95 protein-coding genes and 3 riboswitches (1 of these 98 running past the window's edge) are annotated in these 115,343 nt (G+C 30.8%); of the genes, 22 read left to right on the forward strand and 73 right to left on the reverse strand.

Going from position 1 to position 115,343, the window contains the following annotated elements; translation table 11 throughout:
* From ACX6CF_RS13160 to ACX6CF_RS13190, 7 genes are all read right to left on the reverse strand, one after another.
* On the reverse strand, positions 1 to 341 hold a 341-nt coding region (locus tag ACX6CF_RS13160; protein ID WP_458785798.1), incomplete at its 3' end, for an AIR synthase related protein.
* A 170-nt stretch (positions 342 to 511) separates the two neighbouring features.
* On the reverse strand, positions 512 to 1,102 hold the full coding sequence (locus tag ACX6CF_RS13165) for a histidine phosphatase family protein (protein ID WP_458785799.1): 591 nt from the start codon (positions 1,100 to 1,102) through the stop codon (positions 512 to 514).
* Positions 1,103 to 1,133: 31 nt separating this feature from the next.
* A complete protein-coding gene (gene cobS, locus ACX6CF_RS13170) occupies positions 1,134 to 1,862 on the reverse strand; it encodes an adenosylcobinamide-GDP ribazoletransferase (protein WP_458785800.1) in 729 nt (242 codons plus the stop codon).
* Positions 1,862 to 2,428, reverse strand: a complete 567-nt coding sequence (cobU, locus tag ACX6CF_RS13175) for a bifunctional adenosylcobinamide kinase/adenosylcobinamide-phosphate guanylyltransferase (protein ID WP_458785801.1) — start codon at positions 2,426 to 2,428, stop codon at positions 1,862 to 1,864. Before cobU ends, cobS begins: the two co-directional genes overlap by 1 nt.
* A 497-nt stretch (positions 2,429 to 2,925) precedes the next feature.
* Positions 2,926 to 3,960 (reverse strand): pyridoxal phosphate-dependent aminotransferase, encoded by a 1,035-nt coding sequence (locus tag ACX6CF_RS13180; RefSeq protein WP_458785802.1) that lies wholly within the window; start codon positions 3,958 to 3,960, stop codon positions 2,926 to 2,928.
* 20 nt (positions 3,961 to 3,980) lie between these two features.
* Positions 3,981 to 4,952: an adenosylcobinamide-phosphate synthase CbiB gene (cbiB, locus tag ACX6CF_RS13185; RefSeq protein ID WP_458785803.1), complete on the reverse strand. Its 972-nt coding sequence runs from the start codon at positions 4,950 to 4,952 to the stop codon at positions 3,981 to 3,983.
* A 161-nt stretch (positions 4,953 to 5,113) separates the two neighbouring features.
* Positions 5,114 to 6,601: a cobyric acid synthase gene (locus ACX6CF_RS13190; RefSeq protein WP_458785804.1), complete on the reverse strand. Its 1,488-nt coding sequence runs from the start codon at positions 6,599 to 6,601 to the stop codon at positions 5,114 to 5,116.
* A 188-nt stretch (positions 6,602 to 6,789) separates the two neighbouring features.
* Positions 6,790 to 6,966: riboswitch (cobalamin riboswitch) on the reverse strand.
* A gap of 169 nt (positions 6,967 to 7,135) precedes the next feature.
* On the opposite strand from ACX6CF_RS13190, the gene ACX6CF_RS13195 reads away from it, so the two are divergent.
* Positions 7,136 to 8,557, forward strand: coding sequence for an alpha/beta hydrolase (locus ACX6CF_RS13195; RefSeq protein ID WP_458785805.1), 1,422 nt, complete (start codon positions 7,136 to 7,138; stop codon positions 8,555 to 8,557).
* A 192-nt stretch (positions 8,558 to 8,749) separates the two neighbouring features.
* On the opposite strand, the gene ACX6CF_RS13200 is transcribed toward ACX6CF_RS13195, so the two are convergent.
* The 13 genes from ACX6CF_RS13200 to ACX6CF_RS13260 form a co-directional block, all read right to left on the reverse strand.
* A complete protein-coding gene (locus ACX6CF_RS13200) occupies positions 8,750 to 10,678 on the reverse strand; it encodes a magnesium chelatase subunit D family protein (RefSeq protein ID WP_458785806.1) in 1,929 nt (642 codons plus the stop codon).
* Positions 10,679 to 10,688: 10 nt separating this feature from the next.
* Positions 10,689 to 11,711 (reverse strand): ATP-binding protein, encoded by a 1,023-nt coding sequence (locus tag ACX6CF_RS13205; protein ID WP_458785807.1) that lies wholly within the window; start codon positions 11,709 to 11,711, stop codon positions 10,689 to 10,691.
* 577 nt (positions 11,712 to 12,288) lie between these two features.
* Positions 12,289 to 16,032: a magnesium chelatase subunit H gene (gene bchH / locus ACX6CF_RS13210; protein ID WP_458785808.1), complete on the reverse strand. Its 3,744-nt coding sequence runs from the start codon at positions 16,030 to 16,032 to the stop codon at positions 12,289 to 12,291.
* A 194-nt stretch (positions 16,033 to 16,226) separates the two neighbouring features.
* A complete protein-coding gene (locus tag ACX6CF_RS13215; RefSeq protein WP_458785809.1) occupies positions 16,227 to 17,018 on the reverse strand; it encodes an ABC transporter ATP-binding protein in 792 nt (263 codons plus the stop codon).
* 26 nt (positions 17,019 to 17,044) lie between these two features.
* Positions 17,045 to 18,034 carry a FecCD family ABC transporter permease gene (locus ACX6CF_RS13220; protein WP_458785810.1) on the reverse strand — a complete coding sequence of 330 codons (990 nt, stop codon included), beginning with the start codon at positions 18,032 to 18,034 and terminating at the stop codon, positions 17,045 to 17,047.
* The gene (locus tag ACX6CF_RS13225; protein WP_458785811.1) at positions 18,027 to 19,190 is read right to left on the reverse strand and encodes an ABC transporter substrate-binding protein; all 1,164 of its coding nucleotides are present in this window, start codon (positions 19,188 to 19,190) and stop codon (positions 18,027 to 18,029) included. Before ACX6CF_RS13225 ends, ACX6CF_RS13220 begins: the two co-directional genes overlap by 8 nt.
* A gap of 346 nt (positions 19,191 to 19,536) precedes the next feature.
* Positions 19,537 to 19,744, reverse strand: a riboswitch (cobalamin riboswitch).
* Positions 19,745 to 19,787: 43 nt separating this feature from the next.
* A complete protein-coding gene (locus ACX6CF_RS13230) occupies positions 19,788 to 20,522 on the reverse strand; it encodes an amino acid ABC transporter ATP-binding protein (RefSeq protein WP_458785812.1) in 735 nt (244 codons plus the stop codon).
* Positions 20,494 to 21,279, reverse strand: coding sequence for an amino acid ABC transporter permease (locus ACX6CF_RS13235; RefSeq protein WP_458785813.1), 786 nt, complete (start codon positions 21,277 to 21,279; stop codon positions 20,494 to 20,496). The genes ACX6CF_RS13230 and ACX6CF_RS13235 overlap by 29 nt, the downstream gene beginning before the upstream one ends.
* Before the next feature lie 11 nt (positions 21,280 to 21,290).
* The gene (locus ACX6CF_RS13240) at positions 21,291 to 22,091 is read right to left on the reverse strand and encodes a transporter substrate-binding domain-containing protein (protein WP_458785814.1); all 801 of its coding nucleotides are present in this window, start codon (positions 22,089 to 22,091) and stop codon (positions 21,291 to 21,293) included.
* A gap of 20 nt (positions 22,092 to 22,111) precedes the next feature.
* Positions 22,112 to 22,537 carry a MarR family winged helix-turn-helix transcriptional regulator gene (locus tag ACX6CF_RS13245; protein WP_458785815.1) on the reverse strand — a complete coding sequence of 142 codons (426 nt, stop codon included), beginning with the start codon at positions 22,535 to 22,537 and terminating at the stop codon, positions 22,112 to 22,114.
* A gap of 246 nt (positions 22,538 to 22,783) precedes the next feature.
* The gene (locus tag ACX6CF_RS13250; protein WP_458785816.1) at positions 22,784 to 23,026 is read right to left on the reverse strand and encodes a hypothetical protein; all 243 of its coding nucleotides are present in this window, start codon (positions 23,024 to 23,026) and stop codon (positions 22,784 to 22,786) included.
* Between the two features lie 254 nt (positions 23,027 to 23,280).
* Positions 23,281 to 25,089, reverse strand: coding sequence for a rhodanese-like domain-containing protein (locus ACX6CF_RS13255; RefSeq protein ID WP_458785817.1), 1,809 nt, complete (start codon positions 25,087 to 25,089; stop codon positions 23,281 to 23,283).
* 33 nt (positions 25,090 to 25,122) lie between these two features.
* Positions 25,123 to 26,034, reverse strand: a complete 912-nt coding sequence (locus ACX6CF_RS13260) for a sulfurtransferase (protein WP_458785818.1) — start codon at positions 26,032 to 26,034, stop codon at positions 25,123 to 25,125.
* 463 nt (positions 26,035 to 26,497) lie between these two features.
* On the opposite strand from ACX6CF_RS13260, the gene ACX6CF_RS13265 reads away from it, so the two are divergent.
* Positions 26,498 to 28,078, forward strand: a complete 1,581-nt coding sequence (locus tag ACX6CF_RS13265) for an ArnT family glycosyltransferase (protein WP_458785819.1) — start codon at positions 26,498 to 26,500, stop codon at positions 28,076 to 28,078.
* Here the strand turns inward: ACX6CF_RS13265 and ACX6CF_RS13270 are convergent.
* The 5 genes from ACX6CF_RS13270 to rffA form a co-directional block, all read right to left on the reverse strand.
* Entirely contained in the window at positions 28,073 to 28,834 is a 762-nt protein-coding gene (locus ACX6CF_RS13270) for an ABC transporter permease (RefSeq protein WP_458785820.1), read from the reverse strand. The genes ACX6CF_RS13265 and ACX6CF_RS13270 overlap by 6 nt on opposite strands.
* Positions 28,831 to 29,769 carry an ABC transporter substrate-binding protein gene (locus ACX6CF_RS13275; RefSeq protein ID WP_458785821.1) on the reverse strand — a complete coding sequence of 313 codons (939 nt, stop codon included), beginning with the start codon at positions 29,767 to 29,769 and terminating at the stop codon, positions 28,831 to 28,833. Before ACX6CF_RS13275 ends, ACX6CF_RS13270 begins: the two co-directional genes overlap by 4 nt.
* Positions 29,770 to 29,851: 82 nt before the next feature.
* Positions 29,852 to 31,105 carry an ATP-grasp domain-containing protein gene (locus tag ACX6CF_RS13280; RefSeq protein ID WP_458785822.1) on the reverse strand — a complete coding sequence of 418 codons (1,254 nt, stop codon included), beginning with the start codon at positions 31,103 to 31,105 and terminating at the stop codon, positions 29,852 to 29,854.
* 35 nt (positions 31,106 to 31,140) lie between these two features.
* Positions 31,141 to 31,875, reverse strand: coding sequence for a glycosyltransferase (locus ACX6CF_RS13285; protein WP_458785823.1), 735 nt, complete (start codon positions 31,873 to 31,875; stop codon positions 31,141 to 31,143).
* A gap of 19 nt (positions 31,876 to 31,894) precedes the next feature.
* Positions 31,895 to 33,037 (reverse strand): dTDP-4-amino-4,6-dideoxygalactose transaminase, encoded by a 1,143-nt coding sequence (gene rffA, locus ACX6CF_RS13290; protein WP_458785824.1) that lies wholly within the window; start codon positions 33,035 to 33,037, stop codon positions 31,895 to 31,897.
* Positions 33,038 to 33,196: 159 nt separating this feature from the next.
* Between rffA and ACX6CF_RS13295 the strand changes: the two genes are divergently transcribed.
* A complete protein-coding gene (locus ACX6CF_RS13295) occupies positions 33,197 to 33,415 on the forward strand; it encodes a sulfurtransferase TusA family protein (RefSeq protein ID WP_458785825.1) in 219 nt (72 codons plus the stop codon).
* Here ACX6CF_RS13295 and ACX6CF_RS13300 read toward each other — a convergent pair.
* Complete coding sequence (locus ACX6CF_RS13300) at positions 33,412 to 34,311, reverse strand: LysR family transcriptional regulator (RefSeq protein ID WP_458785826.1); 900 nt, start codon at positions 34,309 to 34,311, stop codon at positions 33,412 to 33,414. The two genes, ACX6CF_RS13295 and ACX6CF_RS13300, sit on opposite strands and share 4 nt — an antisense overlap.
* A 472-nt stretch (positions 34,312 to 34,783) precedes the next feature.
* Here ACX6CF_RS13300 and ACX6CF_RS13305 point away from each other — a divergent pair, with 472 nt between their 5' ends.
* The 4 genes from ACX6CF_RS13305 to ACX6CF_RS13320 all read left to right on the forward strand — a co-directional run bounded on the left by ACX6CF_RS13305 (position 34,784) and on the right by ACX6CF_RS13320 (position 37,858).
* The gene (locus ACX6CF_RS13305; protein ID WP_458785827.1) at positions 34,784 to 35,482 is read left to right on the forward strand and encodes a YeeE/YedE thiosulfate transporter family protein; all 699 of its coding nucleotides are present in this window, start codon (positions 34,784 to 34,786) and stop codon (positions 35,480 to 35,482) included.
* 90 nt (positions 35,483 to 35,572) lie between these two features.
* Positions 35,573 to 35,800, forward strand: a complete 228-nt coding sequence (locus ACX6CF_RS13310) for a sulfurtransferase TusA family protein (RefSeq protein ID WP_458785828.1) — start codon at positions 35,573 to 35,575, stop codon at positions 35,798 to 35,800.
* 40 nt (positions 35,801 to 35,840) lie between these two features.
* Complete coding sequence (locus ACX6CF_RS13315; protein ID WP_458785829.1) at positions 35,841 to 36,398, forward strand: YeeE/YedE thiosulfate transporter family protein; 558 nt, start codon at positions 35,841 to 35,843, stop codon at positions 36,396 to 36,398.
* 218 nt (positions 36,399 to 36,616) lie between these two features.
* The gene (locus tag ACX6CF_RS13320; protein ID WP_458785830.1) at positions 36,617 to 37,858 is read left to right on the forward strand and encodes an FAD-dependent oxidoreductase; all 1,242 of its coding nucleotides are present in this window, start codon (positions 36,617 to 36,619) and stop codon (positions 37,856 to 37,858) included.
* A 381-nt stretch (positions 37,859 to 38,239) separates the two neighbouring features.
* Here the strand turns inward: ACX6CF_RS13320 and ACX6CF_RS13325 are convergent, their stop codons facing one another.
* Positions 38,240 to 39,499, reverse strand: coding sequence for a Glu/Leu/Phe/Val family dehydrogenase (locus tag ACX6CF_RS13325; RefSeq protein WP_458785831.1), 1,260 nt, complete (start codon positions 39,497 to 39,499; stop codon positions 38,240 to 38,242).
* A 671-nt stretch (positions 39,500 to 40,170) separates the two neighbouring features.
* Here ACX6CF_RS13325 and ACX6CF_RS13330 point away from each other — a divergent pair.
* Positions 40,171 to 40,611 carry an Lrp/AsnC family transcriptional regulator gene (locus ACX6CF_RS13330; RefSeq protein WP_458785832.1) on the forward strand — a complete coding sequence of 147 codons (441 nt, stop codon included), beginning with the start codon at positions 40,171 to 40,173 and terminating at the stop codon, positions 40,609 to 40,611.
* Positions 40,612 to 40,690: 79 nt separating this feature from the next.
* Here ACX6CF_RS13330 and ribH read toward each other — a convergent pair whose 3' ends face one another.
* The 4 genes from ribH to ribD all read right to left on the reverse strand — a co-directional run bounded on the left by ribH (position 40,691) and on the right by ribD (position 44,331).
* Positions 40,691 to 41,155, reverse strand: a complete 465-nt coding sequence (gene ribH, locus ACX6CF_RS13335) for a 6,7-dimethyl-8-ribityllumazine synthase (protein ID WP_458785833.1) — start codon at positions 41,153 to 41,155, stop codon at positions 40,691 to 40,693.
* 84 nt (positions 41,156 to 41,239) lie between these two features.
* Entirely contained in the window at positions 41,240 to 42,436 is a 1,197-nt protein-coding gene (locus ACX6CF_RS13340) for a bifunctional 3,4-dihydroxy-2-butanone-4-phosphate synthase/GTP cyclohydrolase II (protein WP_458785834.1), read from the reverse strand.
* 99 nt (positions 42,437 to 42,535) lie between these two features.
* Positions 42,536 to 43,183 (reverse strand): riboflavin synthase, encoded by a 648-nt coding sequence (locus ACX6CF_RS13345; protein WP_458785835.1) that lies wholly within the window; start codon positions 43,181 to 43,183, stop codon positions 42,536 to 42,538.
* On the reverse strand, positions 43,168 to 44,331 hold the full coding sequence (gene ribD / locus ACX6CF_RS13350; RefSeq protein WP_458785836.1) for a bifunctional diaminohydroxyphosphoribosylaminopyrimidine deaminase/5-amino-6-(5-phosphoribosylamino)uracil reductase RibD: 1,164 nt from the start codon (positions 44,329 to 44,331) through the stop codon (positions 43,168 to 43,170). The genes ACX6CF_RS13345 and ribD overlap by 16 nt, the downstream gene beginning before the upstream one ends.
* Positions 44,332 to 44,685: 354 nt before the next feature.
* A riboswitch (FMN riboswitch) is annotated at positions 44,686 to 44,797 on the reverse strand.
* Between the two features lie 237 nt (positions 44,798 to 45,034).
* On the opposite strand from ribD, the gene ACX6CF_RS13355 reads away from it, so the two are divergent.
* The gene (locus tag ACX6CF_RS13355; protein WP_458785837.1) at positions 45,035 to 46,540 is read left to right on the forward strand and encodes a S41 family peptidase; all 1,506 of its coding nucleotides are present in this window, start codon (positions 45,035 to 45,037) and stop codon (positions 46,538 to 46,540) included.
* Between the two features lie 194 nt (positions 46,541 to 46,734).
* The gene (locus ACX6CF_RS13360; protein WP_458785838.1) at positions 46,735 to 46,956 is read left to right on the forward strand and encodes a hypothetical protein; all 222 of its coding nucleotides are present in this window, start codon (positions 46,735 to 46,737) and stop codon (positions 46,954 to 46,956) included.
* 26 nt (positions 46,957 to 46,982) lie between these two features.
* Here ACX6CF_RS13360 and ACX6CF_RS13365 read toward each other — a convergent pair whose 3' ends face one another.
* The 8 genes from ACX6CF_RS13365 to uxuA all read right to left on the reverse strand — a co-directional run bounded on the left by ACX6CF_RS13365 (position 46,983) and on the right by uxuA (position 54,022).
* Positions 46,983 to 47,129, reverse strand: coding sequence for an XkdX family protein (locus tag ACX6CF_RS13365; protein ID WP_458785839.1), 147 nt, complete (start codon positions 47,127 to 47,129; stop codon positions 46,983 to 46,985).
* The gene (locus ACX6CF_RS13370) at positions 47,129 to 47,473 is read right to left on the reverse strand and encodes a hypothetical protein (RefSeq protein WP_458785840.1); all 345 of its coding nucleotides are present in this window, start codon (positions 47,471 to 47,473) and stop codon (positions 47,129 to 47,131) included. The genes ACX6CF_RS13365 and ACX6CF_RS13370 overlap by 1 nt, the downstream gene beginning before the upstream one ends.
* Positions 47,473 to 48,372 (reverse strand): hypothetical protein, encoded by a 900-nt coding sequence (locus ACX6CF_RS13375; protein WP_458785841.1) that lies wholly within the window; start codon positions 48,370 to 48,372, stop codon positions 47,473 to 47,475. The genes ACX6CF_RS13370 and ACX6CF_RS13375 overlap by 1 nt, the downstream gene beginning before the upstream one ends.
* Positions 48,373 to 48,630: 258 nt before the next feature.
* Positions 48,631 to 49,182 (reverse strand): LemA family protein, encoded by a 552-nt coding sequence (locus tag ACX6CF_RS13380; protein WP_458785842.1) that lies wholly within the window; start codon positions 49,180 to 49,182, stop codon positions 48,631 to 48,633.
* 83 nt (positions 49,183 to 49,265) lie between these two features.
* Complete coding sequence (locus ACX6CF_RS13385) at positions 49,266 to 50,228, reverse strand: DUF3137 domain-containing protein (protein WP_458785843.1); 963 nt, start codon at positions 50,226 to 50,228, stop codon at positions 49,266 to 49,268.
* A gap of 47 nt (positions 50,229 to 50,275) precedes the next feature.
* Positions 50,276 to 51,073, reverse strand: coding sequence for an alpha/beta hydrolase (locus ACX6CF_RS13390; RefSeq protein WP_458785844.1), 798 nt, complete (start codon positions 51,071 to 51,073; stop codon positions 50,276 to 50,278).
* 266 nt (positions 51,074 to 51,339) lie between these two features.
* A complete protein-coding gene (locus ACX6CF_RS13395) occupies positions 51,340 to 52,947 on the reverse strand; it encodes a mannitol dehydrogenase family protein (protein ID WP_458785845.1) in 1,608 nt (535 codons plus the stop codon).
* Positions 52,931 to 54,022 carry a mannonate dehydratase gene (uxuA, locus tag ACX6CF_RS13400; protein WP_458785846.1) on the reverse strand — a complete coding sequence of 364 codons (1,092 nt, stop codon included), beginning with the start codon at positions 54,020 to 54,022 and terminating at the stop codon, positions 52,931 to 52,933. The genes ACX6CF_RS13395 and uxuA overlap by 17 nt, the downstream gene beginning before the upstream one ends.
* A 339-nt stretch (positions 54,023 to 54,361) precedes the next feature.
* On the opposite strand from uxuA, the gene ACX6CF_RS13405 reads away from it, so the two are divergent.
* A complete protein-coding gene (locus ACX6CF_RS13405; RefSeq protein WP_458785847.1) occupies positions 54,362 to 55,018 on the forward strand; it encodes a GntR family transcriptional regulator in 657 nt (218 codons plus the stop codon).
* Positions 55,019 to 55,113: 95 nt separating this feature from the next.
* Here the strand turns inward: ACX6CF_RS13405 and ACX6CF_RS13410 are convergent, their stop codons facing one another.
* The 10 genes from ACX6CF_RS13410 to ACX6CF_RS13455 form a co-directional block, all read right to left on the reverse strand.
* Positions 55,114 to 55,995, reverse strand: a complete 882-nt coding sequence (locus ACX6CF_RS13410; protein ID WP_458785848.1) for an RsiV family protein — start codon at positions 55,993 to 55,995, stop codon at positions 55,114 to 55,116.
* Positions 55,996 to 56,012: 17 nt separating this feature from the next.
* Positions 56,013 to 56,498 (reverse strand): sigma-70 family RNA polymerase sigma factor, encoded by a 486-nt coding sequence (locus ACX6CF_RS13415; protein ID WP_458785849.1) that lies wholly within the window; start codon positions 56,496 to 56,498, stop codon positions 56,013 to 56,015.
* Positions 56,499 to 56,722: 224 nt separating this feature from the next.
* Positions 56,723 to 64,318: an endo-alpha-N-acetylgalactosaminidase family protein gene (locus ACX6CF_RS13420; RefSeq protein WP_458785850.1), complete on the reverse strand. Its 7,596-nt coding sequence runs from the start codon at positions 64,316 to 64,318 to the stop codon at positions 56,723 to 56,725.
* A gap of 364 nt (positions 64,319 to 64,682) precedes the next feature.
* Positions 64,683 to 66,845, reverse strand: a complete 2,163-nt coding sequence (gene gnpA / locus ACX6CF_RS13425; protein WP_458785917.1) for a 1,3-beta-galactosyl-N-acetylhexosamine phosphorylase — start codon at positions 66,843 to 66,845, stop codon at positions 64,683 to 64,685.
* A 39-nt stretch (positions 66,846 to 66,884) separates the two neighbouring features.
* Positions 66,885 to 68,441, reverse strand: coding sequence for a type 2 periplasmic-binding domain-containing protein (locus tag ACX6CF_RS13430; protein ID WP_458785851.1), 1,557 nt, complete (start codon positions 68,439 to 68,441; stop codon positions 66,885 to 66,887).
* Positions 68,442 to 68,471: 30 nt separating this feature from the next.
* Positions 68,472 to 69,851, reverse strand: a complete 1,380-nt coding sequence (locus ACX6CF_RS13435) for a response regulator transcription factor (RefSeq protein WP_458785852.1) — start codon at positions 69,849 to 69,851, stop codon at positions 68,472 to 68,474.
* Positions 69,852 to 69,864: 13 nt separating this feature from the next.
* Positions 69,865 to 71,610, reverse strand: a complete 1,746-nt coding sequence (locus ACX6CF_RS13440) for a sensor histidine kinase (protein WP_458785853.1) — start codon at positions 71,608 to 71,610, stop codon at positions 69,865 to 69,867.
* A gap of 121 nt (positions 71,611 to 71,731) precedes the next feature.
* Positions 71,732 to 72,586 carry a carbohydrate ABC transporter permease gene (locus tag ACX6CF_RS13445; protein ID WP_458785854.1) on the reverse strand — a complete coding sequence of 285 codons (855 nt, stop codon included), beginning with the start codon at positions 72,584 to 72,586 and terminating at the stop codon, positions 71,732 to 71,734.
* Positions 72,587 to 72,600: 14 nt separating this feature from the next.
* A complete protein-coding gene (locus ACX6CF_RS13450; RefSeq protein ID WP_458785855.1) occupies positions 72,601 to 73,518 on the reverse strand; it encodes a carbohydrate ABC transporter permease in 918 nt (305 codons plus the stop codon).
* A 103-nt stretch (positions 73,519 to 73,621) separates the two neighbouring features.
* Positions 73,622 to 74,998 (reverse strand): carbohydrate ABC transporter substrate-binding protein, encoded by a 1,377-nt coding sequence (locus tag ACX6CF_RS13455; RefSeq protein ID WP_458785856.1) that lies wholly within the window; start codon positions 74,996 to 74,998, stop codon positions 73,622 to 73,624.
* Between the two features lie 559 nt (positions 74,999 to 75,557).
* On the opposite strand from ACX6CF_RS13455, the gene ACX6CF_RS13460 reads away from it, so the two are divergent.
* From ACX6CF_RS13460 to ACX6CF_RS13470, 3 genes are read left to right on the forward strand one after another with little or no spacing between them, the layout of a single operon-like run.
* Positions 75,558 to 76,382: a MerR family transcriptional regulator gene (locus ACX6CF_RS13460; RefSeq protein WP_458785857.1), complete on the forward strand. Its 825-nt coding sequence runs from the start codon at positions 75,558 to 75,560 to the stop codon at positions 76,380 to 76,382.
* A gap of 21 nt (positions 76,383 to 76,403) precedes the next feature.
* Positions 76,404 to 77,882 (forward strand): cellulase family glycosylhydrolase, encoded by a 1,479-nt coding sequence (locus tag ACX6CF_RS13465; RefSeq protein WP_458785858.1) that lies wholly within the window; start codon positions 76,404 to 76,406, stop codon positions 77,880 to 77,882.
* A gap of 12 nt (positions 77,883 to 77,894) precedes the next feature.
* On the forward strand, positions 77,895 to 79,325 hold the full coding sequence (locus ACX6CF_RS13470) for an MFS transporter (RefSeq protein WP_458785859.1): 1,431 nt from the start codon (positions 77,895 to 77,897) through the stop codon (positions 79,323 to 79,325).
* Between the two features lie 82 nt (positions 79,326 to 79,407).
* Here the strand turns inward: ACX6CF_RS13470 and ACX6CF_RS13475 are convergent, their stop codons facing one another.
* The 6 genes from ACX6CF_RS13475 to ACX6CF_RS13500 form a co-directional block, all read right to left on the reverse strand.
* Positions 79,408 to 80,127 (reverse strand): hypothetical protein, encoded by a 720-nt coding sequence (locus ACX6CF_RS13475; protein WP_458785860.1) that lies wholly within the window; start codon positions 80,125 to 80,127, stop codon positions 79,408 to 79,410.
* A gap of 4 nt (positions 80,128 to 80,131) precedes the next feature.
* Positions 80,132 to 81,418 carry a hypothetical protein gene (locus tag ACX6CF_RS13480; protein ID WP_458785861.1) on the reverse strand — a complete coding sequence of 429 codons (1,287 nt, stop codon included), beginning with the start codon at positions 81,416 to 81,418 and terminating at the stop codon, positions 80,132 to 80,134.
* Positions 81,419 to 81,456: 38 nt separating this feature from the next.
* Positions 81,457 to 82,146, reverse strand: coding sequence for a GDSL-type esterase/lipase family protein (locus ACX6CF_RS13485; RefSeq protein WP_458785862.1), 690 nt, complete (start codon positions 82,144 to 82,146; stop codon positions 81,457 to 81,459).
* Positions 82,147 to 82,297: 151 nt separating this feature from the next.
* Positions 82,298 to 83,173 carry a hypothetical protein gene (locus tag ACX6CF_RS13490; RefSeq protein WP_458785863.1) on the reverse strand — a complete coding sequence of 292 codons (876 nt, stop codon included), beginning with the start codon at positions 83,171 to 83,173 and terminating at the stop codon, positions 82,298 to 82,300.
* Positions 83,174 to 83,342: 169 nt separating this feature from the next.
* Positions 83,343 to 83,909 (reverse strand): DJ-1/PfpI family protein, encoded by a 567-nt coding sequence (locus ACX6CF_RS13495; RefSeq protein WP_458785864.1) that lies wholly within the window; start codon positions 83,907 to 83,909, stop codon positions 83,343 to 83,345.
* 52 nt (positions 83,910 to 83,961) lie between these two features.
* Positions 83,962 to 84,915, reverse strand: a complete 954-nt coding sequence (locus ACX6CF_RS13500; RefSeq protein WP_458785865.1) for a helix-turn-helix transcriptional regulator — start codon at positions 84,913 to 84,915, stop codon at positions 83,962 to 83,964.
* Positions 84,916 to 85,234: 319 nt separating this feature from the next.
* On the opposite strand from ACX6CF_RS13500, the gene ACX6CF_RS13505 reads away from it, so the two are divergent.
* Positions 85,235 to 86,281, forward strand: coding sequence for a tetratricopeptide repeat protein (locus tag ACX6CF_RS13505; protein ID WP_458785866.1), 1,047 nt, complete (start codon positions 85,235 to 85,237; stop codon positions 86,279 to 86,281).
* A 31-nt stretch (positions 86,282 to 86,312) separates the two neighbouring features.
* Positions 86,313 to 86,843 (forward strand): metalloprotease family protein, encoded by a 531-nt coding sequence (locus ACX6CF_RS13510; RefSeq protein WP_458785867.1) that lies wholly within the window; start codon positions 86,313 to 86,315, stop codon positions 86,841 to 86,843.
* A gap of 80 nt (positions 86,844 to 86,923) precedes the next feature.
* Here the strand turns inward: ACX6CF_RS13510 and ACX6CF_RS13515 are convergent, their stop codons facing one another.
* From ACX6CF_RS13515 to ACX6CF_RS13550, 8 genes are all read right to left on the reverse strand, one after another.
* Entirely contained in the window at positions 86,924 to 87,769 is an 846-nt protein-coding gene (locus ACX6CF_RS13515) for a YitT family protein (protein ID WP_458785868.1), read from the reverse strand.
* A gap of 108 nt (positions 87,770 to 87,877) precedes the next feature.
* Positions 87,878 to 88,855, reverse strand: a complete 978-nt coding sequence (locus ACX6CF_RS13520) for an SIS domain-containing protein (RefSeq protein WP_458785869.1) — start codon at positions 88,853 to 88,855, stop codon at positions 87,878 to 87,880.
* A 131-nt stretch (positions 88,856 to 88,986) separates the two neighbouring features.
* Positions 88,987 to 89,844, reverse strand: coding sequence for a carbohydrate ABC transporter permease (locus tag ACX6CF_RS13525; protein WP_458785870.1), 858 nt, complete (start codon positions 89,842 to 89,844; stop codon positions 88,987 to 88,989).
* A gap of 10 nt (positions 89,845 to 89,854) precedes the next feature.
* On the reverse strand, positions 89,855 to 90,730 hold the full coding sequence (locus ACX6CF_RS13530) for a carbohydrate ABC transporter permease (RefSeq protein ID WP_458785871.1): 876 nt from the start codon (positions 90,728 to 90,730) through the stop codon (positions 89,855 to 89,857).
* Positions 90,731 to 90,809: 79 nt separating this feature from the next.
* Entirely contained in the window at positions 90,810 to 92,129 is a 1,320-nt protein-coding gene (locus ACX6CF_RS13535; protein WP_458785872.1) for an ABC transporter substrate-binding protein, read from the reverse strand.
* 151 nt (positions 92,130 to 92,280) lie between these two features.
* Entirely contained in the window at positions 92,281 to 93,174 is an 894-nt protein-coding gene (locus ACX6CF_RS13540) for a PfkB family carbohydrate kinase (RefSeq protein WP_458785873.1), read from the reverse strand.
* 401 nt (positions 93,175 to 93,575) lie between these two features.
* Positions 93,576 to 94,295: a GntR family transcriptional regulator gene (locus ACX6CF_RS13545; RefSeq protein ID WP_458785874.1), complete on the reverse strand. Its 720-nt coding sequence runs from the start codon at positions 94,293 to 94,295 to the stop codon at positions 93,576 to 93,578.
* A gap of 96 nt (positions 94,296 to 94,391) precedes the next feature.
* A complete protein-coding gene (locus tag ACX6CF_RS13550) occupies positions 94,392 to 95,201 on the reverse strand; it encodes a histidinol-phosphatase HisJ family protein (RefSeq protein WP_458785875.1) in 810 nt (269 codons plus the stop codon).
* 216 nt (positions 95,202 to 95,417) lie between these two features.
* On the opposite strand from ACX6CF_RS13550, the gene ACX6CF_RS13555 reads away from it, so the two are divergent.
* Positions 95,418 to 96,410 (forward strand): SIS domain-containing protein, encoded by a 993-nt coding sequence (locus tag ACX6CF_RS13555; RefSeq protein WP_458785876.1) that lies wholly within the window; start codon positions 95,418 to 95,420, stop codon positions 96,408 to 96,410.
* A gap of 82 nt (positions 96,411 to 96,492) precedes the next feature.
* Here the strand turns inward: ACX6CF_RS13555 and galE are convergent, their stop codons facing one another.
* From galE to ACX6CF_RS13575, 4 genes are read right to left on the reverse strand one after another with little or no spacing between them, the layout of a single operon-like run.
* A complete protein-coding gene (galE, locus tag ACX6CF_RS13560; RefSeq protein ID WP_458785877.1) occupies positions 96,493 to 97,509 on the reverse strand; it encodes a UDP-glucose 4-epimerase GalE in 1,017 nt (338 codons plus the stop codon).
* A gap of 46 nt (positions 97,510 to 97,555) precedes the next feature.
* Complete coding sequence (locus ACX6CF_RS13565; RefSeq protein WP_458785878.1) at positions 97,556 to 98,962, reverse strand: phosphoglucomutase/phosphomannomutase family protein; 1,407 nt, start codon at positions 98,960 to 98,962, stop codon at positions 97,556 to 97,558.
* A gap of 59 nt (positions 98,963 to 99,021) precedes the next feature.
* Positions 99,022 to 99,759 (reverse strand): sugar phosphate nucleotidyltransferase, encoded by a 738-nt coding sequence (locus tag ACX6CF_RS13570; RefSeq protein ID WP_458785879.1) that lies wholly within the window; start codon positions 99,757 to 99,759, stop codon positions 99,022 to 99,024.
* Positions 99,760 to 99,815: 56 nt separating this feature from the next.
* Positions 99,816 to 100,898: a GHMP family kinase ATP-binding protein gene (locus ACX6CF_RS13575; protein ID WP_458785880.1), complete on the reverse strand. Its 1,083-nt coding sequence runs from the start codon at positions 100,896 to 100,898 to the stop codon at positions 99,816 to 99,818.
* A 183-nt stretch (positions 100,899 to 101,081) separates the two neighbouring features.
* Between ACX6CF_RS13575 and ACX6CF_RS13580 the strand changes: the two genes are divergently transcribed.
* Together ACX6CF_RS13580 and ACX6CF_RS13585 are read left to right on the forward strand one after the other, a co-directional pair.
* On the forward strand, positions 101,082 to 102,254 hold the full coding sequence (locus ACX6CF_RS13580) for a helix-turn-helix domain-containing protein (protein ID WP_458785881.1): 1,173 nt from the start codon (positions 101,082 to 101,084) through the stop codon (positions 102,252 to 102,254).
* Positions 102,255 to 102,332: 78 nt separating this feature from the next.
* Positions 102,333 to 103,304, forward strand: a complete 972-nt coding sequence (locus tag ACX6CF_RS13585) for a YbgA family protein (protein ID WP_458785882.1) — start codon at positions 102,333 to 102,335, stop codon at positions 103,302 to 103,304.
* A gap of 18 nt (positions 103,305 to 103,322) precedes the next feature.
* On the opposite strand, the gene ACX6CF_RS13590 is transcribed toward ACX6CF_RS13585, so the two are convergent.
* Together ACX6CF_RS13590 and ACX6CF_RS13595 are read right to left on the reverse strand one after the other, a co-directional pair.
* Positions 103,323 to 105,311: a heavy metal translocating P-type ATPase gene (locus ACX6CF_RS13590; protein WP_458785883.1), complete on the reverse strand. Its 1,989-nt coding sequence runs from the start codon at positions 105,309 to 105,311 to the stop codon at positions 103,323 to 103,325.
* Positions 105,312 to 105,401: 90 nt separating this feature from the next.
* Entirely contained in the window at positions 105,402 to 105,755 is a 354-nt protein-coding gene (locus ACX6CF_RS13595) for an ArsR/SmtB family transcription factor (RefSeq protein ID WP_458785884.1), read from the reverse strand.
* A 344-nt stretch (positions 105,756 to 106,099) separates the two neighbouring features.
* Here ACX6CF_RS13595 and ACX6CF_RS13600 point away from each other — a divergent pair, with 344 nt between their 5' ends.
* Positions 106,100 to 107,695 carry a peptide chain release factor 3 gene (locus ACX6CF_RS13600; RefSeq protein WP_458785885.1) on the forward strand — a complete coding sequence of 532 codons (1,596 nt, stop codon included), beginning with the start codon at positions 106,100 to 106,102 and terminating at the stop codon, positions 107,693 to 107,695.
* An 87-nt stretch (positions 107,696 to 107,782) separates the two neighbouring features.
* Here ACX6CF_RS13600 and ACX6CF_RS13605 read toward each other — a convergent pair whose 3' ends face one another.
* The 3 genes from ACX6CF_RS13605 to ACX6CF_RS13615 form a co-directional block, all read right to left on the reverse strand.
* On the reverse strand, positions 107,783 to 109,552 hold the full coding sequence (locus tag ACX6CF_RS13605) for a sensor histidine kinase (RefSeq protein WP_458785886.1): 1,770 nt from the start codon (positions 109,550 to 109,552) through the stop codon (positions 107,783 to 107,785).
* Entirely contained in the window at positions 109,553 to 110,239 is a 687-nt protein-coding gene (locus ACX6CF_RS13610; RefSeq protein WP_458785887.1) for a response regulator transcription factor, read from the reverse strand.
* A gap of 94 nt (positions 110,240 to 110,333) precedes the next feature.
* On the reverse strand, positions 110,334 to 111,821 hold the full coding sequence (locus ACX6CF_RS13615; RefSeq protein WP_458785888.1) for a tetratricopeptide repeat protein: 1,488 nt from the start codon (positions 111,819 to 111,821) through the stop codon (positions 110,334 to 110,336).
* A gap of 331 nt (positions 111,822 to 112,152) precedes the next feature.
* On the opposite strand from ACX6CF_RS13615, the gene ACX6CF_RS13620 reads away from it, so the two are divergent.
* A complete protein-coding gene (locus tag ACX6CF_RS13620) occupies positions 112,153 to 113,034 on the forward strand; it encodes an AraC family transcriptional regulator (protein WP_458785889.1) in 882 nt (293 codons plus the stop codon).
* A gap of 122 nt (positions 113,035 to 113,156) precedes the next feature.
* Positions 113,157 to 113,906 carry a sugar phosphate isomerase/epimerase family protein gene (locus tag ACX6CF_RS13625; RefSeq protein ID WP_458785890.1) on the forward strand — a complete coding sequence of 250 codons (750 nt, stop codon included), beginning with the start codon at positions 113,157 to 113,159 and terminating at the stop codon, positions 113,904 to 113,906.
* A gap of 153 nt (positions 113,907 to 114,059) precedes the next feature.
* On the opposite strand, the gene ACX6CF_RS13630 is transcribed toward ACX6CF_RS13625, so the two are convergent.
* Positions 114,060 to 115,343, reverse strand: partial view of a hypothetical protein gene (locus tag ACX6CF_RS13630; RefSeq protein WP_458785891.1) — the 3' portion only. It continues 42 nt past the right edge of the window; only the last 1,284 of its 1,326 coding nucleotides appear in the window; its start codon lies beyond the right edge, outside the window; it ends in the stop codon at positions 114,060 to 114,062.

Raw genomic sequence — 115,343 nt, forward strand, 5'->3', positions numbered from 1 at the left:
CCTGTAACTGTAACAGGAATATTTTCTTCTGTACTTCCTGTAACTACAGACTCTCTGTCCAAACCGATCTTATCCAAGGCATCATTAATACCCTCCATAATTCTTTTACCCGTATCTTCCATCTCAACTGCAAAAGTATTAATGACTGTCACAGGTTCCGCTCCAAGAGCTATAGTCTCAGATAAAGAAACAACAGCCGTATAATAACCTGTAACATAAGGGTCAACTTTTATAACATCATGCTCCTTGTTACCAATTCCCCCACAAGAATCACAAGCAACTGTTAATATATTCTTATGGTCAAAACTAAGTAATGTTATATCTCTAAATTTTTCAATCATTATTTTTACTCCTTTCCATTATATTGATTTTATTATCTATCTTTTGTCTCTAACCAGATATCTGTAGTAGCCCAAAGATCACTCACACAGAAGAAAAAGTGTTTTGTAACGGGTAATCAAACAAGTAAAATCCCAACAAAACTCTTTTTCTGACTTACTTGCGAAATATCTTAACTATTATTATCTTTCATTTGAACCAAAACACCATAATCATTTTTATACTCGATTTCAATAATCATTCCAGGTAATATCTTAAAATGCCATCTATCCTCACTATCTAAATCTAACAAGTACATTATAGCTGTTCTTATAACTCCTCCATGAGTTACAATTATACTAGTACCTTCTGTATTTTTGATTCTATCAAGAAAATTAATTACACGTTTATCAAAATCTAAAACATTTTCACCTTCTGGAATAATATAATTCTTATAATCATTCATAAAACTATTATATTCATCTGGATATTTTTCTAAAGCTATCTTAGATGTCAATCCTTCAAAAACCCCATAATTCATTTCCCCGATTTCGTTAGCGAATTCTGCCTTTTTCCCTATACGCTCTTCAATTTTTTCTGCAATAATCTTAGTTCTTTCAAGAGGACTAGAATAAAAATAATCAACTTGTTGTGGATTGACATAATCTAATATCTTATTTATTTGATTCAAACCATTCTCAGTGAATTCAGAATGAGTAACTCCATAAATGAGTTGTTCTACATTAGCCTGTGTCTCACCATGTCTTATAAAAATAAATTTCATCATTAATCCCCCATATATATAAGATCAAATACTATACAAAAGTTTCTAGCAAATATGCACTCAGTAAAAATACTACCTGGGAAAACTCAATGGTCATACCAATGACATCACCTGTTATACCACCAAGTTTTTTACTGATACTTGAATTAGATAACATTACAATTAAACTTGTTATTACTATAGCTCCCAATAATAGGTATTTCTTAAATAGAACAATTAATACAACTAACAATATGAATCCTGCTACAACATGAAACCACTTAGTATTATCAATAAAATCTTTTCCCATACCCGCTTCCTTTGCATATTCATTTATTGAACATACAAATAAAGCAAAACATCTTCCTGCAACAGGAAAAATAAATATAGTAACCGGGTCACTATAACCGAGTAAAACTAACATACTCATGAAATATAATATTAATGCAATAACACCAAAGGATCCTATTCTACTATCTTTCATAATCTCGAATATTCTATCCCTATCCCTGCAACTGAATATACCATCACTCACATCAGCTAAACCATCTAAATGTAAACCCCCTGTAATTATCAAATAAACTATAATTATCAACAGTGATGCTATAACCGGAACCATTTTATCCCCAAAATAACTTATTGGATACAAAACTCCTCCTATAATAAGACCAATCACCGGCATATATTTAATCCCTTTAATAAAATCTTTACTATTAAAAGAAAAACTATAACTAATAGGAATTCTTGTTAAAAAAGTTAACATAAGTATGAAACTCTTCATCACTTATCAGCTCCCTTAATCTTCATAGGTATTGACGATACCATAAAATAAACCTCATCTGCTTTACTAGCCAAATATTGATTAACTCTTCCAGCTATATCTCTAAATATACTTCCTAACCTATAAGCTGGAACTATTCCCATCCCAACCTCATTAGTAACTAATATAATCTCCTTATCATTACCCTCCATGAAATCAAGAAGCTTCTTAACTTCTCCAAACACATAATCTTCAACCATCTGAATGTCCTCATTACTACAAGTATCATAATCAATCTCTTTATCAAACATGAGATTAGTCACCATCGTAGTGATACAATCCAATAAAAACAAATCAGTTGACATAACTACATCTTTATCAATACTATCAAATCCCTTATACCTCTCAATAGTCAACCACGCTTTCGGTCTTGACTCCCTATGTTTCTTAACCCTATCTTCCATATCCTTATCAGTAACAACCGCCGTAGCAATATAAGCAATATTCTTACCTCTCACCTTAGCCAATTGTTCCCCATAAGTACTCTTACCACTACGGGCACCACCCGTTACCATAATAATTCCCACAACATTCACTCCTCACTATAATCAATTCAATATCTTGAACTCTTCCTACAAAAACAAAATAAACTCTATCCTAGATATAATATATATTTTACCTCACATCTAATCTCATTTTCCATATACCACTACCCAGTAGGTAAATATGTATACAAATAAAGCGACTTACAAATATTTGACAAGAAAATCTTAGGCACGAGGAAAAAATAAACTAGTCAATTTGCGAAGTAATTTTGATTAGTTTCTAGGCAGCTGATTAGTTTCATACTATATGTATGCAAGTAATCGGATAACGACAAAAATAATTAAAAGGACGAGTAAGGTGACTAGTTTATTTTTTTCTCGTGCCTTAATGAGTGGAAAGAAATATTACGTTAAGAACCTTAACTGTTTGACGAAGGAGTTGTTAAGGTTTAGTAATATTTCTTGGAACGAATTTAGTTTTTCTTCAAATATTTGTTAAAGCTGTTTTGTATACATATTTAACCTACGTAAGTCTACCACTAAAATAAATATTTTAATCTTCTTACAAGCTTTTCATTATCCTCATGCCTCTTAACAGCAATCCTAACAAACCCATCATTCAACGATTCAAAATCATCACAAACCCTAACATACATATTATCTTCCAATAATTTTAAATTCAACATATTTCCTGAGAAATAATTTAATCTACAAAGGAAAAAGTTAGAGTAACTTTTATATACCTTAATATTTTTAACATCACTCAAAGCTTCATACATATATTTTCTTTCTTCCTCAATCCACTTACCTACTTTTTTCTGAAAATCTTTATCTGCAATAACCTTTGGCACAATATTAATAGCAAAAGTATTCATAGTCCAAGGTTCCTTATATTCTTCCATCTTTTCTATAACCCTATCATTAGTCACTGCATAACCTATTCTTAATCCAGGAACAGCATAATACTTAGTCATCGACCTAAGAGAAAATATATCTTCATAACCTAGTCGACCACCAACAGGCTCATTACCAGTAAATTCAACAAAAGACTCGTCTATAAATAAAAAACTATTTTGCTTCTTAATAATATCCATCATTTCACTTATTACATCAAATCCAAGATATTTTCCTGTAGGATTGTTAGGATTACATAAAACTACAACATCAGGTTGAAATAATTTCATTTTTGTAGAAAAAGTATCCAAATCAAATTTGAAATCATCTTTGCTATCTAATATATAATCATCTATTTCACTACCAACCAATGAAAAAGCCCTTCTGTATTCATTAAAAGTTGGTTGGATGATTAATACTTTTTTTGGTTTTACAGCTCTGGCAAATAGATAAATAAGTTCACTTGCTCCATTTCCCATTATTATTTTATTAGAATCTACATTTATATGTTTTGCTATAGCTTCTTTTGCTTTATTCCCCCCAATATCAGGGTACTTACAGATATTATCTATACTAGATATTATGGTTTCTCTAATATCCTCAGGTAAACCTAATGGATTAATATTAACACTATAATCAACAACTCCTGATTTCCCATAATATCCGCCATGCTTATTCATAAAGTTCATTCCTTCCTAAGTCAAACAATCATTAATGTTAGTATCAATGATATTAAGCAAATAATTCCAACTGTAATAATCTCCGATACATACATAATCTTAGTAGATTTTTTTATATGGTCTCCACTTAATTCTTCTAGAGTATCGCCTATAGTTGGTTTTACAACAACCTCATTAAAATATGTATTAGTCCCACCTATTTGAATATTTAATAGACCTGCCACCACCGATTCAGGATAACCACAATTAGGACTTTTATGATTTCTGTTATCCCTTTTTAATATTTTCCACCCTTTACTGAAGTTATAGCCAAGTATACCTCCAGCTAACAGCATAAATAGACTACCAATCCTAGCTGGAATATAGTTAAATATATCATCTGTTTTAGCAGAAGCAAATCCTATATCTTTGTAATGAGAATGGAGATATCCTACCATTGAATCAAGGGTATTTACTGCTTTATACATAAAAACGAATTGCACAGGCATATTGAAAATAAATCCAATACCAATAAACATAAGAGGGGCAAGTATTCCATCTATAGTATTTTCTGCTGTTGTTTCAATAGCTCCTCTAATAATTTCTTCTTCGGTTAGATGATTGGTATCTCTTCCAACCAAGTATGATAATTGTTTTCTGGACAAGTCTAAATCATCTTCATCTATGGCTTTCCAAACTTTTAATACTTCATCCTTCAAACATTTAGCTGCTAATGATGTATAGAGGAGATAAGTTGTAACAACATCTCTAACATAAGGATGTATTTTCCCACAAGCAAATAATAAAAGAGTTATTACAATTACAGTTATTCCTACTGTTGCAAAAAGCAAGATGAAGCCACCTGCTTTTAGAGGTATTTTACTTTTTCTTATGCTTTTTTCTAATTTACTTATTAATTTTCCTATGTATATGATAGGATGTGGCACATTCAATGGATCACCAAATATCCAGTCAAGTATTACTGCTATACATATTATTATAATAACTTTCAATGATAACACCTCTTAGATGTGGATTTTTTATGGAATTGTTGAAAGGGGTCAGGGCAAAGTATTAGAATCACTTGCCTTACCCTGAGAAGCGGTCGGTCTGCGTGATTCTAATACTTTACTCTTCTACCCGTGTGGTAGTAGCAATTGATTGTCTCTATAAATCAACTATTGTAAATTATGTCTTTAATTTTTTCTAGGTCAATATGTTGACGTACTAGTTTTGCTAGTTTGTCGTATTCCATGTCTTTTAATTTTGCGTAGTCTATGTTGTTATTGCAATTTAATCCTTTTTTGTTTCTTATTTGGTCTAGTATTTTTTTACGCAATTCATCGTTATCGAATATTCCATGTAGATACGTTCCAAACACGTTTTTCTTAGAATTGATTGCTCCGTCTAGTCGTCCATCTGTTAGTTTAACAAGTGGTAGAGTTTCTCCCATTAGATGGGTTTTACCCATGTGGATTTCGTATCCGTTTACTTTTAGGTTACAGGAGTTTTTTGCGAAGGGGATTTCTAGCATTATGTTTCCTGTTATTTGGGTTGTTTGTTTTATTTCTTCCATTTCTGTTTTTATTTCTAATAGACCTAGACCGTTAATACTGTTCATGACAGTTTCTACGCCTTTTTCATCGGTTATGGTTTCTCCGAGCATTTGATAGCCTCCGCATATACCAATTATGGGTATATCATTTCTATGAGCTCTGTAGATACCTGCTTTTAGTGAGGAATTATGTATGTATTCCATGTCTTTAAGGGTATTTTTGCTGCCTGGTATGATTAATAGGTCGACACCTTCAAAGTCTTCGTTTTCTTTTATATATCTAACGGATACACCATCTTCTAATTCAAATACTGTGAAATCAGTAAAATTAGACATATATGGTAATCGAAGGACACCAATTATAATATCTCCCTCTGTTTTTCTATCAAATCTTTCTGTAACGCTATCTTCATCGTCTATTTTTAATGGTTTGAAGGGAATAACTCCTAGACATGGTATTTGTAGTTTTTTATAGAACATGTCTATACCTGGTTGAAGAATCTTTTCGTCCCCTCTGAATTTGTTGATAACATATCCTTTGATTCTTTTTCTTTCTTCTGGTTCAAGAAGCATAACTGTTCCATAGATTGAGGCAAAAACTCCTCCTTTATCAATATCACCAATAAGTACTACAGGTGCATCTACCATCTCAGCCATACCCATGTTAACAATATCGTTCTCTCTAAGATTAATTTCTGCTGGACTTCCTGCTCCTTCTAATACAATAACATCATATTTAGATTGTAACTTGTTGTAAGCCTCTACTATATGATCTTTTAATCCGGCTTTTGTACCAAAATAATCTTTTGCACACATATTCTTGAATATTTTACCATTCAATATTACCTGACTTCCAACATCACTAGTCGGTTTTAGAAGAATTGGATTCATTTCAACAGTAGATTTTATACGAGCAGCTTCAGCTTGTACAACTTGAGCTCTTCCCATCTCTTTTCCGTCTTCTGTCACAAAAGAATTAAGCGCCATATTCTGTGATTTAAATGGAGCTACACTAATTCCATCATCATTTAATATTCTGCATAAAGCAGCTGTAAGTATACTTTTACCAACGGTAGAAGCTGTTCCTTGAAACATTATATTATTCATTTTCTCACTCCATTTTTTATGCACGATGCATTTTTAATAGTTACTTTTAAACTATATTGAGTTATAGGTAATAAAAAACTTGCCATTCTTAATGAGGAATAATGTTTGCAGAAATGTGTATTAGAATTAATTTATATTATAGATATACATTAAAACAAACCCATATCTCCACACGCAATCTGGATTTAATATACTTAGTAATCTAAAAAAGTATCCTGACTTATACATGTAACCTAACGCAATGCCTTCCCAAAAACTAATTCAGTGGCTTTTATTGCATTAGTAGTAAATACAGTAGCGGTGGCTGTACTGGATTTTCACCAGTTTCCTTATAAATATAGATTATTTTACTCACTTTTATTAAATTATAAATAATAATAGTAAGCATATATTAAATTATATATATGAAATCATTATATTCTATAACAAATATAAAATCAATATCTTGACACAATTTAGTTTTTAGATTATACTTTAAATAAACATTTAGATATTTGTCTAATAATCTAATAACTATAAAAGGAGCGATATCATATGAAGAAATTTATTCTTTCATTAACAATAATTGCACTACTATTAGCTGGATGTAAAGCAACAGAAACAAAAGAAAATAAAGAGCCAGAAAATGTTACTAAAAATGAACAATCTGATATAAAAGATGATACGTCTGATACAGATCAATCAGATACTGATACATTGGTAGATGGTACTGAAGAGGAAATAGCTACCAGCATAAATAATGCTTTTATCGCTAAAGATTTTGAATTCATTAGTAATAACTTCAATTTTTCTTTACAACTAAAACAGATGATTAATGAAGAGATGTTAAAATCAACAGATAGTCAGATTAATGGTTTAGTAGGTAAATTCATTGAAACAATATCCACCAACACAACTAATACAGATACTCATACAATAGTTACCATAACAAATAAATACAGTAAAAGTAATATCAACTGTACTGTATCATTCAACAAAGATAAAGTTATAGAAGGTTTTTCTCTAACACCAGCTAAAGATGCAGCAGTTGAAGTAAGTATTCCTGAAAATGCAAAAGAAATACCTGTGGAATTCGGTCACGAAGAATATCGACTACCAGGAATATTAACTATTCCAAAAGACAAAGATGAATATCCTATTATCATTCTTGCACATGGTTCTGGTCCACAAGATAAAGATGAAACTGTAGGACCTAATAAGCCATTTAGAGATATTGCATACGGACTTGCAAGTAAAGGTATTGGAGTTCTTAGATATGATAAAAGAGTATTTGCTCACCGTAGTAAATGGATAGCAGAGCAAGAGGAATTGACTGTTTATGATGAAACCATAGACGATGTAGTATATGCTTACAATTATATCCTTGATAATAAAGACATTAATTCTACAGGTGTTTATGTACTTGGTCATAGTCTCAGCGGTTATTTGATGCCACGTATAGCTAATGAAATTCCTAATGCTAATGGCTATATTATTTTTGCTGGTCCTGCTAGACCGATGGAAGATCTATTGATATATCAAATACCTTATTTATCTAATCTAGATGGTAAGATTACTGATGAAGAACAAAAACAAATTGATTATTATAGGAGCGTCTATGATAAAGTAAAAACAATTGATGAATCCAGTAATTATACAACAGCAGATTTGGGTGGTCTCGGTAAAGATTATTACCTGGATCTAAAAGATTATAAACCAACTATTGCTGCAAAAGATATTACAAAACCAATGCTAATTTTACAAGGTAAAAGAGATTATCAAGTTACTGTAGAAGATTTCAATATGTGGAAAGAAAGCTTAGAATCAAAAGCTAATGTAACTTTCAAGTTATACGACGGACTTAATCATATATTCACTAAAGGCGAAGGCACTCCTAATCCTGATGAATATTTTATACCTTCTCAGGTAGATGAAAAAGTTATTGATGATATTTCAGAATGGATTTCTTCTAATTAATAAAGCAAGTTAGAAAGTCAGATAATACATTTCTAACGTCAATATAAAAGAAGATAGACTAGATTTAGCGGTGAGCGAAGCCATAAACGGCATAGCGCATACCCTTTAAACAGGACATTTAATGGTATGAATAGCTAAACCTAATCTATCTTCCAAAACTTGTAGCCATCTCAAAAAATGTATTATCTGATATTATCTTTTAACAATACTCTTCAATTCTTTTGCTTTCAAATCTTCTAATTTATAATACTCTCCATTTATTTCATCTGAAAGTTTTTTGCCTAATCCTAATTGGATAAAACCACTTTCCGTATCAACAACCATAGTTTGAAAGCCTTCATTTTTTATCATTTTAGCCATATGTAATGCATCATCTATAGGTTTACCTTTGTTTAATGATACATTGGCTTTACCATCTGTAACTAGTACTATCAAAGGTTCTGTATCTGGTTCCTTTATCTTATAAGATTTTAGTAACTCATACGTCAAATATAACCCAGAAGCTAAAGGGGTTTTCCCCCCTGTAGGTATATTCTTAAGCCTCTTCTCTGCCATATCTACACTTTTGGTTATAGGAAGTAAAACTTCAGCTTTATCTTTTCTAAAGGCAATCATACCTACTTTATCCCTCTTTTGATAAGCATCATTAAGCATTGAAATAATTGCTGATTTTACAGCCCTCATTCGTTGTTTTGTTCCCATAGAACCACTTGCATCAACTACAAATAATATTGTACTTCCGGTTCTTCTTTCTCTGATTTTCTCTCTGAAATCTGACTTTTCTATAGCAATAGCTACTTGGTCTCTACATCTTAATTTTTGATAGGGTAATGCAGCTCTGAATGTAGCATCAAATGCAATAGAACGAACTTTTCCTTTTGGAATAGAATACTTAATATATCTACCTCTTAGGGAATCATTTTTTACTTTAGTTCTTTTTCCTGTTCCTAGTATTTTTTTAGGATTATTATGAGAATTTACTTCCAAGGGAATAATTTTGTCATCATATAATGGTAATTCAATCTTTTCTTGGAAATGAGCTTTGTTGTTCACCTCATTATTGTTTTGATTGTTATTATCATTTTCACCACTATACTCATCAGCAGTTAACTCATTATCCCCTATATTATTGAGATCATTATTCCTTGTATCACTTTGGTTAATATAATCATCTTTAATACTATTGGATTTATCGTTTTTTTGTATCTCATTATCAGATGTACTATCACTATTATTATTTGTCTCTTTTTTATTATCATTGAAATTAGGTATTTCCCTTATTCTATGAGGCAAACTATAACTTGCTGCTTCTTCAATATCATCCTTAACAACTACTTTTCTCATATCAAGTGCAGCTATAGCTTTAGCCGTTTCTACTATGGATATCTCAGCTCTATGACCTGAACAATTTCCCGCTTTTGCTATCTCTGCCGCAAAATACAATTGTTCTTCATCTACTACAACTTTTTCAAGAATCTCTTTAGCATTAATAATCTTTTCTCTTATATTATTATTTTCCTTTTCCCACTTACCAGAAAATCTAATTGGGTCTAATTCATAATCTAATCTTCTTTTGATTATCTGCTTACGCTCCTGAATATCTCTTGAACCTCTACTCTCCACATACAACCCGAATCTATCTATAAATTGTGACCGTAGATAACCCTCCTCAGGATTCATTGTTCCTATTAATATGAACCTAGATTCATGGCTATAGGATAATCCTTCTCTTTCTATTTTATTAATACCAGAAGATGATACTTCCAGCAAGCAGTTAACAATATGTTCACTCAACAGATTAACTTCATCAACATATAAAATATTTTCATTCGCCTTATGCAAAACACCATAATCTATAGCTTTTTCACCTTTAGAGATTGCTGTCTCAATGTCTATAGTACCTATAAGTCTATCCTCTGTTATATTTAATGGCAAGTCTATAACACTTTCTCTGATAACATCAGCTAATCCCCTTACCAAAGTAGATTTTGCTGTACCTTTTTCTCCGCTAATTAAAACACCGCCAATACTAGGATTAACTGCATTGAGTAAAAGAGCTTTCTTAACATTTTCCTGTCCAGCTATTGCTGCAAAAGGAAATACCACTTCTGATCTATTCATAGTAGTCACCTTATCCAATAATTTGTTTTACCCTTTCAAAGTCTAATACTCCTTCTTCAAAAGGTCTTCTTCTCATTCTATGTGGTAATACTAACTCCGCGGCCTCCAACAAATCTTCTTTAGTAACCTTAGTTCTTCCATTAAATGCAGCATTAGTAACTGCTGTTTTCACCATAGTTATATCTGCCCTATGTCCATCTACTTCTAACTCAATAGACAACCTTGCCACTATATCCAATATTTCATCATCGTATTCAACCGAACCTATTATACTCTTAGCATTCATAATCCTTTCATTCAATCTGGTATTTTCATCAATATACTTATCAACAAACTTTTCAGGATTTGCCTCATACTCTAATCTTCTCTTAATAACCTCAACTCTTTTTCCTGTTTCCTTCTCTCCCATAACTTCTACAACAAGCCCGAACCTATCAAGAAGCTGTGGTCTAAGGTCTCCTTCTTCTGGATTCATAGTACCAACCAATACAAACCTAGCAGGGTGAGTATAAGAAATCCCTTCTCTCTCAATAGTATTAACTCCCATGGCCGCTGAATCAAGCAAAATATCCACAACATGGTCATCCAACAAATTGACTTCATCAATATAAAGTATGTTTCTATTAGCTTCCGCTAAAATTCCAGATTCAAATTTCTTCTCACCCATCTTAATAGCATGTTCAATATCCAGTGTCCCCACAACTCTATCCTCCGTTGCACTTACAGGCAAATCAACAACCCTCATCTTCCCTGTTTTAGTATCTGCATCTCCAGACTTGATCAAATCAACACATGAATCACAACATACGCTTATATCATCTGGATTACAATGGAACTTACAATCCTTCATCTCTTTTCTCTCCGGCAATAAATCAGCTAAAGCTCTCACAGCAGTAGATTTAGCTGTTCCCTTCTCCCCTCTAATCAAAACACCTCCAAGAGATGGATTAATTACATTAAGCAAAAGAGCTTTCTTCATATTATCTTGTCCCACTATCGCAGTGAAGGGGTATTGCTTTTTTATATTTTTCATAACTCTAACTCCTTTTACTATTCTAATTTAATATAAATTATTAAAAAATATTATATAATTATTATAATTTTTTTACTATTATTTAGATTAACTTATACTGATTTCTTTTACGAATTACCACTATTGTAATCATATAATCTTACAAGTAAGTCAGAAAAATGTTTTGTTCTTACGTGGCTTTTGCAAAATAGTATAGGTATATGTTTCGCCAGCTACTTGCTCGTCCTGAGCAAAAAGCTGGGTTCGGCGTCCTTAAAAACTCGAAATACACATATTACTAGCCTAACTACAGGATACTTCAGTATTTTAATTAAAACATACTAAGTATTCGTATTTAAATATAAATATACTTAAAGTACCCTAAAGCCATATCAAAAATTAACCAAGAAACAAATACAATGTACATACACTCAACAAATAACTATCTATCTCCTTCAGATTCCCCACTATCCATGAATTGGCACCAACCGAAGCTTGTAAAGTGTTATAATCACGCAGACCGATCGCTTCTCAGAGTAAGGCAAGTGATTATAACACTTTACAACCTGACTGTTGCCCCTTAGTAGTAGTATTCTATTTAAACATCCTCTTCAATATCCCCCTCCAACTCCAAATAAACCTCCATCAACTTCTCCTTCTGTTCATCTGTAGCCTTCCAATAACCTCTCTTCTCATACTCCATCATCTGTTCAACAATAGAAAAATAAGCCCACTTATTATTCTCTTTCAGTCTCTCCCTCATCTCATCATCATCAATATATTTACTATGCAAATCATCATAAATCCACTCTTCCACCTTATTAGTAGTAGCCGCCAACCCCATAATATTCTCAAATCTATCTGATATTTTCTGAACTCCATGATATTTATGCTCCAACATACCATCTATCCATTTTGGATTCAGCACTCTTGTTCTAATCCCTCTATTTATGGATTTCTCCACACCTTCTGTTTCGATTCTCTCACCTGTTGTATCGGTAATATATATTTCAGCTTTTGACCCTTTTGCCATTTCTACTGATTTAGCAAGTCCACCAAAAAACTCATAGTAATGGTCAAGGTCTGTTACCTCATACTCATGATTACTTCTTATTTGCGAAACTACATCCACAGAACTCAAATTATTATTAAGCAATTCTCCTGCTTCTTTTCCTCTATGATTCTTACTATATACATGATTTAAACTCTTAACAAAAGTTTCACCAATCTGAGATTCATTTTCCCAATTCTTAGTTTCAAAAAGCTTAGTGATACCTGTTCCATATTCACCTTCTGCTGGTCCAAATATTCTAGATCTGCATAGCTCCAGGGCTTCATCATTATCATAACCATCATTTAATAATTTTTTATACACTTTCTTGCTATTAGCTATAAAATAGTTAAACTCATCACTTTCATCTATTTCATATAACAACTCAAATAATTCATTCAGATCATGGATTATATTAGAGAACATATCTCTAAAGAAACCACACATATTTATGACTACATCAATTCTGGGTCTATTCAATTCTTTCTCAGGTATTATCTCGTATTTAGGTTCCCATACATTCCTTGATTGTCCAAGCCTGATCCCTAGATAAGCCAATATTTGTCCCACTGTTTCCCCTTGTGTTCTGGAAGTTTCAAGTCCCCATAAAACTACTGCTATACTTTTAGGGTATTCACCATGTTCACTTAGATACTGACTAATTGTATTCTCAGCGATTTTCTTGCCTCTCTCATAAGCCGTTTCACTTGGAACAAACCTTGGGTCAAATTGATATAGATTATATCCCGCTGGCATGACTTCAGGATTTCTGATAGTATCTCCTGCTAATTTAGCTTTTAAGTATTCCCCTTTTAAAAGCTTTAGCAGTCCATTAATCTCATTATTGTTATTACATTTTTCCATTAACCCATCTGCATACTTCATCGTGTTATGTACTTCAATTTTCAAGCTATCTGTTATATCAAGATTTTTATTGATTCTACCATTATCTCTCCAATATGTATCAATTAGTGATTTCATTTCACAATCTATTTCTTTTAACACTTCAACATTATTGCTTTCTAATATTTCATCATAATCATAGCCATTATTAACTGCTAAGATTCTTCTAAGAGATTGAACATTGCCTCTATCATATCTTAGGACAAACTCAACATATCTATGAACTTCCTCATTATCAAAACATTTGCCAAAAACATGCAAGCCTTTTGGAATAAGTGAACGATTCATCCTATATAACTCACTTTCAATTTCATCCAGATTACTAGGAAGATTGTTTTCCATAGCTTTCTTCATTATATTATCATAAACATCATCACTTCTTACAGGAGATATTCTTAGTGCTTCATGATATTCATCAATCATAGCTGATAATTTTGCATATTCACCATATAACTCACCTTCAACAAACGTAGGTGGTTGGTAACCTATTAACGCCGCATGTGAACGTCTCTTGGCAATCATTGCTTCTGATGGATTACCGCAATAATAAATATATAGATGTGGCAAATCACTCACTAACATATCTGGTAGACATTTACTGGACATACCACATTCTTTTCCTTTCAAGAATTCCAATGTACCATGTGTTCCAACATGAATAATTACATCAGCCCCAAACTCCTCTTTTAACCATTGATAATAAGCTATATATTGATGTGGAGGCAATAATGTTTTGTCATGATAGACTTTTTCTGGATTTTCATGTATACCTCTTGTAGGTTGTAGACCTATAAAAATATTCTCATTGATCAATCCAGGTATAAGAAAATTCTTCCCATCGCTCATCACATCTCCTGGTGCTTTACCCCATTGCTCCAATATCTCATCTTTATACCATTTTCCCTTCAAATCTTCATTATATTTATTAGTGCCATACTTAATAAAATCCTCTTCAGATTCTTCATCAGACCATCTGCCTGAATTCACTATTTTACCAGCACAAAAATTATCCATTAACTCGTCAGCACTAAATGGCTTTACATTATAACCATTGACATTTAATTCTTTTAATATATTCTCCACTGAATTGAATGTATCAAGAAAAGCTCCTCCGAAAAGATTATCTTCACCTGGTGGATAATTGTAACATATAATAGCTACTTTTTTATCTGAATTCTCCTTGCTTTGCAGTTTCAACCAATTTTTCACTCTAGAAACAAGTTTCAAGACCCTATCTTCTATCAAGCTAAGTTCCCTTACTTCAATATCAAATTCACTATTATATTCTGGTACAGCCATTGCTCCAATAGGATAAGTCTCTATAGCTCCATCTAACTCTGGAAGCATAACCGACAATAAAAATTCAGATGAATTAATACCTTCCACACTTTCTAACCATTCACTTTCTCTTCTTTTAGTCATAAAAAATGGATGAAAAACTGGTACATCAACATCTTCCAAAACACTAACCGCATAATCTGCATTTCCACCCATAGGTCCTGCACCTAATCTGAAGGACATGAAATTAATGATAAGATTAACTTTTTTACCTACTGCATGTAATAACCACTCTTTTAACAGATCCTGATTATCTGTCTTTGTCTTGGAAAATGCAATCGGTAATATATTTGCAAAAGGTCTCATTCTTTCTGCTATCTCAGCAATACAATCTGATGTATCATTAGGATAAGTATGTCCATAAAATAATAAAGCTACCGTAGGCTTATTAGTATCATACTCATAAATACTAGAATACTCTTTATATTCATCAAAATACATTTTAGTGTCTGGATCACACAAACCTATATCTGGTAACATCTCTGATTCTTTTGGTTTCGGAATCCCTTTTACTTTCCCATAATCTCTTAACAACAAATACATCATGTTAGTCAATTGCAAAATAGTAGCATTCTGAAAATATTTACCTATCTGAACGAAGTTACGCATATCCCTTGGCTTTCCAACAGGTATTATTTTACCCATCTTCTCCGCCATATCAGCCATTTTCTGCATCTTAGCCCTATCCATTGGCTTCTTAGGCTTTTTACCACTTTTCTTGCTCATACCCATATCACTAGCAGTCAATTCACCAAGTCTTAGATAATTCCTACCTGCTCCACCTATAGGTATAACATTCCCCTTACAATTACCTAATCCATGCATTACAGCCGCTACAACTTTTTTGGGACTTCCCATCAAATCTACAAAAGTAACATCAGAATCATTAATATCACTTTCCATCTCTCTAAGCTTACTATCCTCTAATGCCCTAGATGCATAAAACATTCTTAACTCTAAAACATCATCAAATCTTTTATTAATATCCTCTTGTACCTTAATCAATCCCGCTATCACTGATGTAGAAACCGATATCACAGTTATTTTCACGCCAATTACCTCTCTCCATAAATTTAAAATCACTACACTCTACATACTTGACTACTTCTTCACTAATGAAACCTAATTCTTACACAAACTAATATGAATACAGAAGGGTAACGTGTTATAATCACGCAGACCGACCGCTTCTCAGGGTAAGGCAAGTGATTATAACACGTTACCCTGACTGCTACACATATAATTTAATCCCTCTTCACTAATCTTGGGAAAAATATCGGTTTTCCACTCTCTTTATCTTCTGATATATCTCCATTGATATTAAATACATCCTTAAGATTCTCTTCACTTACTATCTCCCACGGGTCTCCTTTAATATAAACATCTCCATCTTTTATTACAATCAATTCATCTGAATATTTAGCCGCAAGATTAATATCATGTAAAACCATAAGTATAGTGATACCATTTTGCTTGTTAAGACTCTCAACCAGTTCCAAAACCTCTAACTGATGACTTATATCTAGAAACGTCGTGGGTTCATCCAACAACAATATATCCGGTTTTTGAGCTATTGCCATTGCAATCCAAGCTCTTTGCTTCTCTCCACCAGATAGATTACACATTTTTTTATTAGCAAATTCCTTCATTTTAGTAGTTTCCAAAGCCCAATCTACTATACTATTATCTTGTTCATTATCGCCTTTCCACCATTCTTTGTATGCATATCTCCCATAGACTACTAGATTTCTAACTGTTACATCTGTATTGCTTCCATGTATCTGAGATAAAACAGCCATTTTTCTAGCTATTTCTTTACTTTTCATACCAGTTATATTTTCTCCATTGAGAAACACTTTCCCTTTATTAGGCTTAATATTCCTAGATAATGTTCTTAACAATGTGGTTTTACCTGAACCATTAGGTCCAATTATAGAATATATTTTACCCTTACATATATTTAGATTCAGGTCTTTTATAACTTGGTTTTCTTTATATCTTACTGATAAATTCTCAGCTCTTAGTATCTCTTCCATATAACCAACTCTCATCTATTTGTATTTTAATCTTTTCTTAACAAATATAGAAAAAACGGTACTCCTAGGATTGCCATAACAATTCCTACTGGTATTTCAACAGGACTTAATATAGTACGAGCAAAAGTATCGCTTAACATTACAACAGCTGCTCCAAGTAGTGATGAACCAGGAATTAGATACTTATAGTCATTACCAACCATAAGTCTAACACTGTGCGGGATAATCAGACCCACAAATCCTAATAAACCAACCACCGCTACTGAACTAGCCGCCAACATAGCTGCAACTGCAGTTAATCCAAAACGAACTATTTCAACATTAAGACCTACTCCTCTTGCTATATCATCGCCTAGAACAAGTATGTTCAATTTTTCCGACATGAAGGATAAGATAATCAAACCAATAATCGTATATGGTAGTATTGTCCACAGTTCTGGCCAACTTCTTGCAGACAATCCACCGTTCATGAACATTAATGCACCATGTACTCTATCGCTAAAAAATACCATCAACGCTGAGATACCTGCACCAAGCAAGGTAGAAACTGCAACTCCTGCAAGAATAACTCTTATTGGTTGTATACCACCTTTCCAAGATAATATATATATCATTATTGCGGCACCCATAGCACCAACAAATGCAAATGGTGGAACCAACATTTGATGTTTAGGAAATAATATCAATATAATTATTCCAGCAAGTCCAGCTCCTGATGATATACCTATGATACCTGGGTCAGCCAAGGGGTTTCGCATGACCCCTTGTAAAATACACCCTGACAAAGCTAGATTGACTCCTACTAATCCAGCTACAATAGTCCTTGGCAACCTGATGTTCCATATTACCAATCTCTCTGCTGAACCATCGTTATTAATAATTACTTCTAATATTCTTTTCATAGATACATTCATGCTACCCTTAGCATTACTTAATAAAAAAGCTATAATCAATAATATTCCAAATGCTATAATGAATGCTATTTTGTTACTATCCTTAGAAGCGGTTTTATTCATCTAAACCACCAAATACTTCAGGATATACTCCTTTTGCCATATATTCAATGGCATCAACAAAGTCACAACCTGCATTATATAAAAAGTACTTTTGTGGTAAATAAACAATATTTCCTTCTTTAACAGCTCTAAGTTCTTTCCATACTGGATCTTTTCCCATTTTCTCAGTTATAACATTTTTAGCATCTTCATCAGAACTTAGCATACTTGATACTAGAATTACGTCTGGGTCTTTTTCAATAATATATTCCATGCTAAATGGTGTCGTTTCTCCACCCATTCCTTCTGGTGCACAACCTGCGGCTATGTTTTCAAGTTTTAATATATCAGCCACATTTCCTGCTATACTCTTAGGTAATTTAACTGAAACATCTTTTGATGTAGCATATAGAATTACTACTTTTTTTGATTCCTCAGGTAATTTATCCACTAATGTTTTCTTGTCATTTTCCATATCTGCAATAACTTCTTCAGCTTTGCTTGATTCATCAATAATTCTTCCTATAGCCCTTATGTTATCTAAAACATCCTCATATGTTCTCATATGTAGAGCTAAAGCTTTTATGTTACTTTGTTCTAAAACTGGAATTACTCCATTCTGTAAACCAAATTGGGCTATAACCAATTCGGGTTGTAATGCAACTATTTTTTCAATATCAGGTTTATATACTTTTCCCACTACTGGTAATCCCTCTATTTCCTCTAAATCTATAGGTGCTCCACCACTGGTTTCAGATGTACATATTGATTCACCACCTAAATCATATAATACTCCTAGGAAAGTACCTGATATTGCAGCTATTTTTTCTGGTTTCTTTTCTAGCGTTACTTCATTACCATACATATCAGTTATAGTAACCGGATAACCTTCTCCTTCTGATACAGTAACTACAGCACTTCCCATTGATGGCATCTTACCTTCACCCATACCTTTGGGCGTCTTTTTGTCCATACCTTCTGACATCTTCTTATCCATTTCTTTTGACTTTTTATCCATATCAGCTGAATCTTTTTCTTCTGAATTATCTTTTTGCATACCTTCTGTTTCTACATCAACTACTTTTTTATCTGTCTTTTTAGCATTATTACATCCTGTAAAACTTAATAAAACCATACATCCCAATAAAATAAATATAACAGCAAGTTTCTTTTTCATTCTTTAGTCCTCCATACAACATATTATTTTTTTTTAATATTTAAAAGGTGAAAAATTCGCAAAATAAAAGGTAGAATTATTATTTTGCAATAAAAAAAGCCCTTTAACTAACCGCAAGTTAAAAAGCATGAAGAACCCAATCTATATCTTGAATTTTGCTCTGTTGAACTACAAAAAATCTAGCTTTTACAAAATGCTCCTGTACTAAAGGATCCTTATGTATGTAAAGCTGATTATTATGTTCATAAAATTGATATATGTAGTATACGGCAAATATTCTATCACAAGATTATATCAAGTATTCCACACCCTCTGTCACTCGCAGAGTTTTCACTTCGTATAAGTGAAAGTGTTTTAGAGATAGGCAGGTTTTCTGACTTAGTTTCTTAATAATTTTACCCCTTCCCATATTTCAAGATGCTTATTTATCAGCTTCTTATTAATACAGTGGTTTATGTAAAATTACTCCACGTTACAGCGGCGTGACCGTTCAGGTTCTTCACCTGATTCCCTATTATGCAATAAAAATTGCCACCTATTCCAATTATTCAATTTTTTTCTAGTTTAAATCATATAACAGAATATGTCAATGTCATATTAGACTTTCCATTCCAGTATCTTATCTAAAAAGCTTATCATTTGCTTGGTTTTAGGTTCTCTAAATAACTTTGTACTATTACCACTTTCTATTATTGTATTTTCAGCTAAGAAAATAATTTTCTCACATGAATTTTTTGCAAAACCCATTTCATGAGTTACTATTATAGTATCTAATCCATCGTTTTGAAATTCATTTAGCATATCTAAAACTTCTCCTGTGTATTCTGGATCTAGAGCAGAAGTTGGCTCGTCTAACAACAATAATTTTGGTTTTATAGCCACTGCTCTAGCTATAGATATTCTTTGCTGCTGACCTCCAGATAGCTGTGATGGATATTTATCTTTTTCCAGTGATAATCCAAATCTTTCAAAAAGCTTGGTAGCTATTTCAATTGCATCGGTCTTATTTATACCAAAAGTATGTATTAGAGGTAGTATAACATTTTCCATAGCTGTTAAGTGTTCAAAAAGTCCTCTAGATTGGAATACAAACCCAATTTTTTTCCGTAACAATTGTAGTGATTTCTCCTCAAAAATAATCTTTTTACCATCAATGTACATTTCTCCAGAGCTTGGAAGAAGCAGCCCGCCAATTATACGAAGTAAAGTTGACTTTCCTCCACCTGATGGACCAATGATTGCAATAGAATTAATATCGTCTTTATAATTGATGTCTTTTAACACTGTACTGTCTCCATAATTTTTACAAAGATTTCTTAGTTCTATATTCATGTTTATACCTCCTCTCAAACATTCTGGATAACATTGATACTGCAAATGTAAGGATAAAATACAATGCTCCAACAAATATATAATTTTCAAACATTCTGAAGTTGACTGCTGATATTTCTTGTATTGTTTGTGTAAGTTCAATTAATGCTATTACCGACAATAAGGATGAATCTTTTATAATAGAAGCGAATTGCCCTGTTAATGCTGGTAATATTCGTGACATCAATATAGGGAACGTTATAAATCTGAATGTTTTTCTTGGTGTAAGTCCAATAGCTTTTGCTATTTCATACTGCTGGCTATCTATACTTTCTAATCCGCCTCTAATGATTTCTGAAATATATGCTCCTTCAAATATTGATAAGATGATTATTCCTGCTATGTATCTATTATCAACGCCCCATGCAGTACCAATAATATAATAGAAGAAATATATCTGTACAAGAAGTGGAGTTCCTCGTATTATCTGTATATATACTTTACATAGATAGCTTATTGTCAATATTCTAGAATTCTGTCCTATAGCAGTTATTGAACCTATTAATATGCTAAGTACTAGACTTCCTACAGAGATAATTATAGTCATAAAAAATCCCTGCCATATTCTCTGCTTATATTCTATTAAAGTTGTAAAATCTAATTTCAAATCAATGGCTCTTATGGATACATACATAAATAATGTTATAATCAATAAAACTAATGTAGCGCTAATGACTTTATTTAGTAGTGTTATTTTTTTATCATTTGCTTGTCTCATATATTTCCACCCTAATCAAAGAACCAAGGAAAATTAAGTTCGTCAAATGTTTTCTTTTCCTCACTCAAATATTTTTCTGTAATTTCATCAAATCCTTTTTTTTCTTTAAATTCTTTTATAAAGTCATTTATCTTATTAAGTAACTCTGTATTGTCTTTTTTTACGCCTATTCCCCAACTCTCACTATCTTGAAATGGTATCAATATAGCTTCTGTTGTTTCTTCATTCAATTTACTTTGGCGATAAACAGTAAGTTGGTCATATATAAATGCATCTGCTTTTCCTTGAGTTACCTCAATTACACTTGCATTTTCTGATGATAATCCATTTATCTGAGCTTTGGTGAGATTCTCACTTGCATATAGATAGCCTGTCGTTCCTTTTTTCACATCAATAATTTTACCTTCTTGATTTAGGTCTTCAATACTTTTGATATTCGAGTTTTTATTAACTAATAATCCTAAATAAGAATGAGCATAAGGATCTGAAAAATCAATAACTTCTCCACGTTTTTCAGTTATGGTCATTGAAGATATTACGGCATCTACTTTACCAGTCTGTAGAGAAGGTATAAGTCCATCCCAATTAATGTTTTCAATTGTAACGGGACGATCTAAAAATTCACCTAATGCTTTTGCTAGATCAACACTTACACCTGTTGGATTTCCTTCTTCATCTTTTGTTTCAAATGGTGGATATGCCAGTTCCATTCCTATAGTCAATGAATTGTCATCTTTTGTTTTTGATTTACAGCTAGATAATATCAATCCACTAATCAATACTAGGGATAATATTATAAGTATTTTTTTCATAGAATAAACCTCCTTTTGGTTTAACTGAAATTATTAATCATCTTTTTTAGTACCTGTCTAAAAATTTCTTTTTCACTATTACTGATATTATTGTACTGCTTATTATGTATCTCCTCAGATATAATAACAAATGCTTCTTCTAATTCTTTACCTTTCGATGTTAAGGATACCCTATTGACTCTCTTGTCTTTCTCATCTTTTATCATCTGTGTATATCCGAAATCATTTAATTTTTTAACTAAAGTTGTTATTGTTGATGGATCTTTTCCAATCTCTTCAGCTAATTCACTCATAGTCAAACTCTTATTTCTCAAAAGTGATAGAATTATATTTCCATGAGAAGGTACTATTCCATTAATCCCTTTCTTCTTCAATTCTGAGATAATAAATTGATTAATCTTAGCTCTAACCTTCCCAATTAAATATAACGTATTATCAGCTTTCACAAATATCACTTCCTATCAAGTTGAAATACTTGGATGTCCAAGTTTCTTAAATTATACTTGGATATCCAAGTAATGTCAAGTAAGAATCATAATAAAATACATTAATTAATATGAAAAGATACAAAACAACAATTATTCTGTACCTTTTCTTTTACTCTATATATTGAACTTAAATATCTCTAAACACAGTTCAATAAATTCAATATTATTTTTCTTGATTTTATATGTTGAAGAACTAAATTAATCTTAAGAAAATGTCATCTTATTTACTTCAATACCCTTTATAGATTTCAATGAGTTTTCTAATTCATCGCATTTATTATCTGCTTGATTTGTTAATTCTAATAGTATAATGCCTTCTTTTGAACTATTACCTTGATGGAGCCCTAATCTAGAGTTAATGATACTCCCTTGCTCTGTAAGAATATCTTGCATTCTATCAACTTCTTCTAATCGATTACTTACTTTAATTCCAATAATTGTTTTCATACATATTCCTTCCTTTGATTCTACTTTTTTATAATTTTAGGCTGGTTATAAAAACTAACTAATTGCTAGATTTATAGCTATTATTTAATTCAACTTATATATTACCTTATTATCAAGTTATCCATAATTAGTAAATTATATACATTTTCTTGATTACAGAAGCAAATAAAAACAATCACATGATTAACAAAAAAATATAGGGCAATAAAAAAAACTGCCAGCTTTTAATCACTGACAGTTTTTTGATATATTTACTATTTTACAACTTCAAACTCATTATTTATCCATCCAAGTGGAGCATTGATTTCCATACCCATTCCACCATTAAGGGATACAGCATCATAACCTAATAATCTAAGTGCTGCTACTGTTTGACCTGCTGTTTGACCAGTATAACAGTATACTACTACTGTTTTATCCTTTGGAAGAGTACTGAATTGTTTTTCCATTCCTACTCCCCAAGGTATGTTGTTAGCTCCGACTATATGGCCTTCTCCAAAGTCTTTTGAACTTCTGATTGATAATAAGTAGAAATCTTCTTTGTCATCAATCATAGCTTTTAAGTTTTCTTCAGATACTTTGTAATTTTTGAATTTAGATTCTTTTACATCAGCTAAACCATTATAGTAATCTGTTAATGCTGTTTTAACTTCTTCTGGTACATCGTAAGTCTCTGAACCAAATTCATTAACAGTTTCTTCTATTACATCTTCATATCCTTCAACTTTTGAAATACCAAAGTTAAATCCTAAGTTAACACTTCTAGCATTGATTCCTGCTAAGTTCAATGTCATTACAGCTTGACCTGCTGTCTGTCCAGAATAACAGTAGATATATACATCTTTATCCTGAGATATTTTAGTAATATTTTCTGCTATAGCTGGTCCCCAAGGTGCATTATATGCTCCTTTTACATGACCTTTTTTATAATCTTCTGCTGAACGGATATCAACAATTACCATATCTTCGTCAGCTTTTACTTTTTCAATAAATTCTTTTTGGTTGATTTTGTAGATGTGTTCTGGCATATTAGCGAAGTAATCATTAACTCCTGCTTCAACTGCACCATTAGCTACTACATCATAACCTTTATTTGTCCATCCAATTGGTGCATTGGCAGTCATACCTAACCCACCATTTAATGAAACAGCGTCTATACCTAATAAACGAAGTCCTGCTACTGTTTGACCTGCTGTCTGTCCTGTATAGCAGTATACAACTACTGGCTTATCCTTTGGAAGAGTAGCAAATTGTTTTTCCATTCCTGCTCCCCAAGGTATATTATTAGCTCCAGCAATATGTCCTTCATTAAAATCTTTATCACCTCTGATTGATAGTAAATAGAAATCTTCTTCATCATCAATCATAGCTTTTAGATTATCTTCAGATACTTTATAGTTTTTGAATTTTGTATCTTTTACATCTGCTAAACCATTATAATAATCTGTTAATGCAGCTTGAACCGCTTCTGGTACATCATATGTTTCTGAACCAAATGCATTCACTGTTTCTTCAATTACGTCTTCATAGCCTTCAACCTTAGATATACCATAATTAAATCCTAAGTTTACGCTCCTTGCATTAATACCAGCTAAGTTCAATGTCATTACAGCTTGACCTGCTGTCTGTCCAGAATAACAGTAAATGAATACTTCTTTATCCTGTGCAATTTTTGTAATATTTTCAGCAATTGCTGGTCCCCAAGGTGCATTATATGCTCCTTTTACATGACCTTTTTTATAATCTTCATCTGAACGAATGTCCACAACAACCATATCGTCATTAGCTTTTACTTTATCAATAAATTCTTTTTGATTGATTTTATAAATATGCTCTGGCATATTTGCATAGTAATCGTTAATGCCTTCTTCTAGATTAAATGCTTCTTTTGCATCACTATCTTTTTTGGTATCATTAGTTTTTTTAGTTGTGTCTGAACTTTCTGTACCGTTGCTTAAATCCATTGATCCTGCAGTATCATCTTTTTTAGAACCACAACCTGCAACACTTAATACCATGACTACCATTAAAAGTAAAGCTACTAACTTATTAAGTTTTTTCATTATGTTCCCTCCATTTAAATAAAATCATGATAATTATGAAGCATCCCCGGAGTCAGGTACTGTTTTTTCTTCTTTCTCCGTTGGCATATCACCAGCAGACCATTCTAACCATGCACCATCATACACTTTTACATTTTTGAAACCTGCTTCATCAAGTAATAGTGCTGCTTGTGCTGCACGGAAAGATGATTTACAATAAAGAATAATTGTATCATCTTTATCAAGACCTAAATCTTTATAGAATAAAAATGTGTCTCTAGCTGACTTGAATGTTCCATCAGTATACAAATTTTTTATATGGGGATATAAAACAGCGTTAGGAATAGCCCCTTCTTCATATTCTGCTTTGCTTCTTACATCTATAATCTTTTCTTTACTATCTTCATTTTCTGCAACAGTTTTAACATAGTCCATAGTAGCTATCATATCACTGTTAGCCTCTTTAGCAATATACTCAGTTGGTGATAATTCTGGTACTTCTAAAGACATAGGAAGTTTAGCAAGTTCTAAACCTTTTTGACCATTATTAATAACTTTTACATTATCATGACCATAGACTTTTAATACCCACCATACACGACCTGAATATACGCCGCCGCTATTATCGTAGATATATAGAGTACTATCGTTAGAAATTCCTTTTTCACTCAGTACTTTTTCAACTTGCTCTTTTGGTGCTAACATACCTTTAATAGGTTCAGATACAGTAAGACTGTCTGTATTAAGGCAAATAGCTCCTTCAAGATGTCCTTTTTCATAGTCTTCTTGAGATCTTGCATCAATAACAATTACGTCACTATTATTCATTGCCTCTTTAACTTCAGTTGGTTCTACAACATTATTACTTCCTTTATAACTTGTATTGTTACAAGAAGTAAAAAGCAAAACAAACACAATCAATAGAGGAAGTAAAATACCTCTCTTATGGTTAGTTTTAAACTTCATGACTAACTCCTCCTATATACTTCTAACTAGAAACAGCTAAAAATATCTTCTGATTATATTAGTAAACATGGTATATATTGAACATTACAATTCAATATTAACCTTGTAGCTATAAGTAGAGTAGAAATAATTATTATCATATTATTAATTATTTTCAATCCACTTATGTATTCATTCTTATGTTTGGTTAATTCATATGTTTGATTAATTGTTAGATATTTAACGTTAACATTGTTAAATAATATACAAACTGGGAAATTATTAAGCTCAACTCTTTTTCTTATAAAGACAATTATACACTATTAAATTTTATGATGGTCATAAGTTTTACTGATATAGTATCTGATAGTTGAATAGGGTTGCTATATAGCATGTAATTTGGCTAGTTATTATGATATAATATAATAACTATGTGAAGAATAATACAAACTACTAAATTTTGTAATTATAAGGATTGATTGATATGATAAAATCAAAAAAATATTTTTTTTTAATTGCTGTGTATCTAATATTATACTTTATTATTAGCTTAAATTGTCTAGAAATTTTTCCCTTCATTCATTCTGATGAACCTTGGCTAAGCGGCTTAACAAGAAATATGATGGAAAGTAAATCAATCTATTGTACTGAAACATTTTTCAATATTTATCCTAGATTTCCTCACAGCATAAAAGTAATTTTTCATCTAATACAAATGCCTTTTATATTTGTATTCGGTTATAACATCTTTTCAGTCAGACTGATTTCTTTGATTTTTGGCATATTCACATTGATTCTTTTTTATGGTATATCCACTAAAATATTTAAAGATAATGTATACGCAGTATTGCTTACTATACTATTTAGTGTAAATATACAATTCATGTATGCTTCTCACTTTGCACGACAAGAGATTGTTATCCTGTTTTTCTTTATGCTTGGATTTTATCATTACTTATCACCAATTGGCAATAATAAAATAAATCCACATATTCTACTGGGACTCATAATCGGTTTATCTGTTGGTATTCATCCCAATAGTTTTGTTGTCGCTGTTGTTTTTGGGTTACTATATATAATTGATGTATTTTATAGATCTAAAAAAATCCGTCATCTACTAACACTAATCATGACAACTGGATTTACTGCATTAATATTTGTAATTCTAAGTTTTATTGGTGATTCTAATTTCATTACTCATTATACTAATTTTGGTGAAACCCTAGGGGTTAACTCTAGCTTTTTTGATAAAATATTAACAATTCCATATTATTACAAAAAGTTATATCAAGGTATAAGCGGTACTTATTACACGCCACCTATACAAGCTTACCTTATTATTTTTGGAATCATAACTGTTTCATCTATTCTATATTTATTAGTTAAATATTTTGGGGGTAAGAATAATACCAAAAAAGAAATATTTTCAAATATAACTATTATAAGATTGTTAACGTGTATTATTGGTATCAACGTAGGATTTATCATTATTGGTAGATATAATCAAACGAATATCATATTTATTTTTCCATTCTTCTATTTACTGACTTTTGCCTTGATATATAAGCTTGTAGATTATCGAAAACAGTTAATAATATGTTTTTTGGGAATATCAATTATTCTATCTTCTTATTATACATTAAAAGAGGTAAGGTTATATACTCACTATGATTATAACGTGTATTTAAATGACTTAAGTGTAATTCCTCCAGATGCAAAAACTCTAGGAAATCTCAATATGGAATTTTATTTTGATAATAATGAATTACTTGATTATAGAAATCTAACTTACCTAGAGGAAAATAATATGCCTTTTGCAGACTATATCTCTGCAAATGATATTGAGTATATCATCTACACTGAAGAACTGGATTACATTCACAGAAATCCTAAATGGAATGTTCTCTATGGAAAAGATTATTATTATGATGAAATGAACAAGTATATAGCAGAAAATTGTACCCTTATTCATGAGTTCAGCAACTCTTTATATGGTATAAGGATACCTAGATACATGATGGAATATGATTGGAAAGTGAAAATCTATAAGATAAATATTTTATGATAATAGTTCTCCACATTTCTTTTCCATTTTACCAAAGATTAAATCTTCCATAATCATACCAATAATAATTATGACAACTAGACCAGCATACATTCCAGGCGTATCCATATATACTCGTTTTTCAAAAATAAACCAGCCTAAACCGCCAAAGGGTCCAATTGCTCCAAATATCATTTCAGAACTGATAAGGGCTCTCCATGCTCTAGACCAACCAATCTTTAATCCAGATACTATATGAAGCAGGCTAAGAGGTATTAAAACATAATAAAAAATCTGCCAAATATTCATACCAAGATTCTTAGCAACTTCTATATATTCACTATCCACAGACCTAAACCCTGTTTTCATATTGATAGTCATTGGCCATAAAACAGAATGTACTATAATCACAAGAATCGCTTTTTCGCCAACACCAAACCAAATGATGACTAATGGAAGTAAAGCTATCCCCGGAAGAGGGTGGAGTATGCCAATAATCGTATCTAACAGACTACTGAAATTTTTGAAAAAGTAATCAAAGAAACTTAATAATACAGCTAGGACAATACCTATAACTAATCCTTTTAGAATAATAATGAAAGAAAATCCTACCTGTATTAATAAATCACCTTTAGTAATGCTTACACCCAATGATTTAATAATTTGCTCAATTGAAGGGAATATCTGTCTATCATATACGTTAGAATAATACGTGACTTCCCATATGATTATGAAAAATCCTATCCATAAAAATCGATGTATATATTTTTTTTTCATTCCCATATGACCTCTTCACTTTTATAGGATTTATTAAGATAGTCATTTCTTACCATGAAGTCTACAAATTTATCAACACCTTGAATCTCCGTAGCGTATTTCATACCTTCGTAATTAAGATAACCTTTCAACTTCTCTTTATCCATCTGATATAACTCTGATAAAACATCCATAGTTTCATCTTCATTATTAATCATGAAATCTATTGATTTATTAATAGCTTCAATTAGTGCAGAGTATTCCTCTTTGTCATTATTATAAAAATCCTCAGTACAAGCACCTGCTATGAAAGTAAATTCACTACCCATAGCTTCTTCACCAGTTATAACCATATGATTCTCTTCATTGGCTAATTCTTCAAATAAATAGGGTGGGGAAGTAAAATGTGCTTTTATATCTTGTTTTGCAGTAAGTGCTTGGAATCCATCTGGATGTTTCATAGAAACTAATTGATTGTCAAGAGCATCAGCTTTACCAAGTTCTCTCTCACAAGCCATAGCAAGTAATATATGTTGTATACTTCCAGGTTGTGGAAGAGCTATTTTATCTTTTATTGTAAAATCTTTAAGATTTTTTATATCAGCATCATATGTAACTAGACCAATGGGACAACTAGAAAGACCTGTCATCATTTTCCATTTCATACCATTATCAAGAGCTATGAGGAAAGGTGGAATTCCCATAAATCCTACATCCAGATCATCTGCAAGAACCGCTTCACGAATAGCTACTGTATTAGACAGTTTTACCCATTCTATCTTACTATCAGGAAGAGCCTCTTCTAGGAAACCTTTTTCCTTCATAATCTGAATAGGAGCATAAGCTAGACCGTATTGCTGGGCAATCTTAACGGTATTATCATGTTTTTTTCCACATGCTGTCATTAATAACATAATAACTAAGATTGTTGATAATAATGTTGATTTCACTTTCATTAGTATGTCATCCTTTCTATACTTAGTATTTATTAAAGTTTTTATTTGATATATAGTACAAGTAAGTCAGAAAAAGTCAATATTAATCAGTATAACGTTTATAATAATCTCGGTTTATAATTAAATTATTCCCTTGCTTATCAAGCATCAACATTTTTTTATATAAGTTGTCAACTTTTTTCTGGATATCTTGATTGGAGTTGCCTGTTACTATTACGTATCCTGCACGAACTGATGCATTTTCTATTGGTTTTATGAAATCTTTTTCTTTGTAGTTATAGTTCATATTATAAACACCTTCTAGGCGATTGATTTCATCTCTATTTGTTATTGATTCTACTGTGCCAGAGTTTGCAAAGAATAATTGTACGGTCAAATAGTTTTTGTTGTTTTCAATATCATAATCATCAAGAGGGAGGTAATCAATATCTTGCCCCATAGAAGAATCTATGACCATTTTCAAGATATCTACTCCTGTAATAAGTGGTATGAATTCGTCTTCATATGCACCACCGATTCTACAAGCTATTTCATTAACCTTTATTCCTTCATCACCAACGAATAGTTGAAAGTATATTGGTCCTTCACCAATTTTAAAGACATCTACTATCTTCTCCGTCAATTGAATAAATTCATCTTTATACTGTTTATAGTGCTTAGATGGAAATTCATGAGATGAACATATTCCTATATATTTATCATTATCAAAAGTTACACGATCAGTGATTGTCAACACTTTTGCTTGTCCATTTCTAACCCATCCGCTAATAGTTATTTCGTCATTTTTATAATAACTCTCCACTAAAATAGACTCTTCTCTGGAATGTTTGATAACATCATCAAAATGAAGTCTAACATCCTCAACTGTATTTAATTTGAATATACCTCTTTGTCCTTGAGAATCAAAAGGTTTTACCACTACAGGGAATTTTAATCCCTCTAACTGACTATCCTTGAAGTCTTTTTTTATGATTCTATAATCAGGAGTAGGTATACCTGCTTCTAAGAATTTTTCTTTCATAACTCGTTTATTGGTCACTGCATAAGCAGTATCTACAGATAAAAATTTTGGTAATCCAAGTTCATCAGCTACCTTGTTCACAATATATACAGGTTGATCTGTTCCTGTAGTCATAATGCCCTTTATCTTAGTATCTATAGCAACTTTCATGGTTTCTTCAAAATCAAAAGTACTTGCTAATCCACATTCATCTGCAATAAGTTTTCCCGGTGAATTCGTACAGTAATCAGTTACTACTACTTTATTTCCCAGTTCTTTTGCTCTTTTGATAGCATTTAGCTGAGCACCTGATGCCCCTAGTATCATTAACTTCATAATTCTTATCCTTTCGTTAGTAGGTCTTGTACTCGTTAATCCATTTTCAACACTTCTTCAATAATATATTGCGGCGTATTCTTCCTGCGTTTATTGAATATATTAATTCGGCTATAATATATTAATATATTCATGAATAACTTATATAATTTTCTAAAGTTATAATTAGATTCCCCATAAATTCTAGTATAGTAGGGAACATGTACATTACCTATGTTTTTGGTATGCTTAAGTATAGATGCCGATATATAAACATAGGGTAATTCTTCTTGGACAACTTTTCCTACAATATTTTTTTTCATAATGCGAAAAGAAGTCAGTTTAATGTTTTTTGGTTTATGAAGAATTATGTTGAACATTAATTCTTTTAATACAGTACCAAACCCTCTATAATTCTTATGAACTTTACTATCTGGTATACCATAGACTACATCATAACCTTGTTTTAATTCATTAAAAAGAATCATAATATCCTTGGGGCTATTTTGTAGATCGTCATCTATTGTAACATAATAATCTCCATTTCCATGTCTAAGTCCGCATAATAAAGCGTTTTGTTGTCCATAATTATGTTTTAGTTTTATACAAGATATGTGATTGTATTTTTCATATAAGCCTCTCATTATTTCATAACTATCATCTATGCTATAATCATCTACTATGATGATTTCATAATCCATGTCATTATCCATCATTGTTTTGATAATTTTTTCACAAACTTTTAGTATGGTTTTTCCACTATTGTATACAGGAATTATTATTGAAATCATGTTGATTCCTTTCTTAACATTATATTTGAATAATAGCTTTACTAATTGTTTGTTCCAGCTTGGACAATTGTTCTTCTGTCATATCAGCATATATAGGCAATCTTACTAGATTTCTGTATATATCCCGTTCATATGGGAAATCGTCTTCTTCATATCCTAGAGCCAACCCCATTGTACTTAAGTGTAGTGGGACAAAATGTCTATATGCCATGATATCATTATCTTTCAGCATATTCATAAATCCATCTGCATAAGTTTTATTCTTAAATATAATATAGAAGATATGAGCATTAAAAGCTTCTGACTCATTTCCTTTAGAATAAAAATGAATTTTATCTGATTTTATATTATCTAATATTTTAACGTATCCATTAAATATTTTAAGCCTTTTTCTGTGAATAACATCAACATTTTCTAGTTGTGAGTAAAGATATGCCATCAATAATTCTGATGGACAATAGCTAGAGCCAATATCCACCCATTGATAAAACTCTACGTTTTTATTGTTGAAATCTATTCGATTCGTTCCTTTTTGCCTAATATAATCAGCTCTTCTAATTAATCGTTCATCATCACTGTTAATGACAATGGCCCCACCTTCGCCAGATGAAACATTTTTGGTTTCATGAAAACTAAAACATCCAAAGTGTCCTATTGTTCCAAGTTGCCTTCCTTTATAGGTACTAAATAATCCTTGTGCAGCATCTTCTATAACATAAAGATCATGTTTATGAGCAATATTCATCACTTTGTCCATATCACAGGGATTACCTCCATAATGAACTACTATTATTGCTTTTGTAGACTGGGTTATTTTTTCTTCTATCTTAGATGTATCTATACATAGATTATCATGATTAATTTCAGTAAATACAATTTTTCCTCCATTAACTAAAACACTATTAGCTGTAGAAGGAAAAGTATAAGATGGCATAATAACCTCTTCGTCTTTTTTTATATCAATCAATTTCATTGCCAATTCAAGGGCATGAGTACAAGAAGTGGTCAATAATATATTTTTTGCTCCTAATTTATTTTCTAATAGTTTTTTACATTTACCAGTAAAATAACCATCTGCACCAATATTACCACTCTCTATTGCTTGTTCTACATATTCTATCGCCTTATTAGTATAATAAGGTTTGTTAAAAGGTATCTTCAATTGTAACCACCTCTAGTTAGCTATTAACGTAATTAAACCTATCTTTTATATATTTTGTTATTTTTTAGTATAAACGTCCCTTGTATTTTAGTTTATCCACAGTTATGATATAATTATTAACATATCAACCTGAAAAAACACAAGTAAAGGAGTTCGACAATGAATAAAATTGATTGTTTTGGGGATTTCTGTCCAATACCCTTATTAAAAGCTAAAAAGGAATTTAAAACCTTAAGCTCTGGAGAATCTTTTATGTTAGTTACAGATCACAGTTGTGTCGTAGAATCAATAAAAGAATATTTTAATAAATCAACTTGTACCTTTACGTGTGACGAGGTTTTTAACGGTGTTTGGGAAATTACTGTAACTAGGAATTAGCAAAAGCTCTTTTGACCTATTTCCATAAAATACTCAATTGATTGTTTTTGAGCTTTAGTGAGCTTGTTGAATTTTTTACTTATTAGAAATATTTCGTCATCCAGACTTACATCTTCTATTTCAATTACTTTAACTGTTTTTTCATACAACTCATGTTTTATGGACTCATACGGAACAAAAGCAAGCCCGTATCCATTACTTACCGCTAATTTCACAGCTCCGTCCGTAGCTACATTAAATATTATATTCAAATCGTCGAGATCTTTATTTATATTTTTTAATTCTTTTTTCAAGTTATGACTAATATGATTATTACTATTGCACATTATCATATCGTATTTTGTTAAATCCTCTAGTTTAATTTTGTCAGGAATGTTGTATTTACTCGGTGCTATCAGAACAATTTTCTCTTTTCCGATTGAATGCGTAAACAAATCATGTTCTTTATTAATATTACCATTAACAATGCCAAAATTACAAATATCATTCTGAACATCCGTAACTGTATCTTCCTTCGTACTGGCAATAAGTTCGTATTGATGGTTTGGATATTTCTTCTTTATCTTATATATAACACACGGTAAAGAATATGTAACTAACGCCCAAGTACCATTTATCCTTACTTTGTTATACTGTTTTAGGGTGGTTTCTAGTTCTTCCACCATAGTCTCATAGTTTCTGATAATATTAATAGAGTATTTTAAGACTATTTCTCCCATATCAGTGAGTTCAACACCCTTGTTACTTCTGTTTAACAGTTTATAACCAAAGTCTTCTTCAAGTTTTTGTATAAGCTGGCTAAGGGCTGATTGAGATATATGTGATTTTTTTGCAACTTTTGAAATACTTTTTTCAGATGCCACATCTTTAAAATACTTTAAGGATTCTAAATGCATATTATCCCTCCAAACTTTGTTATCAAATTAACTATCTTCTATATGCATAACTATAAAACAAACGAGAAAAAATTGCAATAAAATTTTAAATCTTATAAATACAATACGGTTCTACTATATATATTTTATACTTTATTTTAGCATATATAGAATTATTTATTAAATATTATGCTATCAAAATAATTAATACAGTATTAGCAAAGTATATATTCGATTTTATTAATTCTGTGATATCATAGGAATTGGGAAATTGTTAAAAACTCAACAATCTTATTAAATCTTTCTTATGATACAAGAAAGTTCTACTACAAGCATATGGAATAGAACAGTACTATATGCGCAAATGAAACTTTTCTTGTAAGTGAAATTAATTCATGAAGAGTAATAATAATTACTTTTTCGGATTAATTATAAGTGAATCAAGTATGTCACTTCAATGAAATTATACAATAATCATTAAGGAGTGTTTACCATGAGCGAAAATGGAACAACTTCTACAATTAGGAGAAGTTCATCTTCTCGTGCAGGATCAAGAAGAAGAAAACCTAAGAAGAATCAGATACCTATCGGTATTCTTGTTTTAATTTTTATTGCTGTTATTGGTGTTTTATTAGGCCTCAAAACTAATAACACATTATTATTCTGGATGACTGGAATATTATTTGGTTTTATCTTGCAGAAAGCAAGATTTTGCTTTACAGCCTCTATGCGTGACCCTTATTTAACAGGTAGTACAACTCTTACACGTGCTGTCTTAATAGCATTTGCTGTTACGACTATAGGCTTTACAGCAATCAAATATGGTTATTTCAAAAACGGTCTTCCAATTCCAGGAATGGGATATGTAGTACCAATTAGTCTTGCTACTGTTATTGGAGCATTTCTATTCGGTATTGGTATGGTTATTGCAGGAGGTTGTGCTTCTGGTACACTAATGCGTGTAGGTGAAGGCTTCTGGATGCAATTACTATCACTAGTATTTTTTGTTATCGGCTCATTTTGGGGCGCACATGATTTTGGATGGTGGAAACTGAATGTTATAAGTAAAGGTAAGGCAGTCTTTCTTCCTGATGTGTTCGGCTGGTTAGGCGCTATAATCATCCAATTACTGATCATATTGTTCCTATATATTGCAGCAGTTAAATATGAAAAAGCAAAAGCAGATAGTTAATTTAACGTCTCATAAAAAAATTCAAATTAAATAGAAATAATCTCTATTGTTAAAAATTAAACTATAAAATTTAAATAGGAGGATATTATTATGAATGAAGTTGTAATAGATTGTTTAGGAGAAGCTTGTCCAGTACCTTTAGTAAAAGGTCAAAATAAATTAAAAGAATTAGCTGTTGGTGATATTCTTATTATTCAAATAGACCATAGTTGTGCTATGAAAAATGTTCCTGAATGGGCACGTAAAGATGGACATAACGTTGAAGTTGAAGAAGTAGACGACGGCGAGTGGGAAGTAATCATTGAAAAAACTCACTAATCGTTAAATAAAAATTAATGCCTTATACGGAGGTGTCATTTTGAGTTCGTTTAAAGAATATTTTAATAAAGTAAGTAAAAATGAATTCTATAAAAAGTGGTTAAAAGATGCGTGGCCTTATGTAACAGGTGCTATCTTACTATCATTATTCCAAATTGTGACCTTAGCTACTTCTGGTAACCCTTGGGGTGTATCTGGTGTATTTGCAAATTGGGGCGCATGGATATATGAAGCAGTTGGTGGCAGCGTAGATAAATGGTATTACTTCAGTAGTGATGGAGCTCAATCTACACTAAATAATGGATTCCTAAATGATCCAGGTACTATGAGAAATCTTGGTATCATATTTGGTGCATTACTTGCAACACTACTCGCATCACAATTTAAATTCAAAAAAATCAAATCAAAGAAACAAGTATTCGCCGCAGTTATTGGTGGCTTACTAATGGGATACGGTGCTAGAATTGCATACGGATGTAACATCGGTGCACTATTCAGCGGAATAGCCTCACTATCACTATCAGGCTGGGTCTTCGCAATTGCCATGTTCTTCGGCGCCATTGTCGGCAGTAAATTACTTGTAAAATATTTTATGTAACAAACGGCTTAAACATTTTAGTTCATGTTCTGATTAGGAAAAATCTGTGGGTTTTAGATTTTTTCTAATCAGTTACTTGAACTTATGTTTCAACGTTTGTTTCCTTATTAATAATAGGCTTAAACGTTTGTTTCCTTATTAATAATAGGCTAAACGTTTGTTTCCTTATTAATATTAACTTTAATTTTAGTTACATCAAATTAAATGGAGGATTGGTCATGCCAAGAGAAAAACGTATTGAAAATTATGATGTTGTTGTTATTGGCGGTGGAGCAGCTGGTCTTACTGCTGCGATTTATTCAGCTAGAGCTAGACTAAGTACTCTTCTTATAGAAAAAGCTTTAGTAGGAGGACTCGCTACTTATACTAATGAAATAGAAAACTACCCTGGATTTCCAAACAGCCCTAAAGGTGAGGAAATCACTAATCAGATGAAAAAACAAGCTGAAAAAATGGGTGTAAAATTCAAGTTAACTGATGTTAAGAGTGTAAGTCTTGAAGGTGAAGAAAAAGTTGTTGAAACATTTAGAAATAAATTCATCGCAAAATCAGTTGTTCTTGCTACAGGTGGTCGTCCAAGAGTAACAAAAGCAAAAAACGAAGAAAATTACTTGTTCGATAAAGGTATTTCCTTCTGTGCTACATGTGACGCCGCTGCTAATACTGGTAAAGACGTAGTTGTTATAGGTAGCGGTGACGCTGCTATAGAAGAAGGAATGTTCTTAACTAAATTCGCTAATAAAGTTATTGTATCAGTTATGCATGATGAAGGAATCATGGATTGTAATGAAATAGCTAAAGAAGCTGCTCTAAAAAATCCTAAAATGGAATTTATCTGGAATACTATTACAGATTCTTTTGAAGGTGATGAACATCTTGACACTGTAGTACTTAAAAATCTTAAGACAGGTGAAAATGTACCAGTAAAATGTGATAATTGTTTTGAATTCATTGGTTATATACCTAACACTGAGATTTTTAAAGAACAGATAAATCTTACTAAACAAGGTTACATTCTTACAAATGATAAAATGCAGACAAATATTGAAGGTGTTTTCGCTTGTGGAGATGTTAGAGAAAAATGGTTAAAACAAGTAGCAACAGCTGTTGGTGACGGAGCGATTGCTGGTTTTGCAGCAGAGAAATACATAGCAGAAAACGAAGCATTCAATACTGTCATAATGCAAAAAGAAAAACCTGGTTTAACTTATATTTACAACGCCATTGATAATGATTCAAGAGAATTCTTGACAGATATAGAAAAAATCGAAAACTTTTTTGGTGATAAAATAGCTGTTAACAGAGTAGACGTATATAAATCAACTGGGATTTCAGATAGATTAGGCATAAAAGAATTCCCTTCAGCAGTTATTACTAAAGATGGTAAAGTATATGAAAAACATGTAAAAGATTTTAGTGAAGAAACACTAGTTCATGCTTTGAACAGCGCTCTTAACTAATACCACTATGTAACTAATAACATTTTTTTAAAATTAATCCTTATTATATAATAAAAGTGTTAAGTCACTTAAATGATTGCAAATAAAAACGAGCAAAAGCACTAAGTTACGTCTTGGTGCTTTTACTCGTTTACTACTAATTATAATACTATTTATAAAGTAAGTATTAGTCACAGTTATTAGTAGTTAATTTTAAGGAAGACTATATCTATTACTAAAATTTAACTATGGAACGGTTCAAATAATTCTTCATCAATCAATCTATGAGTACAATTATCTAGGGTATTAAACTAATACTTTTCATTAGATGAATTCATATTTTAACGTGTCCTCAGAACAGTTAATGCATAAACCATTGCTACATCGTTCCTTAGTTAATTATTAGAACCAACCTCTAAGCCTCATTGGCATTGCAAGGCTCTTTATAGCTACTAAATAAGCAGCTTTTCTCATATCAACTTTTCTTTCTTCCATAACATTTACAACTTTAACAAAAGCATCTACCATTTTTACTTCTTGTTTTTCTTGTACTTCGTCAAAACGCCAATAGTAATTATGTAGGTTCTGAACCCACTCAAAATATGAAACAATAACTCCACCAGAGTTAGCTAGTATGTCAGGTATTATAAATATTCCTTTTTCTAACAAATAATCTTCTGCTTCTGGAGTTGTTGGACCATTAGCACCTTCAGCTATAATCTTAGCTTTGATTTCTTTGGCGGTGCTACTTGTAATTGAATTCTCAAGTGCACATGGCGCAAAACCATCACATTCTATTCCAAATATTCTTTCTCTCTCTAATTCTTCACATTCACCAGTATATCCAGTGATCAATTTATTTTCTGTTGTATATTTCATAATATCATTAACATCTAAACCATCTTCATTATATAAGCAACATGAAACATCTGATACAGCAACTACTTTAGCTCCAAAAGCTTGAGCATACATTGCAGCGTAGCTTCCAACATTTCCAAACCCTTGAACTGCAATTTTCATATCTTTTATGTTCATACCTTTGTGTTTAGCAGCTTCTCTCATCATAAGCATAACGCCATAACCAGTAGCTTCTGTTCTTGCTAGACATCCACCAAATTCAACAGGTTTTCCTGTAAATGAAGCTGGTAATGTTTGACCAACACCTCTTAAGCTTGAATATTCATCAACCATCCATGCCATTGTTTGACCATTAGTATTAACATCTGGTGCTGGAATATCTCTTCTTTCTCCAATTATTGGAGCTATAGCTCTTACATATCCTCTTGATAATCTTTCAAGTTCTCTTTTTGAAAGTACTGTAGGATCAACGATAACTCCGCCTTTTGCGCCACCATATGGTAAACCTACAACCCCACATTTGAAAGTCATCCAAGTAGCTAACGCTTTAACTTCATCTTTTGTTACTCCAGGATGAAAACGAATACCGCCTTTAGTAGGACCAGATGCATCGTTATGTTGAACACGATATCCAGTAAATAGTTTTGTTGTTCCATCATCCATTTTTACAGGAATAGTAACCTCTAAAACTTTTTCAGGCTGACTTAATAACTCGTATACTGCATCTTCTTCTCCTAGTGCATCGCATGCTTCTTTTAACTGTTTCTGTGCAATCTTAAAAGGATTAAGCGTTTTTTCTGACATATACTTATGCCTCCCAATCTTAAATAAAATTTTCGATACCTATTATCCATTATTGAACTAATATTATGAAAACAGTTCAATCAGATCATATTTTAGCTACAAAAAGAGAAAATAAATTAGTAATTTTTAATTTGCGACTCTCTTTTTGAAGTTAAAAACTTATGTATTATTTAAGCAAATTACAGGGTATAATTATAGTCCTTGATTGAATATAACTCTCTCTATTCGTATATTAACATTATATTTATTTTTTGTGTATATCATGAATTAAATTGCTTGGTTAATATATCAATTTTATTATTTGCTTTATTTAATTAAGTTATTAACCATATTTTGTTTTTTTATTTAAGTAAAATATATCTACTTAATTAGACTTATTATCTTTTAAAAATAAAAAATTTTATCTTTTTAAATCGAAGTATGTTAATGATTTATTTTAATTTTTCTGTTATAATAGAAAAGTAGACTATGTTTATCCTGCAAAAGAAAAGGTCAGACTTTTGCAAACATATTGAAACAAGGGGATTAGCTTTATATTTTAAACTCTATATTTAATATCAATTAAGTTATAAAAATATATATTTCAATTAAAAAAAAATTGTTATTTTAGTAGAAAATCTGTAATTTATAATTTCCTTGTTAAAATATAATTATTTTATAGGAGGGATGAAATGGATTCAACCGACTACGATATTATTAGATATTTGCAAGATGACGGAAGAATGCCCATGAAAGTATTAGCAGAAAAAGTTTCACTAACTCCACCTGCTGTTGCTGAAAGGGTAAGAAAACTAGAAAAGAGTGGCATAATCGTTGGCTATAGAGCTATTGTTAATCCAAAGAAATTAGGAAAAACAGTAACAGCTATTATAAACATTTCAATTAAATCCGCTAAAAGAAAAGAGTTCTTAGCACTAGTTCAAGAGAACAAAAAAATTATTGAATGTCATCATGTAACTGGAAAATACTCCATGACGATTAAGGTATTATGTCAAAACACATCTGACCTAGAATATTTAATTGGCAAAATACAACAATATGGGAGTACAGAAACGCTTATTATTTTATCTAGCCCAATTGAATTCAAATCATTGAATTTTGACTATGAATAACCAAAAGTACATAAATTAACAAAAAGGGTATTCAAAAAGCATTAAGTTTTTTGAATATCCTTTTTATCTATAACTTCTATTAGTTAATGTTATGAAGCAGATTAGACATTTCTATTGCTGTCATACCAGCTTCAAATCCCTTATTCCCTGCTTTTGTTCCTGCTCTTTCAATAGCCTGCTCAATTGTATCAGTTGTCAATACTCCAAATATGATAGGTACCTCAGTGCTAAGTGAAACATTAGCAATCCCCTTAGATACTTCACTTGCCACAAAATCAAAATGTGCTGTAGCTCCCCTTATAACAGCTCCTAGGCAAATAACACCATCGTACTTATTGGTTTTAGCCATCCTCTTAGCTATTAATGGTATCTCAAATGCTCCTGGTGCCCATGCAATTGAAATATCTTCATTAGATACCCCATGTCTTGTTAGTGAATCAATTGCACCTTCCAATAATTTACTAGATATAAATTCATTGAACCTACCTACCACAATACCAAATTTCAGACCTTCTCCTATTAATTTACCTTCGTATGTAATCATATCAATTCTATTCCTTTCTGAATATATATTTTTTAGATAAATTGAATTAAACACTTGCTATAGAACCTCGAATACTAATAAAAACTATAAATTTAATATATGTCCCATCTTTTGTTTTTTCACCTTTAAATAATGGACATTATTCTTGTTATATGTAATCTCTATTGGCATCCTCTCCACAACATGAATATTATATTTCTCTATACCATTGATTTTATCAGGATTATTAGTCATCAATCTTACTTTATCTATACCAAGATCTTTTAATATCTGAGCACTGACACTATATTCTCTTAAATCATCTTTGAATCCCAGAGCAAGATTGGCATCTACTGTGTCTAGACCTCCATCTTGTAATTGGTAAGCCATAATTTTATTAACCAATCCAATTCCTCTGCCCTCTTGTCTCATATAAATAATGACACCTTTTTCTTCCTTACTTATTCTTTTCATGGCTTCATCAAGTTGTTCTCCACAATCACATCTAGTAGAACCTAATACATCACCGGTTAGACATTCTGAATGTATTCTGACTAGAACAGGTTCACTATCATTTATTTTTCCCTTAACCAATGCTATATGCTCTTCGCCTGTTATTTTATTTATATATCCATATAGATGAAAACTGCCATATTTTGTTGGTAACTTAGCAATAGCTTTTCTTTCAATAATCTTTTCATGTTGTTTTCGATATTCGATCAGATCTTCTATTGATATTATTTTAAGATTATGTTTCTGTGCAAATTCCATTAATTGTGGCAACCTTGCCATAGTTCCATCTTCATTTACAATTTCACATATAACCCCTGCTGGATACATATCTGCTATTCTGGTTATATCTACGGCAGCTTCTGTATGACCATTTCTTTCAAATACACCATTATCTCTGGCTATCAATGGAAAAATGTGACCAGGTCTTGTAAACTTATCCCCAGTTATATTTTTATCTACTAACTTATTAACAGTTTCACATCTTTCGTAAGCTGATACTCCTGTAGTTGATTCATAATAATCTACTGATACAGTAAAAGCAGTTTTTTTGGAGTCAGTATTTTTATCAACCATTAATGGTATGTTTAATTCATTAAGTCTTTCTTCCAACATAGGAACACATACGATTCCTCTTGCATTCGTTATCATAAAATTCATTATTTCAGGAGTGATTTTCTCAGCTGCTACAAATAAATCTCCCTCATTTTCTCTATTCTCATCATCTACTACAATTATCATTTTACCTTGCTTAATATCTTCTATTGCTTCTTCAATAGTATTGAATTTCATTCTTTTCACCTCTAAATTTATTTATTTTCTATATTTGATATCTAATATAATTTCCATTAATACCTTACGGTATAAATATAATTTTTCTTATACCATTAATTACATGAACCCATTTGACCTGAGAAAATCTTTATTTATTAACGGTTCACTCTTATCTGTGTTATTATGCAACATACTTTCTACGTATTTTCCAATGACATCGCATTCAATATTAACTGTATCACCTATTTTCTTCTTTAGAATAGTCGTATCCATGCCGGTTAAAGGTATTATGGATACTTGAAAACTATCCGTGGAAATATCAGTAACTGTCAAACTTATCCCATCTACAGCAACCGAACCCTTATAGATAATATATTTTCTAAGGTCTTTTGAAATATTAATAGTTACTCTTGTTGCGTTGTCATCTTTCAATAGACTTTTTATTGTCCCTATACTGTCAATATGTCCTGTAACAATATGTCCACCAAACCTATCCCCTACTCTTAAAGCAGGTTCTAAATTAACTGAGTGTTTATTTTGCAGATGTTTTATATTGGTCAATGACATAGTTTCAGGCATAACATCAACTGTAAAGGTATTTTTATTATAGGTTGTTACCGTTAAGCAAACGCCATTTACAGCAATACTATCGCCTACTCTAATATCATTAAAGAGATTATTGGCTTTTATAGTTAGTCTCGCTGAATGTTTTCCATTTTCTATTTTAATTATCTCTCCGATTTCATTAATTAACCCTGTGAACATTTGCAGCCCTCCCCATTAACCTTTCCCTTGATTAATATATCCTCACCTATTTTTTCTAATTGGATATCTTTTAGGGTATATGCATCTTTTATCTGTGTAATCCCTTTTCCTCCTATTGGTGTTATCGCTTGTTGTCCCCCAATAAGTTTTGGAGCAATAAAAGCATATACTTCGTCGATTATACCTGCTTCTAGACAACTATAATTCAACTCGCTCCCTCCTTCTAATAAAATACTGTCAACTTCCATTTTCCCTAATATAGTCATTAACTTATTCATATCAACTCTATTATTCTTTTTATCAATCATTAGGATAGTGATACCCATTTTTTCTAGTGCTTTCATTTTTTCTATAGATGCATCATTAGTTGTTGCAATAATTGTTTTTCCTTTTTCTGATAGTACTCTGGCCTGTAGAGGAATCCGGCATTTTGTATCAACTATAATTCGTATGGGATTAACACCTGTTTGGTTAGTTAATCTAGTTGTTAATAATGGATTATCAACTATAACAGTACCTATACCTACCATTATTGCTGAAACCTGATGTCTTATTTCATGTACATATTCTCTTGATCTATCACTAGTTATCCATTTGGAATCGCCTGTTACAGTAGCGATTTTTCCATCTAGTGTCATAGCTGTTTTCATAATGCAGTAGGGCTTTTGGGTTGTTATATACTTAATAAATATTTTATTTAATTCTTGTATCTCATCTTGGCAGATACCACAAGTAACTGAAATGTTATTATCTCTAAGTATTTTGATTCCTTTTCCAGATACTAATGGATTAGGGTCTTTCATACCTACTATTACCTGTTTTATTCCACTTTTTATTATTGCGTTAACACAAGGTGGAGTTTTACCATAGTGAGAACAGGGTTCAAGAGTAACGTACATAGTGGCTCCTTTTGTTCTTTTTTTGCAGTTATTAAGAGCGTTGATTTCAGCATGGTTATGACCTATTTTTTCATGATAGCCTTCACCTATTATTAAGTCGTCTTTTACGATAACGGCTCCAACAAGTGGATTTGGGTTAACATATCCTATACCTTTTTTAGATAGGTCTATGGCTCTTTGCATGTACTTAATATGTTCATTGTAAGTATTTTCTTTGTTTTTTAGTTCCTGGGGATTTAATTGTTCCATTGCAATTTATCTACCTCCTAATACAAAGTATTCGTAACATAATGTTACGTGGTTATACTAATTGTAAGTAGAAATCTGCAAGGTTGATTGATGTGAGAAGTGATTTTTTTGATTTGCAATAGATAATAAAATGATAGTTAGTATCTATTGTTAAATACTGATGTATGTATAATTAATTATAATTTCATACAATTAATTCATATAAAATATAATTAATTGTTATGCATCAAAAAACCTTGAAGAAAAAATTCTCCAAGGTTATATATTCATACATGAGTTAGTCAAATGAAATATTAATAAATATAATTAACATTGACTAATTAATAACAAAAGTCTTCAAATAAACTTTTTTGTTATTTCCTTCTCTCATCCAGACTTTACTGTCGGTCTTGGAATTTCACCAAGTCAGTTTTCACTCGCGGACTTTACCGCCGGTCGGGAATTACACCCTGCCCTGAAGGTTTCTATTTAATTTTTTTAAGTATAACATATTTTGCTTGTAAAAATCAATCCCATATACTTAATATTACTATGATAAACAAGAAAAAGTTCAGATAAATTTAAGAAATAATTAAGATTAATCATCTATTATATAATTATGGTAATTGATTCCATAACTCATCTTTATAAAGTAATACTTATAAAGATACGAAATTAATCTAAACAAAAAACATATTAAAAGTCAATAGGGAGGATACAACAAATGAAAAGAATAATCAGTAGTGTTATCATCATCTGCATGTTATCGTTTACGGCAACAACTGCTTATGGAGAAGAACTAAAGTATAGCAAAGAGGCATACCTAGCAGATTTACAAGTTTTTGAAGAACTATTAGAAAAGAATCATGGTAATCTATATGAAAGTGTAAAAAAAGAAAAACTAGACGAACTATTTTTAAAAGCCAAATCCAAGATAAATGACAAAACAACCATTCGTGATTTTTACAATGAGTTATCGTATATTGTCAATGCCATCAATGATGGTCATACATCTATCATGTCAAGCGAGAGATTTTCATTAAATACAAACGAGGATAAATCATATCTACCATTGAAAATTAAATTTATTAATAAAAAAATGTATTGTGATTTTATTAATAATTATATTCCTGTAGGCTCTGAAATTCTAGAAATAAATGGCGATAAAGTACCTGATATCGTATCCAAATTAATGTATTCTACTGGAACTGAAACTGGAACAAATGGATTAACCTATAAAATCCTAGAAGATATGCTTGACTCTCTATATCCACAAATGATTAAGTATACAGGTAAACATACAATTAAATTTAAAAATATGAAGGATAATAAGATTAAAACAGTGATCATTAAATCTGAAGATGTGGATACACAGAAAATATATACTTTCGCACATTCCAATTATATTAAAAACTCTTATGGTAATCCACTAGAACCGTTAAAAGCAGAATTCTATCCAGAAAAAAATGCTGCTGTTCTTAGAATTTTTACTTTTGCTCCTAGTGATTACGATGGTTTTAAATTATATGTTGATAAATTCTTTGAAGATGTTAACTACCATAAAATAAAAAATATAATCTTTGACGTACGAGGAAATTTAGGTGGAGATCTTGAACTTCTAAATTACATATTGGCATATTTAAAATCAGAACCATTTAATGCTATACTAAGTGAAACTATTAAAGATTATGACTTGGTAAGAAATGATTTGCTCACAACTGAAAGTCAACAAAGCATGGAAAGTTTTACAGAAATGACAGATTCTCTATCAGAACTTGAAGGAATGACAGAAGAACAATTGGCAGAAGAAGGAGTTAAACTTATAAAAGATGATCTTTATTCTTATGAGTTAGAGAAAGTTGAACCTATGAAAGAAAATAATTTCAAAGGTAATGTATATGCTCTAGTGGACGGAGGGTCATTTTCTTGTGGATCTATCTTCCCTCAAAGAATTCAAGAGTTGAAAAAAGGATATTTAGTGGGGGAAGAAGCCTCTGGAAATTACTATAGCACAACAGCAGGTATTCTTCCTACATGGTATCTTCCAAATACAAAATTACAACTGACTATACCATTGCAGCAACTAGTTATGCACGAAGAACCAGTTAAAAATATACCTCTTACATCTGGGGTTAAACCTGATTATCCAGTAGAGTTGACCTATGATGATTATATGAAAAAAATAGATACTCAGCTTGAATACGTTTATAAGCTTATTAAACAACAATAAAAGTCAAAAGCTATTTAAGAATATTTTTAGAGATAAGTAAAAGCCTATAATCCTTGTTATATAAGAGGTTTAGGCTTTTTGTTTTTCTTGATTTTCAAAGATGAAAGCATATCATATTTTGCTTGTTGTTCTAAGCTTGTATATTTGGACATATACTCTTATAAATATAATTTTTATATAAAAAGGTGATAAATATGACAAGTTACTTACCACCATTAATATTATTAAATTTAGCTCTAATGCTTCTCATTATATATAAAGTATTATCTCTTGTTAAATTAGATAAGATCAAAAAAATCAATACATATACTGAAGCTAAAACTATATTTGGTACTTTTAAACATTATATTCATTTTATATTTTCACCTTCAGAAGAAGATCATGGTGATAAAGGTGAAAATAATGATGATGGATAATTGTATTTTTAATGCATAAAAGTATCCTATGACGCACTAAAATCTAATCCAGTAATAGTTTTATATTCTTCTTCTGTAATTTCTCCAAATTTATTAATTTCTGTTTTTACAGCCCCCTTTAATTGTTCCGCGTCTATACAATTCATATTATAAGCCATTTTCCAAAAATTCATTATACCTCACTCCCTTTAATCTTAATAATATCTAATTTAACACTAGCTAATTCTTTTGTTATTTCACTAATAACATTGTTTTTTTGAATATTTCTTAACTTTTCTTCTGCTAGTTCCTTAATTATTTCTTCCTTCTGTAAATTTTTAGTATCTTCATCTGATATATCCCATTTAACCCCTTTATCAAGGGAGAATATAGAAAAGTTATTTATATCATTGAATCTAAAAATTTCTCTACTCCCTGTAATCCCTATTATTGAACTTGAAGTCTTTACTAGTCTTTCAACTTCAATTATTCTATTATCCATTCTGAAATATTTATCATAAATTTTAAGCTTTTTCATTATTTGATAACACTCCCAATTCCAATAAACTCATTTGCTATATTTCCTGTTGGTTGAGGTCCTCTTTTTCCAATAACAGAATTAATATCAGCATAAAGCCCATACTCTTCACCAGTACCCTGATTGTAATTGCTATATATAGAACTAAAATACCTTGCTTTAATACAAGTATTACAATTAAAGAATGTGCAATATATTACACTACAATTTGTTAATGTAAAACAAATACATTTCTTAATTATACAATTGTTTATGTATAAACAATTACAATTTGTAAAGTATGAAGTTTCAGTTAAAGTAAAATTTCTAATTACTATGCCACTACCATTACTTTCTGAACTATTAAATGCTCTTAAGTTAAGCTGTCCATTAATTTCAGAATGGAGGGTTAGAGGTTCTATAATGAATGGTAGATATCCATTATTTTTATACCCTGTTAAATTAATATTTGAATTATAGTTTCCTTTTATTTTTATAGTATACTTTCTTATTGCAAAATAGGGTATGAGCTCAAAAGCCTTTTCAACAGTTTTAAAAGCTGTGTTTTCTGTTAAACCATTATTGGAATCATTTCCATAATTATTATCTACATAATACACAATATTTGAAACACTTTTATCTATTAACTTCGCAATATCAGCCATACCCGTACTAACCTCATTAACCGCCCCAACCAAACTACTCTTTTCCTCAGTCTTTAACTCACTCTTATCACCTACATCCTCTTTAACTTCATTAACAACCTCACTATTTCCTCTTATCCTCCCTTCCTGTTCATCATATTTACTATCAATCTTATCCCAATTATCATTTAACATAGTCTTAATGTTAAATGTGGAATTACCATCTGTTTCTAAATCTACTTTATACAAATCCATATTTGATGTATATTGTGGCATTGTTGATACCTCCTAAATTGTTTATTATTTTATACTTCAATAACGTACGTATTAATTACTACCAAAAACATGTTTTGCTTGAATTAATAATAACATCATGCAACACGACATTAACACGACACGTTTTCCTAATCACAAACAATCGCTCTAAACCACATTAATACAACAAAAAAACTAAACAGTACAATATCAATTCATTGCACCGTTTAGTTCAATCACACCATAACACGACATTATAATTCCATTTTTATTCCCTTATCAAAACAAATCCTTCACACTAACATTTTCCCTCTCTTCACTACTAATGCTGAATACTTCCTCACTCTTAAAACCACCAATAGAAGCAATTACATTACTAGGGAAAGTCATGATACTATTATTATAATCAGTTACTGCTGAATTATAGAATCTTCTAGCCGCAGATAACTGCTCTTCCACTTCAAAAAGGGTCCTTTGTAGATTAACAAAATTAGTATTAGCTTTTAGGTCTGGATAATTTTCCACTGCTACATTGAATTCTTTCATAGCTGAGTTAGTCTGTTGGTCTAATTGTAATTTCTCATTATTACTTAGATTAGGACTACTTGCCTTAGTTCTTAACTCTGTAATACGAGTCAATAACTCTTTTTCATGCTGCATATACTCTTTAACAGTTGCTACAAGATTAGGAATCAAATCATAACGTTTTTTTAGTTGAACATCAATCCCTGCAAAAGCATTTTTTATTTGATTCTTCTTTCTAACAATACTGTTATACATCATAATACCAATTAAAAATATCAGTACAACTCCAATAACTGCATAAACCATTTTCATCTCTCCTTAACTTTTCTAGTATAGATAACTCTACACTGACTTAATTATCAACTTGCCATGATACCTTGGATAACTAATTAATAATCTTTATTCCATATATTATTATTAAGACTCAAATCTTCTATAATGTTAAAATAAAAATTCAATTGTTCATAATAGATTGTTAAATCTTCAAATCTTTCTAACGACTGTCCAAGACTTGCTTCTAGTAGGTTGTCATAAGTATATATTGTTAAATACATTTGATTGTTTTTAAAAGCAATCCTCATTTCTCCTTTGGTCTTATCTTTCAATCCTTTAAGTTTTTCCATGAAGCTAGGTGTTAATATGTATCTTGCTTCAATCTGATCTTCACTGTATACTTCAAATTCTTTTTCAAACTCTACATCTTCAAGCTTGACTCTACTGGTTCCTGACTTTCCTCCTATGCAATTCAATATTCCACTGTCTTTCAGTACATATGTTGAACTCTTGAATGATTTATTAAAATCAACTATCATAAAAACTCCTTTGAATATAGTTGAATAATGTGTTTTACCTTCGCTATCAGTATGTCTATCTTCAGTATGTAGTTCAGACATCCTCACATTAATGCCATTTCCATTTCTCTCATCTTCATCTGTTACAAATATAGTTCCAGAAATCAAGTCCTCTCCATTATATCTGTCATAACTTCCATAAAGATTGGATTGTTTATATTCTCTTTCTGTTATATGCTCTTTTGGTGTATAAGTTAAGTCTTCTCCAAAAAACTTGATAACTTCATTGATTATCTCTGTCTTGAATATCTTATTGAAATTACCACTAAAACTTGAAACAATTATTAATCCAATAATAATCAACCCAAATATAATGAATATTGCAAAGAGTGATCTTGTGGATGATATAATGATTATTGCTAATATTGCAGCTATGGAAAAATAGATAATCAAAGCTCTATTCCTCTTACTTCTTATTGCAGTTCTTTGTTGTTCAATATCATTTAACTTAGGTTTTAACCTATCATTATAAAAATTTTCATACTCTTGTAAAGACTTCATCAAAATTCCCCCTGATTAGTTATTATTAATCCTCATTATATAATCTATTAAATATCTAACCATTCAATAACGTGTTCAATCATCTTATTCCAGAAATCCCATGTATGTTCACCAGGACATTCTTCATAGGTAAGATTTAATCCTTTTGATTTAGCATAATCTCTAAAATTGATATTATCTTCATATAAGAAATCCTCTGTACCACAGCATTGATAGAAGTCTGGCATATCCTTGCCTTCAGCTATATTCTTATCCATAACGTAAAATAAGTCATTGCAGCTATCTTTCATTTCTTCATAACTCCCAAATATATTTCTTACTTCCTCCATTTGAAAAGAAATATTATCTGGTACTGGGTTATCTTTATTGGTTTTAATGTATTCCTCCATTTTTTCCATATTGCCAAGCATTCCTAATGCACCTGATAGACTAGCTGCTTTACTGAATTTATCAGAATGATTAAGAGCAAGTTTCATTGCACCGAATCCACCCATTGATAATCCTGCTACAAATGTATCTTCTCTTTTATCTGAGATAGGAAAGAATTCTCTAGCAACAGCAGGGAGTTCTTCACTTACGAAGGTAAAGTATTTATAACCATTCTTCATATCTGTGTAAAAACTTCTATGAACATTTGGCATTATGATTACCAATTCTTTATCTCTTACATAATTTTCGATCATGGTTCTTCTCTGCCAGTCTTTATGTCCTCCAGATAAGCCATGTAATAGATAGAGTACTGGATATTTCTTATTGGACCCTATACTTTTTTCTGGTAGAATAGCTATTAATTCAGTCGTTAAGTCGAGTACTTTGGAAGTAAAATTACATTCAATTAGTGCCATATTATTATCTCCTATTCGTATTTATTCTAAATTATATGACTTTATTTTATCAGATTATCATGTTTTAATCCATCACATTAATGAATTAATCTCTACATAAAAATCTACAACTTTATTATGATTAAGTAGTTTTTATATCAATAATGGTTGTATAGTAAAAAACAAGAATAAGTAGTTGATATAGTAATAGACCTAATAAAAAAATACATAAAAAAACCGAGACATCTACATACTCATGTCTCAGTTTCATTAATCTCTATTATCTCTTAACCAACATATTTTTGTAATGTACTACGTATAGCTCCAGTACCTTGAATCATTTCCATAAACATATCTTCAATCTTCTTACCTAGATTAACCTCATATAAATCAATACCAAATATTTTTTTATTAGATAGAATACCACTAATATCTGCTGTGGTATCTCCTAGCTTAATTCCTTCTACTAAGGCTTGTAAATCATCAATCAATGGGTCAGGACTAAGAACAAATTCCTTACCGTTATCATCAACACCTAATAGATATCTACACCAAGTTGCAATAGCCAATGGAATAGCTACTAAATCCTCTGGATTAAGGTCATCTCTTTTTACATAAGATTTTATTGTTTCACCAAATCTGATACCCATTTTCTGTGATGTATCTGTAGCAATCCTTTGAGGAGTATCTGGTATAAAAGGATTAGCAAACCTTTCGTTGACTACTTCATCCAAAAAGGCTTTTGGATTAACGATTCCTGGGTCAACAACAACTTTTAACCCTTCTTCATATCCAATAGTTGTAACAAATTTTTTCAATATTTCATCTTTCATTTCATCAGCTATCAAAGTATGTCCAAGTAAACATCCTGATACCGCCAATGCAGTATGTAAAGGATTAAGACACGTTGTTACTTTCATAGTTTCTACTTTATTAACTGTTTCTCTATCAGTAAATATGATTCCTGCTTCTTCAAGCATTGGTCTGCCATTGGTGAACTTATCTTCTATAACAAGATATTCGCTTACTTCAGCATTGACAAATGGTGCCATATAAGAATTCTTTGATGTAATAATTACATCCATATCTTCTATTCCTTCATTACATAAGGCTTCTTTTACTGTTTCTGATGGTCTTGGAGTTATTTTGTCAATCATTGATAATGGGAATGTTATTTTATTTTCATCTTCAAGATAATTGATGAAACCTTCTTCAACGAAACCTTTTCCTAACCATTCTTTTGCTATTGTTATTACTGCCTGTTTTAATTTATCTCCATTATGAGAACAATTATCCATACTAACGAATGTCATTGGGAATTTACCCTTTTGATATCTGCGATATGCTAATGAAGTAATTATACTCATAGTATGAAGAGGATTTTCTGGTCCATTTTCTATGTCTTTTTGTATAACTGTCATAAAACTACCAGAAGCATCTGTTAAGGAATATCCCTTTTCAGTTATAGTGAAACTTACCATTTGTAAGCTTGGATTCTCAAATATACTGACTAATCTTTCATTGTCGGAAGTCCTGTTCTTATCTGTTGTTATTCCTTCAACTATGCTACCAATAACTTTTTTGTTAAAATCACCGTTAGCATTCATTAATACTAATAATGTTAGATTATCATAAGGCTCATATACTTTGTCCATTACTTCAAAATCAAAGGATTCTACAGCCACTATTCCTGTATCTGCTTTACCTGTGTCAAGTAACTTTTGATTAGCATTAGCGATGAATCCTCTAAATATATTACCAGCTCCGAAATGTACCCACTTAGGTTCTTCTTTTGTTTTACTTAAAACAGTATTGTAATCAAACTTTGGTAATTCAACACCTATCGCTTCCCATGCTGATTTATTCTCTATGCTCTCTCTATTTAACTTTAACATCAAGCTCCTCCTTTCTCTTATCAAGACTATCCCATACACCAAACATATACATGACACCTAGAGCTCTATCATATAATCCGTAACCAGGTCTACAATTTTTTTCCTCACCCCATAGATGTCTACCATGGTCAGGACGAATGTATCCTTCAAAATCATTATCATGATATGCCTTCAACACTTCATATATATCTACACTACCGTCTTTTCCTCTATGAGATACTTCAATAAAATCTCCGTTTTCATAGACTTTGACATTACGTATATGTGCAAAATGTATTCGGTCATGGAATTCACGAATAATACCTGGTATATCATTGTCTTGGTTAGGTCCTAGAGAACCCGTACATAGAGTCAATCCATTATAAGGGCTGTCTACTAATTCAAGAAATCTCTTAATATGATCTCTACTGCGAATAATACGAGGTAATCCAAAAATAGGCCATGGTGGATCATCTGGATGAATAGCCATCTTCACATCATATTCCTCACATACTGGAATGATACGCTCAAGAAAATACTTCAAATTATCAAAGAGAATCTCTTCTGTCATTCCTTCATAAGCTTTAAATAAATCATCTAATTTTGCCATACGTTCTGGCTCCCAGCCAGGCATAGTGAATTCTCCTGCTCCATCTAGTATCTTCTGAGCCATTGTTTTAGGATCGTTTTTAATGGCATTCTTCTCATAGAACAGAGCATTAGAACCATCTGGCAATTCCTTGTATAATTCCGTTCTAGTCCAATCAAATATAGGCATAAAATTATAACATATAACTTTGACACCTACCTTGGATAGTTTCTTGATAGTATCAATGTAAATATCAATATACTTATCTCTGCTAGGTAAACCTAATTTTATATCATCATGAACATTTACACTTTCAACTACTGCTGGGCTTAATCCCTTGCTAGTTATTTGACTTACTACTTCTTCGATTCTATCTGTTTCCCATACTTCACCAGCCACTTTATCATGTAAAGACCAAACTGCTCCTGTAACTCCAGGAATCTGGCGAATATGGTCTAAGGTTATGGAGTCATTTCCTTCTCCATACCATCTCCATGTCATCTGCATAGTATTCCTCCTTGTATTCAATGCTATTAAAAAGTTTCAATAAATAATCTTAATCTGTTTATTTCTTAGGAAAATATCTTGTATACAAGTTCTTATAGTTTAATAGTATAATAAACATATACCTTTTGTCAATGTGTTTTTTTCATTTTTTCCTTTACCAATCATATATTTTTATGTATACTTGAATATATCGGTAAAACCTCTAATTGATTAATAATTAGACCACTTATTGCTTGGTAGATGTAATATAATTAAAAATACTTATCGTTAAACAATTAACTTGTATACTAGTTAATATTTTAACAATAGGTTCAACATATATAGAAAGTTGGAACTTAGATGGCATCAAAAAAGGAAGAAATTATAAAGCAACTGAAAGAAGAAATATTGTGTATGGAAATAAAACCAGGCACAATAATTAGTGAAACAACTCTATCTGAGCGTTTTCGGATATCTAGAACTCCCATTCGTGATATTCTAAAACAACTTTCTGGGGAAGGATATGTAGATATATACCCTCAAAAAGGCAGTATAGTTTCATACATCGATTTAGAATCTGTAGAACAGATTATATATCTTAGAAGTACACTTGAAAAGGAAATCATTAAAGAATTATCTCTAAATATCCCTTTAAAAGGATTGCATGAATTGAAAACCATCTTGACAAAACAGGAAGATTGTATAAAAAAACATGATTCCTTCAACGATTTCATGTATCTGGATGATGCTTTTCACAAAACTCTATTCACATTGGCTGGACGCACGTTTTTATGGGATATAATTCAACAATTTAATGCTCATTATATAAGATATCGAAAACTGAATATGTTAAAAGAAGAAAAACTTACTGAAATATTGGAAGAACATCAATTAATACTAAAGTATATCATTGATGGAAAAACAGATAAGATAGAACAACTTGTTCATCATCATATCCGTGCAGATGTAAATTCTTTCTATTTCCAAGAAAATTTTGATGAGTATATAAAAAAATAAACAGGAAGATAGAGTAGGTTGTGATAAACCTAGTCTATCTTCCAAAATTTGTGACCATCTCTCCAAATGTATTATTAGACAGCCCCATTATTTCTCTACTTAATATATTCATCTCCAACTAAAATATCAGATATAACCTCTGTTGGGATTACGAACTTAACTACTCCCATACATCCTGGAGCAACTTCATATTCATCAAATGAAATAACCAATTGATTTTTATCATCTATATAGAAGTTCTGATCACTAGCTATTTTATCATAACCAGTCTCACCTGTTTCTTTATCAGCAAAGAAATATGTCACATTCTCATCTGTTTTCATTTGTTGTTCCATTTGTTCTCTAATATTATTGCTGATTATTTCTATATATGAATCATCTTTGAATAGTGATGGTAGGGTTATTAGTATTTCTTTTTCTTTATCAATGGTATCATATTTTATCTTTTCACGAGATGAACCTTTCATTTCAACTATATATCTTTCTATAGCAAATATTTTATCAGTATCAGTTATCACGTTGTATCCACTGTTCACTGCTGAAGGTCCTTTATACTCCTCCTCATCTTTTATTTCATCCATGAATTTATTGTATAGTTCTTTACCCTCTTGGGTATATTTTTCATTTAAGCTAAGTTCTAATTCTTCATTTTCCAACCCATCAATGGAAGGTACCTTGATATTGGCTTCATGATTATCTTCATTGACCTTATATTCTCTGAATGTAAATACTTTTACTAGATTACTTATAATTGGAACATCTGATAAAGCTTTAGCAGATGATTCACTACAATTTATTACTGTTACAAATATAGCTAAGGAAGCAGCTACTGCTCCAACCCATCTTATTATATTATTTTTTCTCATATTTTTCTTAACTCCTTTTCTTATAGAATCCTTTACTATAAAATCCAATTTGTCTGATACAGGTATATTCATGTATTCATTTTTTAGCTTTTCTAATTTTTTATCACTCATAATTTACCTCCTAAAAGTTAAGCATCAAGCTTAATCCTTAATTTTTTAAGTGCAGAGTATAATCTGGTTTTTATAGTATTTACATTTTCATTCAACACATTTGCTATTTCCTCAATCTTCAGCCCTTCAAAGTATCTAAGTACTATAATACTTCGATAATCTACTGGTAAATCATCTAGAGCTCTTAATAAGTCTACATTCTGGTAATTATCATGTATTCCATCACTGTATTTTTCTAGGGTTACTTCATCTACTACATCTAACTTTTTCTGTTTACGTATATGGTCCAAAGAAGTATTAACTACTATTCTATAGAACCAAGTATTAATATAATCAGGATTCTTTAGTTTATTTATAGATGAAAGAGCTTTATAAATAGATTCTTGTACTATGTCCAATGTATCATCTGGATTTTTTACATAGCTATACGCCAATCTATAATATTTTTCTTTATTATCGATAATATAATTTGCAACTATTTTTTCTAAATCCCTTTTTCTCATAATTGAATAAAGCTCCTCACTGATACGTATCATAAATTGTCTGACACTATATAGACGTATAGCTATTAAAAAAAGTTTTACCTATTTTAAATTCATTTTTATATTGTATCATTACCCATTTATTTTATTCAACAAAATAAGTCCCAAAGGATAGGCTGTAAGCTTAGCCTATCCTTTGGGACTATATTTTAATAAAACTATGATGGTTTTATACTACATATTTTTTAATTATTAATAGAGTTACTAATGAACTCTGTTATTACTTTTGCTACTTCACCTCTCGTTGCATTTCCTGTAGGATCGAATTTATTGCCTTTCTTACCAGCAATAAGTCCCCATTTTTTCATTTGCATAACTGCATTCTTGGCATAACTACTAATACTTGTATCATCAGTGAACTTAGAGTTACTTGCATTAATATTATTCAATTTCTTATTTGTTTGTTTTACATAGTTTACTAGTATTGCTGACATTTGCTCACGTGTTATTCTTTGATTTGGTGCGAATCTATTATCTCCAACACCATCTACTATACCTTTATCTTTTGCCCATGTTACATAAGCTCCATAATAATCAGCAGAATCTACATCTGTGAATGATGAATCAGCATATATACTAGTATCAATACCTTCTAGACGCCCTAAAACTGTTACGAACATTCCTCTTGTCATAGTAGTATTTGGGCTAAACTTATTAGTATCTGTACCACTGAACAGCTTTCTTGCAGCGACAAAATTTATGTAATCTTCTGCCCAGTTTGTAGACACATCTACGAATTCAGTGTCATTATATCCTATTGCATATGTAGATAAATGAGATGTTTTAAATATTACTTTTTCAGTCTTATTATCATATATACAATTTCTAACTACTACTAACTTCCCAGTATCATCAATATAGTTTATAACAATATTTTCAGGTGACTGATTCTTATCCAATGTATATGGAATACTTATTGTAACTGTACCATCATTAAATGAAGAAATATTCTTGTTGCTTGATATTACATCAAAACTATATACTGGATGTTCTCCAACAACTTCTTTTGCTGCATTTGGTATTTGAGCCTTATCAATTCTTTTTGCTTTTATTTTAATATCATTACCTTTAGCTTGATTGCCAATACTTTCTATTGCGTTATTGTCAAAAGTAAACTCTGCTATTGGAGTTTCTATAGATACTTTTGCTTTTGTTTCTTTTGCAATTTTATTAATTGTAGATTTTTTGAATTCTACTTTAGATTCTTTTATATTTTTAGTCTTTACACCTTTTGGTAATTCTGCTTTAAACTCAATTATTGATGTACTTTCATCTTCTTTGTAATCAGATTCCAATTTCTTGATACGATTAATTAATGTGTCTGCTGTATCACTTGTAACTTTTGCTGTTGCAGTACCTTGTGTTACAGTAGCTATCTGTGATGAACTTTGTGAAATCTTGGTTACTCCTGTATCAGAATCAGTTTTTACAACAGGTTTTTCTACTGATACCTTTGGCTCAGTTGATTCTGTTGATCCAGTAGTCTCATCAGATGGATAATAAACTCCTGTATTATTTCTCTGCCATTTTCCATAAAGGGTAATGTTTGATGAAATTTTATTATCTACGTCAAATGCTGTTGTCAGATTTTTGTCAGTATACCATCCTTTGAATGTATAACCATTTCTTGATGGATTGCTTGGTAGAGTAATAGTTGAACCACTGACTACATTGGCGGAGTTATATATCTCTGTACCATCAGCTGTTTTATAAAAGACAACTGAATAATACTCATTTACTTTACAGTCACCAACTTTAATAGTCACAGTATTAGAACTAACTGTTTTGTCACCAACTGTCACTTTGACTGTAATATCAGCAGTACCTTTTTTCAATGGATTAATCTTGTTATCACTAATCTGTAATACCGTTGTATCTGAAATATCATAAGTCAATACTGCTTTACTCATATCTACATCAGCACCATTACTCATTAGAGCAGTAACATTGAATGGTATGAAGTCCATATCTAGACTTATCTCATTAACTGATGTATTTAAGTTTACATAAGCTAGATTTGGCTCTGCATCATTAGTTACTTCTTTGATATATATATCATCTAAGATAATTTGTTCTTTCCCTTGTTGTTTATCAAGAGTCATATACAATCCATCGGTATTGTCACCAGTTGTAAATGTTGTCTTAACTTTTTTAGCTACACCTCTGTCTATTTGTTCAATCGCATTTGAACTGCCTGTTACTGATAGAGGAATATTAGCTACTGCTGTTTTATCAGGTTGTTTAATATTCAATGTATAATTTATATCATCTCTAGCTAGTGCATAGGTCAAACCTAGTTCATAAGTTGTGTTTGGTTTTAGTGTAAATGCTCCGTCTTCTGTTATAAGCATCTCACCTGTTTCACCATCTTGCTGATTGGATTTCAATGAAAATCTTCCGTTAATGACCCAACTCATGAATTGACGGCCATATAAATCTTTTTCAGCTAAATGGCTTCTATTAGAGTTCCCTCTTCCTGAGGCAAGTACAAAAGGTGAAATACCTTCATCTACATTCTCAAAATCTTCATAGAATACATATCCTTGTTCACTAGTCACACCAGGCTCTTCATAACATCTAAAATCATCAATACATACTGTTCCATTACCTTCTGCAACATTAACTGTAACATTCGCTGATGATACACCTTTTGGAACTGTAAATTCTACATTTGCTCTTAGGAATGTGTCACCCTTGAATTTTACAGCTTGTCCACTTCTTTCTTTACCTCTTCTAGTAATTAATGTTGAGTAATCCTTACCGCCACAATTAACATTCAGTGTTACTGTTCTTTCATCATTATTCTGAATCCAAGTGGATATAGAGTATGTTTTACTTTCTACAAGTCCATTGATAACTTGACTGATACCACCTTCGCCATTTGTTATCTTAAGAATATCATTACCACCACGTGGACTGCCTTGATGTGCGTTTTCAACTTCTTTTACTATTGATACATTTTCCCCTGTTTTTGTCCATCCAGCACCTGTTACATTATCGTTAACAAACCCTGTTGAATCAAATCCAGGATCAACAATCTGCTGTCCTTCACCCCAAGTATCTAACCTATTTTCTGGTAATTCCTCTTGTGTTACTAGATAAGGAATATTTTGTTCCAGTGAAAGTGTAATCTTCCCTTCAGTTACATCAATATCTTTAACATAAAGTCTTCCTAGATCATCAAGCTTGTAAAGTTTTAGTTTAGTACTATCACTCCACTCAGAAGGAAGTGTCCACTGAGTTGTATCATTTTCAAATGGTGTCCATGCATATATCTTTTCTATATTAGTTGATTTGTTGCCATCATCTGCATTAGGTGCCCATGGTAAGAATAATTTTGTTTTACCTACATAGGTATCATTATATGAATCTTCGGGAGTTGTAGCTATTAATCTACCATCTTTATAATAGTTGATATTACTATCTTCACGAACAGCTTTTACTCCTTCAGTAAAATCAACTTGGTCAGATGTCATTTTTATTATTTCAAAGTGCTGCATATATTTAGTAAGTAAATCATTATTGTAGAATACTCCTGTACCCATTTTACCTAGAACTGTCTGCTGATCACCCCAGCCTCCAGGTAATAAATGTTTGTTACCTTTTAGTAAAGGGTCTCCTACAAAGGTATCTTGAGTATTATATTTGATAAATCTCATAATCTGTGAATTGTTACCTTTGTTTGGATATGCTGCATCTCCTCCCCAATGAGTCCATGTAACATATTGTTCTAGTGGTCCATTCATCTCAGTTCCAAGCATATATCCAAGTGAATTGACTTTTTCACCTAGTTGAGCCGCATTCCAGTCATTACCTGTGTATACGTCAACATATACAAAATTAAGCTCTGGAGCTGCCTTCTTCAATAAATCTAATCTCCTATATAATTCTCCAGTAGTTATGTCTTTTCTTTGGTCTACATAATAGGCTTTATCTAACCAACCCCAGCCTGGTGAATTAAGATTTACAATATTTTGTGGATATGTAAATGCATCTGGATGATATTCTGTCGCATTAATATGAATACCAATCTTAGCATTATAATCTTTTCCTGATTCAATAAGTTTATTAAAATCCTTGATACCACCTTGTCTAATACCAAAATGGTCATAGTCAGGATGTGAATCGTCATGTCCTTCAGCCTGATAACCTTTTTCAAGGACTATCTGACCGAAACCATCAGTATAATTATATATGTTCTTAACCATGTCAAGACCTTTTAAAAATGGATTTTGAGTATATCCTATATTCATTGATACATATGAAATATTATTCTTGATATCTTCTCCACCAAAAGGTATTTTCATATCTTTTCTATACAATATCGCTGCATCCTGCCAGTCAATGATACTATCATTGTTCTCATCTTTTGCAATAGCAATCTGCACCCATGGTTTATGTTCTTGGAAATAGTCTGCTCCTGTATCGGCTTTTCCTAATTCTTCTCTATATGTCCAAGCTCCTGCTCCTATTCCAGTTTTCTTATCAGCACCTCTGTTATCTGTTGAAAGAGAAATTCTTGAACCACCTGTTGTAACATTTGAATCAACACTTACTGCAAAATCATTATTGCTGATAAAAGCATAGGTTTTTCCTTGTACTCCAAGTGTCTGCTCTTGTACTGATGAAAATTTCTCAATAATGTTATTCCAATCACCTGTAGTTATAACAGATGCTATTTTACCGTTTTCAGAAGCTTTAACTGATGTTAAGCTTTGTTTTGGTATATTAAGAGTTTGGAATTTAACATCTGGCTCTATTACGTTGATGATTTCAAATCTTAGTTTATTATCTATGACACTAATCTTTCCTTGAAGTTCAATTCCTGTACTACCAAAATCCTTCATTGTATATATGATTGAAGACTTATCTTCTGCGATTGTTGATGTAACTGTAGGGATATATTGTTCACCATTAACTTCCATAATGAACAGTTGCTCATCTTCACCATGGAGTATTGAACCATCCTCTTTCCATTTGTAACTTAATACCCTTGGAAAATTCTCATCTACTGTAACATCCATTTTTTCGGAAGATATTATAGTTGTTTTTTCTTCTATTGCTGGAGGAGCAAGAGGAGGTATCTCTGTTACTTTTACATTATCAATAATGAAAGACTGTCCTGCCCAACTATGGAAACCAATATATCCTTCGCCATCTGGAAGAGATGATACTGATTGCTTACCAATTTCATTTCCATCAAAGGATATGGAAAAATTACCTTCATGTGCTTTTAATTTCATTCGGTACACTTTTCCCTTTTGTGGAGAAAATGAACCTGGAAATGAACCATAGCCTTGTCCGTTTTTCCATACTAGCTTTCCAACATCTAGAGAAATGTTTGCCCAGTTATTGGAATCTATATATCTGATTAATGGTCCGCCCCTGAATACTGAATCTTCTGTAGCTAGAACAAATTCTACGTCTGCTTCAAATATCATGTTTTTTAAAGCAGGAGTATCATCTAGCTTGAAATAAGCAACTCCTTGATCCGAAAGTCCATCAATAAAAAGTCTACCGTCATCTGTTGCAGATATAGAACCAGACCCCTTGCCTATTTTCCAACCATCTGTTGCTGTTTCTTTATTCTCAAAATCAAGTTCGTAGGAACGTGGTTCTTCATTTAGCACTTCTATGGCAGCTAGATTTTCAAAAAGCTCTCCTTCAATAGTTCCGCTAACTTGTAGAGTAGTGTTAGCAACTATATCTTTAATAGGAACATGATTCCATATTATCTGTGACCTGCCACTTATACCACCATAGTATTTGATATCCATAATTGATGGAAGAGATGGCATTACACGTGGATATGTTTGAACTTTGTATGTTGGTATATATGTAATCTGAGGAATAGCTGTCTTTATGATTGTACCAACTTCACCATTTATCAGTTCAGTTACCTTTAGAGTTTTTGCTGTACCGTAGTTTACATAACCTGCCTTACCTTTTTCAAGGGTTATACCAGTAACTATCTCATCAAGACATACATTATCATTTATGATGACAGTTACTTTGTTTCCAATATATCTACATTTAATTGTTACATTAGTATTCTCAGCAATCTCTGGACCAGTGAATGATTTTTCTAAGTTATTAAATCCTGTTATTGCCCAATCTGTTCCGCCTTTATATATTATTCCTGCATACTGGCTATTACTTATAGCTCTGAACAAAATACCATATTGTGATACCTCAGTTGCTTTCATTGTTACACTGAATTCACCATTTCCCATAGTTGGTGATTCATTTTCTACGAGACTATAATTACTATCTGCATCATTTATTATAGTAAGTTCCCCTTGGGTTTTATCAATATCGTATCTACCTGAACCATCTATTGTATTCCATGTAATACCTTCTGGAGCAGTATATTCTTGAGTATATTTTACTGAAGAAGATTTATCAATGATCTTTCCAGTAGCTGTAACTGTTGCAAAAGAATTATCTTCAGTATTTTGATCAAGTACCCCAGTAGCTGTAAAAGTTTCATTTTCTGTAGTAAGTTCTGACCAGCTTGTTATATTAGCTACTGTATCTATTGTTGTATTTTCATCTACCTTCAACTTAACAAATGCCTTTGTAGGTAGATGACTTTTATCAACGCTGTCTTTAACTAGGTTAACTTTTATTGGAGTAACTTCTGAAACAATACTAGAGTTAACTTGTACATTTAGTGTAGGCTCAAAAGACATACCTTCAATTGTACCTTTAACTTGTACTGTACCAGGCTTTGATGTATCTACTGATTGAGTATTCCAAGTTACACTTTTTTCAATCAAGGCACCATCATTATAGATGACTTTTACTGTTGATGGAAGTGTTACAGCTTGATCTTGTGCAACAATAATAGTATCATCTTTGATCCCTTGGGGCTCTCCATTTATAGCTCCAATACCGCCAGAATACATATATTCAACTTTTGTCGTTACATTTGAAAACCATTTCCTATAGCCTTGGTAACCACTATTTATAGGTAGCCAATCATAAGATTTATTCAATACTGGTGTTCCAAAATCTTCAAAACCATTGTCACCATCTTTTTTTGCCGCCCATATAATTATATTTTTTCCCTCATACTTAACACGCAATTTGACTATTTCATCTTTACTGAAAGTTTTTCCTTGAGTGGTAAAATCCCATTTACCTGCCTTGTTTACCCCCCAAGCCGTTCCATCATTTCCGATTAAAAGCCAATTAGCCTTATTTATACTTCGAACTAAAACTCCAAATTGTCCCATTGTATCGTCTGGAACAGTGAATACAATCTCTATTTCACCATCTGCAATTTCACTTGATTTTGTATCAATTATTCTTGTATCCCCTGCGTTAGTGAAATTTAATACACCGTTTTCAGTTACGGTTGTTCCCTCACCTGTAAGTATTGAGAATTCACATTCACCATCATAATCTTGCTCATAAAGACTATCTGTTGGTGTTTCTGATGTTTCCTTCTGTTCATTCTCTGCTTCTTCTAGTGGTTTCTCCTGTTGCTCTGCATCTTGCTTTACTACTTGTCCTTCATTAGGGTCCTCTTTTGATTCTTCAACCGGATTTTCTTGTTTCTCTCCTTCTACTGGATTTACCTGTTGTTCTACAGATGAATCTTCTGGCTCCTCTACCTGCTCTTCTACAGGATTATCGCTTACTTCCTCTATAGTAATATCTTTTGGTTGTTCTGCTGTTACCTCGCCTTCTGTTGCTGATATTGGAACATAAAAAACCATCATCATCATTGACATAGCTAATGCAGCTATGCGTTTAGCTAATTTTCTTTGGTACATGATTTTCACTCTCCTTTAGTTTTGTAGTTTCTTCTAGAATGCTGTAAATTTTTTAACCCCTCGATACAAATAAAATTATAGATTTAAGTTATTATTACCAATAACATATATATATTAACAATTTTTTTCATTAGTCTGTATGTAAAAATATTATTCTTTTATGTCCAAATCTTAGTATCTTATATATTTATTACATTAATTACTTGATATATATTATTTTTTTATGCATTTCTTATAAATTACATAACATAACTAAATTAATATAATAATTACCTATTCACTTTTTTAATTAAACAAAGCAGGTATCTACTTTATTAAATAAATACCTGCCTAAATTTATAAATATGTTTATATTCCTTGAATCCTACATATTAAACCATATGATTTCATTCTCTTGTAAATCTATTTCAAATGATGTTCCATCACCTTTATAAATTGTAGTTGACTGTTTTGTATATGTATTATTTACAACACAATATTTTTTAGTATTCATATATGCATGTACGTCAACATTAATATTATCACTATACCATTTTTCCATTTCATTCTCTTTACCAGCCGCCCAGAATATAGATCGGAATAATATACGTGTATTTTCAAAGCTATATGGAAGTCCACTTAGATAAACACTACGTCCATTTCCAAATTCATTTGCAGCCATCTCAATATCTCCACCACGGTTAACAATTACCTGTGCATTTTTTAATGCATATACATCTTTTATGCCTTCTCCAAAATCAATGTCTTCATTACATTGCTTAGTAATAAAATGTGGTTTCTCCTCCCAATTGTACTTGTCAGTTGATAGACTAAAACCAAGTTCACGATCTACACCAAGTACTGATGCCATTTGGAAGAATCGTCCATTTTGCTCATATGCACTTGGCTCACCAACACCAATGAATCCACCACCATTAGCAACGAATTCTTTAATTGTTGTTACTATCTCTGCATCAGCCCAATTTTCCCCACCACTATTTGCAGTATAGGCACCTCCTGCATTTATGATTACACCTACGTCATCTAATATGGATTTATCATTTTTTATATCATCAAAACTGATGAATTTCACATCAAACTGCATACCTGCTAATGCTTCTAATATTCCACCATATGAGTAGCATTTTTTATTCCATAGTGCATGTGCCACCATGTAAGTTCCCCATGAGCGAATCTTACCCCAACAATTCAAGACAGCAACTTTGAATGGTGCTACATATGGTTTTCCTTCTCCGATATTATCATAGAGAGTACGGAATTCATTACAGACACTTTCGATATAATCCATGAAATCTGGAAACTCAAGAGCAAGTTTCAAATAACCTCCATAACCGATTCTATCTACTGGACTTCGTAGAATGGCTCTTCTTGCAGTTACCCAATTCTCTACCGCTTCTTTTTTAGGATTCCCACCTTCGTGGAATGTATCTGGGAAAAAGTATGGTAAAAATCTACCTTCAGTATATTTTACTCCAGGTATATCTGAAATAAGTCTCAGTGTAGTACCATTTCCAACCGAACCAACAACACTATCTAGCCCAATCTCTGGAAAATATTTTCCGAAAGGTTCTGTTCCAATCCAGTGATCCCCAAGAAACATCATAGCTTCTTTTCCATAGCTATGAACAAGATCAACTAATTCTTTTGCTAAATATGCAACTTCTCGCTGTTGGAAATCCATAAAGTCCTTAAACTCTTTTGATGGTATACGGAAAGTATTATTTTGATATCCTTGGTCAATGATATACTCTGCACGGAACTTATATCCTACTTCTTTTTCAAATTTATCTAAGATATAAGGACTGATACTTGCTGAATAACCGAACCAATCAACAAATTTTTCTTTACCCTCATTATTGAAATTAAGTGTAAATTGATGAAAAAATGTAGTAAACCTGACTACATCAACGTTAGGATTATCTTTACACCATTTTGCCATCTTGTCCTTAACATATTTTTGTGTTTTAGGCTGTCTTACATCAAAAGTCATTTGATGAGGTACATCTTTCCAATCATTAGTAATGTAGTTATACATATGAACTGGGTCCCACATTATGAATGCAAGAAAACTAACAGTATACTCATGATATTTGTCTGTCTTTATTGTTACTTTTCCAGTTTCCTCAGTATAACTCCAATGGGATACAGGTACGACTTCTCCTGTAGTACGATCTATTACTTCCCACCAGCGTTTAATATCATGAAGTGTATTAACCTTGAATTGTGGCTTATAAAAATCACGTAACAATTCTATATCAAGGCTTTCACCAATTGCTGTCTCCGGTTCCGTTACAAGATACATCTGTTGTATTTCATCAGGATTATTCTTCGCCCACTCATTATCTTTTCTAGTTGTATAATATGTAGCATATACCTTGGCACCTTTGCCTAATAGTTCTTTTGGAAACTCAGTTCCATCACAATCACGAAGTGCGTCAACTCCTAATCTTTCCATGGTCTCAAGAGTCTCATTTATAATATCTACATCTGTTGGTAGAGTTACTCTTCCTTTAGTATTCATGTTCATACCTCCTAATTTCATCATTTAATTAATCCTTAAGACTAATTAATTCAGATCATCCATTAATTCATTCACTTCATCTATCATCTTATAAAGCCCTTTATTCTCATAATCTTTCATTATATCATCGTACATCTTGTTTACACTCTCTCTGCCTATCATAACCCTAATGATATCATCTGCTGGTTTTATCATAAAATTACTCATTGTTGGAGTTTGCATGGATAAGTTTATCTCATAATATTTAGGTAAATCCGTTTCTAATAGTTGATAGCTATACTCCACATCCATTTTATAATACTTATCTTTCGTTGGATCCCCTGTAAGAGTTAGATATCTATGTACATTATTCCACTGCACCAAATCCGCAAGTAAAGTAATAGGGTATTTGTCGTTAATATCATTGCCTTGTTTTGCTATTTTCACACCATTTGCAGATATATAATCCTCATCTTCATATCCTCGCCTAAGCATGTCTTCATTTTTCAAAAAATACTCATATAGATTAAGAATAGCTTCCTGTTTGACAGGGTCTTCTGTTGTTATATATGATTCCGACCAGTATTTTTTGAATACACTTCCATAGGTATTGCCATCTATTGATTTTAAAGGTGAAAGAATTTTAACATGGTCTTCAAAATTTTTATTAGGATATTTCTCATTCCACCTTTTAGCAAGTTTCCAGGTTGCCATATTACCTAATAAAGCAGATGATGAACCATTTATGAATTTATTTATTGATTGTTCCTCTTTTGCCAAAGGAATGTCTTTAGCTATGGTAGATTCTTCATACATATCTCTTGCTAGTTTGAAAGCTGATTTTAAATCTCCAGCAAAATAAGCTGGAATGTACTTGTCATTCTTTTTAATCCATTTGAAATCACTTCCACTACCATCACTCATCGCAAGAGGCACACTATAGGACATGAAAAAGCTATCCAATATGAATGGTACCGTAACAGCCATTCCCTCAATTTGCTTATTCTCTGCATCATTTTTTATGATAGCCTTGATCATAGCCCGAAACTCATCATAGGTTTCAGGCTCTTCATTTATCCCAGCTTTCTTGGCTAAATCATATCTATAGAAAATCTTTCTATCCATTCCGCTTAGTTTTACACTATGACCATTATCATATGTCTTTCTTGGTATCCCATAATAATTCCCATCAGAGTGCCTGAATTGATTCATTTCCGCACAATTCATATAACTATTAAGGTTTGTCCACTTAGATAGATTCTTGGGTAATGGCTTGATAATTTTTTTATCGATCCATTGATAATATAAAGGTGTACCAATCGCACCGATTGCTACTACATCTGGCAATTGAGATGATGATGCCAGTAATTTCAGCTTTCTTCTATCATCATCGTGAGTAATTTCATATGGTATTAGTTTAATATTCAATTTTTCTTGAATCTGTTGTAACATCTTATCATTATCTCCACCACTTAGGGCATTATCAATATTCCAAAAGGCTATAGAAATCTTAATTGGTTCTTTTCTATTAACATCAACTACTTCACTATTATTCTTTTTACACCCTGTAAACATCATAATTATAATCAATAATAATATGTATATTAATCTGTCTTTTTTCATAAGATAACACCTCATTAATCTTGATAATGATTATAAATTGTTTTTCCTATAATACGATGGTGCCATATTAGTATATTTCTTGAATTTTTTTATAAAATAAAAATAATCGTTGAATCCACTGTTGATACATACATCATTAATGGACATATCAGTTTTCTGCAATAATTCTTTAGCCTTTTCTATTCTAAGTCCATTTAGATATTTTACATATGTGGTTCCTGTCTCTTTTTTAAATAGTTGACTTATATAATTAGGATTCAAGAATAATTCTTCTGCAATATCTTTTATAGATATGTTCTTTGTAAAGTTTGCATTTATATACTTGATTACCTTGATAAAATTCTTATTATAACTTTCAAAAGTCAAATCATTCTTCTCAAATGAATTCTCGATCACCACAAGTAAATTGTTTATCATGTTATCAAAGCTTTCATAGTTTCTTACAAGCTCATCAAAACTATATATGTTAAGGTCATCCTCTTCACCTATAGGTCCTCTATATTTATTTAATATCATATTGTGAAGCTTCATTGCTTGTTTGATATTCATCATTTTGTCAGGTATCTTAGAATATTCCAGTAGATTTTCTTTAAGTTTAGCTGGTTTATCTATATCCTTGCATATCTTATTGTAATAATCATCTAGCTTCTTAGTTTCTTCTATAAATATCTTATCATTCTTACAAAAAAAGAAATAATAACTTTTTACCATGATATCATCTATATTTTCCAAGAGATCATCATAGCTTACTTTATCAGTTGTTATCCCTATCCCATCTATAAGTGTGTTATTTTTCACTTCAGTATTAAACATCAACTTGCTTACATCATCATTTAATATATATAGATATTTGTTTATCCCAATATTGAACATGAGATGATGAACCTGAATATATTTGGATAGATTTTCTTTACCAATTACCATAATCATATGGAATTTATCTTTTATCTTATTCTTTATAAGAAATTTCTTTATTTCATTTACATCATTTTCATATACATATTCCATAAAATCGTATTCCATAAAGTCATTCTTAGGTTCTATCTTATCTACTGCTATTTTTAGAACAGACATCATCTCAGAATAATCAATTGGTTTCAAACAATATCCCGCTACACCAATCTGTATAGCTTTTTTTGCATATGAAAAATCGGCATAACCACTAATAATAATAAATTGTATCGATTTATTGATTTTTGCAACTTCACTGCATAATGTAAGACCGTTAAAAGGCGGCATACTGATATCCGATATTACAATATCTATATGATTTTCTTGTGCATAATCTAGCGCTTGGCGGCTATCGGTTGCAGTATATACCAGTTCCAAATTCAGCTTTTCCCAATTAACTCCTGATCTAATAGATTGTATAATCATGGGTTCATCATCAATTATCATTACTTTATACATCTAAATCAACCTTTCATTCAAATCGTTTCCTGTTTATTGGAAGCATGATACTTATTTTTGTTCCCTCTCCATCAGCACTCTCTATTCTGACACCATACTCATTACCGTATATCATTCTTAACCTTCTATGCACATTTGATATACCTACGTGATTAGAATTAAAATCATTTTCACAATTAAGGCTAGTAACGATTTTATCTAATTCACATGGTTCAATACCAACTCCATCATCTTGAATGATGATAATTAGATTATCCTTATCAATTTTCGTTCCTATATATAAGGTTGTATCATCTGTATTTTTTTCAATAGCATGTACAAATGCATTCTCAACAATTGGCTGCATAATCATCTTAGGTATTATGATATTAAGAGTTTCATTATTGATATTGTAAAATACTGTTCCTTTATTACCAAACTTGAAAGTTTGAATTTCAATATAAGCTTTTATCATCTTGACTTCTTCTTCTAAAGTTACTTCACTTGAACCTTTAATACTATATCTGAATATATCACCTAGACATTGAGCAATAGTTGATATTTCCATAATATTGTTGGTCATTGCTATACCTTTAATGGTTTCAAGTGTATTATATAGGAAATGAGGATTAATTTGACTTCTCAAATAAGAAATCTCAGCTCTTTTTTTCTCAATCTCAGCTTGATATAAATTATTGCTTGTGTTAACTAATTTATGTGTCAGAGTATTTATCTCGTCAATCATATCGTTAAGGTCGACGGCAAGCTCAACAATTTCCTTATTCCCATTTACAATAACTTTTTCTTTTAATTTCTTATAATTTCCAGCTATTATTGTTTTCAGATAATCACCTATACTATGAATTGGCTTAACTGTATTTTTATAAATGACCATGAATGCAAAACAAACTATGATTATAAATATTATGCAGATGATTGAAATAACCGATTGAATATATCCTACATCCCGTTTAGTATATTCTTTATCTATATTGCTTACTATAAATAAATCCATATCTTTTATTTCTTCCACTATTATAATACTTTTATTATCAGTAAACATATCTTTATTTGATGCGATACCACCAATTTTATCAACTATAGCTTTCCCAACTTCTTTTGTACAGTTGATTGGATGGTACTTATTGTATTTGTCAAGTATCACAAAATTAATTCCTTGAACCGTCTTTGCTTCGAAATTTTTCAATATAGTATCTACATTGACAGAAATGATAATATCTCCAAAGTATTCACCATAAGTATCTCCCATATCAGTACCAAAAACTTTATTATCGAATGCAATGGTTGTTATATTCTTATCCATATAATTTTGTTCATATAACCCTACACATTTAAGTCTTCTATTATCTTCTGCCCTCTCGACAATTTCATTCAAGATTTCTCGTTCCAAGTAAATACTGTTTATGTATTCTTTATCTATAAGGGCAATATCAAATATATCGTCATAATATAGTTTCAGTACTGAGATACTTTTTTCTACTTTAGTGATTGTATCAAAATCCAGCTCTTCCTTAAAATATTTCTGTAAAATACTTTCATATTGTAATGTACTTGATGCAGCTACCATTCTCTTATTAGTATATTCTAGTTCACGTACTAATTTCTGTGATATGGTTTTACTATATTGAAGATTTTTTTCAAATAATAGATTACTAATTAATTTTCCAGTTATCATATTAAGAAAAATAAACACAATAATAATGCTTAATACTAAAACTGTAAATTGTAATTTCAGACTAGGTAGTATCCTTTTTTTCATCTAACCACATCCTTAGATATCTTAATTTATACTACCTTAATATAAAAAAAACATCAAGAAACTTTTGTAGTAAAATTGTATTTTATCCATATATTTGTTATATAACGTCGAAAAAATAATTTTATCCTTTCAATCCTCCCAGAGATAATCCTCCTGTGAGTTTTTTCTGTACAGCCATATAGAATATCATTGTTGGCAGCATAACCAAAACCAGTCCTGCAAACATGGCACCCCAGTCAGTAGCATATTTCTGAACTTCCATCAGGTTCTTAAGACCTACTGAAAGAGTCTTCTTGGTATCATCTCTTATCATTGTAAAAGCTAAAATATATTCATTCCAATAGCTCATAAACGCAAACATGAGTACTGTAACCATTCCTGGTTTTGCCATAGGAACTATTACACTATAAAGGGTTCTGAAGTATCCACAACCGTCAATGGAAGCCGCTGCTTCATATTCCTTGGATATACCTTTGAAGAATCCGCTTAATAGATATATATTAAATGGTAATGTCGTTACTGAATATAAAATTGCAAGCATTAGTCTATTATTTAATAAATGCATTTTATTCATTAATGTAAATAATGGAACAACAGTATAAGACCCTGAAACAAAAAGCCCTGCCATAAATACTAAACTAATCAATTTACTGAATCTAAACTTGAATCTAGAAAGTGCATATGCTGCTGGAACAGCTAATGCAAGTAAAACTACTATTGCAATAATTGTTATACCAATGGAATTAATAAAATATGAACCCATATGACCTTTCACCAAAGCATTAGTATAGTTTTCCCAATGTAAACCAGATGGTAACTTCCAAGGACTTGTCAAAAATTCTCTATTAGTCTTGAAAGAGGTTGTGAAAGCCCAGAATATGGGATATACTACAAGTATGGATGCAATAATTAATATTATTCTAGTGACTATATTACCAACATTTATTTTCTTATCATCTTTTTTATTATTTTTCATTGATTTCACCCCCATCAATAATTATCATTTTCTTTTTCAGTTAATTTTCTACTAATAATAGCCAGCGTAAATGAAAATAAGAATACTACTACAGCAACAGCCATTGCATATCCAAAATTAGAGTTGGTAAATGCTTGACTATACATATATGACAGTAAAACTTCCGACCCACCATTAGGTGCTCCTCCTGTCATGACCGTAACAAAAAGAAAACTCATATTAAGTGAAGATATTATAAAAAATACTATTGTTACCCTTATTATCTCCCAAAGCATTGGTATCGTGATTAAGAAGAATTGTTTGAATTTTGATGCTCCCTCTAGATCAGCCACTTCATAGAATGAAGGTGATATGGAATCCATACCAGCCATATACATTACCATGTAATATCCTACAGCCTGCCATATCATTGCCCCTGAGATAGCCCATAAAACAGTTTTCGAATCTCCAAGCCATGTCTTACCATTTAATCCTATAAGCCCTAGTGCAGCATTTAATAACCCTCTGTTAGGTTCATATATATAAGTAAATAATATCCCAATAACAACAATTGATAATACGTTTGGGAAAAAGAATAATACTCTGTATAGATTTTTTTCTTTGAATTTACTACGTGATAATGTTGAAGCAAAAAACAATGCAATCACCATAGTGATTATTGTTGTAACAATCATTAAAAATACGGTATTCTTAAAAGCAAGAGCAAATTTCTGATCATGTAATAATGTCTTAAAATTATCAAGTCCTATAAATGTTTTTGTAGGTGATAATCCACTCCACTTATAAAGTGAATTAACAAATACTTTAATAGCAGGATAAACACCTAATATTAAATACAAAACAAATGCAGGAGCAACACAAACCGCAAGAAAGAAACCCTTACTAGAACTGATCTTGTTTTTTTTGACTATTTCTTTTTTTACTGTAGACATTCGGTTACCTCCTATACTATTTTTGTGTAAGTAATTGATTCTATTAAACAGGTGCAGTAATTACTCACTGCACCCTCTGAAAAGTTAATAATTTATGTATTCACTATTTAACTATATTCTTAGCTGCTTCTTCAAAAATTGGTTTTAGATAATCAATAGCTTCATCTTTGGTCTTTGTTCCTGTTATGACTTGACCTACTGTACCAAAGAATTCTTTTCTAGGAACAAGAGTCATATTATCAACAGCTGCGAAGTTGCTTATTAATGGTTTGTATCCTTCATCAAATAAAGTGTATGATGCTCCTGTTGCTTCATCTACATATGGTTTAATTACATCTGCTACACCTTTTAATGGTGGAACTGATTTAGCTTTTTCTGCTTGTATTTTGATTGCTTCATCTGAATATAGGAATTCTAAGAATTTCTTAGCAAGTTCTTTGTTTTTAGAAGCACTTGGTATATACATTTCATCCATTGATGCAACCACATACTTGTCATTATTTGCATTTAATACAGGTGCTGCTGCAAATCCCCATGTAAATCCATCTTCTTTCGGAGCATCTTTCATTTCATTAGCAATCCATGAACCATTAGGTATTAAAGCAGCTTTACCCATAAGGAATTCTGCCTGTGATGTTGTATGATTAATCCCTGCAGTACCATTCATGATTGCTTTAGTAGATGCAATCTTCTCAAATTTATCCATAATGGCTTTAAATTCATCTGAATCCAATGTTGCCACATCATATTTAACAAGTTTATCAAATGTTTCTTTTCCTGCACCTGAAGCAATCGCAGGGAATACTAGAGATTCAAGATATCCTGGGTAGATACCTGCATATGTAATAAGTGATCTATCTATTATTTTATCTTTTAGTTCAAAGAAATCATCCCAAGTTACTGGTGCTGTTATTTTATTTGTTTCAAAATAATTTTCATTGTACCATAATCCAAGTGATGAGAAGTTGAAAGGAGCAAGATATGTTTTTCCATCATCATAAGGACTTAAAAGTGAGTTATCAAGTACTCCATCAATCATTTTATCTTTTAATTTATTCATTACATCACTGATATCAGCAATTCCTTTATCCTTTATAAGAGATTGTGTTGTACCTGATTTATCTCTTGAAGATAAGAATATGAAGTCAGGTGAATCATTTGATAAAATATCATTTCTAATTCTTTCACCGATATTAGGATCAGCTAGGACTTCTACTGTAACGCCTTCATTTTGCTCTTCAAATGCTTTTGCTACTTCATCCCAATATTCACGTCCAAACCCACCTTGGAAAACAGAAACCTTTAGAGTTTGATCTTTTATTTCTGGTTCTTGCTCATTATCTTTTTCTTCAGATGACTTTGATGCATCTACTGTATTTTTTTGATTATCGTCTGTAGTAGTTTCAGTTTTTGAACCACAACCTGCGAACATTGAAACAACCATGATTAGTGCAACGAATAAAGAAATTTTTCTTTTCATAAATTAAACTTCCTTCCTCTTTTATATTTTTATTTGTTTATAGTTCACATTATAGTAATTCTACACAAATCATACAATGGATAAAAATTATACAAATAGCATAACTTTTATAACAAAAATCAGATTTTATTGTTAATATCTATCAGTATATAAGAATAACACATAAATATCTAAGAAATATACCAAATAAATAACTGTAAAAATGTTTTGTTCTGACTTGGCTTTTGCAAAATAGTATATGTATATGTTACGCCAGCTACTTGCTCGTCCTGAGCAAAAAGCTGGGTTCGGCGTCCTGCCTTACTACTTCACATATACATATATTATTTTGCTTGGAATACCCTTCAATATAATCACAAAACACTTTTTCTTCTAATTAGCATAATTTTGTCTATAACAAATTTATTATATTAGGATGATAAATCAAAAAATATTCATTGACATTGGAGTTACTTCATAGTTTATAATATAGTTAACAATATGAATCTAATTCTATAATGGATAAATTAAATTAATTTTATATAGGATTTTATTTATTATGTAAGGGGTTGATCAGTATTTGAAAGAGTATTATACCATCGGTGAAATATCAAAGATTTTTTCTATTTCGACAGATACACTTCGTTATTACTCAAAAATAGGTCTAATCATACCAAAACAGATACGTGATAATAAATACAGGTATTACAGTATTGAACAATTTGAGATGATATCAACTATACTTTTTCTGCGTTCAGTTGATATACCTATCAAGAAAATCCAACAGCTTCTACACCATGAAAACATAAGTAAAATACAAGAAGAAATCCTAAAACAAGAAAATATCTTACAAAATAAAATTAATTATCTAAAACATCTAAAATCACAAATAGAATCTTTTTATTGGAATAGCAGTGAATTTACCTCTGATTCCCTAGACATAAGAATTGAGAAATTACCTAAGTTATGGATAATTTCCAAACCATTTCACACTAATGAAATCGACCTTGATATCGACTCCATATCGTTAATACATAAAGAAACCAATCAAGATTGGATTCTAACCTCAAACATTATATCAATAGTATCAAAAGAACATCTTTTAGAGAAAGATTATCATACTTATGCTTATGCTGGATACGGTTTAATATCTGAATCTCCTTGTCCTTCAAAAAGTGATAGTTTACAAGTTTTGAATGAAAGTTATTATGTTTCTGCTAACACAATCATTTATAAACCTGACCATTCAGATGTTAACATTGTATATGAACATATGCTTGATTATATTGATGCTCATCATCTAGAGATAACTGGTGATGCTATAGAAAGAAACGTGTTAGATATGTTTATAAACGAGCAAGGAGAAAATGCTCATTATATAAAAATAATAATACCAATAAAATAATAAAAAGAAAGAAGGTCTTTTATGGAAAAAATTTATGTAAACGGTAGATGCTTTAATGATGAAAAAGGACGTGAACGTATTTTTAATGGTATCAATATGGTCAATAAAGGAACCTATGATGAATCAACTGGTCAGAAAAACTATATTGCCAGTTGGGATGAAAGCCACTTTGAATGGTTAGTTGACAATGGTTTCAATATTATTCGTCTAGGCATCATCTGGGATGGTGTTGAGCATGAAATCGGTGTATATGACGAAAATTACCTAGACTGGATTGATAGCATGTTGAACCTATGCGAAAAATACAATATCTACGCGTTTCTAGACATGCACCAAGATCTATATAGCAACAAATTTTCAGATGGTGCTCCTGATTGGGCTACACTCACTGATAATCAGCAACATGTAACTGGAGATTTGTGGAGTGATGCTTACATTTTCAGTAACGCAGTAAAACGATCCTTCAAAAATTTCTGGGCTAACACTAAAGCATCTGATGGAATAGGTTTACAAGACCATTATGCTAATATGTGGGCTCATATCATAAAAAGATTACAACACAGCAACGCTCTAATTGGTTATGACTTCATTAATGAACCATTTCCTGGAGAAAATTCTTTAGAAATATTTGGAGCATTATTAGGTTCCTATGCCAAACTCACACAACAAGATATGTCACCTGAACAGTTAATGGCTTCATTTACCAATGTTGATCAAAAAAATAAGCTACTAAAAGATATTGATAATGTTGAGCTGTACACCGCAATGGCGAAATCAGCTTTACACTTAGTAAGCGAATTTGACAAAGGAGCTCTAGCATCCTTCTATAAAAGAATAACTAAGGCCATAAGGCAAGTTTCTGATAAAGGTATAGTCATGATGGAAAATTCATATTTCTCTAACATGGGAATCGAATGCAGTATTCCAAGTATTACTGATGATAATGGTATAAAAGAAAAAAACCAAGCTTACGCCCCTCATGGTTATGACTTGGTTGTTGATACTCCTGAAGTTGTTCATGCTAGTAATAACCGTATTGATACTATATTGAATGCACATAAAAAGGTACAAGAACGCCTGAATATTCCTGTCATGTTCGGAGAATGGGGAGCTCATAGTATGTATTCAGAGGGAATGTATCACATTGTACATATTCTTGATACTTTTGATAAATACAAATGGAGTAATACCTATTGGTGTTATCATGAAAATATAGAACAAGCCCCTGTTATGGATATTTTAAAACGTCCATATCCTCAAGCTGTTTCTGGAAAAATAATAAAATACCATTACAATCGGGAATCTAATGTCTATACACTTGAATGGATAGAAAATTCTAATACTCTAGCACCTACAGAAATATATTTACCACATGAACCAAAATCCATAGATATAGATAGTGAATTTTCTATAAACAAGATATCAAATATGTCTGAATCAGTTATACTTTCTATAACAAATAAACCTATAGCAGTTCGAAGTATAACTGTTGTATTGTAAGGAGTGACTTTAGTGAAAGCTAATTTTCTTAAGTTTAAAGAACAATTTTCCTTTTCTAAAGAAGGATTAAGTTTTACTGAAAAATTTATTCTTTGTTTACCTCTTCAAGCTCTTTCACTATCAAATGTTCTTATTCATAATGTTTATATTAAATTCTATACGGATTTGATTGGACTAAAGCCTTCTTATGTAAGCCTTATATACTTTATATTTAATGTATGGAATATGTTGAATGACCCTGTTTTTGGTATTTTCCTTGATAAAATGAAATACAGACCAAAAAGAGGGAAATATACATATGTTATGCGGGTCACTGTACCATTCATGGTTATTATGCTGATTATCATGTTATTTGCTTCACCATCGTGGGAAGATACAACTGTTTTTTGGGTTCTACTTATTGCGTTATTCTTTTATGATACTGCTGGTACATTCTTCCTTATTTCAGCTAACTGTTATACAATGCTTGCTGCCCCTACCAAAGAAGAACGTATTGACGTCTCTGTAATCGGTGGCTATGTAGGTAATTTCGTCAGTTTTTTTGCTACGCTTATCCCCACTATGTTATTAGTTGGCAGTACTAAAAATAATCGTCCCCTGGTGATTGGATTACTGCTATTTGTAGTTCTAATGAACACAGGTATCTATCTCATTGGTATAATCAAATTGAAAGATAAACCTGAAATGTATGCGGTAGGTGATAGTTCTACCGTAGCAGTCAATACCAAAACATTATGGATTGATATTAAAAGTGTTATAAGCATGCGTTCATTTTGGTGCAATTTCTTCTTTAATTCAACTGGTTTTGCACCCCAAGCGATATATTTTACAGCTTTTCTCTATTATATGGATTATGTAGTGAAATCTACAGGAATTGAAGCCACACTAGCTGATGTATTACCAATGGTAGCAGTTTTTTTGATCTATCCACTAATTGGTAATATTATTAAGAAAAAAGGTATTAAGAAATCTTTATTCCTTGCAATGATTCCTTATATAATGGGTTATTCAATCCTATACTTTGCAAATACTTGGTATTTTGTATTGATAGCTTACATACCAATTATGCTAGGAAGAACAATAAGTCTAACATCAAGAGGTCCTCTTACTGCTGCTATTATTGATGAAAATGAGCTCATGACTTCTATTAGAAAACCAGGGTTATTCAATTCAATAAATGCTCTTTTAACAGCTCCTATTGCTGGATTACAACTTATTATTTTCTCAACAATCATTGAAAAATATGGCTTTCAGACAGGTGGCGTAGCACAAACTCCTCAAGCTGTAGAAGGCATAAGAATTGCAACTGCTCTTGTCCCTATTGGCTTCTGCTTGTTAGGAATAATACCTCTTATATTATTACCTTTCAACTTAGAAAAAGAAAAGATATTATCTACTTTCTCAAAAGAACGTAGACAGCTGAAAAATGTTTCTAACCTATAGTTATTAATAACCCCTTAGTAACATTTAATTAAGGGACTATCGGTTAATATATTTTCAACATCCGACAGCCCCTTGGTTCTTTTTATACATGTAGTTTTCTCCTTATCTTATTTCTGACTCTACCAGGTAAACCATGATATAATCCTAGAATCAAAAGACTTATAGCTACTGAACTGATAAGTACAATTATTGACCAGCTTGGTTTTATCATATTATTAATCCTATATGATATAATTGAATCAATACCTAAACATAATAAGCCTATACCCTCAAATATATAATTCAAAATATATATAGCTTTGTTTTCTTTTTTATTCCTTTTATATAAGAAAACACATATATATAAAATAGCCATAACTAATAATATCATTAATATCGCATATCTATAAAACCAAGAAATATTATTATCTATACTGTCTAGTTTGTATGTCAAAACAATAGATGTCAAACCAATACCTAATATATTATAATATACTTTTAGATACCCAAATGAGAAAAAAAGAAAGAAAATGGACGCAATTATACAGTTTATAATATAATTAATTTTTAATGTGATAGATGGATAGAAGATTTTCATACTTACCAATATTGGTATAGCAAAAAGTAATATGGTCTCTAAAATAAAAAACACTTTATTCTTAACAATACTAACTCTATCTTTATATATGTTCTCTGCTTCTGGAAATACATTGATAGACTGTTCATCAGTTTCTTGTCCCACATCTGGTATTGGGAAATCGCACAGAGGACACTTCTTAATATCATTATCTACTTCAACACCACATTTTGAACAATAGGGCATGGAATCACCTCAGATTTGTTTCTATTTTTACAGCTATGTTCATCTTTCTTATTTTTCTGAAGAAAATCTTTTCTATTTCAGTATTTTTCGTTAATCTTCCAAATGATATATATATTTTCTCTTTATAAGAAGATACACCAACTTTTACTATATTACCTTTGCTTGGAGGCGGATAGAACTCAAATCTTTCTATTAGGTTTTCTATTTCACTTGGCATAACTACCAAACCTAAATTAGAAATACTGCTTGTATACCCACTTTCACCAAACCTCTGATAGATTACAGGCATTATTATATTCTTAACAAAAAGCGGTATTATCCTTATAAATTTATTCTTTTCATTGTTAACATTTCTACTAATATATTGACCGAGATATTTTTCATTAAGATTTAATTCCATATAATTCTTAATTTGTTTTATCAGCTCTTCTCTAGTATATTTTCCTAATCTCAAATCAATAGATGGTGTTAGGCTAATAAAAAAATTCCTCATTGTATTAGACCGAAAAATTCTTCTTAGATTAACAGGTAAATTGATTACCACTCGTTTTTTTAATCTTTTTCTCTTTCTTGCATACTGTGAGCAAACAAAATCCTGGATTGTTTCAAAATATAAGGCTAATAGTAGTTCAGTTATAGAACAGCCATGTATTTTAGATTGTTCTTTGAAATCAGAGATATCTACTATTCCAGTTACGATGTAATATTCCCCTTTTTTATTTAGTTTAAAAGGAAAGTGCATAGCCTTTTTCGGTAAATCTGGGGGTGGTATATCTTTTTTATAATATTTATGAGCTGAATCTTCAAATTCTTCTTTTTTTACTGTAGATTTTATATCAAGAATATCTTCTGAAATAGTTGACGTAATTCCTTTTATTTTAAAATATTCAACTAATAAAGTCTTAAGAAAGGTTATTGCCCCTGTTCCATCTGTGATACTATGTGAGAATTCACAACTAATTTTTTTGTTATAGTATAAAACTCTAAAAGGGAATGTTTTTTTCTTTTTGAAGAACATAAACATACAAGGATAAAATATTTCTTTTTTAACCTTAGGATTGTGATATGCATATTCAAAGTAATACCAGAAAAGGCCTTTTTTTAGATTGACCTTGAAGTATGGAAATCGCTCAATTATATTGTCTAATGCGTTTTGTAATAAAACAGAGTCAACTTTTTCTATTAAAGTTGCTGATATTCTAAACACTGTTGAAACTCTTGTTGATGTAATTGATGGATATATCTTTCCAGTGTTATCTAATCTATACCAATTTCTAATTTTTGCTGCCATATTATCACCAACGTACACTTTCTAGTCATTTCTTCTGATTAAAGATACTTTTCTAATTCCCTAGCAATTATTTCATAGCCTCGTGGAGATAAGTGTAATCCTTCTATCGTACATTCGTATTTTAGCTGTCCTCGATTATCTTTTAATTTTTTATTCATATCTATATAAGTGCAATTATATTTTCTTGATAATCTGTATAGTTGTCTGTTTATTATCTGTATCTGCTTGTTATCTCTGTTTCCTACAATTTTCTTCTTGATTCTATTATTAACATCTTTATAGACAGGATATATTGATTGAACGTAAATCTTTGTTTTTGGTAATTTATTTTTAAATTTTTTTATAATCAGCTTAGTATTATTGATTATATATCCAGGATCTTTTTCATTACCTACGTCATTTATTCCTATAAGTAGAAATATTTTTTTAGGTTTCAAATCGAAAGCACTTTCCTTTAATCTGCATAGAACTCCATAAGTAGTATCACCAGATATTCCTCGATTAATTACATAGTGTTCTGAAAAAAATTCTGATACCATGAAATGTTCAGTTAGTGAATCTCCTATGAATACGATTCCTCCTGGTTTAAGTCTTTTATTCAATCTTCTGAAGTAATCTACCCTCTCATTATAATGATGATACAACCATGTTGATGGTATTTTACAGATTATATTATATGTTTTTAGGGTCATAATTATAAAAGTTGACGATATAATCCATTTGATCATGTTTAGCTCCTTATTAATTATATTATTTTATTTATTATTAGTAGTTGTTTTAATCAGTGAAATTATACAGGAAGTTTTTAAGTATCTAAAACTATAGAATGTTTATAAACAACTCTTATGAAATGTTTTTAGTCAATTGTATAATAAATAGTTATCTAATTATTAATTTAAAATATGTTCTATCTAGTTCATACTCTTTAATTATACTGTCTATTCTCTCGTTACCTTTTTCATCAATTACATATTTTATAATAACTAAATATATTTGCTCACATTCATTACAGTAATTAAAATTACCAACAACAAATTCATTACTAGTATCTCGTAGTTTTTGATTAAGATTTATTATCTGTCTCAGTCTATCTACTCTATCTTCTTTTCCCATACTTTCATCTATTTTTTCTAATATGCACTTAGAATAGTTATCACCATAATCAAAAATGAATACTTGCTTTTCTAGCATATATTGATTGCATTTTTTACAATACTTGAAATTAGGCTTTTGCCTTTTATATGTAATAGTGACACTTATGGCTAATGCTAATATATTAAAAAGTTCCAAAAGAGAATTCATCATTGGATTCAATTTCGTAGCAAATCCATTTCCACCTATCATACCATACATTTCTCCACTTGATTTCAACCTAAAATAGTATTCTTTAAAATTAATTCTATTACCTGTCGTTTCATTATATAATTCACTTATATGAACACCGTCACCAATATAATTAATGTCCATTGAATAATCTACAAAGGTATTACAATAAATATAATACTTCATTCCAAAATATGAGAGTAGTATAAATGATACTGTAGTAAAATAATAAATCTTAGTTATAGGAATCTGATTTTTAAACAATAGCGTATAAAAGAACTTACTACTTATAGTTCCGTATAAAAAAGTTCCTATGGGAAATAAAATAATATAAAAACTAAATATATCAACCCCAAAATTCATTTTCAACTGTGCTAAAAGTACCGCTCCAACTGCATATAGTAATGCTGAAAAAACAATTATTACTGGCATGTAATTTCCTCCTATGTATCATGTATAGTCGCTTGAGATGGGTCCTAGCCCATGAAATAGCATTATACCATTAATTGCTTATGTAAATCCAGTTCCAATTTGTGGTTGACTATTTAATAAAAGGTGATGCATTGACTTAATCGTCAATACATCACCTTTATCATTGCTACTATTTTTCATTATTCCCTTTCCAACAGAAAGGAGATTTAAACCATTCTAAATATCCGTCTACTGGACCTACGTCTAGACCTGCCAGATGATATAGTTCTAATGCAAATTCTAAGTAGGCTTCTGGTCTAGCAGTTACTACATTTCTATCACTTTCGTACATTGAATAAGTTAATGTACCATCTGTTGGTAGATGGTCATAAGCTTTATCTTTTTCGTAATAACCAGTGTATTTTCTGTCTGACAGAATACCTGCATGTGCTATATAATCCACTCCTGCACATATACCGCCTATAACAGCACCATTTTTTTCACATGTTTTGACTAATTGAACTATATCGTTTTTGATTATAGCTCCACCGCCCGGTATTATTAATACATCAATATCTTTTGGATCTACATCACTTATCTTTTTGTCTATAAGTAATCTCTTTCCATCTACACATGTTATAACTTCTTGTTCACTTGAAATCATAAATATATTTTGTTTGCTTTTTTTAAACATTAGTGTAGCAATACACAATTCAGTCTCAAAATAATTATCATATAAATATACTGCAATATTCATTATTAAACACCTCCGTATATCATAATACAACACAAACCCTGACAGATACTTGTCAGGGTTTGTTTATGATTTGCAAATATTTTTCTTGCATTTTTTCAATTTTGTCACCTATGTTTTGTATTAATGATTTTGGGGATAAGACTGTTACCAAATCTACATTTCTATATGCAAACTCAGATATGTATTCAATTCTTTTATTTCTTATAATAAGGGTTATAAGTGATTGGGATTCTTTTATTGTATCAGCTTCTTTAAAAATATTATCGTCCTTGACTTGTTCATATAACCCTTTGTCTATCTCTATTGTGATTTCAGGAATAACATCATCAAGTTGATTTATCTTATAAGATTGTATATATTTTTTTGGAATATCTTCTTGCAATAATTTACACGCACGAATTCTATCCAGTCTAAAAGTTCGTTTTGCATGTCTAACATTACAATAAGCGTCTAAGTACCAGCAACCCTCGCAATAATAAAGGTGTAATGGAGATATTTGTCTAGTCAACCAACTCTTTTTTAATGGCGTATAATAGTCTACAATAATCATTCTTTCCATTTGCAACCCTTGAATAATGCTGTTAAATATACCTTTAACAATTTTTTGAGGATATATATTCTGAACTTCTACTGTTATATGTTTTAACGCATTATTAATATTAGATTGTTTTCCAGATGCATTCAGCAACTTATGTTTAAGTGTAATCAATGCATCATCAAAATCAGTAGTATTTAATTGATATCCCATTTCAAGAAGCAATATCATTATCATTAATTCTCTATCTGTTAACTTTACTGATTGGAAAAAATACGATTTATCTAGTTCATATCCACCATCCAAACCTTCATAAGCTATAATAGGTACTTTCATTTGACTAAGTGCATCCATATCTCTATAAATTGTTCTTTGACTTACTTCCAGCGTCTCTGCCAAAGACGAACAGCTTAATCTTTTGTTTTGGCTCAATAGGTATATGATATTCTGTAATCTTTCTATCTTTTTCATAATTATATCCTCTTATCCATTGAAATATTATCCAGTAAAATATATATGTAACCCATGATATACTGTATTATATCATATACAAAAATGATAAACTACGGATTATGTAACTCATAATAAAAGATAATCTGAGATTTATTTTATGAAATTAATACTAATTTTAATAATAATTATGCCGATACATTTACTGGCATTTGTTTTTATATGTCATAAATTAACTCATATTATTTAATCACAATATAATTTCAGTTAAGTTTTGCATTTATATAGCAGAACAATATTAATTACATTTACATAGTAAATATACGGAGAGGAGACTTCTATGTCAGAAGAAAACATGAACAACAAATATAACTATGATAATTTTTATGAACAAACCAATTATTATGGTTGTAAAAACTGTGGGAGTTCTATTGTTGAAGAAGGCTATAAATATAATCTATGCAAAGATTGTCGAGATAAGCTTTCCAAAAGACCTATTCCTGCATCAATTAAGTTAGTATTTTTTGTTGTGATAGGATTGGTTGTTTTTTCATTAATGAGATTTCCAACCACAATGAAAGGAGCATTAGCTTTTGAGCGAGGTAAACAAGCAGAGGAACAAAAAAAATATTCTACCGCTTTAGATGAATTCCAAAAAGCTAATGAACAATATAATAACTCAGGTAATGTAAAAGCTAAAATAATTATAGCTCAATATCATAATGGTAATTACGATAACGTTATCGACCTGTTGATATCTCTAGAAGGTACTAAGATAGAAAGTGAGAAGTTATATAATCAATTAGATGAAATAAGTTATGATCTAGAAGATATTTATGTCTTAGATGATGAACTTGATAATCTTATAGATACCATAGAAACTGAGTCAGATGATATAAAAATACAAAAGTTAACTGAATATATTAATGTACACCCTAATAGTAATATGACAGCTTACATGTTATCAGACCTATACTGTAATCAAGGTAGCTATGAACAAGCAAAATTTTACATGGATGTAATGCTGAGACAACATCCAGATAATCAATATGCCTTAATATGTATGGCAGCAATTGAAAGAGAACTTGAAATGTATGATTCTGCAATATCTCGTTGTAATCATATTCTAGATATTAACGTAGAATCAGCTGCAGCATATGCTTCATTGGCTAGGATAGAATTAAAAAGATTAGATGATAAAAAAGCCCTGGAATTTATTGAAAAAGCTTATGAATTTGATTCTGATAATCTATCTATAATGGAGACCTTAGTAGAAACATATCATTATAATGATATGATAGAAGAAAGAGATAAAATCTTAGATATCATTAAAAAACATGATGATCTTAGTCCAGCAGATAAAGAATATCTAGAAAGCTTAGACTAATTATTATTATGGAAGAAAGGAATAAAAAAACATGTTAATACCCGGTCAAATAATATCATTAGCTACTTTTCCAGGAGTTATAGTTCATGAAATGGCACATCAATTCTTCTGTAGAATTTCAAGAGTCGCAGTTTTTGATGTATGTTATTTTAGATTCGCTAATCCATGTGGTTATGTTGTCCATGAAGAACCAAAAAAAGTGTATCAACACGTATTAATCAGTATTGGACCATTTATCATAAATACAATATTGGGTGCCCTTATAGCTATGTCAGCGGCAATACCAGTTCTTCGATTCAGTTCTGGTGATTTACTGGATTACTTTCTAATCTGGTTAGGAATTTCTATAGCTATGCATGCATTCCCAAGCAGAGGCGATGCTAATAATATTTGGAATGTAATAAAAAGTAAAGATACTAATTGGTTAACTAAAATAATATGTTTTCCAATAGTAGTTTTAATATATATAGGTGCTTTAGGATCTGTTGTATGGCTTGATTTACTCTATGGAATGGCTATTGCACTATTGATACCTAATATATTATTGAAAATATTAGCTTAAAAAGTATAAGGAGCTGTATCATAATACAAATTTATGGCAATCAATTTTTTGCGATATATTATTATGATACAGCTTCTATTTTATTTAAATCCCTTACCTAATACCTCACTTGTATTAATTATTATAACAAATGCATTTCTATCAACTTTTTGAACGCTCTCTTTTAGGCTTGTGAATTGCTGTTTTGTAACAGCGGTCATCAGTACACCATATTCTTTTTTACTATACATTCCAACTCCATTCAATTTGGTTATACCACGATTGGATTTCCTCATTAACTCAGAAGCAACTTTTTCCTCATGGGCAGTAATAATATAACACATCCTTACATAATCAAATCCATTGACTACCAAATCACTGACTTTCCCACTAACAAATATCATTATTAGAGCTAAAAGTACATTTTCAGGATTATGTAATATTAAACTGCCAATAAGAACAATGCAGCCATCAATAATAATTAATATTTTTCCAATAGTCATATTCTTAAGTTTAGTAATAAGTAATTGTCCTAAAAGTTCTGTACCTCCACTTGATACATTGTATCTGTAGTTTAATCCAACTGATATGCCTAGGAAAACGCCTCCATAACCTGCTGCTATTAAAGGGTTATTGGTCATAGCTGGTAAAAAAGCTAATGCATCGATTAGGAAATTTAACAGGGTTGTTACTATTAAACATTTTACAGTATAAGATACATCCTTTATTTTAAATGCCATAATCATGATAGGTATATTTAGTAGATAAGCAATTAAGCCAACACCCCAAGGAATATATCTGTTGATTAATAATGCAATACCTGTAACTCCTCCACCAACAATATGATTAGGTTTAATAAAAAGATTAATTGCTAATGCATAGAAAATGCAACTTATGAATGTAAAGAAATAGCTACTTAATTTATCTTTATTAACATTAGAACCCATGACGTTTCCTCCTATGTAATAATGGGCATAGTGAAAAACTGACACCGCAATAATATTATTACGATGTCAACGTAGTTCTATAAAACATAAGTAACATATTATGTATAACTAGTATTCCATCTTCCACATATATCTTCTAACAGTTAATGGATGACCTCTGTACTCTGCGAGAGCATCTGCATATCCACGTAGAACAACTCCTACGACTATTGATGCAAAATAACCTTTAAGGTCTTCATCCATATCTTTCATATCAAAATCCGCTGCATCTATTAAGACAATCTTATCAGAATATTTTTTACAGAAATCATGTGCTCTTTCATCTAGATATCTTGAATTATCAATACCTTTTACTATTATAAATGGTACATCAAAATCAGTAATTTCGAATGGTCCATGGAAGTATTCTCCTGAATGTATAGCATTAGAATGAATCCATTGCATTTCCATCAATAAACATATTGCAAATGAATATGCAGGTCCATAGTTACCTCCACTGGCCATTGTATAAATAACTTTTTCTCTTTTATACTCTTTACCAAAATCTAATGCTTGTGAAGAATATTTTTCTATATTTGCTTTGAAGATTCCATCCATCTTGTCTATAGATCTACAAGCTCTTTCATACTTTTCATTTGGCTGTATGGCATTAAGAATATTAAATACCAAGCTATGTAGGATAGTATGATTATGATTAGTCATATCTGCTTCGTCCATCCAATCATAATGAATTGGATATTCTGTAGTTTCCCATAGTGGTGACCCTATACTATGTGACATTGAAATAGTTAAAGCACCTTTTTCTCTAGCTAATCTAGTGGCTTCAACTGTCTCTGGAGTCTTTCCTTGCATAGAACATGATATTACAACAGAATCTATCCCTAATGCCTTAGGTGTACTATGTACAAATTCATTAGCTGTATAGACTGTGGATGGTATTTCACATTCACAATCTAATACGTATTGTGCTGGTTTCATCAATGCCATAGAACCTCCACAAGCTACAAAATAAATGTGATTAATATTTTCCTTAGCTTTTACTGCTTCCATAGCTACGTTGATTTGTTCAATATGTTCTTTTTTCATTTTAATTACTCCTTTTCTATTATATTTAATATTTTATATACATTTATTACATAACCTTATATAACGTTATGTTTTAGAGTAGGATATTCTTTATTTTATGCATTAAAACATGAAATAAAGAATTGTATATTCTAGCCTTTAACGGAACCTGCTGTTAACCCTCTAATAAATTGCTTTTGCATTAATAAGAAAATCAATATCATTGGAATTGATGCAATGACAATTCCAGCTAACATTACTGTATAGTTGGCTTTCATATCTCCTTGAAAAGTCATTAATCCTATAGGTATAGTCATAATCTCTTTACTTTCAAGAAAAACATTTGCAAATAAGAATTCATTCCATACAAAATTCAGATTAACAATTGCACATGACGCAAATATTGGTTTACTGATTGGTACAATTATCTTATAGAAAATCTGAAAACTATTATAACCATCTATATAAGCCGCTTCCTCAAGTTCTCTTGGAATCGAAAGGAAATAAGCTCTCATTAAAAATACCGTAAATGGTATTCTAAATGCGATATAAGGTAGTATAACTGCAAAATATGTATTATAAAGATTTAACGTTTGCAGCATTTTATAAAGGGGAACTAACGCAACTTGTTCTGAGAGAGCCATACCTCCAAGAACTATGAAAAAAATGATGTTACCTCCCTTTACATTAAATCTGGTTAGACCATATGCTAATAAGGAACTTATGATAATAATTAATAATAAAGAAATAGAACTTACCATTACTGAGTTCTTAAAATAATCAAACAAACCTTTACCCCATGCTTCTGCGTAGTTACTAAATAGCCATTTACTAGGCAGTGCCAATGAATTATTGAATAGTTCATTATTACTTTTTAATGAGTTAATCAGTAACCATATTATTGGCAGAAATATACTTATTACTAGAATAATAAAGAATATATTCAACACAACTTTCATTATATTATTTTTATGTGTTTTCTTTATATGTATTACTTCGCTGGTTGACATGGCTACCCTCCTATACTTTACCTGATTTCGTAACAACTATTTGTATAATAGAAATAGTGACTGTTATTATGAAAATCAACACGCCAGTTGCAGCTGCTAAACCCATCTTGTCATGTAAAAACGCATTTTGGTACAAAAATACTCCTAAAACCTGTGAGCTGTTACCAGGTCCTCCGCTAGTTGTTGAATATACCTCTGTAAAAAGTTTGAACGCACCTATAATAGTTATAATAGAACATACTAATAATTGTTCTTTAACAAGAGGAATCATTATATTTATTGCTCTTCTAACTGGACCTGCTCCATCAATGGCCGCCGCTTCCAAATAATCTTTTGGTATATTCTGTATAGCTACAACCATAAGTAGCGTTATATAACCAGTAAATTGCCATTGACTCATTGCGATTATACAGTAGATAGCCGTTTTGGAATCTCCCAGCCATGATTGTGTAAGGTTTTCTAGTCCAATGGCTCTTAGTGCAGAATTAAGAAGTCCAACATCTGGTGAGTACACAAAGGTAAATAATAAACCAACTGCTGTTAACGAAATTAATGCTGGTAGAAAATATATGTTTCTATATATGTTTCGCAATCTCCCAGTAAGTTTACTTTCTAATAATAGTGCAATAATAGTACCAAATCCCACTTGTACAATTAATGAAATTACTGCATACATGATATTATTTTTCATCATTATAGGAAAAATATCACTTGTAAGAAGCTGTATATAATTATCAATCCCTACAAAAACTTTTCCTGAAGAATATGAAGATAAATGGAAAAAGCTGTAGACAAAATTAGATATTACAGGTACATAAACAAAGAATAAAACCATCAATAATCCTGGTATAATATAATAGTAAGGAACTATTTTTTTCCTTTTCATTATTATGTCCACCACCTTTCTGTATTAGAAAGGTGCATCTATATACGAACTAGAGCACCTTACCTCTTATTCAATAATCTTATTCTTTTGCTCCTGATTGAGATGTTTTCTGAGCTTCTTTTGCAGCTTTTTGTATTTTTTTCATGACTTCTTCTGGTGTTATATCTCCATTAGTTAAATCGGAAACTGCTGTTAAATATTCATTTGCGATAGTAGAATATAGTGAAGCATCAAACCATCCAGACATAGTTTTTGCATTTTTTATGACATCATACGCTTCAAGTAATTTTTGGTCATCAAGTCCCTCAACAATTCCAACTCCAGCATTGAACCAGCCTACTTGTTGAACTTCTTTTTTACCCACTTCTGGTCCTGTAAAATATTTTAGAAATTCTATACTTTCTTCTGGGTATTTTGTTTTTGACGAAATAACAAATCCTTCTGGTGAACCAGTCAATAATGTAGGATCACCCTCTCCTTCAATAAGTGGGAAACCAAACATTCCATAATTAAGGTCTGCATTTTCTTCTCCCAAATATGGTATTTCAACTAACTCAGCAAAAAACATAGCTACTCTACCTTGAGCAAAATTATTACGAGCCATATCATGTGGTAAACCATTTACTGAATCATTGAAATATGGTATTAGCTGTTGATAATATTCAAGTGATTTAACATAATTAGGATCTACGAATTCTCCTGTAGCTGGATCCAAATCTTTTAATCTTGTATCATTATCAACTAACATCTGATTGATACTTCCAATATAATGAGAAGATGGCCATTGACCTTGATTTCCATAAGCTATAGGCGTAATATCCTTAGCTTTTAGAGCTTCACATACTTGAATAAATTCCTCCCAAGTTTCGGGGGCTTCTAGATTATTTTCATCAAAAATATCAATATTATAGAACATCATCTTAGCATCTAGTCTAAAAGGAATTCCATATAAAACGTCGCCACTGCGATATTCATTAACTTGTGATTCAAGAAGAGAATTTTTCCATTGGGTATCATTATTAAAAGCATCTGTCAGATTCATAATTAAACCTTCTCTTAAAAAACGTTCTGAAAATTCTCCAGACCAGCTAAAAAATACGTCTGGACACTCATTACTACCAACTACAACTTTTATCTTTTCTTTATAAGGTTGATTTTGTGCACTTGAAACAACAATATCAATATCAGGATGATCGGCTTCATACTGAGCTACGGTTTCTTCAATAAATGAATTAAAAGGTTCATCTGGAAATCTGTGAAATAACTTGATTACTTTTTTCTCTTTTACTTCCCCATCTTTAACATCATTATCTTTGGATTTACTACATGCTGACATAGAAAATATCATGACTAATATTAATAGTATTCCAATGAAACTCCTACCTAACTTTTTTCTCATATTATTGTCCTCCCATAATAGTAATAATAAAGTATTTTGGTATAATTTATCTAAATTCCTCTTTTGAAAAATATGTAATAATAAGATTAAAGTAATTATAATGATTCTCATCAAAAGAGAAATAACTTTTTAGCATATCAATCAAATATTATTATTCATAACTTTTACCAAAACCAAATGCACCATTACGACTACAAATACTAGCTGAAAATACCGCTGCCCCATATAGATTTGCCTTAACTACTAGATCTTTATATTCTTCTACCTTCGTTATTCCCTTATTCCCTGATTCTATAGAAAAATCAATTGCTTCTTTCATATCTTTAATATACCCAGTTAAGAATGCTGTTATGAAAGAATCTCCTGCTCCCATGGTATCAACCGCATCAATCAAACAAGGTGACTGTTCATAAAACTTACCATCAACTAAGACTAAAGCACCTCTTGCTCCTCTAGTAGCTATAACTACATGTTTACACCCATATGAAATAATATCCTTCATCAATTCAATAATCTCTTTATCTTTCATTTCACTACATGAAATACTGGCACAATCAATATGCTTGCAACATTCTTCTAGATATTCCTTTGTATAACGATTGGAAAAATCCATAGATATGAAGTTTCCATATTGCCTTAGATTACTAAGCTCATTTTCAATAGAACTAAAGCAACTTGTATGAACAATATCAAATTCATTTATATAAGAAAAATCCACTTCACTTAGGGCTAATGGATATTTGGCAGATACACCACCTTTATTGGATCCTACAAATACTCTATCCCCTTTTTCTAATTTCACTTTTGAATAACCATTTTCACCTTTATAAAAACGACAATGATCTAATTTGATTCCTAATGATTTTGAAGTTTGGTATACATGTTTTGCAGCTTCATCATCACCAAAAACACCAAGATAAGAAGCTTCAACACCAAGTATATTCGCATAAACAGCAAAATTCAAAGCATTACCGCCAGGGTACATTATTTTATTATTTATATATTTATCAACAACATTATCTCCTAATCCAATAACTCGTATCATAATTGCTTGCCCCTTTAAAAGTATTTTTATATCTTCTTGCATTTATTATATTACGTTATAATACCAATTGCAATGGAAAATTTTATATCGTTGTATAATTTGTTTATTTCTTATACTATTAGTGATAATTTTTGTGCACTTTTTACAATTTTACTTATTTATATTTTCTTTTTAATAATTTCCATAAGTAAATCTAGAATAATTCAATCACTCAATATATCTACCAAAGCAATATTGTAGTATAATAAAAAAACATATAATTATATTATTGCATAATTACATGTTTTTTATTACTAATATTTCTATAGTTCAATTTTAATTCATTTGTATTATCTGTTTTTGGTATTAAAATGTATCATAATGTTTAACATAAAAAACTGATTACCAAAAGGTAATCAATCTTATAGTATCATTTTGAATTTTTTAGGATTAACGACTTGTCTACTATTATGTATAGAATTTCCCATTTTGTCATAACAGGCACATCTTAATAATAGTAGCGGTGTATTGCTCTCTATGTTCAATAATTCAGCTTCTTCATCAGTTGCATAGCATACATCTAATTCTGTTCTACCAACAGATGGAACTATGTCATGTTTATTCAGTAGTTCATATAGTGAACCTTCCAAATCATTAGTTAGAAGATATGAATATTCCGTTGAAAAATGCGTATCTTCTACCATTACAGCTTCGCTATCACAATAACGTATACGCTTAATAGACAATACATTGGTAACATTATCATCCAAACTCAATTCTCTTCTATCTCTATCTGTTGCATTAATCAATCCCGCAAATAGCAAAGTCGCAGAAGGAACTTTTCCTAAAACTTCACAAGACATACTGAATCCCATGAATTTATTCATATTTCTTACGAGCTTAACTTCCGCTACAAAAGTTCCAACTCCTTGTTGTTTAACAAGATACCCTTCTTCAACCAATTCCCCAATAGCTTTTCTTACAGTAATTCTACTAACTTCATATTTTTCACTTAGCTCTATTTCAGTAAGAATCTGATCTCCTGGATTCAAAATATTATTATTAATATCGTCTTTTATAGTTTCTATCAGTTGTCGATATAAGGGTACACTCGAATTCTTGTCAAGTGGTGTTTTATCCATAGCTTTCATCCTTTTTAATATAATTTATTCTTGATTTCTTTGTTTTTAGTATATCATACTCAAAGGAAAAAACAAGGACATGTTATAACGAATTCATTACAACTCAATACGCTGACAATTTCTATTCTCAAATGTATATATGCTCTTATATCCAACTTCTTCAAGTATATCAATAACTTTATCAAAATCTTTACCTATATCAAAGGGATTATGGGAATCTGAACCTATGGTTATTATTTCCCCACCCATTGACTTATACATTTTGAGTATTGGTATTGTTGGAAATGGTTCATCTAATCCTTGTCTTAAACTGGAAGTATTAATTTCCAGACCTTTATTTCTTTCAATTAACCTTTCAAATATCTGTGCTAATTCAATTTTATAATCAAAAAGATTAGCTTTGACATTACGCATTGACGAATATCTTTTAATTAAATCCAAATGAGCAAGGGAGTCAAAATCACCTTTGTCAACAAGCTCATAGACCTGTTCCAGATATCTTTTACAATAGATATCTATGATACTGTCATTATACATAATCTGACTTAGGTCCGTATTCTTTATTTTATGTACTGAACCAAGTATAAAGTCAAATTTACTAGACTCTATTATTTTATTGGACATTTCAAGTTGTAGATGTTGTTGTCCTAATTCAATTCCTTTTCTGATTACTAATTTTCCATCAAATTTTTGTTTACATTTATTTATAGTTTTAAAATATTCATCCAGATAAGCTTCATTGAATTTGTATCCATCTGCTCCTTTAGAATAAAATTCAAAGTGATCTGTGATTGCAATTTCTCTAAACCCTTTGTCTATAGCTGATTGACACATTTCCTCCATAGGTGAATCTGAGTCAGGAGAAATGCTACTATGCATATGATAATCTTGATAAATTCTTTTCATTATATCTCCTTCTAGATAAATCATGCTTTTTTATCTACTGTCAAACGTATTAGATAGCTATTTATCAACTTATAATTATAACACATTAAGGCAATTTATACTAAATAGGGAATATTGGTATATATTTTTCCTTGATTGTATTATAACATTATGATACAATATAGCATGTTACAATACAAGCGCAAATTTAGAATATCATTTAAGGAGGTAATCTTAGTGTTTAATTTTAATGAAAAAGAGTTTTTGCAAACAGAACAGAATGGTTTAGATATCATTAAGGACGTAGAAAATATAGTTGATGATATATGCAAAGAAGGTTATAGTAATCTATTTTTTGTTGGTATTGGTGGAACTATCGCTTATGCCAAACAAACAGAGAGTATTGTAAAATCTCATTCTACACTAAATCTTCATGTTGAAAATGCTGCTGATTTAGTTGCTCTAGGAAACTGTCATCTTAACAAAGATAGTATTGTTATAATAGAATCAAAATCAGGAGATACCAAAGAAATTGTGGATGCTGTAGATTATGTACATACAATAGGAGCAAAGGTTATTGGTTATATCGGAAATCCTGAGTCTATTTTATCTAAGAAAGTAGATTATGTTGTAAATGGTAATAGTGGTCCATATTATTTTTGGTTCAGTACTTCACTTAGATTTATGTACAACAAAGGAGAGTTTGATAATTACAAAGATTTTATTAAAAATATCCAAAGCCTTCCTACTATTCTTTGTCAGGTACAAAAGGATGCAGACTCAAAATGTGAAGATTATGCTGAAAAATACAAAGATGCCCCTATACAATATTTTATTGGTTCAGGTAACTTAGAAGGATGGGCTTATTGCTACGCTATGTGTATCTTAGAAGAGATGCAGTGGATGCGTACAAAATTCGTATCTGGCTCTAATTTCTTTCATGGAACTCTAGAAGTTATTGATAGAGATACTAGCGTAATTTTATTTAAAGGTGAGGATAACTCTCGTCAGATTATGAATCGTGTGGATAATTTTGTTCAAAAAATCAGTGCAAATGTTACTGTTTTTGATACAAAAGATTACTCATTTGATAATATTGATGAAAAATATAGGGATTTGATTTCTCCATTTGTCATGAGGGCTATTTGTCAAAGAATGTCTGTTCATCTTGAACATAAGAGAAGACATCCTCTTGCTATTAGAAGATATTATAGGTGTTTAGATTATTAGAATAATATTTTAGAAAGAGGCCAATCATCTAAAATGATATAGCCTCTTTTATTCTTCATTTAATTCAACTTAAATATAATAATTAAGATTCAACATACCCATTAGGATTATCATTCTGCCAACGCCAAGAATCCCTACACATATCCTCAAGACTCTTTTCTGCTTTCCAGCCTAACTCCTTATAAGCCTTCGAAGCATCGGCATAGCATGTACCTATATCACCAGGTCTTCTCTCAATAATCTTATATGGAACTTTCACATTAGTTGCCTTTTCAAAATTGTTAATAACATCAAGAACACTGTAACCAGTACCCGTACCAAGATTATAAGCTTCTATATCTTTCATACCTATAATCTTATTAAGAGCTTTTAAATGTCCACTTGCCAAATCAACTACATGTATGTAATCTCTTACACCAGTACCATCATGTGTATTATAATCATTACCGAATACACTTAATTCCTTACGCTTACCGATTGCAACCTGCGTAATATATGGCATAAGATTATTAGGAATACCATTAGGGTCTTCTCCGATTCTACCACTAATATGTGCTCCAATAGGATTAAAATATCTAAGTAAAGCAATACTCCAAGTATCATCTGATACATAGATGTCTCTAAGGATCTGCTCAATCATCAACTTAGTACTTCCATAAGGATTAGTAGTACTGAGCGGTAGATCCTCCGTTAAAGGAGAAACATTATTCATACCGTATACAGTAGCTGATGAACTAAATACCATGTTCTTGACATTATGCTTTTTCATAAGCTCACATAATACAAGTGTACCTGTAATATTATTATAATAATACTTCATTGGAATAGAAACCGATTCTCCAACAGCTTTCAATCCTGCAAAATGAATTACAGCATCAACCTCATTTTCAGCAAATACATTATCAAGAGCTTCTCTATCCAATAAATCCACTTCATAAAATTTAAAATCTTTACCTGTAATCTCTTTCACTCTTTTTAATGACTCAGGTTTACTATTAGAAAAATTATCTACAATAATTACTTCATTTCCCTCTTCTAGCAACTGAACTACTGTATGACTACCAATATATCCAGCTCCACCAGTAACTAATATCTTCATTATTTCCCTCCATTCATTTCACCAAAATTATTTTATAATACACTACTTATATTCCTAAGAATTCCTTCATTTCCTTACACACGATTTCTGCTTTATCAATACAATCCATTTCAGCAAAAACTCTAAGTAATGGCTCTGTTCCTGAGAATCTAGCTATAATCCATCCACCATTCTTGAAGAACACTTTAACTCCATCCATGTAGCTTACTCTTTCAACTTCAAAGCTGAATTCTGGAATCTTCTTATCTGTGTATAAAATATTTAATAATCTTTCTTTTTCTTCAACATCAAAACCGAATCCATGTTCAGCCATTTCAAACATACCAAATTGGTCATGAATCTCTTCAAGAAGCTTGGATAGATGTTTATTGGTAACACATATCATTTCAACTAGTAATGAAGCTGCAAAAACACCATCTTTTCCTTTGATATGTCCTCTGATAGTTAATCCTCCACTACTTTCACCACCAATTAGTGAATTGGTTTCTTCCATCTTGGAACTGATATGTTTGAAACCTACTGGAACCTCGTAGCACTCTTCTCCAAATCCTTCTGCGATCTTATCAAGTAAATGTGTAGTAGCCAAGTTTCTTACAACTGGACCAGTCCATTTTTTGTACTTCAATAGATAGTAATAAAGAAGTGCCATGATTTCATTAGGATGGATGAAATTACCTTTTTCATCAATAATCCCTAAACGGTCAGCATCACCATCTGTTCCAACTCCAAGGTCAAAGCCTTTTTCGACCACATCATTTTTTAGTCTTCCTAATGTTGCGGCACTTGGGGAAGGTAATCTTCCACCAAAAAGTGTATCATGTCTATCATGGATCAATTCTACTTCACATCTTGCTGTCATCAATATTGTTTGTAATGATGTCTTAGATACACCATACATTGGGTCTAATAATATTTTAAGCTGCTTATCTTTAATAGATTCTAAGTCAATCATATTGATTATTGTATCAATGTAATCATTGAATGGATTGTATATTACCACTTTTTCTTCTTTAATTGCCTTATCAAAATTCATGATTTTTATATCATTAGGATTAACTTTACCTATTTCAACTTCAATTTCATTAGTTACCTCTGCTGAAGCATCACGTCCACCTTCAGTAAATATCTTAATTCCATTATAATCAGCTGGATTATGGCTAGCTGTAATAGCGGCTCCATATTTTAATTCCATTTCCTTAACACTGAACATAATCATTGGTGTAGGTGCAATTCTATTAATGAAATAGACTTTGATTCCGTTACCTGCCATAACTTCTGACATCCATTGTGCACTCTTTTCAGATAAGAATCTTCTATCATAGCCAATAACAAATTCCTTAGCATCTTCTTGCAACATTCTATTAGCTAAACCTTGTGATAAAAGCTGTAAATTACTTTTTGTGAAATCTTCACCGATAATAGCTCTCCAACCGCCTGTACCAAATTTAATCATATAGCTCATTCCTTCCATTGTCAATTAGTCAATAGTTCAATTTCCGTCCATATTTCATTCTAATTAGCTTCTTCTTCTAAAACTTTCTCACAGAATTCTAATTCTTCTACTGTATTAACACCGTAAACTTCGTTAGTATTATAAATGGTATGAGTTACTAGTTTCTCACCCTTTTCCATAACCATCTTAGGTATATCAGTCAGGTAATACTCATTTTGGATATTGTCATTTTTTAATAGTTTCAGGTTCTCGAATAAGAATTTGCTATCAAAAACATATACCCCAACATTAAGTTCTTTTATATCTAACTGTTCTTTTGTACAATCCTTAGCTTCAACGACGCCTTCCATCTGACCATCTTCAGCTCTAATGATTCTTCCATAAGCTGGTGGGTCATCAATGACAGCTGTTAAAACAGTACAAGTCGCATTTTCGTTTTCATGTATTTCGAACATTTTTTCATAAGTTTTTTTCTTGTAAAGAGGCATATCACCGTAAGCAACTAAAATAGGTCCCTCATAATCTTTGAATGTTTCTTCTGTCACTAAAACAGCATGACCTGTTCCAAGTTGTTCATCTTGACTGACAAATTTATAATCACCTTTAATCTCTTCATACACCATTTCTTTTTTATACCCTACAACGATTGTAGTATCTTCTTGTTTTATAAAAGATAGAGCATCAAGCACGTATTCAATCAATGGCTTGCCGTGAGCCTTTCTAAGAACCTTTGGCATATTATATTTTTCTGATTGTAACCTTGTACCTTTTCCTGCTCCAAGTACGATTGCTTTCATAATAATCATCCCTTCGAATTATGTCTTCATTATATAGATTGAACTTATATAGCTACTTACTTATCTACTCTTACACCAGAATCCTGTTTGAGAATTACACCCCAATAACCTTTTGCACAAACTTTATCCAATATTTCCTGTGCATCTTTTTCATAGGCATAGACATAACAACAGCCACCTCCGCCAGAACCATTGATTTTACCTCCAAGTGCTCCATTTTCATAAGCTGTCTCAAGTATTTCTTCAATCTTAGGTGTTGATATTTCAAGCCCATCCCTAAGATTACCGTGATGTCTTTTAAGAAGTTCCCCTAATTTTACTGAATCAACGCCTGTCTTAAACATCTTTTCAGCTTGTTTCAAAGTCTTATAGTTATCAATATTCGCCTTCACCTTAACTAATTTAACTGGTGATAACTTATCTAGATAAACAAGGTTCTCTTCGTCATTAACAAAATCCCTAATACTGCTGATGCCATATTCTTTCAACTCGTCAAGTGCTTCAAGAACAGGATATTTAGCACTACCTAATACTTTAGTTGTCTGTTTATCTTCTAGAGAATCAAATAATATAAAGCAACCTGGTATTTCCGTTTCAAGAGGTTCTACTACAGTTTTATCCTTGTCAAAAGTAAGATGTAATAAACCTCCATAAGCTGATGAATATTGGTCCATAAGCCCACCTGGTTCATTGAACTCAGTAACTTCTGCTTCAAAACCTAATAATGCAATTTTTTCTGGATCATCTTTATCTTCATGATTGATTAATTCAAGTAAAATTTTGATAAATACCACTACCATTGTTGTAGATGAACACATTCCTTTTCCTATTGGGATGTCTGAATCCATATAAATATCGAATCCTGTTTCAATACTATAACCTTTTCTACGAAGTACATTCACTGCACTTTTTATGTAATCCCTGTTGTTTTCGTATACAATTTCTTCATCTAGGTCTATAATTTCTTCCCTGCTGATTCCTTCACCTTTAAGGCGAACATGAATAATACGGTCATCTCTTTTTGTTCCCTCTGCACTAAATCTTAGATTGATAGCAGATGCAATCACCTCTAAGTTCAGATAGTCTTGGTGTTCCCCAAATAAACATATACGACTAGGTGTTGATACGGATATTTTCATTGCATATTCTCCTTTTTAATCATTTACTTATTTAAACTGTTTATATCTGTATTGTAATCCACATCAACATAAATGTATTTGTATAATACTGAATTATATTTGTCTTATTCTGCTTTTTAGGGTAAAATAAATGGTAACGTTTCATTACAACCATATATAATTACAACATTAAGGAGGATGACGATGATTAAGAATATAACCAAACTTTCTTTTGCCAGTTATGGTACTATTTCTCATGACATATATGATGATGTAACAATAAAAAAAATTGGTGATGAATGTTCAAAATTGATTACTTCATTCAACCTTAATTCTTTCTATATTGATAGAATTAATAGCACTGTTTTAGATATTGAAGAAGGAACTGCACTTTTGTACACATATACTTCTGGAAATGAATCAAAGATTTTTTTCCTAGATAAATGTGTTATATTAGCTCCCAATGTATTTTATAAAGTCATACCCCTATATAACGCATGTATGATTAAAATAAAGTACAATAGAGATACTACCGTTTTGCAAAAAAACAATATCAGCATTGAATTTTCACCTGATATTAAAGGATTGCTGAAAATTGATAAAATATATACTTTGTTCTATCAAGAGTTTGATAAATATTTTTCTTTCAAAGGAGAAAAACATGATTTCTGGGAAATTACTTATGTAGATCAAGGAGAACTTCTTACAACCATAGATAAGAAAAGATTCATATTGAATCAAGGAAATTTCATATTTTATGCTCCCAACCAATATCATACCCAGAAAAATAATGCTGAAAAACCAATTTCTTTTTTAACAATAAGTTTTAAAATGGATTTTGAGCAAGAAACTGTTTTTAAGGATAAAATATTCAACTGTAATCATGACTTAAAATTAATATTGGAAAAAATATTATATGAAAAAGATTATAATGGTGTTTACAGTCCTGACTTGATAATATGCTATCTCAAGGAATTCATTATACATCTGTTACGTGAGTTCTCTAACAAAAATATGCTAAAGCAACTCCATACTTCTATGCAAATTAATACTAACAACAGTTTTGTCAACTTAACACTTGATTATATATTCAAAAATTTAAATAAAAAAATCACTATAGATGAGTTGGCAGAAGTAATTTCCATAAGTCCATCATACCTTTCTAGGATTTTTAAAGATGTCATGGGCGTCACTATCACCAACTACATTAATAACTACCGTTTGGAAAAAAGCAAAGAATATATAAAATCTACTGAACTAAGCTTAACTCAGATTGCAGAGATTCTTGGTTTCAACTCAATACATTATTTTTCTAAACAGTTCAAAAAAAAGTATGCTATTAGTCCTATTGTATATAGTAAATCCTTAAAAAATTGAGATAATCAATGAATATAATCATTTCTCTTCACACAAAATAGTATATATTGAACCTAAATTAGTTGAAGGGGGAAAAATATGATTAATAACTATGAAATTACTCCAATCATTGCAATAAGTAAATGTATCAACTTTGCAAAATGTCGTTATAATGGAGACGGTGATAATAATGAATTTATTAACCGTCTTAGCAATTTTGTTGAATATGTACCTTTTTGTCCTGAAGTAGAAATTGGTATGTCAACTCCTAGAAAACCTATTCGCCTGGTGGAAATCAATAAAGAAATACATCTGGTACAGCCAGCTACTGAAATTGACTTGACAGGTAATATGCAAGATTATACCAATGTACTAATGACTAGATTAGAAAATGTTGATGGATTTATTCTGAAAACAAGATCTCCTTCTTGTGGTATAAAAGAAGTTAAAATATATCAAAGTGATAAAAATGGAGCAAACAGCAGAAAAGGGAAAGGAATGGTTGGAGGTAGAATTACAGAAGTATATAATCATTTACCTATTGAAGATGATGGTCGTCTTAGAAATTATAAAATAAGAGAACATTTTCTTACCAAATTATATGTAATATCCAAATTTAAAATAGTGAAAGATAATGAATCTATAGATAGGTTATTAGACTTTCATAACTCCAATGAATTATTAATGATGGCTTATAATCAATTAAGACTAAAAGAATTAAATAAAATCATTACTCAAATTGATACTATCCCTCTTGATGATTTAATAACTGTATATGGAAAATATCTTGTGAAAATATTTCGTATAGCTCCAAGATATACTTCTAACATAACAGTTCTATTACAATGCGTTGATTATTTCAAAAAAAATATAAGTCCAAAAGAACTTAATTTCATATATGAGCTTATTGAAGAATACAAAAATCACAAAGTACCCTTTAGTGCACCACTAAATGTTATAAAAGGATACGTAATCAGATTCCAAATTGAACACCTTATGGAACAAAGTTTTTTTGACCCCTTTCCAAAAGAACTTATGGATGTTAACGATTCAGGAAAAGGGATCAAGTAAAACTATTGTCATAGATATTTATTTCTTTACTCTTAAAGCCCTAACAGAGTTTAATATAGCGATTATTGCTACACCGACATCAGCAAATATAGCCATCCACATACTAGCTAGATTAAATGCGGCTAATATCATTATAATTACTTTGATACCTAGTGAAAATATTATATTCTGCCATACAATCTTATTAGTGTTTCTTGACACTTTCATTGCCATAGGAATACTAGATAATTCATCTGACATAAGAACTACATCAGCTGCTTCAATAGCCGCATCAGAACCGACACCACCCATTGCGATTCCTACATCAGCTCTTGCAAGAACAGGAGCATCATTAATCCCATCACCAACAAAAACAACTGTATCTTTATCACCAACACCATCCATTATCTCTTCCAGTTTATTGACCTTCTCATCAGGTAATAGATCACTATAATATCTAGTTATACCTACCTTATCTGCTATATCTTTTGCCACATCTTCATGATCTCCAGTTAACATAACTATGTCTTTCACACCATAATCTTTAAGTTTTTTTATAGCACTGATAGTGTCTTTTTTCAATTCGTCAGCTATAATAATAATTCCTACTAACTTATTATTCATAGCAACATATACTTTAGTTCCGACTCTTGCATCATCAATTGATACTGATATATGTTCTTGATCCATCAGCTTCTTATTTCCTACTGCAACTATTTTTCCATCAAATTCAGCTATTACACCTTTACCTGCTATTTCTGTTATATCTTTTACACGATTTTCATCTACATCTTTATTGTATTCATTAATAATAGATACCGCTATTGGATGATTAGAAAAGTGTTCAACATGAGCTGCTATTTCAATAACTTTTTCTTTATCTGCTGTATCATTGGCATTAATGACTTCTGTAACTTTGAAAACACCTTTTGTTAACGTTCCGGTTTTGTCAAGTACAATACTCCTTATGTTTCTTAGCTCCTCAAGATAATTACCACCTTTTACTAATATACCCTGACTAGAAGCACCACCTATTCCACCAAAATACCCAAGTGGTATTGAAATAACTAAAGCACAAGGACAAGAAACTACAAGAAAAATTGCTGCTCTATATATCCAAGACCCTAGATTTTCTCCAAAAAATAGTGGAGGTATAAAAGCCAATAGAACAGCTACTCCAACAACTATAGGAGTATAGTATCTTGCAAATTTTGTAATAAACTTTTCTGTGTCTGCCTTTTGTTCATTAGCTTCTTTAACTAATTTAAGAATTTTTGCAACTGTAGATTCGCTAAATTCCTTTGTTACTCTTACCAGAATAACACCAGATATATTGATAGCTCCACTATATACCTCTATGCCTTCTTCTACTTCTCTAGGTAATGACTCTCCAGTGATTACTGAAGTATCAACAGATGACACCCCTTCTATTACCATTCCATCTAGAGGTATTTTTTCACCAGCCTTGACTCTGATTACATCATTAACTTTAACCTTCTCGGGATCAATAGTCTTGAATGTATCTCCAACTTTTACATTAGCTACATCTGGTTTAATATTCAATAATTCTTCAATTGAATTCTTTGATTTGTTAACTGCTAGTCCTTCAAATAATTCACCTACTCTATAGAACAATATAACTGCTGTAGCTTCTGGATATTCTCCTATTGCAAATGCAGCTAAGGAAGCAATTGTCATTAAGAAGTTTTCATCCAAAAATCTTCCAGTGAATATCCCCTTTATTGCACCAATAACAATTTCTTTTCCTACTACTATATATGCAACTACATATAATCCTATCTTTACCTCTGTTTTTACATCAAGCAATAACGCCAATATAAATAGTCCAAATCCAATTATAAATTCTATAACATCTTTTTTTGTTAATTTTTCATGATGATGATGTTCATGATTATGACCATGTCCATCATGGTCTTGATGATGTTCATCATGTTTATGTTTACTACTGGAACAACTTTTACTTCCACAAGAACAATTACCAATATTGTCAGTTAATCTTTCAGCCATACTAATACCACCCTTCCTAAAATATTTATTACATAGCTTAGTTGTTAAATATAAAATATTGTCATTATGAATCATTAATAATATATTTAACTATTCTAATATGTGTTCAATCCCCATTTTGTATATCATTTTTATATGATCATCATTAAGAGAATAATAAACTAATTTTCCTTCTTTGCGTGCTTTTACTAATCTGCTTGCCTTTAATACTCTTAATTGATGTGAAACTGCTGATTGTGTCATATTAAGTACATCCGCAATAGTTCCTACACACATTTCCCCATTGAATAATGCTCCCATTATTCTCACTCTAGTGCTATCCCCAAAATTCTTAAAAAAATCAGATAACAAGAATATTGTTTCTTCATCTTCCATGATTGATTGAACTTTAGTTATAAATTTATCGTCTTTACAGCATTCTTTTTTCTCTTCTTCATTTCGCATATTGATTCATCTCCTTTTATATATTATCATATGAACAATTGCTCATATGTTTATTTATTAATATTATATCACTTTTTTTAATTATTGCAATATATTCTATAATAATTTCTTGTTTTTTTAATAAAAATATACTTTAGGCGAATTTTTTTAAATAATAATTGACAGTTACACAATAAAAGTATAACATCAATAATGCTACACTTTTTTTAACTATAGGAAAGTTAACTTTTAATCATATGCAACTTACCTGTAAAAAAGTGACTCGTACGAAATGATCTAAGTAAGAAAAGCAACTCCAATAGAAATTCATATGCAACCAAATATTTTAATAAAGGAAGATTATAATGGTAGAGGATAAATTAAGTTTTATTAAAGAAGTTAAACGTAGAAGAACTTTTGCAATAATATCACACCCAGATGCTGGAAAAACAACATTAACAGAAAAATTCTTATTATACGGTGGAGCCATACGTTCTGCTGGTTCCGTAAAATCTAGACGTTCTGCGAAATATGCTGTTTCAGATTGGATGGAAATTGAAAAACAAAGAGGTATCTCAGTTACATCTAGTGTACTTCAATTCGAATACGATGACTTTTGTATTAATATCCTTGATACACCTGGACATCAAGATTTTAGTGAAGATACTTATAGAACTTTAATGGCCGCAGATAGTGCAGTTATGGTAATTGACTGTTCCAAAGGTGTAGAGGATCAAACAAAAAAACTTTTTCAAGTCTGTAAAATGAGAGGTATCCCAATCTTTACTTTTATAAATAAAATGGACCGTATGGGACAAGACCCTTTTGATTTACTAGAAGATATTGAAAATGTGTTAGGCATTAGGTCATGTCCAGTAAACTGGCCTATAGGCTCAGGTAAAAACTTTAAAGGTGTTTTTAATCGTCATGAAAATCAAATAGAAGTGTTTAATGACGGTAATCATGGACAATCAATCGCTAAAACCATAACAGGTGATTTAACAGACGATAAATTCACAGATATATTAGGAGAATCAGTGCATGAACAATTAAAAAGCGATATTGAGTTATTAGATATTGCCGGAGATAACTTTGACCTAGAAGAAGTATTAAATGGTAACTTGACTCCTGTATTCTTTGGTAGTGCTCTTACTAATTTTGGTGTAGAACCTTTTTTAAAATCATTTTTAGATATTACTACGCCTCCAAAAGCACGTCCAAGTAATCTAGGAGATATAAAACCTGAAACAACTAATTTTTCAGGTTTTATATTTAAGATTCAAGCTAATATGAATCCTGCTCATAGAGATAGAATCGCTTTTTTACGTATATGTTCAGGAAAATTCGACAAAGGAATGATTGTCAATCATGTACAAAAAAATAAAAAAGTCAAGCTAGCCCAACCTCAGCAATTTGTGGCTAGAGACCGAGTTATTGTTGATTCAGCTTATCCTGGAGATATAATAGGTATACATGATCCTGGTATATTTAATATTGGTGATACTCTGTGTGAGGATGGTTCTCAATTAGAATATGCTGGTATACCACAATTTGCACCTGAACATTTTGCCAGAATTTCTACAACTAATTCTCTTAAGAGAAAACAATTCCTAAAAGGTATTACTCAACTAGCTGAAGAAGGTGCTATTCAGGTTTACAAACGTCCTAACATTGGAATGGAAGAACTTATTATCGGTGTAGTTGGTGTACTTCAATTTGAAGTACTGGAATATAGATTAAAGAATGAGTACGGAGTAGAAGTTTCTAAGCAACTATTACCTTTTAGATATATACGCTGGATTGCTAATGAAGATATTGATACTTCTGAATTATCTTTAACAATGGATTCCATGTTAGTGGAAAACAAGAATGCTCAACCTGTTTTATTATTCCAGAATGAATGGTCTATCAGACATATACTGGAAAGAAATAAAGGGATTGAATTAAAAGAGCATTCTTGAGTTCTTTAATAGAGGTGGGTAACGGTTTCTGTATAAAAAATGAACTATCCTATACATACTATTTAGTATTATGGGATAGTTCATTTTTTATTTTATATAGTTAGTTGTTTTTATATTAAAGTAGAATTCTACTCCATTTTGTTTATTGATAACACCATAATCACTTCCGTGACCATCAAGTATAGCTTTGACAATGGCTAGTCCTAGTCCTGTTCCTCCGCTTTCTCTATTATGGGATTTGTCAATCTTATAGAATCTGAGCCAAATACTTTCCAGTTCTTCTTTAGTAAGACTGTTTCCTTCATTATAGATGTATATATAATTATTACCGTCAATGATTTCACCTGTAATTATAATGTTTGTTTTATTAGTACAATATTTTACTGCGTTAGAAATCAGGTTCATGATTACTTGATCTATTTGAAATTTGACACCATATACTTTTGTAAAGTCACCTTTAATATCTACCCTCAGCTCTTTATCCCTAATCGGTAATTCTAACAAAGTAACAGCTTTGTCAATTAATTTTATAATATCAAAATCCTCTTTATCTTCAATCTTTCCTGCCTCAAATTTAGATAGTTCAAGCATATCAAGTATAAGAGTATTCATTTTCTCTATTTCATCTAAGATGACTTCTAGATAATAATCTGTTTTTTCTTTCTTGATACCATCTTTTATCCCTTCAGCAAACCCCTTTATTATTCCAAGAGGCGTTTTTAGTTCATGAGATATGTTTGCAACAAATTCCTTTCTGACTTTTTCTTGTTGTTTTTCTTTTTCCATATCAACTACAAGCTGCTTATTAGCTTCTTTTAAGTCAGTTAAAGATTCATCAAGATTGGTGGATAGTATATTCAGACTGTTGGATAAAACCCCTAGTTCATCGTCACTATTATGATTGGATTTGACCGAAAAATCCATTCCAGCCATTTTATCTGCTACTTTCGTTAATCTTAGTAACGGGTAAGAAATTGATCTTGAATATATCCATGCAATAACCAAAGATATAACAATAGCTAATAGATAGAATATGATATAATAGTCACTTAATATACTCATAACTTCACCAACTGGTTGTAATGAAGCAGTAGCATTAATATCTGTATTTTTTCCATTACCCATCTCTATTGTTTTAATAAAATTAACTTGTTTCACATTAATAAAAGGCATTTCATTGATTAGGTAATACACATCATCTTTTTTATTATACTCTAGAGTCAAATCTTCGAGCTTGTCAAAATTAATAACATCTACTTTAGCATTTCCTATTTGTATATCTGTACCAGAAGAGATTATTATATTTTCCATCACATTACCAATATTTATAATTGTAGCATCACCTTTAAAATAACCATAATTCTCTTCCCCTGATATCTCATACATATTATAATCATTTATTTTAAAAGGAGTCAAGATTTCTGAATTATAGATTACTGCTTCCAGATAAAATTTCTGATATTGAGTAGGCATCTCTCCATCAAATGCTTTTAATAAATTATTTTTGGAAATATAAATATCATAATACTTACTCTTATCTATTTGCAATGTTAAAATGTAGTCTTCAATTTGCATATCACTATAGCTCAATCCATTAACTGTCAGAGTAACATTATTGTTACCTTCAAACTTATTAATCTGCCTTGCAAGCTCATCGTAACTCCAGTTTTCTAGTTTATACTGTTTGCTAAAAACATTGATGTTTTTTATAATATTATCTATTTTTTTTGTGCTATAGTATTTATTAATAAACAAACTTTGCACAAGAAAAATGATTGTTATAAGACTCATGACAGAAACAAATGTAATAATGAACATTTTAAAAACAATAGATTTGCTTTTTTTAATTTTATTCATTTATGATACCACCTCAAATTTATATCCAACACCAACAACTGTAATTATATACTTTGAAGCATCACCAAGTTTTTTCCTTATGGTTTTGATATTTGTATCCACAACTCGTCCATCACCATAATAATCATATCCCCAAATATTATTAATGATCTTATCTCTACTCATAACTATTCCTTCATTTTCCATTAAAAGTAGTAGTAGATCATATTCCTTTCTTGTAAATATAATTTCCTCACCTTCCACTTTTATGGAATAAGCATCTTTATCTATAAGTAATTCTTTTCTAGAAATAACATTATTTTTTATCTGTTCACCATTAGATTCATCAAATCTACCAATCAACTTCTTAACTCTTGCTACCAATACTTTTGGACTAAAAGGTTTTGTAACATATTCATCAGCTCCCAGTTCGAAACCTAGTAATTTATCATCTTCATCACTACGAGCACTTAATATGATGATAAGTACATTTGACTTTTTTCTGATTCTTCTACATACAGACCACCCATCAAGTCCAGGCATCATAATATCCAGAAGTACCAAATCAATATTATTATTTTCAAATACGTTCATTGCTTCTATTCCATTATCTGCTTGAAAAACTGTAAACTCATCCATTTCCAGATAATCACATATGATTTCACGCATTCTTTGTTCATCCTCAACAACTAAGATATTTTTATTCATCATAAACTCCTTATATTAGCAAATGGTATACTTATGATAAGTATACCATTTTTCATATAATTATAATAGGTGGTTATATCTAGATAATTGGACTCTAGATTTCTTTTTCAGTACTTAATTCTATAGTATTTAACTCTTTAGAACTGACTTCAAAAATATCCATTTTATAGATTTCATCCCATACTTTTCTGGCTTCTTTTTCTTTTGCAGTAGCTTTTTCAAAAAGCTCTTTTGCTTTTTCTATAACTTCTGGTTTCAAATCTTTTTTGAATCCTTTTGAGAATTCTTCAAATGTTAATTCCTGCATATCACCTACTATGACAGCTGAATCCAAATATACATCTTCATCCATATTAACTATTTTAACATTACTTACTTTATCAGTAGTTCCACTACCAATTATTCCTATAGAACTGGCACCATTTACTCTATCTACATATACATCTCCCTCAGATGTAATTACATCAGCCATAGCTTCTCCAATTTCTATATGTTTAATTGCTCCCGTTTCATCAAAAAGGTTCATTTCAAATAACTGACTCCATATTTTTACTGCTTCGTCATATTTATTATCTTTATCAAGTTGTACTGCTTTTTCATATAATTCCTTTGCTTTCTTTTTATCTTCTTCTTTTACATCTTTCTTGAAATTTTTGGCAAAATCTTCAAATGAAGTATTGTTTATTTCAATAATAACATCACCAGGCATTTCAGATAAATCATCAATAGAAAATGATTCTGTACCACTTAATATTACATCTTGATCCATTTTTTCAATTTTAACATTTCCTTTAATTCCATCAACACCTGCTTCACCTATTTTATCAAAACTAATTACATTTGCAGTAGCTTCTCCCATTTCATCAAAAAGATTCATTTTGAATAATTGATTCCATACTTTTACTGCCTCATCATATTTTTTATCTTTATCAAGTTGTACTGCTTTTTCATATAATTCTTTTGCTTTATTTTTATCTTCTTCTTTTACATCTTTCTTAAAATTCTTTGCAAAATCTTCAAATGACATAATCTCATTCATTGATATATCAACAACACCAAAACCTTCCATTTTATCATACATATCCAAGGAATCTAGTTCTTTCCATAATTCCATTGTTTCATCAAATTTTCCTTCTTTTTCAAGCTTTATTATTTTATTATATATTTCTTTAGCCTTATTTTTAGTTTCTGTTGTTATATCTTTCTTGAACATTTTAGAAAATTCTTCAAAAGGCATTGGCTCTACATTACCTAACAATACAGATGTATCAAATAAATCAAGTTTATATAGTTCATCCCAATATTCAGATGCATCATCTTCTAACTTAATAGCTTTATTAAATAAATTCTCTGCTTTCTTTTTATCTTCTTGTGATATATTCTCTTTGAACTGTTTACTGAATTCCTTGAAATTAAAATCAAAATTGCTATCAATAGTACATTCAGTTGCATTTGAAGTACATATAGCTATATTTGATTTACCCTTATTTACTACAGGGCCTTTTGCATAAACGCTTGTTAGTGCTGTCATACTAATGGTGGTTACCATTAATCCTGCTAATAATCCTTTTTTAATATCCATACTAATTCCTCCATGTAATTTTTATTTTTGTTCATGAGTAAAGTATAGTATCACCATGTGAAAACCGTGTGAAATGTATTTGAGAATCATGTGTTATTTAATATGACCATAAAAATAAGTAAATTTATTTATATTATAAAAAAATGTTGTAAAATCCTCTTATTTGATATAAAGTAGAGTAACACATAATTAAAATCGAATTTTAAATTAAACTTATTGAAATGTGTTATAGATGATTAAGTTCAATATATATAGTTATTAACAACTAGACTGGATTTTTAAAAGTTATCAACAATAGCTAATGGATTATTAACAATAAGAAGGTGTATATATGATAATTTATGAAAGTAATAATACTAGAATAAACGGAAAATATACATTAGATTTCTCCTCTCATACCATAAAAGGCGAACGAAAATTAAATGATGTAATTGATGTTCACAGTAAACTGGAATTGTCTATTGTAGATTATGGGACAGGCAAATATTATATTGGTGATAAAATCTATGATATGAAAAAGAACGATGTTTTCATTATAAGTAATACAGATAAACATGCTTTGGTAATGGATAAAGATGAAACCCTTAAAAATATCGTAATCCATTTTGAACCTAGATTCATCTGGTCCGATAATAATAATTTTGATTATAGATATTTAAAAATTTTCTTTAATAGAAGTAAAAATTTTTGTCATAGACTAGATAGACATAACGAGGCAACAGAAAAAATAATATCCTTATTTTATGAAATAGAAGATGAATTTAATAATAAACCTCTTGAGTATGAGTTGATGGCTAAAGTCAAATTGATGAATATATTGGTTTTACTGCTAAGACATTATAATTATGTATACGACGATAAGGATCATTACCAGTTCAAGAAAGAAGTACAATCAATAAACAAAGTTACAGATTACATTCACGAAAACTACGATAAGAAAATAAAGTTAGATGACTTGGCAGCAATAGTCCATATGAACACAAGTTATTTCTCAACTTTTTTTAAAAAATTCAATGGTCTTGCACCATCTGAATATATATCACGAATACGAATATCGAAATCAATGGAGTTATTGGAAACAACAGATAAAAATATTATTGAAATATGTGGAATGTGTGGATTCAATAGTACAGCCAGCTTCAATAAGATGTTCAAAAAAATAAAACATCTAACTCCTACTGAATATAAAAAACAATATTATAGCCAAAAATAGTTTGTATTTATATAAAAAAAACTGAGGAAATACTAGAAACAAACTAGTATAATTATATTAATTTAATCAAAGCAAATAATTCTATAAAAGACATAAAAGCATGTCTATTAGGAGGGTATCATATGAATAATATAAAAATAGCATTACAACTGTACACAGTAAGAGAAGAATGTCAAACTGATTTTATCGGTACATTAGAGAAAGTTTCTGAACTTGGTTATGAAGGTGTTGAACTAGCTGGAGTTCATGGTCTTACAGCAGAACAATTAAAAAAAGATTTAGATAGACTTAATCTGAAAGTTGTAGGAAGTCATATTGGTTTAGACGAATTAGAAAAAGATTTAGATAACATAATAGATTATAATAAAACAATTAATAATTCAATAATTGTCTGCCCCTATGGAAAGTGGGAAAACAAAGATGAATTAGAAGAATTAGTTTGCAAACTAAATACAATCAGTAATCAATTGAATAATGCAGGATTGCAATTATTATATCACAACCATTCACATGAATTTGATAAAATAGATGATTCTTATGGACTTGATCTACTATATACTCTTACCAAAAAATCAAATATGTTAATGGAATTAGATACACACTGGGTAAAAAGAGCTGATAAAGATGTTATTGATTATATGAATCAAAATAAAGATATACTCAAATTAGTACATATCAAAGATATGAAAGAAATTAATGGTGAAAAGACATTCGCTGCTATTGGAGAAGGAACAATGGATATTCAAGCTATCATTAATAAAGCTTCTGAAATAGGCTGTTCATGGGTAATCGTTGAAAACGACCAACCAGAACCCAATGGAATAGAAAATGTCACTGTTAGTATTAACAACCTTAAAAATATGCTTGGTTAAGCTTAATGCATTATATTAATTAATCTTAGATTGACCTTCCTATAAGTAATAAAAAAGATGACTCTATTTCTAATAGTTGTCATCTTTTTTATGATTTCATTGAAGATATGCATTAATGAATAAGCTCACATTAGTACATTTCATCAATATTCCTCATTTCAGAAATATAGTTGATTCTATGCTTCCTTTTCCTTTGCAAGCTTCCCAAAAATTATATATTTTGTCATCATATTCCCCTTCATAACATAATAATCTTATTTGGTTATTCATGGATTCTAATTCTGTTTTCGTCATATTATCATAATCAACATTTACAAAAAGTATATTAAACTGCTTTTTTGAATCCTTATAATTTGGTATTCGTTCTCCGACATTTGCTTTTTGATTTTCATTACTTATAGCACCGCTGATAATCTCATCAATAGTGTATGTTTTAGTTTTAATCTTTCCATCTACAGTAATATCTTCACCATCTATTCTATTCCATTCTGTTTCATTAATTATTCTTGAAGAATAATCTTCTGTAACAGTTATATCTGGAACTTCTTCTTTGGGTATTAAACCCATTAGATATAATTCAAAAGGTGCATATGGTCCACCCCAATAGCGTTTATATGTCTTAATTATAGATTGTCCATCTTTCTCTACTATTTTCTCATAACCACCTAATCTACCATAGATATCTGAATCACCCCAATGGCACATTCCATAATCTGAAAGCATTATATAATTACCCCATCTATGCATTAATTCATGTAAAATAGGTCCATCATATAATACATCATTATGAGTTAAGTAGATGATACCTTGAAGTTTGCTATTAGTATCACCATATAGATTAGAGTAATTAAAAAACGGCTTATCATATCCTGCATTCCCTATTCCTACAATATCATTTTGAATGGCCTGATAATACCCATTCATTGGTAACTCATTTGGACGTGAATCAGTGTTCAAAACGCAAACAATAAAATCATATTCCTCATTCACCCAGTTATAAATAAAATTGCTCCATTCTTGAGAAATTTTCATACCACGATTTTCCTGATTGGGCATTTTGGAATAATAACCATTTTTTATAAAAGTATCCCATTGATTTTTGGGAATTGTTAAGCTTACAAAATCATTTTCAGCAGAATAATTTAATGTGTATTTTTCATCCTCCGATTGTTCAGTTATACTTATAGGTTCTTTAACAGTATTACTAGCAGATACTTTTTCTTCTTTTTTATCTTCTTCCTTATCTTCATACTTACCTCTTACTGAATCATTCTGTTCTATTGTTTTTGACTCATCTTTATTTTTAGTAATGGTACTATAATTTTTATTTTCTTTGTTTATTGAATTATTTATTTGATCTTCATTTACACTACTTATATTTTTACTATTTTTCTCATATATATTTTTCTGACATGCTGTCAATAACATCATTTCTAA

The sequence above is a fragment of the Vallitalea sediminicola genome, assembly GCF_054408565.1.

Coding starts and splice junctions, on each gene's coding strand:
- ACX6CF_RS13165 (WP_458785799.1), bottom strand. CDS start 1,102: ATGAAATTTATTTTTATAAGACATGGTGAGACACAGGCTAATGTAGAA.
- cobS (WP_458785800.1), bottom strand. CDS start 1,862: ATGAAGAGTTTCATACTTATGTTAACTTTTTTAACAAGAATTCCTATT.
- ACX6CF_RS13180 (WP_458785802.1), bottom strand. CDS start 3,960: ATGAATAAGCATGGCGGATATTATGGGAAATCAGGAGTTGTTGATTAT.
- ACX6CF_RS13190 (WP_458785804.1), bottom strand. CDS start 6,601: ATGAATAATATAATGTTTCAAGGAACAGCTTCTACCGTTGGTAAAAGT.
- ACX6CF_RS13195 (WP_458785805.1), top strand. CDS start 7,136: ATGAAGAAATTTATTCTTTCATTAACAATAATTGCACTACTATTAGCT.
- ACX6CF_RS13200 (WP_458785806.1), bottom strand. CDS start 10,678: ATGAATAGATCAGAAGTGGTATTTCCTTTTGCAGCAATAGCTGGACAG.
- ACX6CF_RS13205 (WP_458785807.1), bottom strand. CDS start 11,711: ATGAAAAATATAAAAAAGCAATACCCCTTCACTGCGATAGTGGGACAA.
- ACX6CF_RS13215 (WP_458785809.1), bottom strand. CDS start 17,018: ATGGAAGAGATACTAAGAGCTGAGAATTTATCAGTAAGATATAAAGAA.
- ACX6CF_RS13220 (WP_458785810.1), bottom strand. CDS start 18,034: ATGAATAAAACCGCTTCTAAGGATAGTAACAAAATAGCATTCATTATA.
- ACX6CF_RS13225 (WP_458785811.1), bottom strand. CDS start 19,190: ATGAAAAAGAAACTTGCTGTTATATTTATTTTATTGGGATGTATGGTT.
- ACX6CF_RS13230 (WP_458785812.1), bottom strand. CDS start 20,522: ATGAATATAGAACTAAGAAATCTTTGTAAAAATTATGGAGACAGTACA.
- ACX6CF_RS13235 (WP_458785813.1), bottom strand. CDS start 21,279: ATGAGACAAGCAAATGATAAAAAAATAACACTACTAAATAAAGTCATT.
- ACX6CF_RS13240 (WP_458785814.1), bottom strand. CDS start 22,091: ATGAAAAAAATACTTATAATATTATCCCTAGTATTGATTAGTGGATTG.
- ACX6CF_RS13250 (WP_458785816.1), bottom strand. CDS start 23,026: ATGAAAACAATTATTGGAATTAAAGTAAGTAATCGATTAGAAGAAGTT.
- ACX6CF_RS13255 (WP_458785817.1), bottom strand. CDS start 25,089: ATGAAAAAACTTAATAAGTTAGTAGCTTTACTTTTAATGGTAGTCATG.
- ACX6CF_RS13260 (WP_458785818.1), bottom strand. CDS start 26,034: ATGAAGTTTAAAACTAACCATAAGAGAGGTATTTTACTTCCTCTATTG.
- ACX6CF_RS13265 (WP_458785819.1), top strand. CDS start 26,498: ATGATAAAATCAAAAAAATATTTTTTTTTAATTGCTGTGTATCTAATA.
- ACX6CF_RS13270 (WP_458785820.1), bottom strand. CDS start 28,834: ATGAAAAAAAAATATATACATCGATTTTTATGGATAGGATTTTTCATA.
- ACX6CF_RS13275 (WP_458785821.1), bottom strand. CDS start 29,769: ATGAAAGTGAAATCAACATTATTATCAACAATCTTAGTTATTATGTTA.
- ACX6CF_RS13280 (WP_458785822.1), bottom strand. CDS start 31,105: ATGAAGTTAATGATACTAGGGGCATCAGGTGCTCAGCTAAATGCTATC.
- ACX6CF_RS13285 (WP_458785823.1), bottom strand. CDS start 31,875: ATGATTTCAATAATAATTCCTGTATACAATAGTGGAAAAACCATACTA.
- ACX6CF_RS13295 (WP_458785825.1), top strand. CDS start 33,197: ATGAATAAAATTGATTGTTTTGGGGATTTCTGTCCAATACCCTTATTA.
- ACX6CF_RS13300 (WP_458785826.1), bottom strand. CDS start 34,311: ATGCATTTAGAATCCTTAAAGTATTTTAAAGATGTGGCATCTGAAAAA.
- ACX6CF_RS13305 (WP_458785827.1), top strand. CDS start 34,784: ATGAGCGAAAATGGAACAACTTCTACAATTAGGAGAAGTTCATCTTCT.
- ACX6CF_RS13310 (WP_458785828.1), top strand. CDS start 35,573: ATGAATGAAGTTGTAATAGATTGTTTAGGAGAAGCTTGTCCAGTACCT.
- ACX6CF_RS13320 (WP_458785830.1), top strand. CDS start 36,617: ATGCCAAGAGAAAAACGTATTGAAAATTATGATGTTGTTGTTATTGGC.
- ACX6CF_RS13325 (WP_458785831.1), bottom strand. CDS start 39,499: ATGTCAGAAAAAACGCTTAATCCTTTTAAGATTGCACAGAAACAGTTA.
- ACX6CF_RS13330 (WP_458785832.1), top strand. CDS start 40,171: ATGGATTCAACCGACTACGATATTATTAGATATTTGCAAGATGACGGA.
- ribH (WP_458785833.1), bottom strand. CDS start 41,155: ATGATTACATACGAAGGTAAATTAATAGGAGAAGGTCTGAAATTTGGT.
- ACX6CF_RS13340 (WP_458785834.1), bottom strand. CDS start 42,436: ATGAAATTCAATACTATTGAAGAAGCAATAGAAGATATTAAGCAAGGT.
- ACX6CF_RS13345 (WP_458785835.1), bottom strand. CDS start 43,183: ATGTTCACAGGGTTAATTAATGAAATCGGAGAGATAATTAAAATAGAA.
- ribD (WP_458785836.1), bottom strand. CDS start 44,331: ATGGAACAATTAAATCCCCAGGAACTAAAAAACAAAGAAAATACTTAC.
- ACX6CF_RS13355 (WP_458785837.1), top strand. CDS start 45,035: ATGAAAAGAATAATCAGTAGTGTTATCATCATCTGCATGTTATCGTTT.
- ACX6CF_RS13360 (WP_458785838.1), top strand. CDS start 46,735: ATGACAAGTTACTTACCACCATTAATATTATTAAATTTAGCTCTAATG.
- ACX6CF_RS13365 (WP_458785839.1), bottom strand. CDS start 47,129: ATGAATTTTTGGAAAATGGCTTATAATATGAATTGTATAGACGCGGAA.
- ACX6CF_RS13370 (WP_458785840.1), bottom strand. CDS start 47,473: ATGAAAAAGCTTAAAATTTATGATAAATATTTCAGAATGGATAATAGA.
- ACX6CF_RS13375 (WP_458785841.1), bottom strand. CDS start 48,372: ATGCCACAATATACATCAAATATGGATTTGTATAAAGTAGATTTAGAA.
- ACX6CF_RS13380 (WP_458785842.1), bottom strand. CDS start 49,182: ATGGTTTATGCAGTTATTGGAGTTGTACTGATATTTTTAATTGGTATT.
- ACX6CF_RS13385 (WP_458785843.1), bottom strand. CDS start 50,228: ATGAAGTCTTTACAAGAGTATGAAAATTTTTATAATGATAGGTTAAAA.
- ACX6CF_RS13390 (WP_458785844.1), bottom strand. CDS start 51,073: ATGGCACTAATTGAATGTAATTTTACTTCCAAAGTACTCGACTTAACG.
- ACX6CF_RS13395 (WP_458785845.1), bottom strand. CDS start 52,947: ATGTTAAAGTTAAATAGAGAGAGCATAGAGAATAAATCAGCATGGGAA.
- uxuA (WP_458785846.1), bottom strand. CDS start 54,022: ATGCAGATGACATGGAGATGGTATGGAGAAGGAAATGACTCCATAACC.
- ACX6CF_RS13405 (WP_458785847.1), top strand. CDS start 54,362: ATGGCATCAAAAAAGGAAGAAATTATAAAGCAACTGAAAGAAGAAATA.
- ACX6CF_RS13410 (WP_458785848.1), bottom strand. CDS start 55,995: ATGAGTGATAAAAAATTAGAAAAGCTAAAAAATGAATACATGAATATA.
- ACX6CF_RS13415 (WP_458785849.1), bottom strand. CDS start 56,498: ATGAGAAAAAGGGATTTAGAAAAAATAGTTGCAAATTATATTATCGAT.
- ACX6CF_RS13420 (WP_458785850.1), bottom strand. CDS start 64,318: ATGTACCAAAGAAAATTAGCTAAACGCATAGCTGCATTAGCTATGTCA.
- gnpA (WP_458785917.1), bottom strand. CDS start 66,845: ATGAACATGAATACTAAAGGAAGAGTAACTCTACCAACAGATGTAGAT.
- ACX6CF_RS13430 (WP_458785851.1), bottom strand. CDS start 68,441: ATGAAAAAAGACAGATTAATATACATATTATTATTGATTATAATTATG.
- ACX6CF_RS13435 (WP_458785852.1), bottom strand. CDS start 69,851: ATGTATAAAGTAATGATAATTGATGATGAACCCATGATTATACAATCT.
- ACX6CF_RS13440 (WP_458785853.1), bottom strand. CDS start 71,610: ATGAAAAAAAGGATACTACCTAGTCTGAAATTACAATTTACAGTTTTA.
- ACX6CF_RS13445 (WP_458785854.1), bottom strand. CDS start 72,586: ATGAAAAATAATAAAAAAGATGATAAGAAAATAAATGTTGGTAATATA.
- ACX6CF_RS13450 (WP_458785855.1), bottom strand. CDS start 73,518: ATGTCTACAGTAAAAAAAGAAATAGTCAAAAAAAACAAGATCAGTTCT.
- ACX6CF_RS13455 (WP_458785856.1), bottom strand. CDS start 74,998: ATGAAAAGAAAAATTTCTTTATTCGTTGCACTAATCATGGTTGTTTCA.
- ACX6CF_RS13465 (WP_458785858.1), top strand. CDS start 76,404: ATGGAAAAAATTTATGTAAACGGTAGATGCTTTAATGATGAAAAAGGA.
- ACX6CF_RS13475 (WP_458785860.1), bottom strand. CDS start 80,127: ATGCCCTATTGTTCAAAATGTGGTGTTGAAGTAGATAATGATATTAAG.
- ACX6CF_RS13480 (WP_458785861.1), bottom strand. CDS start 81,418: ATGGCAGCAAAAATTAGAAATTGGTATAGATTAGATAACACTGGAAAG.
- ACX6CF_RS13485 (WP_458785862.1), bottom strand. CDS start 82,146: ATGATCAAATGGATTATATCGTCAACTTTTATAATTATGACCCTAAAA.
- ACX6CF_RS13490 (WP_458785863.1), bottom strand. CDS start 83,173: ATGCCAGTAATAATTGTTTTTTCAGCATTACTATATGCAGTTGGAGCG.
- ACX6CF_RS13495 (WP_458785864.1), bottom strand. CDS start 83,909: ATGAATATTGCAGTATATTTATATGATAATTATTTTGAGACTGAATTG.
- ACX6CF_RS13500 (WP_458785865.1), bottom strand. CDS start 84,915: ATGAAAAAGATAGAAAGATTACAGAATATCATATACCTATTGAGCCAA.
- ACX6CF_RS13505 (WP_458785866.1), top strand. CDS start 85,235: ATGTCAGAAGAAAACATGAACAACAAATATAACTATGATAATTTTTAT.
- ACX6CF_RS13510 (WP_458785867.1), top strand. CDS start 86,313: ATGTTAATACCCGGTCAAATAATATCATTAGCTACTTTTCCAGGAGTT.
- ACX6CF_RS13515 (WP_458785868.1), bottom strand. CDS start 87,769: ATGGGTTCTAATGTTAATAAAGATAAATTAAGTAGCTATTTCTTTACA.
- ACX6CF_RS13520 (WP_458785869.1), bottom strand. CDS start 88,855: ATGAAAAAAGAACATATTGAACAAATCAACGTAGCTATGGAAGCAGTA.
- ACX6CF_RS13525 (WP_458785870.1), bottom strand. CDS start 89,844: ATGTCAACCAGCGAAGTAATACATATAAAGAAAACACATAAAAATAAT.
- ACX6CF_RS13530 (WP_458785871.1), bottom strand. CDS start 90,730: ATGAAAAGGAAAAAAATAGTTCCTTACTATTATATTATACCAGGATTA.
- ACX6CF_RS13535 (WP_458785872.1), bottom strand. CDS start 92,129: ATGAGAAAAAAGTTAGGTAGGAGTTTCATTGGAATACTATTAATATTA.
- ACX6CF_RS13540 (WP_458785873.1), bottom strand. CDS start 93,174: ATGATACGAGTTATTGGATTAGGAGATAATGTTGTTGATAAATATATA.
- ACX6CF_RS13545 (WP_458785874.1), bottom strand. CDS start 94,295: ATGGATAAAACACCACTTGACAAGAATTCGAGTGTACCCTTATATCGA.
- ACX6CF_RS13550 (WP_458785875.1), bottom strand. CDS start 95,201: ATGAAAAGAATTTATCAAGATTATCATATGCATAGTAGCATTTCTCCT.
- galE (WP_458785877.1), bottom strand. CDS start 97,509: ATGAAGATATTAGTTACTGGTGGAGCTGGATATATTGGTAGTCATACA.
- ACX6CF_RS13565 (WP_458785878.1), bottom strand. CDS start 98,962: ATGATTAAATTTGGTACAGGCGGTTGGAGAGCTATTATCGGTGAAGAT.
- ACX6CF_RS13570 (WP_458785879.1), bottom strand. CDS start 99,759: ATGAAAGCAATCGTACTTGGAGCAGGAAAAGGTACAAGGTTACAATCA.
- ACX6CF_RS13575 (WP_458785880.1), bottom strand. CDS start 100,898: ATGAAAATATCCGTATCAACACCTAGTCGTATATGTTTATTTGGGGAA.
- ACX6CF_RS13580 (WP_458785881.1), top strand. CDS start 101,082: ATGATTAAGAATATAACCAAACTTTCTTTTGCCAGTTATGGTACTATT.
- ACX6CF_RS13585 (WP_458785882.1), top strand. CDS start 102,333: ATGATTAATAACTATGAAATTACTCCAATCATTGCAATAAGTAAATGT.
- ACX6CF_RS13590 (WP_458785883.1), bottom strand. CDS start 105,311: ATGGCTGAAAGATTAACTGACAATATTGGTAATTGTTCTTGTGGAAGT.
- ACX6CF_RS13595 (WP_458785884.1), bottom strand. CDS start 105,755: ATGCGAAATGAAGAAGAGAAAAAAGAATGCTGTAAAGACGATAAATTT.
- ACX6CF_RS13600 (WP_458785885.1), top strand. CDS start 106,100: ATGGTAGAGGATAAATTAAGTTTTATTAAAGAAGTTAAACGTAGAAGA.
- ACX6CF_RS13605 (WP_458785886.1), bottom strand. CDS start 109,552: ATGAATAAAATTAAAAAAAGCAAATCTATTGTTTTTAAAATGTTCATT.
- ACX6CF_RS13610 (WP_458785887.1), bottom strand. CDS start 110,239: ATGAATAAAAATATCTTAGTTGTTGAGGATGAACAAAGAATGCGTGAA.
- ACX6CF_RS13615 (WP_458785888.1), bottom strand. CDS start 111,821: ATGGATATTAAAAAAGGATTATTAGCAGGATTAATGGTAACCACCATT.
- ACX6CF_RS13620 (WP_458785889.1), top strand. CDS start 112,153: ATGATAATTTATGAAAGTAATAATACTAGAATAAACGGAAAATATACA.
- ACX6CF_RS13625 (WP_458785890.1), top strand. CDS start 113,157: ATGAATAATATAAAAATAGCATTACAACTGTACACAGTAAGAGAAGAA.